This window comes from Microbacterium zouquanmingi (assembly GCF_052266675.1).
Lineage (GTDB): Bacteria > Actinomycetota > Actinomycetes > Actinomycetales > Microbacteriaceae > Microbacterium.
On record NZ_JBQPRA010000002.1, the window covers coordinates 169,984 to 278,945 of the forward strand.

General features: G+C 65.8%; 120 protein-coding genes, 6 tRNA genes and 1 pseudogene (2 of these 127 only partly in view). 78 read left to right on the forward strand and 49 right to left on the reverse strand.

Going from position 1 to position 108,962, the window contains the following annotated elements:
- Positions 1–15: the 3' end of a prolyl aminopeptidase gene (gene pip / locus ACTU6V_RS04850; RefSeq protein ID WP_443467744.1), read on the forward strand. 951 nt of this gene lie to the left of the window's left edge; the window shows 15 of its 966 coding nt (coding positions 952–966); its start codon lies off the left edge, out of view; the stop codon is at positions 13–15.
- Between the two features lie 34 nt (positions 16–49).
- Here pip and ACTU6V_RS04855 read toward each other — a convergent pair whose 3' ends face one another.
- The 3 genes from ACTU6V_RS04855 to ACTU6V_RS04865 form a co-directional block, all read right to left on the reverse strand.
- Entirely contained in the window at positions 50–1,819 is a 1,770-nt protein-coding gene (locus ACTU6V_RS04855; RefSeq protein WP_443475088.1) for an aldehyde dehydrogenase family protein, read from the reverse strand.
- A gap of 185 nt (positions 1,820–2,004) precedes the next feature.
- On the reverse strand, positions 2,005–3,396 hold the full coding sequence (locus ACTU6V_RS04860) for an MFS transporter (protein ID WP_443475089.1): 1,392 nt from the start codon (positions 3,394–3,396) through the stop codon (positions 2,005–2,007).
- 26 nt (positions 3,397–3,422) lie between these two features.
- On the reverse strand, positions 3,423–3,686 hold the full coding sequence (locus tag ACTU6V_RS04865) for a glutaredoxin family protein (protein ID WP_417509934.1): 264 nt from the start codon (positions 3,684–3,686) through the stop codon (positions 3,423–3,425).
- 110 nt (positions 3,687–3,796) lie between these two features.
- Between ACTU6V_RS04865 and ACTU6V_RS04870 the strand changes: the two genes are divergently transcribed.
- The 4 genes from ACTU6V_RS04870 to ACTU6V_RS04885 all read left to right on the forward strand — a co-directional run bounded on the left by ACTU6V_RS04870 (position 3,797) and on the right by ACTU6V_RS04885 (position 8,120).
- Positions 3,797–4,966: a glycosyltransferase gene (locus ACTU6V_RS04870; protein ID WP_443467911.1), complete on the forward strand. Its 1,170-nt coding sequence runs from the start codon at positions 3,797–3,799 to the stop codon at positions 4,964–4,966.
- 195 nt (positions 4,967–5,161) lie between these two features.
- Positions 5,162–5,428 (forward strand): hypothetical protein, encoded by a 267-nt coding sequence (locus ACTU6V_RS04875; protein WP_443467741.1) that lies wholly within the window; start codon positions 5,162–5,164, stop codon positions 5,426–5,428.
- 208 nt (positions 5,429–5,636) lie between these two features.
- Positions 5,637–6,665, forward strand: a complete 1,029-nt coding sequence (locus tag ACTU6V_RS04880) for an acyl-CoA desaturase (protein WP_443467740.1) — start codon at positions 5,637–5,639, stop codon at positions 6,663–6,665.
- 42 nt (positions 6,666–6,707) lie between these two features.
- Positions 6,708–8,120 carry an amidase gene (locus tag ACTU6V_RS04885; RefSeq protein ID WP_443475090.1) on the forward strand — a complete coding sequence of 471 codons (1,413 nt, stop codon included), beginning with the start codon at positions 6,708–6,710 and terminating at the stop codon, positions 8,118–8,120.
- On the opposite strand, the gene ACTU6V_RS04890 is transcribed toward ACTU6V_RS04885, so the two are convergent.
- The 3 genes from ACTU6V_RS04890 to ACTU6V_RS04900 are packed head-to-tail and all read right to left on the reverse strand — an operon-like array spanning position 8,110 to position 10,842.
- Positions 8,110–9,510, reverse strand: coding sequence for a threonine/serine exporter family protein (locus tag ACTU6V_RS04890; RefSeq protein ID WP_443475091.1), 1,401 nt, complete (start codon positions 9,508–9,510; stop codon positions 8,110–8,112). The genes ACTU6V_RS04885 and ACTU6V_RS04890 overlap by 11 nt on opposite strands.
- Before the next feature lie 51 nt (positions 9,511–9,561).
- Positions 9,562–9,981 (reverse strand): DUF6630 family protein, encoded by a 420-nt coding sequence (locus tag ACTU6V_RS04895; protein WP_443475092.1) that lies wholly within the window; start codon positions 9,979–9,981, stop codon positions 9,562–9,564.
- 54 nt (positions 9,982–10,035) lie between these two features.
- Positions 10,036–10,842 (reverse strand): class II glutamine amidotransferase, encoded by an 807-nt coding sequence (locus ACTU6V_RS04900; RefSeq protein ID WP_443475093.1) that lies wholly within the window; start codon positions 10,840–10,842, stop codon positions 10,036–10,038.
- Positions 10,843–10,971: 129 nt separating this feature from the next.
- Here ACTU6V_RS04900 and ACTU6V_RS04905 point away from each other — a divergent pair, with 129 nt between their 5' ends.
- Complete coding sequence (locus tag ACTU6V_RS04905) at positions 10,972–12,141, forward strand: carboxylate-amine ligase (protein WP_443475094.1); 1,170 nt, start codon at positions 10,972–10,974, stop codon at positions 12,139–12,141.
- A 474-nt stretch (positions 12,142–12,615) separates the two neighbouring features.
- Here the strand turns inward: ACTU6V_RS04905 and ACTU6V_RS04910 are convergent.
- The 3 genes from ACTU6V_RS04910 to ACTU6V_RS04920 form a co-directional block, all read right to left on the reverse strand.
- A tRNA-Phe gene (locus ACTU6V_RS04910) sits at positions 12,616–12,688 on the reverse strand.
- Between the two features lie 72 nt (positions 12,689–12,760).
- Positions 12,761–12,834: transfer RNA gene (locus ACTU6V_RS04915), tRNA-Asp, on the reverse strand.
- A 27-nt stretch (positions 12,835–12,861) separates the two neighbouring features.
- Positions 12,862–12,934, reverse strand: a tRNA-Glu gene (locus ACTU6V_RS04920).
- Positions 12,935–13,117: 183 nt separating this feature from the next.
- Here ACTU6V_RS04920 and ACTU6V_RS04925 point away from each other — a divergent pair.
- Positions 13,118–14,539 (forward strand): M23 family metallopeptidase, encoded by a 1,422-nt coding sequence (locus tag ACTU6V_RS04925; protein ID WP_443475095.1) that lies wholly within the window; start codon positions 13,118–13,120, stop codon positions 14,537–14,539.
- Positions 14,540–14,610: 71 nt separating this feature from the next.
- On the opposite strand, the gene ACTU6V_RS04930 is transcribed toward ACTU6V_RS04925, so the two are convergent.
- Both ACTU6V_RS04930 and ACTU6V_RS04935 read right to left on the reverse strand, forming a co-directional pair.
- Positions 14,611–15,099, reverse strand: coding sequence for an inorganic diphosphatase (locus ACTU6V_RS04930; RefSeq protein ID WP_417509954.1), 489 nt, complete (start codon positions 15,097–15,099; stop codon positions 14,611–14,613).
- Between the two features lie 43 nt (positions 15,100–15,142).
- Complete coding sequence (locus tag ACTU6V_RS04935) at positions 15,143–15,775, reverse strand: TMEM175 family protein (RefSeq protein WP_443467733.1); 633 nt, start codon at positions 15,773–15,775, stop codon at positions 15,143–15,145.
- A 64-nt stretch (positions 15,776–15,839) separates the two neighbouring features.
- On the opposite strand from ACTU6V_RS04935, the gene tilS reads away from it, so the two are divergent.
- A complete protein-coding gene (gene tilS, locus ACTU6V_RS04940) occupies positions 15,840–16,829 on the forward strand; it encodes a tRNA lysidine(34) synthetase TilS (RefSeq protein WP_443467732.1) in 990 nt (329 codons plus the stop codon).
- Between the two features lie 25 nt (positions 16,830–16,854).
- Here tilS and ACTU6V_RS04945 read toward each other — a convergent pair whose 3' ends face one another.
- Positions 16,855–17,382: a DUF937 domain-containing protein gene (locus ACTU6V_RS04945; protein ID WP_443475096.1), complete on the reverse strand. Its 528-nt coding sequence runs from the start codon at positions 17,380–17,382 to the stop codon at positions 16,855–16,857.
- A gap of 85 nt (positions 17,383–17,467) precedes the next feature.
- On the opposite strand from ACTU6V_RS04945, the gene hpt reads away from it, so the two are divergent.
- From hpt to ACTU6V_RS04995, 10 genes are all read left to right on the forward strand, one after another.
- Positions 17,468–18,019 (forward strand): hypoxanthine phosphoribosyltransferase, encoded by a 552-nt coding sequence (gene hpt, locus ACTU6V_RS04950; RefSeq protein WP_443467730.1) that lies wholly within the window; start codon positions 17,468–17,470, stop codon positions 18,017–18,019.
- A gap of 66 nt (positions 18,020–18,085) precedes the next feature.
- Positions 18,086–20,101, forward strand: a complete 2,016-nt coding sequence (gene ftsH, locus ACTU6V_RS04955; RefSeq protein WP_443467729.1) for an ATP-dependent zinc metalloprotease FtsH — start codon at positions 18,086–18,088, stop codon at positions 20,099–20,101.
- Positions 20,102–20,103: 2 nt separating this feature from the next.
- Entirely contained in the window at positions 20,104–20,715 is a 612-nt protein-coding gene (gene folE, locus ACTU6V_RS04960) for a GTP cyclohydrolase I (protein WP_443467728.1), read from the forward strand.
- The gene (gene folP, locus ACTU6V_RS04965) at positions 20,712–21,515 is read left to right on the forward strand and encodes a dihydropteroate synthase (RefSeq protein WP_443475097.1); all 804 of its coding nucleotides are present in this window, start codon (positions 20,712–20,714) and stop codon (positions 21,513–21,515) included. The genes folE and folP overlap by 4 nt, the downstream gene beginning before the upstream one ends.
- A gap of 2 nt (positions 21,516–21,517) precedes the next feature.
- Positions 21,518–21,895, forward strand: a complete 378-nt coding sequence (gene folB, locus ACTU6V_RS04970) for a dihydroneopterin aldolase (protein ID WP_443475098.1) — start codon at positions 21,518–21,520, stop codon at positions 21,893–21,895.
- On the forward strand, positions 21,895–22,416 hold the full coding sequence (gene folK / locus ACTU6V_RS04975) for a 2-amino-4-hydroxy-6-hydroxymethyldihydropteridine diphosphokinase (RefSeq protein ID WP_443475099.1): 522 nt from the start codon (positions 21,895–21,897) through the stop codon (positions 22,414–22,416). The genes folB and folK overlap by 1 nt, the downstream gene beginning before the upstream one ends.
- Positions 22,413–22,889: a DUF3180 family protein gene (locus ACTU6V_RS04980; protein ID WP_443467724.1), complete on the forward strand. Its 477-nt coding sequence runs from the start codon at positions 22,413–22,415 to the stop codon at positions 22,887–22,889. The genes folK and ACTU6V_RS04980 overlap by 4 nt, the downstream gene beginning before the upstream one ends.
- On the forward strand, positions 22,846–23,436 hold the full coding sequence (locus tag ACTU6V_RS04985; RefSeq protein WP_443467723.1) for a PH domain-containing protein: 591 nt from the start codon (positions 22,846–22,848) through the stop codon (positions 23,434–23,436). The genes ACTU6V_RS04980 and ACTU6V_RS04985 overlap by 44 nt, the downstream gene beginning before the upstream one ends.
- Entirely contained in the window at positions 23,433–25,142 is a 1,710-nt protein-coding gene (locus ACTU6V_RS04990; RefSeq protein WP_443475100.1) for a PH domain-containing protein, read from the forward strand. Before ACTU6V_RS04985 ends, ACTU6V_RS04990 begins: the two co-directional genes overlap by 4 nt.
- Positions 25,132–25,809 carry a DUF2520 domain-containing protein gene (locus ACTU6V_RS04995; protein WP_443467721.1) on the forward strand — a complete coding sequence of 226 codons (678 nt, stop codon included), beginning with the start codon at positions 25,132–25,134 and terminating at the stop codon, positions 25,807–25,809. The genes ACTU6V_RS04990 and ACTU6V_RS04995 overlap by 11 nt, the downstream gene beginning before the upstream one ends.
- A gap of 25 nt (positions 25,810–25,834) precedes the next feature.
- Here ACTU6V_RS04995 and ACTU6V_RS05000 read toward each other — a convergent pair whose 3' ends face one another.
- Entirely contained in the window at positions 25,835–27,637 is a 1,803-nt protein-coding gene (locus ACTU6V_RS05000) for a DUF2207 domain-containing protein (RefSeq protein WP_443475101.1), read from the reverse strand.
- A 60-nt stretch (positions 27,638–27,697) separates the two neighbouring features.
- Between ACTU6V_RS05000 and lysS the strand changes: the two genes are divergently transcribed.
- On the forward strand, positions 27,698–29,230 hold the full coding sequence (gene lysS, locus ACTU6V_RS05005; RefSeq protein ID WP_443467719.1) for a lysine--tRNA ligase: 1,533 nt from the start codon (positions 27,698–27,700) through the stop codon (positions 29,228–29,230).
- A gap of 3 nt (positions 29,231–29,233) precedes the next feature.
- On the opposite strand, the gene ACTU6V_RS05010 is transcribed toward lysS, so the two are convergent.
- Positions 29,234–30,340 (reverse strand): DUF4192 family protein, encoded by a 1,107-nt coding sequence (locus tag ACTU6V_RS05010; RefSeq protein ID WP_443475102.1) that lies wholly within the window; start codon positions 30,338–30,340, stop codon positions 29,234–29,236.
- Positions 30,341–30,457: 117 nt separating this feature from the next.
- Here ACTU6V_RS05010 and ACTU6V_RS05015 point away from each other — a divergent pair, with 117 nt between their 5' ends.
- From ACTU6V_RS05015 to ACTU6V_RS05025, 3 genes are all read left to right on the forward strand, one after another.
- The gene (locus tag ACTU6V_RS05015) at positions 30,458–30,631 is read left to right on the forward strand and encodes a hypothetical protein (RefSeq protein ID WP_443467717.1); all 174 of its coding nucleotides are present in this window, start codon (positions 30,458–30,460) and stop codon (positions 30,629–30,631) included.
- Positions 30,632–30,708: 77 nt separating this feature from the next.
- The gene (cls, locus tag ACTU6V_RS05020) at positions 30,709–32,181 is read left to right on the forward strand and encodes a cardiolipin synthase (RefSeq protein ID WP_443475103.1); all 1,473 of its coding nucleotides are present in this window, start codon (positions 30,709–30,711) and stop codon (positions 32,179–32,181) included.
- 34 nt (positions 32,182–32,215) lie between these two features.
- A complete protein-coding gene (locus tag ACTU6V_RS05025; RefSeq protein WP_443475104.1) occupies positions 32,216–32,956 on the forward strand; it encodes a hypothetical protein in 741 nt (246 codons plus the stop codon).
- Positions 32,957–32,962: 6 nt separating this feature from the next.
- Here ACTU6V_RS05025 and ACTU6V_RS05030 read toward each other — a convergent pair whose 3' ends face one another.
- Positions 32,963–33,961 (reverse strand): diacylglycerol/lipid kinase family protein, encoded by a 999-nt coding sequence (locus ACTU6V_RS05030; RefSeq protein WP_443467714.1) that lies wholly within the window; start codon positions 33,959–33,961, stop codon positions 32,963–32,965.
- A gap of 36 nt (positions 33,962–33,997) precedes the next feature.
- Between ACTU6V_RS05030 and serS the strand changes: the two genes are divergently transcribed.
- From serS to ACTU6V_RS05050, 4 genes are all read left to right on the forward strand, one after another.
- Positions 33,998–35,305, forward strand: coding sequence for a serine--tRNA ligase (gene serS, locus ACTU6V_RS05035; protein WP_443467713.1), 1,308 nt, complete (start codon positions 33,998–34,000; stop codon positions 35,303–35,305).
- Complete coding sequence (locus tag ACTU6V_RS05040) at positions 35,302–36,132, forward strand: HAD family hydrolase (RefSeq protein WP_443467712.1); 831 nt, start codon at positions 35,302–35,304, stop codon at positions 36,130–36,132. Before serS ends, ACTU6V_RS05040 begins: the two co-directional genes overlap by 4 nt.
- Positions 36,133–36,176: 44 nt before the next feature.
- Positions 36,177–36,261: transfer RNA gene (locus ACTU6V_RS05045), tRNA-Ser, on the forward strand.
- 38 nt (positions 36,262–36,299) lie between these two features.
- Positions 36,300–37,541, forward strand: a complete 1,242-nt coding sequence (locus ACTU6V_RS05050; protein WP_443467711.1) for an LCP family protein — start codon at positions 36,300–36,302, stop codon at positions 37,539–37,541.
- A 150-nt stretch (positions 37,542–37,691) separates the two neighbouring features.
- Here ACTU6V_RS05050 and ACTU6V_RS05055 read toward each other — a convergent pair whose 3' ends face one another.
- The 3 genes from ACTU6V_RS05055 to rhaI form a co-directional block, all read right to left on the reverse strand.
- Positions 37,692–39,098 (reverse strand): rhamnulokinase, encoded by a 1,407-nt coding sequence (locus ACTU6V_RS05055; RefSeq protein WP_443475329.1) that lies wholly within the window; start codon positions 39,096–39,098, stop codon positions 37,692–37,694.
- Between the two features lie 91 nt (positions 39,099–39,189).
- On the reverse strand, positions 39,190–41,244 hold the full coding sequence (locus tag ACTU6V_RS05060) for a bifunctional aldolase/short-chain dehydrogenase (RefSeq protein WP_443467710.1): 2,055 nt from the start codon (positions 41,242–41,244) through the stop codon (positions 39,190–39,192).
- A gap of 38 nt (positions 41,245–41,282) precedes the next feature.
- Positions 41,283–42,446 (reverse strand): L-rhamnose isomerase, encoded by a 1,164-nt coding sequence (gene rhaI / locus ACTU6V_RS05065; RefSeq protein WP_443475105.1) that lies wholly within the window; start codon positions 42,444–42,446, stop codon positions 41,283–41,285.
- 132 nt (positions 42,447–42,578) lie between these two features.
- On the opposite strand from rhaI, the gene ACTU6V_RS05070 reads away from it, so the two are divergent.
- Positions 42,579–43,580, forward strand: a complete 1,002-nt coding sequence (locus ACTU6V_RS05070) for a LacI family DNA-binding transcriptional regulator (RefSeq protein ID WP_443475106.1) — start codon at positions 42,579–42,581, stop codon at positions 43,578–43,580.
- Positions 43,581–43,588: 8 nt separating this feature from the next.
- On the opposite strand, the gene ACTU6V_RS05075 is transcribed toward ACTU6V_RS05070, so the two are convergent.
- The gene (locus tag ACTU6V_RS05075; RefSeq protein WP_443475107.1) at positions 43,589–43,930 is read right to left on the reverse strand and encodes an L-rhamnose mutarotase; all 342 of its coding nucleotides are present in this window, start codon (positions 43,928–43,930) and stop codon (positions 43,589–43,591) included.
- Between the two features lie 158 nt (positions 43,931–44,088).
- Between ACTU6V_RS05075 and ACTU6V_RS05080 the strand changes: the two genes are divergently transcribed.
- The 4 genes from ACTU6V_RS05080 (at position 44,089) to rhaS (ending at position 48,780) form a co-directional block, all read left to right on the forward strand.
- Entirely contained in the window at positions 44,089–45,603 is a 1,515-nt protein-coding gene (locus ACTU6V_RS05080; protein ID WP_443475108.1) for a sugar ABC transporter ATP-binding protein, read from the forward strand.
- Positions 45,604–45,707: 104 nt separating this feature from the next.
- A complete protein-coding gene (locus ACTU6V_RS05085; protein WP_443475330.1) occupies positions 45,708–46,631 on the forward strand; it encodes an ABC transporter permease in 924 nt (307 codons plus the stop codon).
- Positions 46,628–47,674 (forward strand): ABC transporter permease, encoded by a 1,047-nt coding sequence (locus ACTU6V_RS05090; protein WP_443475109.1) that lies wholly within the window; start codon positions 46,628–46,630, stop codon positions 47,672–47,674. Before ACTU6V_RS05085 ends, ACTU6V_RS05090 begins: the two co-directional genes overlap by 4 nt.
- 62 nt (positions 47,675–47,736) lie before the next feature.
- Complete coding sequence (gene rhaS / locus ACTU6V_RS05095) at positions 47,737–48,780, forward strand: rhamnose ABC transporter substrate-binding protein (protein ID WP_443475110.1); 1,044 nt, start codon at positions 47,737–47,739, stop codon at positions 48,778–48,780.
- Between the two features lie 77 nt (positions 48,781–48,857).
- On the opposite strand, the gene ACTU6V_RS05100 is transcribed toward rhaS, so the two are convergent.
- The 7 genes from ACTU6V_RS05100 to ACTU6V_RS05130 all read right to left on the reverse strand — a co-directional run bounded on the left by ACTU6V_RS05100 (position 48,858) and on the right by ACTU6V_RS05130 (position 54,739).
- Positions 48,858–49,580: a creatininase family protein gene (locus ACTU6V_RS05100; protein ID WP_443475111.1), complete on the reverse strand. Its 723-nt coding sequence runs from the start codon at positions 49,578–49,580 to the stop codon at positions 48,858–48,860.
- Complete coding sequence (locus ACTU6V_RS05105) at positions 49,577–50,557, reverse strand: aldo/keto reductase (RefSeq protein WP_443475112.1); 981 nt, start codon at positions 50,555–50,557, stop codon at positions 49,577–49,579. The genes ACTU6V_RS05100 and ACTU6V_RS05105 overlap by 4 nt, the downstream gene beginning before the upstream one ends.
- A 188-nt stretch (positions 50,558–50,745) precedes the next feature.
- On the reverse strand, positions 50,746–50,943 hold the full coding sequence (locus tag ACTU6V_RS05110; RefSeq protein ID WP_443475113.1) for a hypothetical protein: 198 nt from the start codon (positions 50,941–50,943) through the stop codon (positions 50,746–50,748).
- A 261-nt stretch (positions 50,944–51,204) separates the two neighbouring features.
- Positions 51,205–52,062 carry a helix-turn-helix transcriptional regulator gene (locus ACTU6V_RS05115; RefSeq protein WP_443475114.1) on the reverse strand — a complete coding sequence of 286 codons (858 nt, stop codon included), beginning with the start codon at positions 52,060–52,062 and terminating at the stop codon, positions 51,205–51,207.
- A gap of 66 nt (positions 52,063–52,128) precedes the next feature.
- Positions 52,129–53,358: a cytochrome P450 gene (locus ACTU6V_RS05120; RefSeq protein WP_443475115.1), complete on the reverse strand. Its 1,230-nt coding sequence runs from the start codon at positions 53,356–53,358 to the stop codon at positions 52,129–52,131.
- A 14-nt stretch (positions 53,359–53,372) separates the two neighbouring features.
- A complete protein-coding gene (locus ACTU6V_RS05125; RefSeq protein WP_443475116.1) occupies positions 53,373–54,548 on the reverse strand; it encodes an NAD(P)/FAD-dependent oxidoreductase in 1,176 nt (391 codons plus the stop codon).
- Positions 54,545–54,739, reverse strand: coding sequence for a ferredoxin (locus ACTU6V_RS05130; RefSeq protein ID WP_443475117.1), 195 nt, complete (start codon positions 54,737–54,739; stop codon positions 54,545–54,547). The genes ACTU6V_RS05125 and ACTU6V_RS05130 overlap by 4 nt, the downstream gene beginning before the upstream one ends.
- 244 nt (positions 54,740–54,983) lie before the next feature.
- Here ACTU6V_RS05130 and ACTU6V_RS05135 point away from each other — a divergent pair.
- A tRNA-Ser gene (locus ACTU6V_RS05135) sits at positions 54,984–55,075 on the forward strand.
- Positions 55,076–55,251: 176 nt separating this feature from the next.
- On the opposite strand, the gene ACTU6V_RS05140 is transcribed toward ACTU6V_RS05135, so the two are convergent.
- Entirely contained in the window at positions 55,252–55,716 is a 465-nt protein-coding gene (locus ACTU6V_RS05140; protein ID WP_443475118.1) for an integrase core domain-containing protein, read from the reverse strand.
- A gap of 168 nt (positions 55,717–55,884) precedes the next feature.
- Here ACTU6V_RS05140 and ACTU6V_RS05145 point away from each other — a divergent pair, with 168 nt between their 5' ends.
- Positions 55,885–56,871 (forward strand): aldo/keto reductase, encoded by a 987-nt coding sequence (locus ACTU6V_RS05145; protein WP_443475119.1) that lies wholly within the window; start codon positions 55,885–55,887, stop codon positions 56,869–56,871.
- A gap of 51 nt (positions 56,872–56,922) precedes the next feature.
- Here ACTU6V_RS05145 and ACTU6V_RS05150 read toward each other — a convergent pair whose 3' ends face one another.
- Complete coding sequence (locus ACTU6V_RS05150) at positions 56,923–57,549, reverse strand: TetR/AcrR family transcriptional regulator (RefSeq protein WP_443467606.1); 627 nt, start codon at positions 57,547–57,549, stop codon at positions 56,923–56,925.
- Positions 57,550–57,632: 83 nt separating this feature from the next.
- Between ACTU6V_RS05150 and ACTU6V_RS05155 the strand changes: the two genes are divergently transcribed.
- The 3 genes from ACTU6V_RS05155 to ACTU6V_RS05165 are packed head-to-tail and all read left to right on the forward strand — an operon-like array spanning position 57,633 to position 63,669.
- Complete coding sequence (locus ACTU6V_RS05155) at positions 57,633–60,053, forward strand: glycoside hydrolase family 3 C-terminal domain-containing protein (RefSeq protein WP_443475120.1); 2,421 nt, start codon at positions 57,633–57,635, stop codon at positions 60,051–60,053.
- A 37-nt stretch (positions 60,054–60,090) separates the two neighbouring features.
- Positions 60,091–62,835, forward strand: coding sequence for a glycoside hydrolase family 3 protein (locus tag ACTU6V_RS05160; protein ID WP_443475121.1), 2,745 nt, complete (start codon positions 60,091–60,093; stop codon positions 62,833–62,835).
- A 30-nt stretch (positions 62,836–62,865) separates the two neighbouring features.
- Positions 62,866–63,669, forward strand: a complete 804-nt coding sequence (locus tag ACTU6V_RS05165; protein WP_443467603.1) for a phosphatase PAP2 family protein — start codon at positions 62,866–62,868, stop codon at positions 63,667–63,669.
- Here ACTU6V_RS05165 and ACTU6V_RS05170 read toward each other — a convergent pair.
- Both ACTU6V_RS05170 and ACTU6V_RS05175 read right to left on the reverse strand, forming a co-directional pair.
- Positions 63,641–64,636: a pirin family protein gene (locus ACTU6V_RS05170; protein ID WP_443475122.1), complete on the reverse strand. Its 996-nt coding sequence runs from the start codon at positions 64,634–64,636 to the stop codon at positions 63,641–63,643. The genes ACTU6V_RS05165 and ACTU6V_RS05170 overlap by 29 nt on opposite strands.
- A 147-nt stretch (positions 64,637–64,783) precedes the next feature.
- On the reverse strand, positions 64,784–65,950 hold the full coding sequence (locus ACTU6V_RS05175; protein ID WP_443475123.1) for a PIG-L deacetylase family protein: 1,167 nt from the start codon (positions 65,948–65,950) through the stop codon (positions 64,784–64,786).
- A gap of 66 nt (positions 65,951–66,016) precedes the next feature.
- On the opposite strand from ACTU6V_RS05175, the gene ACTU6V_RS05180 reads away from it, so the two are divergent.
- Positions 66,017–67,624: a sodium-dependent transporter gene (locus tag ACTU6V_RS05180; protein ID WP_443467600.1), complete on the forward strand. Its 1,608-nt coding sequence runs from the start codon at positions 66,017–66,019 to the stop codon at positions 67,622–67,624.
- Positions 67,621–67,755, forward strand: coding sequence for a methionine/alanine import family NSS transporter small subunit (locus ACTU6V_RS05185; protein ID WP_443467599.1), 135 nt, complete (start codon positions 67,621–67,623; stop codon positions 67,753–67,755). The genes ACTU6V_RS05180 and ACTU6V_RS05185 overlap by 4 nt, the downstream gene beginning before the upstream one ends.
- Position 67,756: 1 nt before the next feature.
- Here ACTU6V_RS05185 and ACTU6V_RS05190 read toward each other — a convergent pair.
- Positions 67,757–67,966, reverse strand: a pseudogene (locus ACTU6V_RS05190) (glutathione-dependent formaldehyde dehydrogenase); the annotation flags it as partial.
- 173 nt (positions 67,967–68,139) lie between these two features.
- Between ACTU6V_RS05190 and ACTU6V_RS05195 the strand changes: the two are divergent.
- From ACTU6V_RS05195 to ACTU6V_RS05220, 6 genes are all read left to right on the forward strand, one after another.
- Positions 68,140–68,445: a DUF2188 domain-containing protein gene (locus tag ACTU6V_RS05195; protein WP_443467598.1), complete on the forward strand. Its 306-nt coding sequence runs from the start codon at positions 68,140–68,142 to the stop codon at positions 68,443–68,445.
- A gap of 2 nt (positions 68,446–68,447) precedes the next feature.
- Positions 68,448–69,251: an SDR family oxidoreductase gene (locus ACTU6V_RS05200; protein WP_443475124.1), complete on the forward strand. Its 804-nt coding sequence runs from the start codon at positions 68,448–68,450 to the stop codon at positions 69,249–69,251.
- Entirely contained in the window at positions 69,232–70,299 is a 1,068-nt protein-coding gene (locus ACTU6V_RS05205; protein ID WP_443475125.1) for an FUSC family protein, read from the forward strand. Before ACTU6V_RS05200 ends, ACTU6V_RS05205 begins: the two co-directional genes overlap by 20 nt.
- 30 nt (positions 70,300–70,329) lie before the next feature.
- A complete protein-coding gene (locus ACTU6V_RS05210) occupies positions 70,330–70,641 on the forward strand; it encodes a DUF7882 family protein (protein ID WP_443467595.1) in 312 nt (103 codons plus the stop codon).
- A 90-nt stretch (positions 70,642–70,731) separates the two neighbouring features.
- Positions 70,732–71,718: a YihY/virulence factor BrkB family protein gene (locus ACTU6V_RS05215; RefSeq protein ID WP_443467594.1), complete on the forward strand. Its 987-nt coding sequence runs from the start codon at positions 70,732–70,734 to the stop codon at positions 71,716–71,718.
- Between the two features lie 58 nt (positions 71,719–71,776).
- Positions 71,777–73,102: an APC family permease gene (locus ACTU6V_RS05220; RefSeq protein ID WP_443467593.1), complete on the forward strand. Its 1,326-nt coding sequence runs from the start codon at positions 71,777–71,779 to the stop codon at positions 73,100–73,102.
- 52 nt (positions 73,103–73,154) lie between these two features.
- Here ACTU6V_RS05220 and ACTU6V_RS05225 read toward each other — a convergent pair whose 3' ends face one another.
- The 6 genes from ACTU6V_RS05225 to ACTU6V_RS05250 form a co-directional block, all read right to left on the reverse strand.
- The gene (locus ACTU6V_RS05225; protein ID WP_443467592.1) at positions 73,155–74,147 is read right to left on the reverse strand and encodes a cation diffusion facilitator family transporter; all 993 of its coding nucleotides are present in this window, start codon (positions 74,145–74,147) and stop codon (positions 73,155–73,157) included.
- Complete coding sequence (locus ACTU6V_RS05230) at positions 74,144–74,614, reverse strand: type 2 periplasmic-binding domain-containing protein (protein ID WP_443467591.1); 471 nt, start codon at positions 74,612–74,614, stop codon at positions 74,144–74,146. Before ACTU6V_RS05230 ends, ACTU6V_RS05225 begins: the two co-directional genes overlap by 4 nt.
- A gap of 2 nt (positions 74,615–74,616) precedes the next feature.
- The gene (locus ACTU6V_RS05235; RefSeq protein ID WP_443467590.1) at positions 74,617–74,955 is read right to left on the reverse strand and encodes a CinA family protein; all 339 of its coding nucleotides are present in this window, start codon (positions 74,953–74,955) and stop codon (positions 74,617–74,619) included.
- Between the two features lie 8 nt (positions 74,956–74,963).
- Positions 74,964–75,377, reverse strand: a complete 414-nt coding sequence (locus ACTU6V_RS05240; RefSeq protein ID WP_443467589.1) for a CBS domain-containing protein — start codon at positions 75,375–75,377, stop codon at positions 74,964–74,966.
- A 38-nt stretch (positions 75,378–75,415) separates the two neighbouring features.
- On the reverse strand, positions 75,416–75,913 hold the full coding sequence (locus ACTU6V_RS05245; protein WP_443467588.1) for a hypothetical protein: 498 nt from the start codon (positions 75,911–75,913) through the stop codon (positions 75,416–75,418).
- A gap of 89 nt (positions 75,914–76,002) precedes the next feature.
- Positions 76,003–76,323: a DUF7882 family protein gene (locus ACTU6V_RS05250; RefSeq protein WP_443467587.1), complete on the reverse strand. Its 321-nt coding sequence runs from the start codon at positions 76,321–76,323 to the stop codon at positions 76,003–76,005.
- Between the two features lie 83 nt (positions 76,324–76,406).
- Here ACTU6V_RS05250 and ACTU6V_RS05255 point away from each other — a divergent pair, with 83 nt between their 5' ends.
- The 4 genes from ACTU6V_RS05255 to ACTU6V_RS05270 all read left to right on the forward strand — a co-directional run bounded on the left by ACTU6V_RS05255 (position 76,407) and on the right by ACTU6V_RS05270 (position 78,410).
- Positions 76,407–76,754 (forward strand): DUF7882 family protein, encoded by a 348-nt coding sequence (locus ACTU6V_RS05255; RefSeq protein ID WP_443467586.1) that lies wholly within the window; start codon positions 76,407–76,409, stop codon positions 76,752–76,754.
- A 109-nt stretch (positions 76,755–76,863) separates the two neighbouring features.
- Positions 76,864–77,742, forward strand: a complete 879-nt coding sequence (locus ACTU6V_RS05260; RefSeq protein WP_443467585.1) for an SDR family oxidoreductase — start codon at positions 76,864–76,866, stop codon at positions 77,740–77,742.
- Positions 77,739–78,047, forward strand: coding sequence for a hypothetical protein (locus ACTU6V_RS05265; RefSeq protein ID WP_443467584.1), 309 nt, complete (start codon positions 77,739–77,741; stop codon positions 78,045–78,047). The genes ACTU6V_RS05260 and ACTU6V_RS05265 overlap by 4 nt, the downstream gene beginning before the upstream one ends.
- Positions 78,048–78,071: 24 nt before the next feature.
- A complete protein-coding gene (locus ACTU6V_RS05270) occupies positions 78,072–78,410 on the forward strand; it encodes a DUF6804 family protein (RefSeq protein WP_443467583.1) in 339 nt (112 codons plus the stop codon).
- Between the two features lie 26 nt (positions 78,411–78,436).
- Here ACTU6V_RS05270 and ACTU6V_RS05275 read toward each other — a convergent pair whose 3' ends face one another.
- From ACTU6V_RS05275 to ACTU6V_RS05290, 4 genes are read right to left on the reverse strand one after another with little or no spacing between them, the layout of a single operon-like run.
- Complete coding sequence (locus tag ACTU6V_RS05275; protein ID WP_443475126.1) at positions 78,437–79,093, reverse strand: response regulator transcription factor; 657 nt, start codon at positions 79,091–79,093, stop codon at positions 78,437–78,439.
- Positions 79,086–80,363, reverse strand: coding sequence for a sensor histidine kinase (locus ACTU6V_RS05280; RefSeq protein WP_443475127.1), 1,278 nt, complete (start codon positions 80,361–80,363; stop codon positions 79,086–79,088). The genes ACTU6V_RS05275 and ACTU6V_RS05280 overlap by 8 nt, the downstream gene beginning before the upstream one ends.
- Before the next feature lie 10 nt (positions 80,364–80,373).
- Complete coding sequence (locus ACTU6V_RS05285) at positions 80,374–81,189, reverse strand: ABC transporter permease (protein ID WP_443467580.1); 816 nt, start codon at positions 81,187–81,189, stop codon at positions 80,374–80,376.
- Positions 81,186–82,112, reverse strand: a complete 927-nt coding sequence (locus ACTU6V_RS05290; protein ID WP_443475128.1) for an ABC transporter ATP-binding protein — start codon at positions 82,110–82,112, stop codon at positions 81,186–81,188. The genes ACTU6V_RS05285 and ACTU6V_RS05290 overlap by 4 nt, the downstream gene beginning before the upstream one ends.
- 452 nt (positions 82,113–82,564) lie before the next feature.
- Here ACTU6V_RS05290 and ACTU6V_RS05295 point away from each other — a divergent pair, with 452 nt between their 5' ends.
- The 6 genes from ACTU6V_RS05295 (at position 82,565) to ACTU6V_RS05320 (ending at position 87,055) form a co-directional block, all read left to right on the forward strand.
- Positions 82,565–83,320: an endonuclease domain-containing protein gene (locus ACTU6V_RS05295; protein ID WP_443475129.1), complete on the forward strand. Its 756-nt coding sequence runs from the start codon at positions 82,565–82,567 to the stop codon at positions 83,318–83,320.
- Between the two features lie 106 nt (positions 83,321–83,426).
- On the forward strand, positions 83,427–83,609 hold the full coding sequence (locus ACTU6V_RS05300; RefSeq protein WP_443467577.1) for a hypothetical protein: 183 nt from the start codon (positions 83,427–83,429) through the stop codon (positions 83,607–83,609).
- 47 nt (positions 83,610–83,656) lie between these two features.
- Positions 83,657–84,958: a cysteine desulfurase gene (locus tag ACTU6V_RS05305; RefSeq protein ID WP_443467576.1), complete on the forward strand. Its 1,302-nt coding sequence runs from the start codon at positions 83,657–83,659 to the stop codon at positions 84,956–84,958.
- Complete coding sequence (gene sufU / locus ACTU6V_RS05310; RefSeq protein ID WP_443467575.1) at positions 84,955–85,398, forward strand: Fe-S cluster assembly sulfur transfer protein SufU; 444 nt, start codon at positions 84,955–84,957, stop codon at positions 85,396–85,398. Before ACTU6V_RS05305 ends, sufU begins: the two co-directional genes overlap by 4 nt.
- 35 nt (positions 85,399–85,433) lie before the next feature.
- Positions 85,434–86,075 (forward strand): NADPH-dependent F420 reductase, encoded by a 642-nt coding sequence (locus ACTU6V_RS05315; protein WP_443475130.1) that lies wholly within the window; start codon positions 85,434–85,436, stop codon positions 86,073–86,075.
- Positions 86,076–86,185: 110 nt separating this feature from the next.
- Entirely contained in the window at positions 86,186–87,055 is an 870-nt protein-coding gene (locus ACTU6V_RS05320) for a sulfurtransferase (protein ID WP_443467573.1), read from the forward strand.
- 10 nt (positions 87,056–87,065) lie between these two features.
- Here the strand turns inward: ACTU6V_RS05320 and ACTU6V_RS05325 are convergent, their stop codons facing one another.
- Positions 87,066–87,902 carry an SDR family NAD(P)-dependent oxidoreductase gene (locus ACTU6V_RS05325; RefSeq protein ID WP_443467572.1) on the reverse strand — a complete coding sequence of 279 codons (837 nt, stop codon included), beginning with the start codon at positions 87,900–87,902 and terminating at the stop codon, positions 87,066–87,068.
- 123 nt (positions 87,903–88,025) lie between these two features.
- Here ACTU6V_RS05325 and ACTU6V_RS05330 point away from each other — a divergent pair, with 123 nt between their 5' ends.
- Positions 88,026–88,586 (forward strand): asparagine synthase, encoded by a 561-nt coding sequence (locus ACTU6V_RS05330; protein ID WP_443467571.1) that lies wholly within the window; start codon positions 88,026–88,028, stop codon positions 88,584–88,586.
- A gap of 74 nt (positions 88,587–88,660) precedes the next feature.
- Positions 88,661–88,733: transfer RNA gene (locus tag ACTU6V_RS05335), tRNA-Arg, on the forward strand.
- Here ACTU6V_RS05335 and ACTU6V_RS05340 read toward each other — a convergent pair.
- Positions 88,699–89,031, reverse strand: a complete 333-nt coding sequence (locus ACTU6V_RS05340; protein ID WP_443475131.1) for a helix-turn-helix transcriptional regulator — start codon at positions 89,029–89,031, stop codon at positions 88,699–88,701. The genes ACTU6V_RS05335 and ACTU6V_RS05340 overlap by 35 nt on opposite strands.
- A gap of 614 nt (positions 89,032–89,645) precedes the next feature.
- Between ACTU6V_RS05340 and ACTU6V_RS05345 the strand changes: the two genes are divergently transcribed.
- The 20 genes from ACTU6V_RS05345 to ACTU6V_RS05440 all read left to right on the forward strand — a co-directional run bounded on the left by ACTU6V_RS05345 (position 89,646) and on the right by ACTU6V_RS05440 (position 103,177).
- Entirely contained in the window at positions 89,646–89,909 is a 264-nt protein-coding gene (locus ACTU6V_RS05345; protein WP_443475132.1) for a hypothetical protein, read from the forward strand.
- Complete coding sequence (locus ACTU6V_RS05350; protein WP_443475133.1) at positions 89,906–90,172, forward strand: hypothetical protein; 267 nt, start codon at positions 89,906–89,908, stop codon at positions 90,170–90,172. Before ACTU6V_RS05345 ends, ACTU6V_RS05350 begins: the two co-directional genes overlap by 4 nt.
- A complete protein-coding gene (locus tag ACTU6V_RS05355) occupies positions 90,169–90,492 on the forward strand; it encodes an HNH endonuclease family protein (RefSeq protein WP_443475134.1) in 324 nt (107 codons plus the stop codon). The genes ACTU6V_RS05350 and ACTU6V_RS05355 overlap by 4 nt, the downstream gene beginning before the upstream one ends.
- A gap of 63 nt (positions 90,493–90,555) precedes the next feature.
- Positions 90,556–92,154 (forward strand): hypothetical protein, encoded by a 1,599-nt coding sequence (locus ACTU6V_RS05360; RefSeq protein ID WP_443475135.1) that lies wholly within the window; start codon positions 90,556–90,558, stop codon positions 92,152–92,154.
- A 10-nt stretch (positions 92,155–92,164) separates the two neighbouring features.
- Entirely contained in the window at positions 92,165–92,377 is a 213-nt protein-coding gene (locus ACTU6V_RS05365) for a hypothetical protein (protein WP_443475136.1), read from the forward strand.
- Positions 92,378–92,396: 19 nt separating this feature from the next.
- On the forward strand, positions 92,397–93,452 hold the full coding sequence (locus ACTU6V_RS05370; protein ID WP_443475137.1) for a hypothetical protein: 1,056 nt from the start codon (positions 92,397–92,399) through the stop codon (positions 93,450–93,452).
- 1 nt (position 93,453) lies between these two features.
- Positions 93,454–95,148 carry a hypothetical protein gene (locus ACTU6V_RS05375; RefSeq protein WP_443475138.1) on the forward strand — a complete coding sequence of 565 codons (1,695 nt, stop codon included), beginning with the start codon at positions 93,454–93,456 and terminating at the stop codon, positions 95,146–95,148.
- A 20-nt stretch (positions 95,149–95,168) separates the two neighbouring features.
- Positions 95,169–95,543, forward strand: a complete 375-nt coding sequence (locus ACTU6V_RS05380) for a hypothetical protein (RefSeq protein WP_443475139.1) — start codon at positions 95,169–95,171, stop codon at positions 95,541–95,543.
- On the forward strand, positions 95,533–95,922 hold the full coding sequence (locus ACTU6V_RS05385) for a hypothetical protein (protein WP_443475140.1): 390 nt from the start codon (positions 95,533–95,535) through the stop codon (positions 95,920–95,922). Before ACTU6V_RS05380 ends, ACTU6V_RS05385 begins: the two co-directional genes overlap by 11 nt.
- Positions 95,923–95,925: 3 nt before the next feature.
- A complete protein-coding gene (locus tag ACTU6V_RS05390; RefSeq protein WP_443475141.1) occupies positions 95,926–96,336 on the forward strand; it encodes a hypothetical protein in 411 nt (136 codons plus the stop codon).
- Between the two features lie 6 nt (positions 96,337–96,342).
- Complete coding sequence (locus ACTU6V_RS05395) at positions 96,343–96,837, forward strand: hypothetical protein (RefSeq protein ID WP_443475142.1); 495 nt, start codon at positions 96,343–96,345, stop codon at positions 96,835–96,837.
- Positions 96,837–98,066 carry a hypothetical protein gene (locus tag ACTU6V_RS05400; RefSeq protein WP_443475143.1) on the forward strand — a complete coding sequence of 410 codons (1,230 nt, stop codon included), beginning with the start codon at positions 96,837–96,839 and terminating at the stop codon, positions 98,064–98,066. The genes ACTU6V_RS05395 and ACTU6V_RS05400 overlap by 1 nt, the downstream gene beginning before the upstream one ends.
- Positions 98,066–98,422 (forward strand): hypothetical protein, encoded by a 357-nt coding sequence (locus tag ACTU6V_RS05405; protein WP_443475144.1) that lies wholly within the window; start codon positions 98,066–98,068, stop codon positions 98,420–98,422. Before ACTU6V_RS05400 ends, ACTU6V_RS05405 begins: the two co-directional genes overlap by 1 nt.
- On the forward strand, positions 98,419–100,131 hold the full coding sequence (locus tag ACTU6V_RS05410) for a hypothetical protein (RefSeq protein WP_443475145.1): 1,713 nt from the start codon (positions 98,419–98,421) through the stop codon (positions 100,129–100,131). Before ACTU6V_RS05405 ends, ACTU6V_RS05410 begins: the two co-directional genes overlap by 4 nt.
- Positions 100,131–100,868: a hypothetical protein gene (locus ACTU6V_RS05415; RefSeq protein ID WP_443475146.1), complete on the forward strand. Its 738-nt coding sequence runs from the start codon at positions 100,131–100,133 to the stop codon at positions 100,866–100,868. The genes ACTU6V_RS05410 and ACTU6V_RS05415 overlap by 1 nt, the downstream gene beginning before the upstream one ends.
- On the forward strand, positions 100,865–101,596 hold the full coding sequence (locus ACTU6V_RS05420) for a M23 family metallopeptidase (protein ID WP_443475147.1): 732 nt from the start codon (positions 100,865–100,867) through the stop codon (positions 101,594–101,596). Before ACTU6V_RS05415 ends, ACTU6V_RS05420 begins: the two co-directional genes overlap by 4 nt.
- Positions 101,593–101,823 (forward strand): hypothetical protein, encoded by a 231-nt coding sequence (locus ACTU6V_RS05425; protein WP_443475148.1) that lies wholly within the window; start codon positions 101,593–101,595, stop codon positions 101,821–101,823. Before ACTU6V_RS05420 ends, ACTU6V_RS05425 begins: the two co-directional genes overlap by 4 nt.
- Before the next feature lie 12 nt (positions 101,824–101,835).
- Entirely contained in the window at positions 101,836–102,069 is a 234-nt protein-coding gene (locus ACTU6V_RS05430) for a hypothetical protein (RefSeq protein WP_443475149.1), read from the forward strand.
- A 2-nt stretch (positions 102,070–102,071) separates the two neighbouring features.
- Entirely contained in the window at positions 102,072–102,992 is a 921-nt protein-coding gene (locus ACTU6V_RS05435) for a hypothetical protein (protein WP_443475150.1), read from the forward strand.
- Positions 102,993–103,000: 8 nt separating this feature from the next.
- On the forward strand, positions 103,001–103,177 hold the full coding sequence (locus ACTU6V_RS05440; protein ID WP_443475151.1) for a hypothetical protein: 177 nt from the start codon (positions 103,001–103,003) through the stop codon (positions 103,175–103,177).
- Positions 103,178–103,196: 19 nt separating this feature from the next.
- On the opposite strand, the gene ACTU6V_RS05445 is transcribed toward ACTU6V_RS05440, so the two are convergent.
- The 5 genes from ACTU6V_RS05445 to ACTU6V_RS05465 form a co-directional block, all read right to left on the reverse strand.
- On the reverse strand, positions 103,197–103,382 hold the full coding sequence (locus ACTU6V_RS05445) for a hypothetical protein (RefSeq protein ID WP_443475152.1): 186 nt from the start codon (positions 103,380–103,382) through the stop codon (positions 103,197–103,199).
- Positions 103,366–104,199 (reverse strand): tyrosine-type recombinase/integrase, encoded by an 834-nt coding sequence (locus ACTU6V_RS05450; RefSeq protein WP_443475153.1) that lies wholly within the window; start codon positions 104,197–104,199, stop codon positions 103,366–103,368. The genes ACTU6V_RS05445 and ACTU6V_RS05450 overlap by 17 nt, the downstream gene beginning before the upstream one ends.
- 297 nt (positions 104,200–104,496) lie before the next feature.
- The gene (locus ACTU6V_RS05455; RefSeq protein WP_443475154.1) at positions 104,497–104,835 is read right to left on the reverse strand and encodes a hypothetical protein; all 339 of its coding nucleotides are present in this window, start codon (positions 104,833–104,835) and stop codon (positions 104,497–104,499) included.
- A 397-nt stretch (positions 104,836–105,232) separates the two neighbouring features.
- The gene (locus tag ACTU6V_RS05460) at positions 105,233–105,382 is read right to left on the reverse strand and encodes a hypothetical protein (RefSeq protein ID WP_443475155.1); all 150 of its coding nucleotides are present in this window, start codon (positions 105,380–105,382) and stop codon (positions 105,233–105,235) included.
- Entirely contained in the window at positions 105,379–105,522 is a 144-nt protein-coding gene (locus tag ACTU6V_RS05465) for a hypothetical protein (protein ID WP_443475156.1), read from the reverse strand. The genes ACTU6V_RS05460 and ACTU6V_RS05465 overlap by 4 nt, the downstream gene beginning before the upstream one ends.
- Positions 105,523–105,684: 162 nt before the next feature.
- On the opposite strand from ACTU6V_RS05465, the gene ACTU6V_RS05470 reads away from it, so the two are divergent.
- Both ACTU6V_RS05470 and ACTU6V_RS05475 read left to right on the forward strand, forming a co-directional pair.
- Entirely contained in the window at positions 105,685–105,969 is a 285-nt protein-coding gene (locus ACTU6V_RS05470) for a hypothetical protein (RefSeq protein WP_443467570.1), read from the forward strand.
- A gap of 39 nt (positions 105,970–106,008) precedes the next feature.
- Entirely contained in the window at positions 106,009–107,508 is a 1,500-nt protein-coding gene (locus ACTU6V_RS05475; protein ID WP_443467569.1) for an L-serine ammonia-lyase, iron-sulfur-dependent, subunit alpha, read from the forward strand.
- A 4-nt stretch (positions 107,509–107,512) separates the two neighbouring features.
- Here ACTU6V_RS05475 and hrpB read toward each other — a convergent pair whose 3' ends face one another.
- Positions 107,513–108,962: the 3' portion of an ATP-dependent helicase HrpB gene (gene hrpB, locus ACTU6V_RS05480; RefSeq protein ID WP_443475157.1), read on the reverse strand. 1,112 nt of this gene lie beyond the right edge of the window; 1,450 of the gene's 2,562 nt are visible here — the last part of the coding sequence; the start codon falls outside the window, past its right edge; it ends in the stop codon at positions 107,513–107,515.

A 108,962-nucleotide genomic window follows, 5' to 3' on the forward strand; every position in this document is an offset into this window, starting at 1 on the left:
TTCTCCGACGACTGATCCCCACACCCACTCCAGACAGCGCTGCTCCAGCTCAGGCGCGCAGCGCCTGCAGCAGCGTCTTCGCGAGTCCGAGGACGCCACCGTTCGCGCGGAAGCGCGTGAGCCCTTCGCTCACCACAGCGCCGGTGCGTGCGGTGACGAACCACGGCGGCTTCGGCAAGATCGTGAAACGGCCCCCGCCGTTCGCGACCGGAAGCGACCGGGGGAACGGGCGGAACGGACCACGAAGCACCGAGCGCTCGACCCGGTCGAGCAGCAGCGCGTTGTGGACGACGCCGAGGCCGCTGCCGACGTCCTGCAGCGTGTTCCCCGGGAATGCGCCCCAGGTGAGCGTCGGGGTGATGAAGCCGAAAGCCGTCCAGGCGTTGATGGCGATCGAGCCGTAACGGAGCTCGGTGATGGACCGCTCGAACCCGGTGCCGAGTGAGCGCTGCGTCGCCGGATCTATCAGCAGGTTCGCACCGAGAGTTCCCTGCAGCTTGTCATTGGCGTGCGCGACCGCGGCATCCAAAAACTCCTGTCCCTGACCCGGCAGCGAGACGACTCCGAGCACTGGCGCGAAGTACTCGGTGTTCTCGAGTGCTGTGGCATCGTCATCTGCGCCGATTTCCACGAGGAGTCGGTCGCCGAGCACGAGGGCATCCGGATAGTCATCGTTCGCCTGCTGCATCCGGCTCGTCGAACCCGGATACCAGATCGGGCGCTCTGGAGCCTTGGCGTACGCGCGGCGCAGCGCGGCGCGGAACGCATCCGCCTGTGCCCAATCGGAGGACATGATCACGATCTGCCCCGCGATGCAGTTGTGTCCGCAGTTCTGCAGACGCATCGTCGCGATGTGCTCGGCATGGAAGCGCAGGTCAGCTTGGGTCCATTCGCCCGGCACGACGATGATCGGTGAGACGCCGCCGAGCTCAGCGGTGATCGGCTTCTTCAGAAGCGGACGGTCCTCGCGCCGCCGGCGTGCGGTCGCTGCCGCATCTCGTGGGCCCCAGGTGATCGCGTCGAACGTCGCCGCGGACCCCGTGATGTGCACGTGACCCAGCCGCTTATGCCCGGTGAGGTACGCGCCGACGTCGCCGCCGCCGCGGACGATTCGCAGGAACCCTGGCTCGATCAGCGCCGCGAAGGCATGCTCGAACACCGGCACGAGTGCGTCTTGAGTGGGGTTGACCTTGAGCAGTGCCGTGCGGTTGTGGGCGAGGAGCTCGTAGAGAACATCCAGCACGGGGATCGAGGTGACGTTGCCGGCTCCGAGCACGAGACCCGCACCCCCGGATTCCTGCGGGCTGCGCTGGGCGAGACCGGCAGCAGCGCGCGCTGTGCGAGGAGTCGTGCCCGGCTCGAGCCAGACCTCGCCGGTGAAGCCGGAGAGCAGAATCTTGTCGAGCCCGGTGAGTGGGAAGGCATGCACCCGCGCCCGCCCGCCGGGGGCGCGATCGATGCGGATGCCTTCGAGCGGGTTGCGTCCATCCGCTAACCGCGAGAGCGTCTCGGCGTACGCATCGAGCGCACCGAGCACACTGTAGGGGCCGGAGAGCCATTCTTCACCGCGCAGCGGGTGGCTGCCGCTGAGTCCCTTGGAAGCGGCCGCCGTGTGCGCCCACTCTTCCGCGGATGCCGCGACTGCGGTGCGCACGGCTCGAAGCAGTGTCGCACGCTGGCCGACACTCAGCGCTGACCACGTGCGGGCCCCTGCCTCGAGGTCGTCGATCGCGGCATCCAATCGTGCGCGTTCGTCCTCGTCGATCCCACGAGTGGCGGGAACGGACGTGACATCGGTCGAAGTGGTTGCTGACGACATCGGCATCTCCTTCGTGCATGAAGCACAATTTCGGGTGTATCCAGCTTATGCGGGCACGTGCTCTCGGTCACCAGCCATTGGCGCTGGGTTGCCCTGCGTCGTGCTGTCGTTCGCTGCTTCGCGCTGTCTATCGCTGTTCGCGCGGTGGAAACTTCGGCCACGTGGACAGGGAACAGCCGCGCGAGTCAGGGAAGAGCCGCGTGAGGCGCCTCGATGTCGCTCCGACGCAGGCGGTAGCGCGAGAGCGGAATGAGGCTGAGCGCCATGAGCGCGGCGGGCAGGATGCTGAAGCTGACCACGATGCCCATCACCGCGGCATCCGGTTGCGTGGTCTGGGCCCCGGCGACGCTCGAGATGTAGCCGGTTGCAGCCAGCATGAGCGAGACAGCCGTCGCGCCGAGCGCGAAGCCGATGGTCTCGCCAGCGGTCCAGATTCCGGTGAAGGTTCCCGCCTGCCCCGGACCGCTCGTGCGCTCATCGTGCGAGATGACGTCGGGGAGCATCGCCATCGGCAGCGACTGGAGTCCCGCGTACGCAACGCCCGCCACAGCGACCGAGGCGTAGAGCCAGGCGCCAGGAGTCCAGATGGCGATGACGATGGACAAGGAGGCGAGCAGGAACAGGATGCTGGCGGCGAAGAACGCCCGTTCCTTGCCGATGCGGTTCGCCACCGCGGTCCATCCCGGGGTCGCGATCAGTGCTGGCCCCACGAGGGCGATGAACAGGATCTCGACCGCCGCCTCATCACCGAGCACCCATCGGGCGACATACTGCGCTCCGGCGAGCATCGTGCCGGTCGCGAGGGCCTGCAGCAGGAAGGTGCTGAGGAGCGCACGGAAAGGGATGCTGCGCCGCAGCGCGCGGAAACCGGAGAGGTACTCCTCCCGGAGGTTCACACGCGCGGGCGCGGGTGCGGATGCTGGTGAGACTGCGGCGGCATCCCGTGCGGCGCGGGTCGCGATGAGCATCCCGATGCCGAGAACGACACCGGCGACGATGCCCATCAGCAGGTACCCGGTCACAGGGTCGCCGGTGGCGCGACGGAGCATCGGCCCGCCCGCGCCGAACAGCAGAATCGCTGCGGTGAGGACGACCACGCGCCAGCCCAGCAGGCGCGTGCGCTCGTCGTAGGACTTCGTGAGCTCGGCAGGGAGGGCGACATACGGCACCTGGAACAGGCTGAACGCCGTCGCCGTGCCCAGGAACGCGAGCAGCACGCAGGCCGCGCTCGCCGCAGGCCCCCACGATGGCGGCACCGCGAACGTCAGTGCGAAGAACATCGGCAGCATCAGCGCGCCGGTCAGCATGAACCCGCGGCGTGAACCGGTGCGGGCCAGCTGACGGTCCGATGCCGCACCGATGAGCGGATCGATGATGACGTCCCAGATCTTCGCCGCAGTGACGATGAGGCCGGCGGCGAGGGCTGCGACACCGAGGTTGTCGGTGAGGAAGTAGGTCAGGACGAGCCCTGGCAGGGTCGCGTAGCCGCCTGTGCCGAGCGATCCGATCGCGTACGTGACGATCGTGCGTGCGGGCAGGCGAGAGGGTGCTCGTTCGGGTCGAGCCTCGTTGCTCATCGCGCCAGTGTATCGGCGCGAGCGCGTCAGATCAGCGAGAGCTCGCGGAGCTTGGCTGCGACGTCGTCGTTGGACGGCTCGACGTGGTGCGAAGCATCCGGGTACACGACGACGGGGATGTTCATGCGTCCGGAGATGTCCTTGGCGACGTCTGCTGCGGCAGGGTCCGCCTCGAGGTCGATGTAGGTGTACTCGACACCGAGCTCGTCGAGTTGCTTCTTGGTGCGACGGCAGTCGCCGCACCACTCGGCGCCGAACATGGTGATGGTGTCTGGGCTGATCGAAGTCATATCTCCAGGATATTCGTCCACACCTGAACGAGCCCCGTTCCTGCGCGCAGCGCGCGCGTGGGACGATGGATGCCGTCATATCAGCGAGCACGAAGGGGCAAGGCGTGGACATCGACATCACCGTCATCGTCCCCACGTTCAACGAACGCGACAACGTCGCCGAGCTCGTCGAGCGGACTACGGCTGCGCTGGCCGGTCGCAATGGCGAGATTCTCTTCGTTGACGACAGCACGGACGACACTGCGTCAGAGATCGAACGGGTCGCACATGATGCGTCGATTCCGGTGCGCGTCATCCACCGGGCGGCGAACACGGGTGGCCTCGGTGGTGCGGTCGTCGTCGGTCTTCGCGAAGCATCCGGTGACATCTGCATCGTGATGGACGGCGATCTGCAGCATCCGCCCGAGCTCATCTCGACACTGCTCGCCCGGTTCGAGAAGGGCGACGCGGACGTCGTCGCGGCATCGCGGTACGTCGGCGGCGGCGACTCGGCGGGCCTCGGCACCGCGCTGCGACTCGGCGTCTCTCGGGCCTCGACGTGGCTCACCAAGGCGATGTTCCCACGGCGGCTGGCGGACAGCACAGACCCGATGACGGGCTTCTTCCTCGTCGACCGGACTCGGATCGATCTGCAGGTTCTGCGCCCGCATGGATTCAAGATCCTGCTGGAGATCCTCGCCCGCAGCGATGTGCGCGTTGCTGAGGTGCCGATGGAGTTCTCCGCGCGGCACAGCGGCACCTCGAAGGCATCCTTTCGCCAGGGCGCGACGTTCATCGCCCATCTGACCAGGCTGCGCTTCGGCAAGATGTCGCTGTTCGCGCTCATTGGAGCAATCGGCGCGGTCGCGAACCTCGGCATCATGTGGCTGCTGACAACCGCCGGCATGCCCTATGTATGGGCGGCGATCATCGGCGCAGAGGTCACGATCGTCGGCAACTTCCTGCTGCAGGAGCGGTTCGTCTTCGGCGACATGCGGCGGGATGCTCGCGGCGTCTGGGCGCGGTTCGGAGCATCCTTCACGTTCAACAACATCGAGGCGGCGCTGCGCATCCCGATCATGGTGCTCATGGTCGAGACCTGGCACATCTCGAGTGTGCTCGCGACCGCCATCTCGCTCGTTGCGGCGTTCTTCGCGCGTTTCCTGTTCCACGCGCTGTTCGTCTACGCGCCGCGTCGCGAGCGCGCGCGGGGGGCGGATGCCGCGGTGAAGACCGATACGGCCGCCACGCGGATCATGTCGGCGATCGACGCCGAGGCGATGCGGCCAGGCGAATTGTGACGTTATCCGGGCTTCCCAGGTCGTGATCGGTTAGACTGGTTCTGCAACACCGAGTTTTCGCCGCAATTCGGCGCTCGTGCTGCCACTGATCAGGGCCGTAAAGGACCGCTCGCACCGACGCGCGCGGCATCCGCTCTCGATCACAATAATTTCGGGTGCGCCTGCGCGCGCCTGTCCACAGCAATGAGTATCACCATGAGTAACACCACCACCCATCCGCCCGAACCCCTGTTCTGGAAGCAGGCCGACGAGGACGTGTACGTCGCAACGCGCGACGGCGAATTCGCCGGCTTCGTCGAGAACGACGGCTCCGCGCACGTCGTGCACGACAGCCGGGGCGCCGACCTCGGATCCTTCGAGACGCTCGAAGACGCACGGCGCGCGCTTGAGGGCGCTGCCAAGCTTCGCGGGCGTTCGGTCCGGCAGACTCTGCGGCGCCATCTGAGCAAGGCGCGCTCCTGAGAGTCGGCCAGGAGGATCCAACGTATGCGCAGTGACGTATACGGGCAGGGTTAGCCTGGCACCAGCGATCGGCAACTGCCCTTGGCTTTCACAGCTCAAGGGCTCCGATCGGCAGGAGAAGATCATTTCCACTTCCACCGTCACCGAATCGACCAGCACTCTCGGACGGGTACGCCAGACGTACTCCGGGAACGCGGACTTCCCTCCAATGGCCAAGGCGTACCGGAGCGTCTCAGAGGTAGTGAAGGAGATGGGTCTTCTGCAGAGGACTCCGCGTTTCTACAGTTTCGTCGCCGCGGGCATCGCGCTCGCACTCGGTGGCGCGGTCACCGGATTCATTCTGCTCGGAGACAGCTGGTTCCAGCTCCTCATCGCCGCGGCCCTCGGCATCATCTTCACGCAGATCGGGTTCCTCGGCCATGAGGCCGCGCACCGTCAGATCCTGTCTTCGGGACCGGCGAACTTTCGGCTTGCCCGGATCCTGATCGGCTCCATCGGAATGAGCTATTCCTGGTGGGACAACAAGCACACCAAGCATCACGGGAACCCGAACCAGGTCGGCAAAGACCCGGACATCGCGGTCGATACCATCTCATTCGTTGAAGAGGACGCCGCGAAGTCGCGCGGCCTCATCCGTCTGATCACCCGCAAGCAGGGGTGGCTGTTCTTCCCACTGCTCACGCTGCTAGGGCTGAACCTTCACCTCCAGGGACTCAAGTACCTCGTCACGAAGAAGGGCGTCAAGGGTCGCTGGCTCGAGCTGGCACTCATCGTGGGGCGTCTTGCGCTCGTGCTGGTGCCGGTCTTCCTGCTGCTGCCGTTGGGCATGGCGTTTGCGTTCGCCGGTGTGCAGTTCGCGGTCTTCGGCGTGTACATGGGCATCGCGTTCGCTCCGAACCACAAGGGCATGCCGATCATCGAGCCGGGTGCTCGTCTGGACTTCTTCACCAAGCAGGTCCGCACGTCGCGCAACGTCTCTGGCGGCTGGTGGGTCACGTGGCTGCTGGGCGGGCTCAACTACCAGGTCGAGCACCACCTGTTTCCCAGCATGTCGCGTCTGCACCTGGCCAAGGCCCGTGGCATCGTGCGCGACTACTGCAAATCGAACGACGTGCCGTACACCGAGACGACTCTGATCCGCTCGTACGTGATCGTCGTGCAGTACCTGAACCGCGTGGGCCTCGCAGCGAGTGACCCGTTCGACTGCCCGGCAGTGACGCAGTTCCAGCGGGCGTAGTCCGTGCCGCTGGAGTCATGCAGTGGGCCATAGGCTCGAAGCATGGCCGAGCTGCACGAACTGACCGCGATCGAGCAGCTGGCGGCGCTCCGCACTCGAGAGATCAGCCCGTTCGAGCTGACCCAGCACTATCTCGATCGCATCGCACGGTTCGATGACGGACTCGGCGCCTTTGTCGAGGTGACAGCGCATGCCGCACTCGAGCGCGCCGCCGCGCTCGGCGACACAGAACCGACAGGAGCCCTGTGGGGCTTGCCGTTCGGCGACAAGGACCTTGTTCCGCGCGCCGGTGTTCCGACGCGATTCGGCTCGCGCCTGCATCGTGACTACATTCCGGATGCCACAGGAGATCAGGCCGCGGTGCTCGACGAGGCCGGCGGCATCAGCCTCGGCAAGACCAATACGCCGGAGTTCGGGCTCACCGGTTATACCGAGACGCAGATCGCCCCGCCTGCGCGTGACCCGTGGAATTCCGCCAACGGTGCAGGAGGCTCGAGCGGAGGCGCGGCGACCGCAGTCGCTGCGGGCCTGCTCCCGCTGGCTCCCGCATCCGACGGCGGAGGGTCGATCCGCATTCCTGCGGCGACCGTCGGCGTGGTCGGCATCAAGCCATCGCGCGGACGAGTGCCGTTCGCATCCGGCCTGGACAGCCCCGGGGGCCTGCCGGTCGCCGGACCCATCGCCGGCACCGTTGCCGATGCCGCGCTGCTGCTCGATGTGCAGGTCGCCGGCCGTCCCCACCCGTATGCGACGGCCGCGCCCGGTTCTGGCTCTTTCCTCGCCGCGGCCAGAGCGCTCGGAGTATCTGCTCGCGTCGGCGTGACGACCGTCTCGCCGTGGGATGACGCTGATGACATTCGGCTCGACCCTGATGCGGCGCGTGCGGTGACGCTCGCCGCCGCCCTGCTCTCGGATGCGGGCGGCAACGTCGACGCGTTCGATTGGCGCCCGCACGGGTACGCCGAGATGTTCACGACGATCTGGCGCACGAGCGCCGCGCGCATGACGCTCTCGGATGCTGAGCTCGAACTCGTCGAGCCGATCACCGCCTGGCTGGTGCGCGAGGGGCGCAAGCTCACCGGCGCGCAGGTGCTGGAAGCGCTCGCTGCGGCGACGGTCTTCGAGCGCCAGACGATCACGGCTTTCGCGCCCTTCGATGCGGTGCTCACCCCCGCGCTCGCGCTGCCGCCGCAGCCGGTCGGGTGGTTCGACGCATCCGATGCCGCGCACAATTTCTCACAGCAGGTGCGCTACGCGCCGTACTCGAGCTTCGTCAATGTGGCAGGGCTCCCGGCGATCGTCGTGCCCGTGACGCGTGATGCCTCGGGGCACCCGGTGAGTGTGCAGTTGATCGGACGCCCCGGCGGCGAGGCCGCGATCATCGCACTGGCCGCGACGTTGGAGCGTCGCGTGGGCGTGCTACCGCACCCGCCGGTAAGGGAGCTCAGCGCCTGAGGCGAGCGCGCGACTTCGAGACACTGGCGAGCGTGGCTCGCAGCGGCGTTCCGAGATACAGGCCGAGGGATGCGCCGGCGGCGAGTCCGATTCCGATCGATGCGGCGAGCACGAGGGGGCCGACGCCATCCAGCATCCCTTCGGCGGTTCCATCGGAGTCGACGAGCCCGAGAAGGCCTCGGAAGACGGCGGTTCCGGGGACGAGCGGCACGATCGCCGCTGTCGTCACGGCGACCGATGGCACGTGCACTCCGCGGGCGGTGAGGATGCCGATGAAGCTGGCCAGCAGCGCGCCGATGGCGCTCGCGCCGGCAGGCTGCACGCCGAGGGAGAGGGTGGCGCTGTAGCCGAGGATCGCGATGGTGCTGAGGAAGGCGCTGACGAGGATGATGCGCAGCCCCGCGCCATTGAACAGCGCGACCGCGACCGCGATGATGACCGCGCCGCCGATCTGCGCGACCAACGACCCGAAGGGGATCGCATCGGTCGGCAGCGGGATGCTGACGCCGAAGAATCGGGCCCCCTCGAGGCCGATCAGGATGCCGAGAACCACCCCGAGGGTCTGCATCGTCAGATCCAGGATCCGCCCGCCCGCCGTGAGGGCGAATCCGTCGATCGCGTCCTGTGCGGCGCCGACGACGGTGAGTCCGGAGAGCATGAGCACGATTCCCGAGGCGACGATGATCGATGGCTGCACATCGACGAAGGGGGCGACCTCGGCATGGCCCAGAGCCGCGACCACGGCCGTGACTGCGGTGATGACGAATCCGCCGGCGATCTGGCTGAAGAACAGCGGAACCTGGAGGCGGGCCAGACCCGCTTGAGTGAATGCTGCGGCGAGGGCGGCGAGGAAGCTCAGCCCGATGATGATCGGAGAGGCGCCGTAGAGGATCGCGACGCCGACGGCGAGCAGGGCGCGGGCGAAGAGGACGACGATGGGGCGGTAGAGGAAGGGCGTCCGACGGATGATGCGGAACGCGAGGCGCGCCTCATCGAGGTCCATCCCGTCAGTGATGTCGACGAGGAGCGCCTGCAGGCGCTGGAGCTTCGCATGGTCGGGGGAGGCGGCGCGTACGACCCGGATCAGCGTCGTCGGCCAGTCGTCCTCGCCGCGGTGGTATGAGACGCTGACCGCGCTGAATGTGACATCGACGTGCACCCCGGTGAGTCCGTAGACGCGGGCGACGCGGATGATCGCGAATGTCACGTCGTGCGCCGATGCCCCGACCGCGAACATCGATTCGCCGATCCGCATCGCGAGATCGAGGATCTTCACGACGATGGTGTCGGTCAAGACCGCATACGCTTCGGTCAGAGCGACCTTGTCGGGGTCGGTGCGGATGACTCGGCCCACCGAGTTCAGGATGCGGAAGCGTCGTTCAGTGGCCATGTGTCCATTGTCTCGAGTCGCGGCGGGCAGGAGGAGATCCGGTCGCGGACGTCAGCCGTACAATTTCTCGATCAGCGCGTTGATCTCATCGAGATCTGCGGTCGGTACGGCGACGAGGGGATGGGCGTCTTCGTCATCGGGGTCTGCGAGGTAGAGGAGAGTGAGCCCATGCGCGGCGAGAAGCTCGTTCGCGCTCGTGATCGCACGGTCGAGCTCGTTGATGTCGCCCACCTCGTCAAGCTCGATGCCGGTGCGGATGATGCGGGGGAGAGCGGGCAGCGCATCAGCGAGTTCGGCGCCGGTGTCGCTCTTGTCGAGATACGCGAGTGCGCCTGAATCGTCGAGGCCCTCGATCAGAGCATCCCAGGGGGATTCGCCCGCTTCGACGGAATCGAGAGTGGCAGGAGTGAGTTCAGGGTCGTCGTCGAGCAGCCTGCAGAGACGAGTCCAGTCGTCGAACGTGTTGGTCATGGTCGCTAGGGGATCACATGTGGAGGGCGCGCACAAGCCGCGGGGTCTCGCGCGCTATGCGAGAGGGACCGGATGCAGTCGCGTCACGTCGCGTGTCGCAAGATCGATGACGACGGCGGCGTCTTCGGGAACGCGGGTCCATCCTTCCGCGTCGACGCCGCTGGAGATGACATGCACGGCCTCGTCGGTGATGCGGTAGTCCATGGCGTAATACTCGGTTGCGTGGCTGGCCGGCATCGCCTCCACCGATTCGAAGAGCTCGCGCAGGGCTTCGACGGGCGAATCCACTCGACTGTTGATGTGGATGGCGAAGAGCTTCGCCGGGGTCAGAAGAAGAGCATTGAGGCTCGAGTTCGGAAACTCCCGTACGAGAATCTCGAGCGCACGAGTGACGCCTGCCACCTCGTCTCCGTCGGCCTCCCCGATGCACTGCATGATCAGGCGGAAGTAGCGCTCGCTGTCCGTATCGCCGAGGAGCTTCGTTCGGGAGTCGGCGCTGAGCTGTGCTTCGAGGTGGTCGATCGGTGCGATATGACCGTTGTGCGCGAAGGCGTATCCGTCATCGGTGAAGGGATGGGTGTTCGCAGGCGACACGGGAAGACCGCCGGTCGCCCAGCGCAGGTGCACGAGTCCGCAGCATCCGAGGGCCTGATTCGCGAGCGCGTCGTACTGGGGATCGATCGACGCGTTACGCACCGACGAGATCGCTTCCGTCTCGTCGCCGAGCGAGCGGTGCCATGCCATTCCCCAGCCGTCGCTGTGTACTTCGGTGAGTGCCGTGAAGGTATCGAAGTCGTCGCGTCCGAGAACGTCGACGACGGGGGTCGGTCGGTCAGTGACGTAGCCAAGCAAGCGGCACACAGTGGGTTCTCCCTTCCGGTCATGGTCGAGCCTTCTCCTTTCTGCGCGTGCTGGCAACCTCCTTATGCTGTCGTGCGTCCTGCGCGCAATCCCCTTCTGCACCTCGTGGTCGGCTGGCACACTGAGGCCATGCGTACCGTCGGTGTGGAAGAAGAACTGTTGCTCGTCGATGCCGCAAGCGGACGGCCGCGGTCCGTCGCCGCGCGCACCCTGCGGTACGCGGCTGAGGCCGCGAAGCCTGCTGAGGATGCCAGAGCTGCGGATGCCGCGTCCATTGAGGCATCCGGCGAATTCACCCCCGATGAGGTGCCGGGAGGGTCGATCGAGCACGAACTCCAGCAGCAGCAGATCGAGACCGACACGGTTCCGCACACGGATATGGCCGCCCTCGGTGCTGGTGTGCGCGCATGGCGCGACCAGGCGATCACCGCGGCGCGACGTGCGGGGGCGCGGGTGATCGCGTCTGGGACTTCGCCGCTGCCGGTCGGAGCGGCGATCGTCGGCAAGCCGCGATACCTGCAGATGGTCGAGCACTTCGGGCTGACGACGACCGAGCAGCTCACCGGAGCGTGCCACGTGCACGTGTCTGTGGAATCCGACGATGAGGGCGTCGGTGTACTCGATCGCATTCGAGGTTGGCTACCAGCGCTGTTGGCGTTGAGTGCGAACTCCCCGTTCTGGCAGGGCGAAGACACGAAGTACGCGAGTTTTCGCTCGCAGGCGATCATGCGCTGGCCCACGGCTGGGCCCACCGAGCGGTTCGACACGGCCGAAAATTACCACTCGCTCGTCTCGGCGATGATCGCTTCCGGGGCGATCTTCGACAAAGGAATGATCTACTTCGACGCACGCCTGTCACACCACTACCCGACTGTGGAGATCCGTGTCGCCGACGTCTGCGCGGACGCCGCCGACACCGTGCTGATTGCCGCGCTGTGCCGTGGCCTCGTGGACACCGCCGCCGCTGAATGGCGGGCGGGGGAGGAGCCCCTGCCCCTTTCGGTCGCCATGCTTCGGGTGATGAGCTGGCAGGCAGGAAGATTCGGTATCGAGGGTGATCTGATCGACCCGCGAACGCTCGCGGCGCGTCCGGTGCGTGAGATCGTCGCCGACCTCGTCGACCACGTCCGACCAGCCCTACGCGAGAACGGCGACGAAGAACTCGTCGAACAGCAGATCACGCAGATCTTCGAGCGCGGGAACGGCGCCCTGCGCCAGCGGGCTGTCCTCGAGAAGACCGGGCAGCTCAGCGACGTCGTCGCAGACCTCGCCACGGCCACCGCCGGGCTCGAGGGGTGAGCTACTCCGCGTCCTCCGTGCTCGGTCGCGCCACCGCATCAGCAATGCGTGCCCAGATTCGCTATCCCAGTTCTCGGTCGCATGGATCGAGAGCTGCCCACGAAACGTGACGAGGGTCGGTGACGAAAGGGGGCACACGAGCTTTCGCCGCAGCCGGGGCATCAACGATCGGCGAGCTCGGGCCGGAGAATCTTCGCACTGCAACGAATCCACAGACGACCCTCACCGAGGTCATTGATGCTGCCTGACCCGCTCCAGAGGATCCCCGCCGTCGAGCTGTATCCGTACGCGAGGTATGCCCAAACACTGCGAGTGCGAGACGTGCTGAGCGATGGAGTGTGAGTCGAGCGAAGGTTTGTTGAAGGCGTCAGGACTCCCTCGCTCAATGACCGGCGAGCGTGCCAGGGAGAAATCTCAACCTGACCGGGACTTAACTGAAAAGTCCCCCACGAGTAGAAGCCTCGTGAGGGACAGTGGCTCCGACGGGCGTCGATCCCGTGACCTCACGATTTTCAGTCGTGCGCTCTACCAACTGAGCTACAGAGCCATGCGGCACATCATAAATCTGCCGCATCCTAGACGAAAGGCCCTTTTCGAAAAAAGGGCCCGTCGCTTAGAGCGACCCTGACGGGACTTGAACCCGCGACCTCCGCCGTGACAGGGCGGCACGCTAACCAACTGCGCTACAGGGCCATACTTTTTAAATTGTATCGGATGGAGTGACCCCAACGGGATTCGAACCCGTGCTACCGCCGTGAAAGGGCGGCGTCCTAGGCCGCTAAACGATGGGGCCGAAAGTCTGTCCCGGGGGACTTCCTTGCCGACGCTCAAGCATAAAGGATGTTTCGCCGAAAACGCCAATCGAGGGCGAGTCTGCGGAACGCCCGGGCGTTTCTACGCGACGATGGAGCGTTCGCAACGTCTCTGGATACAAGAAATCACCTGTTGCGGATGTGAAAGATGTTGTTACTGTTGCATGAGTGATTCCTGTGAAAGGGGCCGTGTGAACGTCGAGCAGTCCGCAATGGATGCTGCGCTAGAGGCCGGCGACTCGTGCAACTGCGCGCCCAGTGCTGAAGAACGCAAGGCGTTCTGGCAGAAGGGATCGCTGACCCGCCGCAATGCGCTGGGTCTTGGAGCTCTCAGCGTCGCAACCCTCAGCGCATTCGGGATCGGTGCCGGCGTCAACGCCGCCCACGCTGCCTCCTACCCGAGCTGGGATGATGTCCAGCGGGCGAAGAACAATGAAGCCGCGAAGGCTTCGGAAGTCTCACGCATCGAGGGACTGATCCAGTCGCTCACCCAGCGCGTCGCCGAGACCAAGGCCGCGGCGGAAGCAGCCGGCAACGAGTTCTACGAAGCACAGCAGGCGTACTTCGCCGCGATCGCCGAAGCGGAATCGCTTCAGGCTCAGGCCGATGAACAGTCGACGATCGCAGTCGAATCTGCTCGCAAGGCCGGCCAGGTAGCAGCCCAGCTCTATCGCAACGGTGGCGATGACACCGCACTTGAGCTCTTCTTCGCCGGTTCCGCAGCCAGCGCCGACGACCTTCTATCGCGCCTGGGCACGATGGACAAGATGCTGGGCTTCAACCAGTCCGTCTACGACAAGGCCGTGGCAGCCCGAAACTCCGCACAGGCGCTGAGCGATCAGGCTGTCGTCGCCCGCACTGAGCGCGACCGCCTGCAGAAGATCGCCGAAGAGAAGATGATCGCCGCGCAGAACGCTGCCACGGCAGCCGAGGCGGCTCTCGCCGAGCAGACCGAGTACCTCGGGACGCTCGAAGCTCAGCTCGCAGCCCTCAAGGACGACACGGCAAAGACCGTCGCTGACTACCAAGAAGGCGTTCGCGTTCGCGAGGCCGAGCGCAAGGCGGCTGAAGAAGCCGAGCGCAAGCGCCGCGAGGAAGAAGCCGCCAAGAACAACCAAGGCGGCGGCGGTGGCGGCGGCGGGGGCGGTGGCGGAGGCGGCGGAAACGTCGGCTCCGGTGGCTGGGCCCGCCCGCATGGCGGATGGCGCAGCTCAGGGTACGGACCGCGCATGGTGCAGTGCGGCACAGGCTACTGCTCGAGCGGCTACCACTATGGCGTCGACCTCGCCAACGGCTGCGGCGCCCCCATCTACGCCGCGAACTCCGGCACCGTCGACTACGCCGGTTGGAATGGCGGCTACGGCAACTACGTCCGCATCCAGCACGGCGACGGTGTGGGCACAGGCTACGCTCACATCAACTCATTCGCCGTCCGCAGCGGACAGTGGGTCAACTCCGGACAGGTCATCGCGTACGCCGGCAACACCGGCAACTCCTTCGGATGCCACCTGCACTTCGAGGTGTACATCTGGGGCGGATACACGAACCCCATCAACTTCATGGCGGCACGCGGGGTCTCGGTCTGAGCCCGCAGCACCTATGAAGAAGCCCTCGGCCGCATCTGCGCTGCCGAGGGCTTCTTCGTGGAATTCTGAGGTCAGTGCGTCTCGCCCGCGCGAACGATGGCCTCATCGAGGATGCGCTGTGCTTCGGCGGCGTTGCCCCACTCATCGACCTTGACCCACTTGTTGGGCTCGAGGTCCTTGTAGTGTTCGAAGAAGTGCGCGATCTCCTTCTTCGTGTACTCAGCGATGTCGTCGATGTCCTGGATGTGCGCCCAGCGCGGATCCTTGGCGAGCACAGCGACGAGCTTGTCGTCGCCGCCGGCTTCGTCGCTCATCTTGAGCACGGCGACCGGACGCACCTCGACGACGACGCCGGGGAAGATGGCGTGATCGAGCAGCACCAGCACATCAAGCGGGTCGCCGTCTTCGCCGAGAGTGTTGTCGAAGTATCCGTAGTCGGCGGGGTAACCGAAGGTCGTGTAGAGCACGCGGTCGAGGTGGACTCGTCCGGTCTCGTGGTCGACTTCGTACTTCACGCGGCTGCCGCGCGGGATCTCGATGACGGCGTCGTGTGCGCCCATGCGTGTGCTCCTCAGGAAAAACGGGTGGATGCCGCGGACTAGCCTACCCGCGCGTTCGGAAGAGCTTGTTCAGCGCTCTTGCGAGAGTGCCGGTGAGCGCCAGGAGGAAGAGGGCGAAGTACCCGACCGACCCGAACGCGATGACGATGATCAGCGCGATGCCGAACAGGATCGCCGAGGCGATGTCCGCCACCGCCCCCAGGCGTATCCGCTGCGGGTCAGCCCGCGTGTACGTCGGATGCCGCAGAAGGTAGATGCGCCCCGCGAAGGTGGTGAACTGCGTGAGGATCAGCGTGCCGATGTACAGCACAGCCTGCAGCGGATCCGAGTCCATCTGGCCGATCATCGCGGTCGGCACCGGCAGCCAGACGATGGTCGCCATCCAGGCCACGTTGATCCACAGCAGCGGACGGGTGATCACCTCGACATCGTTGTACTGGCGGTGATGCCCGATCCAGGAGTTCGCGATGAGCACGAAACTGAGCACGAAGCTCGTCAGCTGACCGCTGTGCTCGTTCAGGAAATCGGCGGTGCTGAGCTTGTCGGAGGCTGCCTCTGAGACGGACTCCATCAGCGGCAGGATCAGCAGCGTCATCGCGATTGCGACCACTGCGTCGACGAACGCCTTGAATCGCTCTGTGGAGAACGACTGCGTCATCTGCTCGTGCTCTGTCACTCGCCCAGAATATGACCGGGATGCTTCCCGCGATAGATGCGCGTCGGTGTCGTACCGTGGAGGGATGCCTTCGCTCCCGCCTGCTGTCGCCGAGATCCGCCTTGCCGTGCGCGTCGCGCTCGCCGATCTGCCCGACGGTGCGACGGTGATCGTCGCGCTGTCCGGGGGCGCAGATTCGCTCGCGCTCGCCGCGGCGACCGTTTTCGAAGCTCGCTCTCGCGGGATGCGCGTGCTCAGCGCCACGATCGATCACGACCTGCAGGAGGGCTCAGACGAGGTCGCGGCCTCGGCCGCGGTGCAGGCTGAGAGCCTCGGCATCCGCTCTCTTGTTGCGAGAGTCGACGTCTCGTTCACTGAGGGCGGACTCGAGGCCGCTGCGCGCGACGCGCGCTACGCGGTGCTGCGCGGCATTGCCGCGAGCGAACGAGCGGATGCTGTCCTGCTCGGACACACTCTCGATGACCAGGCCGAGACCGTCCTCCTCGGGCTTGCCCGCGGAGCCGGAGCGACCAGCCTGCAGGGCATGGCACCGCGCCGCGAGGACGAGGACGGCACCGTCTGGCTGCGCCCAATGTTGGGGGTGCGCCGCGCGACGACAGAGGCGTTCTGCGCAGCATCCGATCTGGACCCGTGGCACGATCCGCACAACCGCGAGCACCGTTTCGCGCGGGTCAGGGTGCGCGAGAACGTGCTGCCGGTGCTTGAATCAGAGCTCGGGCCTGGGATCGCTGAAGCGCTCGCTCGCACTGCCGAACAGCTCCGGGAGGATGCCGAGGCGTTCGACGAGATGATCCACGAGACTATCGAGGACATCGTCGAGCACGCCGAAGCCGGCATCTCGGTCAGCGTCGCGGCACTCGCGGCGAATCCCGCAGCCCTGCGCAACCGCATCATCCGGCTTGTCGCGCACAGCGAGTTCGGTGCGAGCCTGTCGCGCACGCAGACGCTTGAGGTCGCGCGCCTCATCACCGACTGGTCGGGTCAGGGGCCGATTGATCTTCCGGGGTGCGCCGCCTACCGGGAGGGCGCGCGGATCTTCTTCCGCGCACGGTAGAGGCGAAGCCTCGGCCGCGTCGCGGCTACTTCTTGCCGCCGAAGAGGCCGCCGAGCAGGTCGCCGATTCCGCCGCCACCCGAAGACGAGCCGCCGCCGAGCAGGCCGCCGATGATGTCGCCGAGCCCGCCACCGGATTCACCGGACGCGGCACCCGAGTCAGACTTGCCCTTGGTCGCGTTGGCGATGAGGCCCATGACGATGGGTGCGAGGATCGGCAGAAGCTTGCCGAAGTCGATGCCAGGCGTCTTCTCAGAGGCGTTCAGCTTCGCGGCAACCTCGCCGGCGTCGCTTCCGAGCACGTGCTGCACGATCTTGCCGCCGTCGGCCTGATCGATGTCGTCGACCTTGCTCACGCCGGGCTTTCCCTCGTGGCGCTTGAGAGCATTCTGAATTGCGGCCCCGCCCTCAGCGGTCTGAGCGTTCTTCGCGAGGCCGCTCAGCAGCACGGCACCGCCCTGTTCAACGGCCTTCGATGCCTCGGCAGGTGAGACCCCGAGTTTCGCGGCGATGTCTTCGATCGGAACCTGCTTGAGAATGTCGTCAAGAGCCATGGGAGATCCTTCCGTCTGGGGCATCCGCCCGCTCAGTCCCCACAGTATTACCGAACCCACAGCATCCGTCACCTAAAATCAATTCATGCGCGCGGCTGAGATTCAAGATGACCTTGCAGAGATCCTCGTTACCGAGGAGCAGATTCTGGCGAAGCTTCAAGAGCTCGCCGACCGAGTCGCGAAGGACTACGAGGGCAAGGATCTCCTCCTCGTCGGCGTGCTCAAGGGTGCTGTCATGGTGATGGCGGACTTCGCCCGCGCACTGCCCTTCCACGCGCCGATGGACTGGATGGCTGTCTCGAGCTACGGCTCCAGCACGAAGTCCAGCGGTGTCGTCCAGATCCGCAAGGACCTCGACACCGACCTGCACGGCAAGCACGTGCTCATCGTCGAAGACATCATCGACTCGGGCCTGACCCTCAGCTGGCTGCTCGAGAACTTCGAGTCCCGCGGCCCCGAGTCGATCGAGGTCCTGGCGCTGCTGCGCAAGCCAGAAGCTGCGAAGGTCGAGATCGACTGCAAGTACGTCGGCTTCGACATCCCGGTCGAGTTCGTCGTCGGCTACGGCCTCGACTACGACGAGCGCTACCGCAACCTGCGCGATGTCGCGGTGCTTGCGCCGCATGTGTACTCCTGACCCCCCGCTACGCCAGGGGCGAATCACAGCGAGGCCCAAGGACACGCGCGATACGCTGAACGGACCATGGACGTGAAGAAGATCACCCGAAACCCGCTGCTGTATGTAGTGCTGATCGGTGTCCTGCTGTTCGGCGGATTCTTGCTGATCTCGAATCTCGGCGCCCCGAAGCAGATCACCACGCAGCAGGGACTCGACCTGCTCGCGGGCGAGACAGTCACCGAGGTGACGACCACCGACGGTGATCAGCGCGTCGACATGACCCTGTCGAAGGCCTTCGAAGACTCGAAGGAAGTCCAGTTCTACTACGTAGAGGCGCGCGCCGACGAGGTCGTCACGGCGATCAGCTCCGCTGATCCGAAGGACGGCTTCAACGACGTCGTCCCGCGGGCCACCTGGTTCGACGGCATCCTCTCGCTTCTTCTTCCGCTCGTACTGCTGGGTCTGCTGTTCTGGTGGCTGCTCTCCTCCATGCAGGGTGGCGGCGGCAAGGTCATGCAGTTCGGCAAGTCCAAGGCGAAGCTCGTCAGCAAGGAGACCCCGACGGTCACCTTCGCCGACGTCGCCGGTGCCGATGAGGCCATCGAAGAGCTCGAAGAGATCAAGGAGTTCCTCCAGGATCCTGCGAAGTTCCAGGCGGTCGGCGCCCGCATCCCGAAGGGCGTGCTGCTGTACGGCCCTCCCGGAACAGGTAAGACCCTCCTCGCCCGCGCTGTCGCCGGCGAAGCGGGGGCTCCGTTCTACTCGATCTCCGGTTCAGACTTCGTCGAGATGTTCGTCGGCGTCGGAGCATCCCGCGTTCGCGACCTGTTCACCCAGGCCAAAGAAAACGCGCCAGCGATCATCTTCATCGATGAGATCGACGCCGTCGGTCGCCACCGCGGCGCCGGCATGGGCGGCGGTAACGATGAGCGCGAGCAGACGCTGAACCAGATGCTCGTCGAGATGGATGGCTTCGACCCGAACGCGAATGTCATCGTGATCGCGGCGACCAACCGTCCCGACATCCTCGACCCCGCGCTGCTCCGTCCTGGCCGCTTCGATCGTCAGATCGGTGTGGATGCTCCAGGGCTCAAGGGCCGCCTGCACATCCTGCAGGTGCATGCCAAGGGCAAGCCGCTCGCGAAGAGCGTCGACCTCGAGGTCGTCGCGCGCAAGACTCCCGGCTTCACCGGTGCAGACCTGGCCAACGTCCTCAACGAGGCAGCGCTCCTCACCGCGCGCTCCAACGCGCAGCTCGTCGACAACCGCGCGCTCGATGAGGCCATCGATCGTGTGATCGCTGGGCCCCAGCGACGCACGCGCGTCATGAAGGACCGCGAGAAGCTCATCACCGCGTATCACGAGGGCGGTCACGCACTCGCCGCTGCAGCGATGAACTACACCGACCCGGTGACCAAGATCACGATCCTGCCTCGAGGCAAGGCCCTCGGCTACACGATGGTGATGCCGCTGGATGACAAGTACTCGGTCACCCGCAACGAACTGCAGGATCAGCTCACCTACGCGATGGGTGGACGCGTCGCAGAAGAGCTCATCTTCCACGACCCGACCACCGGCGCATCGAACGACATCGAGAAGGCGACGAGCATCGCCCGCAAGATGGTCATCGAGTACGGAATGACGACCAAGCTCGGACCGGTCAAGCTCGGCTCTGAGGGCGGAGAGCCCTTCGCCGGTCGCGACATGGGCCGCGGAAGAGAGTACTCCGAGTCGGTCGCCGAGCGCGTCGATACCGAGGTGCGCGCACTCATCGAGCAGGCGCACGACGAGGCGTACCAGGTGATCAGCGACAACCGCGACATCCTCGACCGTCTCGCGCTCGCGCTGCTCGAGGAGGAGACCCTCGACCACAACGAGATCGCCGAGATCTTCTCCGACGTGCGCAAGCTTCCCGAGCGTCCGCTGTGGCTCTCGAGCAGCGAGCGCCCGGTGTCGGACCGACCGCCGATCGAGATGCCGAAGCGCGTCATCCCTGCGGATGCCGCGGCCTCTGTCGATGCGTCAGCGGATGCTGCGGCATCCCGTGGCGCAACCGGCGGCGCCCCGGCATCGGGGCAGGCGCGCCCGGCGACGGCCTGATCATGGCCGTCGACCGGGAAAGGGTCGAACGGCTGACCCGCGAGCTGCTCGAGGCGATCGGTGAGGACCCGGATCGACCGGGACTGAAGCAGACCCCGAGCCGAATGGCAGATCTGTACTCCGAGTTCTTCGCCGGAGTCGGCCACGACGCGGCAGAACCCCTTTCTCGCACGATCAGCGTCTCGCGCGGCCCCGCCCCCGAGACGCTGGCGTCGGGGGCCGTGCTGCTGCGTGACATCCGCTTCCGCTCGGTCTGTGAGCATCACCTGCTGCCGTTCGCCGGTCACGCGCACATCGCATACCTGCCCGGCGAGCAGGTGGTCGGTCTCGGTGCGCTCGTGAAGGTCGTCGAGGTCCTCTCCGCTCGTCCGCAGGTGCAGGAGCGCCTCGGCGAGCAGATCGCCGACACGATCGACGAGCACCTCGACACCCGTGGTGTCCTCGTCGTTCTGGATGCGGTGCACGGCTGCGTGACGATGCGCGGAGGACGTCAGACGGATGCCTCGACGCTCACGATCGCGGCACGCGGCGAGTACCGCGAACCGGTGGCGCGTGCGGAGCTGATCGCGTTGATCGGCGGGACCCTTCGACTGGCTCAGGGGCCGAATCAATGACCGGGATCTGGGGAATCGTCAACGTCACCACTGACTCGTTCAGCGATGGCGGACGCTACATCGATCGCGATCACGCGATCGCGCACGGCCTGATGCTGCACGCTGCCGGGGCAACCGTGCTCGACATCGGCGGTGAGTCCACTCGACCCGGTTCCGAGCGCGTGGACCCTGCCATCGAGCTGCAGCGGGTCCTCCCGGTGATCGAGGCTCTCGCGGAGCGCGGGGTCGCGGTGAGTGTCGACACGCTCAACGCATCGACCGCGGCTGCTGCGGTGCGTGCGGGCGCGCGCATCGTCAATGACGTATCCGGCGGACTCGCCGACCCGGACATGCGCGCGGCGGTCGCCGAGTCCGGCGCCGACTTCGCGATCGGGCACTGGCGCGGACCGTCCTCTGACATGTACGCCCGCGCCGAGTACCGACGCGCCTCGCGTGAGGTGGCCGCAGAGCTGCGCGAACGCATCGGGGAAGCAGCCCAGGCCGGCATCGCTCCGGCGCGCATCCTCGTCGATCCAGGAATCGGCTTCGCCAAGACCGGTGACCAGAACTGGGATGTGCTGCGCGGACTGGCCGATGTCACGGCCCTCGGCTACCGCGTGCTCATCGGCACGTCGCGCAAGCGTTTCCTGAGCGCCCAGCTGGCCACGGTCGGGGACGTCGAGGTGTCGGAGGATCGTCTCGATCTCGCAACCGCGGTCACCAGCGCTCTCGCTGTTCGCCACGACGTCTGGGCAGTCCGTGTGCACGACGTCGGCGCGACGCGCGACGCGATCGCGATCGCGCGGGCATGGGAAGGATGAGCATGTCGACCACGGATGAGATCCGCCTCACCGGCCTGACGGTGTTCGGTCGGCACGGCGTCTTCGAGCACGAACGCGAAGACGGGCAGGACTTCACGATCGACCTGCGTCTTCTGGTCGATCTGTCGGATGCCGCGGCATCCGATGACGTGACCGACACCGTGCACTACGGGGAGCTGGCAGAGAAAGTGGCCGCGGTCGTCGCCGGCGATCCGGTGAACCTCATCGAGAAGCTCGCGCAGCGCATCGCGGATGCCGCCCTCGATGACGATCGGGTGCACGAGGTCGAGGTCACGGTCCACAAGCCCCATGCACCGATCCCGCTGACCTTCGCGGATGTCTCGGTCACCATCCGCCGCACCCGGACGGCGGCCCGCTGATGGTCCGGATGCCTCCGATCCCGACGCTCGATCCTCGCCCTGGCCGCGACGCTGTTCGCGCGGTCGTCGCCTTCGGCGCCAATCTCGGAGATCGTGCCGAGACGATCCGTCAAGCGGCCGAGCGCATCGCGCGGCTGCCGCTCGTTGAAGATCTGCGGCTGTCCGAGCTTCACGAGAGCGTTGCCGTCCGCCTCGACGGGCCGGACCCCGACGCCCCGGCGTATGTGAACGCCGTTGCTGTGCTGACGACGCGGCTCGCGCCTCAGGTGCTGCTGGGTCTCCTGCACGCGATCGAAGACGAGCACGGCAGAGTGCGCACGGAGCGCTGGGGTGACCGCACTCTCGACCTGGATCTGATCGTCTACGGCGATACGGTCTCCGACGATCCGCACGCACTGCTGCCGCATCCCCGGGCAGCCGAGCGGATGTTCGTTCTCGAGCCGTGGCTGAGTCTCGATCCGGATGCTGCGATTCCGGGCGCAGGCCGGGTCGCCGACCTCGTCGAGGCGCTGCGAAGATGAAGCGCACCTCTCCGCTCGTCCTGATCCTGCTCGCCATTGTGGGTGGAGGCATCGGCTATCTCGTTGATCATCTGCTCACGATCGGCGGCCGGGCGACCTTCTCGCCGTCGCCTCTTCTGCCCGTGCTGCTTCTGCTGCTCGCCGCGGCAGTGCTCGCGCTCGCCTGGCCGGTGCGGCGCAGCGTGCGCGGGCGCGTACGCATCGATCCCTTCCGCGCGATGCGAGCAGCGACACTGGCGCGCGCATCCAGCCTGCTCGGTGCGATCGTCACCGGTTTCGGAGCAGGGCTGTCGGTGTTCCTCCTGTCGCGCCCCGTGGGTCCCCAGGTAGGGTCGATTGTGGCCATGACGGTGCTGGTCGCGAGTTCGCTTGTTCTCGTAGTCGCGGCTCTCGTCGCCGAACAGTTCTGCACTCTTCCAAAGGATCCTGATGACCGACAGCCAGATGACCCCGCCGGAGCCGCAGGGGACTGAGCTTCCACGCCCCGCCGACTCGGTGCTGGATCAAGGCTCCTACGACCAGCTTCGGCAGCCCCGTGGAGCGGGCCGTCTCGAACTCGATGGCCGGTGGCATCAGATCTCTCCGCGCTATGTCGCATCGCAGTTCGTGCAGAATGGCATCCTTCTCGTTCTCCTGATCGCCGTCGTGCTGGTGGTCGCACTCGTGCTGCACCAGAAGTGGGTGTGGATTCCTGGCGGTATCGTCGCAGTCCTGATCGTGGGGACTCTCGTGATCCTGCCGCGGCAGGCGAAGGCGATCGGCTACATGCTGCGTGAGGACGACATCGTCTTCCGCCGCGGCATTCTGTGGCAGCGCATCATCGCGGTCCCCTACGGACGCATGCAGCTCGTCGACATCACCCACGGGCCGCTCGATCGTGCCTTCGGCGTCTCTCAACTGAAGATGGTCACGGCAGCCACTGCCACCGGCGTGCAGATCCCCGGTCTCACGCAATCCGCGGCCGAGTCGCTCCGCGACACGCTCATCGACGTCGCCGAGACCCGCCGGACCGGCCTGTGAGCACCCCGGAACAGCACGACCCGAACCTCCGACCGGCGACTTCGGTCGCGGAGACCAGCGAACTCGCCGACGGCGAATGGCACCGGCTGCACCCGCTGACACCGCTGTTTAAGGGCGGCCTGGTGCTCATCATCGTCGCGGGCATCGTTCTGAACAACTTCCGCGAGCGGATTATCTTCTGGCTGGTCAGCCTCTTCGCGCCGGAAGAAGCGCACATCGAAGACTTCGGGGGCGGCGACCCCGTCGACTGGGTACTGGAGAACAACCTCATCCTGATCGCGATGCTCATCGTGCTCGGGGTGCTGGTGATCCTCATCGTGGGGTTCTGGCTGGTGTGGCGGTTCCAGCAGTTCCGCATCTCTGACGAGTACGTCGAAGTGCGCAAGGGCATCATCTTCCGCTCTCAGCGCCGCGCACCGCTCGACCGTGTGCAGGGCGTCAACCTGACCAGGCCCTTCCCCGCCCGTCTGATCGGGATGGCCAAGCTCGAGGTCGTCGGCGCAGGAACCGATGCCAACGTGCCGCTGGAGTACCTCTCGACCCCGAAGGCTGAGACCGTGCGCACGGACATCCTCCGCCTGGCATCCGGCGCTCGTGCCGCGCGTGAAATCCGGCAGAGCGGTCGCGCGGACCAGAGCGGCCATCACGAGAGCGGTGCTCCGCAGACCATGCGCTCGCAACTCGTCGGGTCGGTGAACGACGGCGTCAGCGGCATCATCGGTGGGGTGGACCTCGACGACGTCGAGCCCGAGAGCGTCGTGAAGATCCCGACCGGCAGGCTCGTCGGATCTCAACTGCTCTCCGGTGTGCTGTGGTTCGGATTCTTCTTAATCCTCTTCGCGATCGTGCTGGCCTTCACAGTTCCGGCGATCCTCGCCGATGTATCGGGGCCGGAGGCCACTTTCGCGATTCTCGGAGTGACGCTCGGTGTCGGTATTCCGCTGGTGATCGCCACCGTCGCGATCACCTGGGCGCAGATCTCGAAGTCGCTGCGCTACTCGATCGCGTCGACCGCCGACGGCATCCGGATCACTTACGGACTGTTCACGACGATCACCGAGACGATCCCCCCGGGGCGGATCTTCGCGGCCGAGGTCACGCAGTCGCTGCTGTGGCGCCCGTTCGGATGGTGGACGATCAAGATCAACCGGATGAGCGGCAAGAGCCTCTCCGCGCAGCAGTCCAGCACCGCGCAGCAGTTCAACATCGTGCTGCCGGTCGGCGTCGCAGCCGACGTGCGGCGGGTGCTCGAGCTCATCGTGCCAGATCTTCCGGCAGATGACCTGCCGCTGGTGTGGGAGCACGGAATCCAGGGACCGCAGCAGGACGCAGACCCGTACCGGGTGATGGCCCGTCGCGCATGGTGGCGACGTCCCTTCTCGTGGAAGCGGCACGGCTTCGCCGTCACTGACTTCGCGCTGCTGCTGCGCCGAGGGGTGTTCTGGCGGAAGCTTGCGATCTTCCCGCTCGTGCGGCTGCAGGGCATCTCTGCGGAGCAGGGACCGATCGATCGGGCGCAGCGCGTCGGAGCCCTCAAGGCGCACAGCGTCACCGGTCCCGTGCTCGGAGACGTCGTCGGCATCGAGAGCGCGCACGTGAACGAGTCGCTCGATGGCATCGCGCATCGTGCCGCGTCTGCCGTGCAGCGCGATCACGGTCACCGGTGGGCGGAAGGCGCACCTCCCGAGGCGCCGCATGAATCGTGATGGCCGGCTCGGGGTCGGCATCATCGGCGCAGGCCGAGTCGGCCCCGTGATCGGTGCGGCTCTCGGCGGCGCAGGTCACGCGGTGGTCGGAATCACGAGCGGCTCCGACGACGATCGGGTCGCCGGTGTTCTCCCCGATGTGCCGGTGCTCGATGCCGAAGAGGTGCTCCGGCGCAGCGAGCTGGTGATTCTGGCGGTTCCCCACGACGAGTTGCCTGGCCTCGTGCGGGGCCTCGCCGAAGTCGGCGCCTGGCAGCCGGGACAGATCGTGCTGCACACCGATCCCGCCTATGGCATCAGCGTGCTCGAGCCCGCTCAGCGATCGGGCGCCATCCCGCTCGCCGTGCATCCTGCCATTTCGTTCACCGGCACCTCGATCGACCTGCGCCAGCTGCAGGCGAGCTTTGCCGCGGTCACCGCTCCCGGCCCGGTGCTGCCGATCGCTCAGGCGCTCGCCGTCGAGCTCGGTTGCGAACCGGTCGTCATCAGTGAAGACGACCGGGCAGCCTACGCGGAGGCGATCGCCACGGCATCCGAATTCTCACGCGCGATCATCGGCCAGTCGACCTCGCTGCTGCGCGGCATCGGCATCGAGAACCCGGGCGGCTACCTGTCGGCACTCGTGCAGTCGACGGTTGAGACGGCTCTGCGCGAAGCATCCGACTGAGCGCGTTCGGCGACAGGGAGGGGGCTCAGCGCCCGCCGGAGAATCCTCCACCGCCTCCTCCGCCGGAAAATCCTCCGCCGGAGGAACCGCCGAAGCCTGACGAACTGGCGGTCGAGGGGGCCGAATAGGCCGACGAGGAGTGCACGGACGACGAGAACGCTCCCAGTGCGTACCACTGGAAGCCCACGTTCGAACTGTCCATCCAGGTGGCCTGCTGATTCGCCTGGCGGTAGCTGTGTTCGAGCACCTCGCCCCACTCGCGCTCCTGCCCGAACACGATCGCGTAGGGGAGCAGCTTCTCGTAGACGTGGATGACGTCGACGCTGCCGTCGCTTCGGCGATCGGCGCCGCTGTAGGACTGCAGCATCCGCAGACGATCCTCTTCGGCGACGCGGATGAACTCGCGCACACCGTCGAGATACTCCAGCTGCAGTGCGCCCTCTTTCGTCAGCACGGTGTGCGTGCGGAAGGCCGAAACGGTCGTGATCACGAGGAGTATTCCGCTGGCGAGCGTTACGAAGAAGACCGGCCCGGCGGACTCGCGACCGGTGAACATGCTCCACAGCAGCAGCACGGCAAGGGCTGCGAACACCGCGATCGCGATGATCTGGATGACCCGTGCCACGGTGCTCGAGGCTTTCGTCGTGAGTCCGCGCTCTGCGGCGGCCGCAGGGCCGCTCGCGATCATGCTCTGCATGCGCGCGGCGAATGGCTCATCGTTCTTGGGCAGCTCGAGCACTGTGCCGCTCGGGGCCGAGCCGAAGAGCAGCTGCAGCGCGTTTGCGTCGAGGGGGTCGGGGGTCGGGGCATCAACGCGACGCAGCCGGGGCTGCTTGTCGGCGCTCCCGTCTGGGAGTTCTTCGATCCGCAGCGATCCGCGCACCGCGAGGTGGATGATCTCGGCGGAGACAGGGTTCCTCGCATCGGGGTGGATCGCGCCTGCGAGCAGCGGCGGCATGTCATCGGGTACGTCGTACTGCGCGATCACGATGCCGGTGGCACGCCGACGTCGGCGGATCATGTTCTTCGTCGCGAGCCATCCGCCGAGGGAGAGCAGGAGGACTCCGCCGCCCAAGGGGTACGGGGCGATGTCGGTAGCGGCGTTGGGAAGGCGTGCGGGCGGCTGTGTGATGGTGCCGGCTTCCAGGGCGATCGCCACGCTGATCCCTGAAGCCGCTCGAAGATCGTGCCGTTCGACGGTGAAGGTGCCGTCTCCGTCGTCCTGCAGTTCGCACGTCGTGTGGGAGCCGAAGCCGCCCTCATAACAGGCCGTGTCGCCGGTGAGGTGAGACGTCAGCTCGTCATCGAAGATGATCTCGGCGTGGAAGACATCGACGTCTTGCGTGCTGTCGAGGGGCAGCAGGTCCCAGTAGAACTCATCGACCTTCGTCTCTGTCGCGTCGAGGATGATGTCACGCATCTCGTACTCGATCACGTAGGTGTTCGCGCCGTGCACGAACTCATCGCCTCCGGTGAGGACGTAAAGGATGCCGTCGTCCTCTTCGGTCTCGTACTCGATGTCGTTGCCGCTCTCATCGCGAACGGCGAGGATCGTCGGCTCGGTGCTGGCACCTCGGTAGGACAGTGGATAGCCCACGACGATCCCGCGGCTCTGGTCGAACTCGGGGAACTCGGCAACACGCGTCTCCTGGACGCGCAGGGTTGCACGTCCGTCGTCGTCGATTCCGACTTCGAAGGTCGCGTCCCACGAGGAGAAGTTGAAATCGTCCACGTCGGTGGGCTGCGAGGCTGCGGACGCCGCGGCGGTGGGCCCCGCGAGCAGGACTCCTGCAGCGATGAGCGCGAGTGCAAGTGACCGGAGGTGCATGCTCCGAGGTTAGCCGCAAGCAGGCCCGGTAAACTCGAAGTTGACTTGCAAGGAGCCCTGATGACTGACGCGTCCACCGCGCCCGCTGACAACACCCCGGACAACGCCGAAGGCGATGACGTTCATGAGCAGAAGGCTGTTCGTCTTGCCAAGCGCGAGCGCCTGATCGCGCAGCGATCGGATGCCGCCGGCGGAGCCTTTCCGGTCGGAGTTCCGGTCACGCACTCGATCCCCGCGCTGCGCGCGGAGTACGCCGAGCTCGAAGCAGGTGAAGAGACCGGAGCGATGGTCGGCATCGCCGGCCGCGTCGTCTTCAGCCGCAACACCGGCAAGCTGTGCTTCGCATCGCTGCAGGCCGGCGATGGTTCTCGCATCCAGGCGATGATCTCTCTCGCCGAGGTGGGCGAGGAGTCGCTCGCCCGGTGGAAGGAATACGTCGACCTCGGCGACCACGTGTTCGTGCACGGACAGGTGATCTCCAGCCGCCGGGGTGAGCTGTCGATCATGGCCGATGACTGGACGATCGCATCCAAGGCGATCCTGCCGCTGCCGAACGCGTACGGCGATCTGAGTGAGGAGAGCCGGGTCCGCAGCCGCTACCTCGACTTGATCGTCCGCGAACAGGCTCGTACGACGGTGCGCGCACGTGCAGCCGTCAATGCCAGCCTTCGTGCGACCTTCACTTCGCACGAGTACCTCGAGGTCGAGACTCCGATGCTGCAGGTGCAGCACGGCGGAGCATCCGCTCGTCCGTTCATCACGCACTCGAACGCCTTCGACACCGAGCTCTACCTGCGTATCGCACCTGAGCTCTATCTGAAGCGCGCCGTCGTCGGTGGTATCGAGCGCGTGTTCGAGATCAACCGCAACTTCCGCAATGAGGGCGCCGACTCCACTCACAGCCCCGAATTCGCGATGCTCGAGGCCTACCAGGCCTACGGCGACTACAACCAGATGGCAGAGCTCACTCAGGAGCTCGTGCAGCAGGCTGCGATCGCTGTCAGCGGCTCCACGACAGTCACCTGGGCCGATGGCACCGAGTACGATCTGGGCGGCGAGTGGGATCGCGTCTCGATGTACGACTCGCTCTCTGCGGCGGTCGGGCGCGAGTTCACGATCGATGACTCGGTGGCAGAGCTCACCGCATTCGCCGAGAAGAATGGCGTCGACGTACCCCCGCATGCAACGCACGGAAAGCTGATCGAAGAACTCTGGGAGCACTTCGTCAAGGTCGATCTGACCCGCCCCACGTTCGTCATGGACTTCCCGGTCGACACATCGCCGCTCGTGCGCGAACACCGCTCCCGCGCTGGCGTCGTCGAGAAGTGGGACTTGTACATTCGCGGGTTCGAGCTGGCGACAGGGTATTCCGAGCTCGTCGACCCCGTCATCCAGCGCGAGCGCTTCGTCGAGCAGGCGAAGCTCGCAGCCCGCGGCGATGTCGAGGCGATGCGCGTCGACGAAGAGTTCCTGCGTGCGCTCGAGCACGGCATGCCGCCGACAGGCGGCATGGGGATGGGCATCGACCGTCTGATCATGGCGATCACGGGTCTCGGCATTCGCGAGACGATTCTCTTCCCCCTCGTCAAGTAGCACTCAGCCCCGGCGGAACGTCCACTCGGGGAGGACCGCTGCGCTGATGAGCGTGCTGAGCAGCTGCGCCAAGGAGTACTCCGGGTCGATCTCGGACGCGGCCTCGAGGTAGTGCGCAGCGTGCGTCGAGCGTCCGAGCGCCCACGACAGCCACGCTGCCACCGTCAACGGGGCGGCCCGGTAAGCGCGCGGGGCGCGTGCGGCCACATTGCGCGCGAGGGTCAGCGCTAGCCGGAGACGGTCGGCATCGGGTGCATCGCCCTGCCCGATGAAGATCTGACCCAGTTCGGGGGGAACCGCCGTGCCGTGGTGCGTGAAGGCGAGCTGCGCGTCGAGGATCCCGACGCCGGTGGGCAGATCCGTTGCCCACTGCACCAGGGCGGCATCGCGGAAGGTCGGTCGGTTCATGCACCACAGCAGTGCTGCCGACGCGAACGGCGGCAGGTTCTCCGGCCGCTCGAGCACCGTCTCGAAGAACAGCGGCAGATCATCGAGCAGGAGCGAAGCGTTGATCGCCTGCGGATTCTCACGCGCGCTTCGCGGGGCGCGTTCGTGGTCGAGGACCTCCGTGAGGTCGTGCAGAGCCCGGCCCACCCTTTCTTTCTCAGCGAGGTCGACCTGGGGCAGCTCCGCACCGTCGGCCTGGTCGCCGGAGACGTCTGCGATGCCGGGCACTGGCGGCGCGCCGGGGATGTCGTCGAGGGAGCCCAGGGCCGGCTCGTCATCCAGGTAGCTCGACCATCCGGATGCCATGACGCAGAGCGCAGCGACGATGCGGAGCCCCGAGTCCATCGCGACAGCGAGCAGATCCTCGACGACGACGGTGTGGGGGAGCACCATTCCGTCTCTCGTGTACTGCGGTGGCTCGTCGGTGTAGATCACGACAGCAACGGCATCTGTCTTGCTCACTTGTGAGACCAGCCCGACTGCGGCGTCGACGAACTCCTCGACCTCGACGGCGTCTCGTGGGAGGTCGATCCGCATCGCTCCGCGCGCGCGGGAGCTCGCGAACGGCACGAGCATGATGCTCTGCCGCGGTGTGAAGCCGGCAAGAGCCGGGACGAGGCCGAGGAACTCGGCGGAATCTGCTGCTTTAAGGACTGTGGTCATGCAGAGAGTGTGCTCGAAGGGGCGCCCGCACAACGATGATCCACAGCCGCGACTGGTACTTGGTGATTGTGCAGAAGGAGTGGGCTTCGCTCAGCGTCGACCGCGTACGATAGAGGCATGGACACTTTCTGGGCGGCAGCGGCATGGTCGATTCTGCCGACCCTGGGAGTCGGCGTCGTCTTTTTCTTCGTGCTGCGGGGGATCCTCCGATTCGACCGCACCGAACGCAAAGTGCACTCGCAGATCGAGGCAGAAGAGCGCGCGGCGCGCGGCCTGCCGCCGCGCAGCTGATTGCAACGTCCCCGGCACGCAGTACGCTGATGGGGTGCGTCTGATCCGGCGCCCGTTGACGTTGGCCAGGGGTGCGCATGAATCTGAATCTGAACCCGATTCAGTGGCCGTGGTGGGTTCTCGCGTTCGCCGTGGTGGTTGACATCTCGGTCCGCGTCACAGCGATCATCGTGATCCCGCGCAACCGGCGTCCCACGTCGGCGATGGCCTGGCTGCTCGCCGTCTTCTTCATCCCGTACCTGGGTGTGCTGCTGTTTCTGGTCATCGGCAACCCGCGCCTGCCTCGTGCGCGCCGTCGCAAGCAGGATCAGATCAACGAGTACATCGCCGAGACCAGCGACCATCTGCGCTTCGGCACCCTGCGACCCCACGCGCCCGACTGGCTGCGGTCCGTCGTCTCGATGAACGAGCGTCTGGGCGCGCTGCCGATCTCGGGCGATAACGGTGCGCACCTGATCAGCGACTACCAGGAGTCGCTCGACGCCATGGCAGAGGCGATCCGCGGCGCCAAGCAGTACGTGCACGTGGAGTTCTACATTCTGCAGTCCGATGCGTCGACCGATAATTTCTTCCGTGCGATGGAAGAAGTGGCAGCGCGCGGCATCCCGGTGCGGGTGCTTCTCGATCACTGGGCCAACCGGTGGAAGCCCAACTATCGCAAGACCATCAAGCGGCTGGATGCGATGGGGGCGAATTGGCATCTGCTGCTGCCGATGCAGCCGCTCAAGGGACGCATGCAGCGCCCTGATCTGCGCAATCACCGCAAACTCCTCGTCGTCGATGGCACCGTCGGGTACCTCGGTTCGCAGAACGTCACCGATTCGTCCTACAACCTGCCGAAGAACATCAAACGCGGCCTGCACTGGGTCGATCTGATGGTCCGCGTCGACGGCCCGATCGTGCTGAGCCTGAACGCGATGTTCCTCTCTGATTGGTACAGCGAGACCGACGAGATCCTCAGCGAGATCGACATCACTCATCCCGCATCGGGCTCGGGAGATCTGGACTGCCAGATCGTGCCGTCCGGTCCCGGATTCGAAGTCGAGAACAACCTGCGTCTGTTCCTCGCGCTGCTGTACGGCGCGCAGAAGAAGATCATGATCGTCAGTCCGTACTTCGTGCCGGACGAGGCGATGCTGCTCGCGGTGAGCGCAGCATGCGACCGCGGCGTGCAGGTCGAGCTCTTCGTCTCCGAAGAGGGGGATCAGGCGGTCGTCTACCACGCCCAGCGCAGCTACTACGAGGCGCTGCTGCGGGCCGGTGTGCGCATCTGGATGTATCGCAAGCCCTACATTCTGCACACCAAGAGCCTCACCATCGATGACGAGATCGCGGTGATCGGGTCAAGCAACATGGACATGCGCTCTTTCGGTCTCAACCTCGAGGTATCGATGCTCGTACGCGGTGCGGAGTTCGTCGACGAGCTGCGCGCGGTCGAAGACCAGTACCGTGCGCTGAGTCGCGAGCTCACTCTTGAGGAGTGGCTGAAGCAGCCGCTGCGCTCCACAGTGCTCGACAACCTCGCACGGTTGACCTCGGCGCTTCAGTAGCGCTCTGTCAGGACTTGCACGCTAATCTGAAGCCATGATCACGCCATCGCGTCTGGTTCTGTCAGTTTCCGCTGCGCTCGCCGCGGCACTGCTCCTGGTCGGTTGCACCGGATCGGCTGGCGAGCAGCCGCCGACGAGCAGCGCGGCGCCAGACGATTCGAGCAGCACGGACGAACTCGGCGACGACTTCGAAGCGGCCTGGCTCGACAACGGCCGGATGTTCTCTCTCGTGACGTGGGGTTCTTCGTCCTGCGTTCCGATCGTCGATGAGATCTCCGCCGAGGGGCAGAAGGTCGCGGTCTCGCTCGTCGATGCGCCGAACGCCGACGGCAGCGAGAAGGTGTGCACGGCAGATTTCGCCCCGCGCGCGAGCATCGGCGGACTCCCCGAAGGCGTCGATCCGACGAAGGATGTCGAGTTCGTCGTGACACTCGGTGACATCACCGAAGACGTCGACCTCGACGGGAACGCGGCGCTCACCGGAACCGGCGGCGAGGCCACCGACTACGAGCCCAGTGCCGGATGGTTCGACGACGAGGGCATCGTGCTGCTCACGTGGGGCTCGTCGACGTGCCCGCCGATCGTAGAGAACGTCGAAGTGCAGGGTGCTGGCGCCACCGTCACCTTCAAGACCGAAGACGGCATGTGCACGATGGATATGGCACCGCGGGCAACTCTGCTGGGAATGAGCGACGACGTCGACGACGACGAGGACTTCACGCTCACGCTCGTCGGAGGCAACCTCGACGGAACCGTGCACGTTCTGCGCGGCTGAGTCCGCTCAGAGCTGGTCGACGCGATGCCCCTCGGGCAGTGCGAGCAGCAGTGCGCCAGGCGCCACACGGCAACGGATGCGAACGGCCAGACCGAACTCATCGCCGTCGAGCTCGATGGCGGTCGGGGCGATCGGAGCGACCTCAGCGGTCTGCCCGTGCAGATACCGCACGGAGGCGCTTCTTCCTCGGCGCTGCAGCACAAGACGACCGGCGCGGAATCGGCGCAGCACGGAGTTGTCCCACCAGATCTTGCGCCAGACCCCCAGCCAGCCGAACGGGCCTGCGGGCTGGATGACAGCGATGTCCATTGCTCCGTCGGTGATGGATGCGGAGGGGATCAGCGCGATGCCGGCAGGCAGCGTGCCGCAGTTGGCGAACAGCACGCTGTGCACCTTGGTCGAGTGCAGCCGTGACTCGTCGACCTGGTAGACGACGCGGAACGGCTTCGCATTCGGCAGCGACCGTGCGGCTCCGTCGACGTAGGCGACCCAACCGACGGACTTCTTGAGGTCGGGTCGGGTGTTCGCGATCATCGCGGCATCCAGGCCCATGCCGGCGAGCACGACGAACGCGTGCTCGTCGCTTTCGCCGTTCTCTCGCGTGAGTACTGCCCATCCGATATCGATCGGATGCCGGAAATCGCCGAGCGCGGCACGGATCATCCGGTGGGGGTCGAGCAAGGGGAGTCCGAGGTTGCGCGCGAGAAGGTTGCCGGTGCCGCTGGGCACGATGGCCAGGGGCACGTCGGTGCCGGCCATGGCCTCGGCGACTGCGCGCACAGTGCCGTCGCCGCCGGCGACGAGCACGACATCGACACCGGCGGCGAGTGCCTCGCGGGCCGCCTGCTGCCCGGCATCCTCGATCGTCGTCGGGTAGAACGAGGGGGCTTCCCAGCCGGCCTCGCTCGAGAGATCGTGCAGCGCACTGCGTAAGCGCTTCTCGTCGACCTTGATGGGGTTGTAGACGAGGGCAGCATGGCGGGGAAGTGCCGTGCTCTTCGTCATGGGGTTCACTCTACGGCCACGGCCTAGACTTGGAGGATGATCGACCTCGCCCTTCTTCGCGACCAGCCCGAGATCGTCCGCCGCTCACAGATTGCGCGCGGCCACGACTCCTCCACTGTCGATGCGGCGATCGAGGCCGACCGATCGCGCCGCGCGGCGCTGACCGCCTTCGAAGACCTCCGCGCCGAGCAGAACGCCTTCGGCAAGCAGGTCGCGAAGGCACCCAAGGAAGAGAAGCAGGCGCTCGTCGCGCAGGTCAAAGAGCTTGCCGAGCGCGTCAAGCGCGCGCAGCAGGTGGCGAATGAAGCGGGGGATGCCGCGGCATCCGCTCTCGCCCTCATCGAGAACATCGTGATCGACGGCGTTCCCGCCGGTGGTGAGGCCAACTTCATCGAGCTGCGCCGCGTCGGAGAGACGCCGGCATTCGGGTTCGAGCCGCGCGATCACCTCGAGATCGGCGAGATGCTCGACGCGATCGACATGGAGCGCGGCGCGAAGGTGTCTGGCGCACGCTTCTACTTCCTCAAGGGAATCGGCGCGCGACTCGAGATCGCGCTGATGAACCTCGCGCTCGACAAGGCGCTCCAGAACGGTTTCACCCCGATGATCGTGCCGACGCTCGTGCGCCCGGAGATCATGCAGGGCACGGGCTTCCTCGGCGAGCACGCCGATGAGGTCTACCACCTCGACAAGGACGACGACCTGTATCTCGTCGGCACGAGCGAGGTGGCGCTCGCCGGCTACCACAAGGACGAGATCGTCGATCTGACAGACGGCGCACTCCGTTACGCCGGATGGTCCACGTGCTATCGCCGCGAGGCGGGGTCGTACGGCAAGGACACCCGCGGAATCATCCGCGTGCACCAGTTCAACAAGCTCGAGATGTTCGTCTACACGACCCCGGAAGACGCCGAGACGGAGCACCTGCGCCTGGTCGCGTTGCAGGAGGAGATGCTCACCGCCCTCGGCCTGTCGTACCGTGTGATCGATGTGGCTGCCGGAGACCTGGGATCCAGCGCTGCGCGCAAGTACGACATCGAGGCGTGGGTGCCGACGCAGGGCGCGTTCCGCGAGCTCACGTCTACCTCGAACTGCACGACGTTCCAGGCGCGTCGCCTCGATGTGCGGCACCGACCCGCGGCTGAGGAGGGCCAGGCCTCGAAGACGCAGCACGTCGCAACGCTGAACGGAACCCTCGCGACCACGCGATGGATCGTCGCGCTGCTCGAGACGCACCAGCAGGAGGACGGATCTGTCCTCGTTCCCGAGGTGCTGCGGCCCTACCTCGGTGGGCTGGAAGTTCTGGAGCCGGTCGGCGCCTCGAAGACGAAGGATTCCCAGTGATCTCGCCCTGGCTCGTCGGGCTCGACGTCGACGGCACGATCATCCTGCAGGACGAGACCATGAGCCCCGGCGTGCCCGAGGCCATCGCCCGTGTCCGCGATGCCGGGCACGTCGTGACGATCGCGACCGGTCGCAGCTGGCCGGCCACCGAGCGCTGGGTCGACGAGCTCGAGATCACTGCCGACTACGTGGTGTGCTCGAACGGTGCGGTCACGATGCGTCGCGTTGACGGCGGGTGGGAGCGCTGGAGCGTCGAGACGTTCGATCCGAGCGAGGTTCTCGCGCTGCTCACCGAGCGGCTGCCTGAAGCGCACTACATGGTCGAGTTGGGTGACGGCTTGCGGCTGTTCACCGGTGAAGTCGGGGACTGGACGCTCGAGGGCGGACGTCAGGTCGACCTCGCAGAGCTCGGCGCGCTGCCCGTCTCGCGTGTGGTCGTTGTGTCGCCAGGGCACGATGAAGAGGATTTCCACCGCCTCGTTGCAGAGACTGGACTCAACGAGGTCTCGTATGCGATCGGCTGGACGGCCTGGCTCGACATCGCACCGCAAGGTGTCGACAAGGGGAGCGCCCTGGCGAAGGTCCATTCCGAACTGGGCATAGACGGCGGGCGAGTCATGGTCGTCGGCGACGGACGCAACGACATCGGCATGTTCGAGTGGGCGCGTGAACTCGGTGGACGAGCGGTAGCCATGGGGCAGGCGCCCGATGAGGTGAAGGATGCCGCGGGCTCTGTCACCGCTGACGTCGAAGAGGGCGGGCTGGCCGACGCGCTCGACGCGCTTCTCGCGCATCCAGGGGTCGCCCAGGTCAAGGCAGCAGAATGAAACCAGCTAGACTCGACGACTGATCACCGGATTCTTCCGGCGATGGAGGGCTGTCCGAGCGGCCGATGGAGCTGGTCTTGAAAACCAGTGGGCAGAAATGTCTCGTGGGTTCGAATCCCACGCCCTCCGCAGAAGCGCTGAAGGGCTCCGCAGATGAAAGGCACTGAGTGAGCGCGAAGATTCGCCGTCGTAAGACCGTGGCCCGCCACGGCCAGTTGCGCACCCCGGGCCCGATCGGCCAGTTCTTCAAGATTCTCGGCATCGCACTCGCTGTCGTTCTCGTGAGCGGTGTCAGCGTCGGCGCCTTCGTCGTCAGTGATCTGTATGGCACGGCCACCGCGGATGCGGTCGAGCTCGAGGGGCAGAAGCCGATCCCGCCGGACATCAGCGAGTTCAAGGGCGGGTTCGATCTGCTGCTGGTCGGCACCGACACCTGCGAGGACGCGTACGCGCAGTACTTCGGCGACCGTTGCGACGGGCCAGATGCTGAGGGCAACCTCAACGACGTGAACATCCTGGTCCACGTCTCAGAAGAGCCGCGTCGCATCACTGCGGTGAGCTTCCCCCGTGACCTCATGCTCCCCATTCCGGAGTGCACGCGCGAAGACGGCAGCACGACTTCGGGGATGCGCAAACAGCCGCTCAACAGCGCCTACATGGACGCTGGGCTTAATTGTGTGGTCCAGACCGTGAGCCAGCTCACCGGGCAGGACATCGAGTTCGCGGCAGCGGTCACGTTCGGCGGCGTGATCGAGATCACCAATGCCATCGGCGGCGTCGATGTGTGTCTGGCGACCCCGATCAAGGATAAGCACACCGGCCTTGACCTGGCGGCTGGTACGCATACCGTGGCAGGAATTGAAGCGCTGCAGTTCCTGCGCACCCGTCACGGCGTCGGCGACGGCAGCGACCTCGGCCGCATCGGCAACCAGCAGCAGTACATGTCGAGCCTTGCTCGCAAGCTCATCAGCGGCGAAGTGCTCGGCAACGTGCCGACGATGCTCAGACTCGCGAACACCGCGCTGAGCAACCTCGAGGCCAGCACGTCGCTGACGAACCCCATGACGATCGTGCAGGTCGCACTCGCGGTCAAGGATGTGCCGTTCGAGGACATCGTCTTCCTGCAGTACCCGACGTACACCGACTCGGACGATCCCAACAAGGTCGTGCCGAACACTCAGGCCGCGCAGGCGATGTGGGACGCGATCAACGCCAACCAGCAGCTGCAGGTGACGCACCAGAACACCGACAACGACGGCGTCGTGGTTCAGGAGCCGGTGCCTCCGGCACCTGACCAGTCGGCGACCGAGGCTCCCGCGACGCCTCCGGAGAACGTGGTGGCGCTTCCCGACACCATCAAGGGCAACTCGGCTGCACAGCAGACGTGCTCGAACGGCAACGTTCGGTAGGGTCGCGCCTGGTCGCGCTGTCGTTTCCTGGTTCGCGCTGCTTATCCGTGGTTCGCGCGGCTAGTTCCTGTTCACGCGGCTGAAACTTCTGCAGCGCGAACGGCTTAGAGCCGCGCGAAGTGCTGGGCACCGAGCACGATGCGCCGGCGGTCAGCGCGGTGCGTAGCGGATCGGCGCGTGCGTGCGGGCTACGAGCGCCCGCAGCTCCTCGAGCGTCGCGGGGGCGGCGCCCAATGCTCGGGCTTGCACCAGCACATTGCCGAGCGCCGTCGCTTCGACGGGCCCCGCGAGCACGGGAAGACCCGAGCGGTCGGCCGTCGCTTGGCAGAGAAGTCGGTTGAGTGACCCGCCGCCGACCAGATGGATGCTGTCGATTTCGCGCCCGGAAAGGTCAGCAGCGGTCTGCACGGCGGTTGTGAAGGCTGCGGCGATCGATTCGACGATCGTCCGCGTGAAGGCGGCGCGACTGTCGGGAACGGGCGAACTGTTCGCGCGCAGCACCGCCGCGATACGGGTCGACATATCGCCCGGAGCGCTCAACGACACATCATTCGCGTCGAACAATGCGATGTCGCCGGTTACGGCGGACGCGGCATCCAGGAGCCCCGGGAGGTCGATCGTTGCGCCGTCATCTTCTTCCCAGGCTCGGATCGTTTCGCTGAGCAGCCAGAGGCCTGTGACGTTGTGGAGGAAGCGGTAGCGTCCGTCGACCCCGAGCTCGTGGGTGAAGTTCGCACCACGCGCGGCATCCGTCAGCACGGGCTCGGTGAGCTCGACGCCGACAAGACCCCAGGTGCCGCAGGAGATGTACGCCGCATTCGGGGAGGAGAGCGGCACGGCGACGACGGCGGATGCCGTGTCATGCGAGCCGACCGCGATCACCGGGAGGTCCTTCCCGATCTGCGCCGCGAGTTCGGGGCGCAGCATCCCGATCACTGATCCGGGGTCGACCAGGGCGGGGAGCGCCGCGGTCCGGATGCTGAGGCGATCGGCCAGTTCCGCATCCCACTCACCGGAGCGCACTCCCAGGAGACCGGTCGTCGACGCGTTCGTGCGCTCGGCGACACTGGCGCCCGTCAGAAGGTACGCGATCAGATCGGGAATGAGCAGGGCGGTATCGGCATCCGCAAGCAGCTCGTCGACGCGGTACTGGTACAGCGTGTTGAACGGCAGGAACTGCAGTCCGTTGCGGGCGTACATCTCCGCGAATGGAACGACTTCGTGCACCTCGGCAACGCCCCGCTCGGTGCGAGCGTCACGGTAGTGGAACGGCTCGGCGAGCAGTTCTCCGTCCCGCAGTAGGCCGTAGTCGACAGCCCAGGAATCGATGCCGATACTCTCGATCGCGGGTTCACGCCGAACCGCCTCCGCCAGGCCGTCCACGATGTGGTCGTAGAGCGCGTCGAAGTCCCAGTGCAGGCCGTCTTCGCGCTCGACAGGTCTGTTCGGGAATCGCGAGACGAGTTCGAGCTCCAGGGAGTCGACGCCGATGCGCCCGATCACGACGCGCCCGCTGGTCGCCCCGAGATCGACGGCCGCGACCGCGCGCACGCCCATCACCAACCCTCCCTCATCGAGACCGCAAAACCACGCCGAAACAGCCGCGATAAGGTGCAGTCTCGGCGTGGTTTTGCAGGTTCGCGAGGAGTCATCGCAGGAACGCGGCCGCGACGCCGGAGTCGACGGGAATGTGCAGGCCCGTCGTGCGGCTGAGCTCCGGGCCGGTCAGGACGTACACGGCGTCCGCAACGTTCTCGGGCACGACTTCGCGCTTGAGGATCGTACGGTTCGCGTAGAACTGTCCGAGATCCTTCTCCTCCACACCATAGGTCGCGGCGCGGTTCGCGCCCCAGCCGGAAGCGAAGATGCCCGAGCCGCGCACGACGCCGTCGGGATTGATGCCGTTGACGCGGATGCCGTGCTCCCCGAGTTCCACGGCCAGCAGCCGCACCTGGTGCGCCTGATCGGCCTTGGTCGCCGAGTAGGCGATGTTGTTCGGGCCTGCGAAGACGGAGTTCTTCGACGAGATGTAGATGATGTCACCGCCGAGCTTCTGATCGATGAGCACGCGGGCCGCAGCCTGCGACACGAGGAACGAACCCTTTGCCATGACGTCGTGCTGCAGATCCCAGTCCTTCTCTGTGGTCTCCAGTAGCGGCTTCGAAAGGGAGAGCCCCGCGTTGTTGACGACGAGGTCGACACCGCCGAAGGCCAGGACGGCGTCGTTCAGCGCAGCCTGCACGGCGTCAGCATCCGCGACGTTGGCGGCGACGCCGATCGCGACATCCGTGTTCCCGAGTTCGGCGGCGGCAGCCTGCGCCTTCTCGAGATCGAGGTCGGCGATGACGACGCAGGCGCCTTCGGCGGCGAGACGGGTGGCGATGGCCTTGCCGATTCCGGATGCTGCGCCGGTGACGAACGCGATGCGACCCTGGTGCGACTTCGGCTTCGGCATCCGCTGCAGCTTCGCCTCCTCCAGTGCCCAGTACTCGATGTTGAACTTCTCGGCATCCGAGATGGGGGAGTACGTCGACAGTGCCTCGGCGCCGCGCATCACGTTGATCGCGTTGACGTAGAACTCGCCGGCCACGCGGGCGGTCTGCTTATTGGCACCGTACGAGAACATACCGACGCCCGGGATCAGCACGATGAGCGGGTCGGCGCCGCGGATGGCCGGACTGGCCGCGGCCCCCGCTGAGGCTGTCGACGCGTGCGCGTCGTAGTATGCCTGGTAGTCGGCGCGGTACTCGGTGTGCAGTTCGTGCAGGCGCGCGATCTGCTCGTCGACGGACGCCGTGGTCGGCAGGTCGAGGATGAGCGGCTTGACCTTGGTGCGCAGGAAGTGGTCGGGGCAGCTGGTGCCGAGGGCGGCGAGGGCGGGCGCGTTCTCGGATGCCAGGAAGTCGAGCACGACGTCGGAGTCGGTGAAGTGGCCGACCATCGGCTTGTCCGTCGACGCGAGGCCGCGGACCGTGCCTGCGAGAGCGGCCGCGCGCTCGCGACGCTCGGCCTCTGGCAGCGCCTCGAACCCGGCACGTACGCCGCCGAACGGTTCAGCCTTGCCGTTCGCCTCGATGTAGGCGGCTGCGGTGTCGATGATCCACAGCGAATTCGCCTCGGACTCCTCCGAGGTGTCGCCCCAGGCAGTGATGCCGTGCCCGCCGAGGATGCAGCCGATCGCGGCAGGGTTCTGCTTCTTGATCTCGGCGATGTCGAGCCCGAGTTGGAAACCCGGGCGGCGCCACGGCACCCACACGACCTTCTCGCCGAAGATCTTCGTGGTCAGCGCCTCGCCGTCGGCGGCCGTCGCGATCGCGATGCCCGAGTCGGGATGCAGGTGGTCGACGTGGGCGGCATCCACCAGGCCGTGCATGGCCGTGTCAATCGAAGGCGCGGCGCCGCCCTTGCCATGCAAGCAGTAGTCCAACGCGGCAACCATCTCGTCTTCACGGTCGATGCCCGGGTAGACATCGACGAGAGCGCGGAAGCGGTCGAGGCGGAGCACGGCCAGGCCCTGCTCCTTCAAGGTGCCGAGGTCTCCGCCGGAGCCCTTGACCCACAGCAGCTCCACCGGCTGGCCGGTGACGGGGTCGGTCGCGGTGCCCTTGGCCGAGGTGTTACCACCGGCGTAGTTCGTGTTCTTCGGATCCGCGCCGAGGCGGTTCGACCGGGCGATGAGCGCGGCTGCGGTGGGGTTCGTCATGCTGTGTCCTTAGGTGGGGAGTCTCGAGGCGGACGCGCTTACGCGCCCCAGCCGGCCTGCGTGCCGCCGACGCGGTCCGCCGCGATCTTCTGCTGGTAGCCGGATGCCGCGTACGCTGCCATCGGGTCGCCGGCGAGGCCGCGCGACTCGCGCCATTCGGCGAGAGCGGGACGGACGTCGGTGTAGAAGGCGTCCATGAAGACGGCATTCGCCGCGAGAACGTCGCCCGACTTCTGGGCCGCGGTCAGAGCATCCCGATCGATGAGCAGCGCGCGAGCTGTCATCTCCTGGACGTTCAGCACCGAGCGGATCTGACCGGGGATCTTGTCCTCGACGTTGTGGCACTGATCGAGCATGAACGCCACATCGGGGTTGTTCAGGCCTCCGCCGCGGATGACCTCGAAGAGGATGCGGAACAGCTGGAACGGGTCTGCCGCGCCCACGATGAGGTCGTCGTCGGCGTAGAAGCGCGAGTTGAAGTCGAACGAGCCGAGCTTTCCGAGCCGGAGCAGCTGCATGACGATGAACTCGATGTTCGTGCCTGGAGCGTGGTGGCCGGTGTCCAGGCACACCATCGCCTTGTCCCCGAGCGAGGACACCTGCGCGTAGGAGGTGCCCCAGTCCGGAACGTCGGTGTGGTAGAAAGCGGGCTCGAAGAACTTGTACTCCAGCACCAAGCGCTGGTCGTCGCCGAGCCGCGCATAGATCTTCTGAAGCGACTCCTGCAGACGGTCCTGCCGGCCGCGGAGGTCGGCCTGGCCGGGGTAGTTCGAGCCCTCGGCGAGCCAGATCTTGAGGTCACGACTGCCGGTGGCATCCATGACGTCGATGCATGCGAGGTGGTGGTCGATCGCCTTGTTGCGAACCGCGGCATCCTCGTGGGTGAGAGCGCCGAACTTGTACTCGTCGTCCTGGAAGGTGTTGGAGTTGACCGTGCCGAGCGAGACGCCGAGGTCTTCCGCGTGCGTGCGCAGGTCACCGAAGTCGCACATGTCCCATGGGATGTGCAGCGCGACGACCGGAGCGAGCGCGGTGTACTTGTGCACCTGCGCGGCATCCGCGATCTTCTCGAACGGGTCGCGGGGTGTGCCGGGCGTGCCGAATACCTTGAAGCGGGTGCCGGAGTTGCCGAAGGCCCACGAGGGGAGCTCGATCGACTGTTTCTCGAGTTCGGCGAGAATGTCTGCGTTGAGGATGCTCATGATGCGTGCTCTCTGACTACGGATGAATCGTTTCAAGCAGGGTACGGCACGAGTCGTCACGTGTCAAAGAACTAGCCGTCGGTGGGTCGCAGGTGGGTAGTGTTGTGGGCCGAGAGGATCGAGGATCTGCAAATGGGCGTGAGTGTGCGAGACGTGGCGCAGCAGGCGGGCGTGTCTGTGGGCACCGTCTCGAACGTGCTCAATCATCCTGAACGAGTGACTCCGCAGACCGTCGAACGCGTGCAGCAGGTGATCGCCGAACTGGGGTTCGTGCGCAACGACGCCGCGCGCCAGCTGCGCGCGGGTCGCAGCCGTTCCATCGGACTCGTCGTGCTCGACATCGGCAACCCGTTCTTCGCCGACGTCGCCCGCGGAGCCGAAGATCGCGCTGCGAAGGCCGGGATGACGGTGCTCGTCGGCAACAGCGACGAGTCGCCCGATCGTGAGCGCCTGCACCTCGACTTGTTTCGTGAGCAGCGGGTGAATGGCGTGCTGGTCACTCCCACGACCGACAACCTGTCGCTGCTGCACGGTCTGCGCGACAGCGGCGTTCCGGTGATCCTCGTCGACCGACAGATCGACGAGGGCGGATTCACCTCGGTGGCGATGGATGACATCGAGGGCGGACGGATGGCGGCGGCGCACCTGCTGGAGATCGGCCGGCGCAAGCTCGCCTTCGTGGGTGGTCCTCGCTCGATCGGCCAGGTGGCTGATCGTCTGCAGGGTGCTCGCGCGGCCGTGGATGCTGTTCCCGGCGCCACGCTCGAGGTCATCGAGCGCCCCGCTCTCGCGGTGCTGCATGGTCGTACGGCGGGGGAGTCGCTGCTCGCTCGCGCGGCGGCGGATCGGCCGGATGCCGTCTTCGCGGCCAACGACCTGCTCGCTGTCGGACTGCTGCAGTCGTTCGCGCTGATGGCCGAGGTGCGGGTGCCAGACGACATCGCCCTCATCGGCTACGACGACATCGACTTCGCCACGGCGACGGTGGTGCCGCTCAGCTCGGTGCGTCAGCCCGCACGGCTGATCGGCGAGACCGCAGTCGAGCTGCTGCTCGGCGAGAACTCGGGTCAGCCGCGCGGACGCGCGGTCAGGTTTCAGCCGGAACTCGTGGTGCGGCAGTCCACGATCGGCTGATCAGGGTTTCAGGCGTCAACGGCGGCGAGCTGGTCACCGAGGTTGAAGACCTCGGGGATGAGGGTCGCGACCTGATCGACGCGGCCCTCCACGCCCACGAAGAACGGCGCCATCGAGGCTTCCCACTTCGCGGCGACCTCGGAGGCTGCGAGGTGCGCCCGAGAGGCTTCCTCGTCGTCGGTCTCGTAGTAGCCGAAGAGGTTTCCGCCGGCGCCGAGGAAGATCGAGTAGTTGCGGCGGCCGGAGGCCGCGATCTCGGCGAGCATCTCGGGCCAGACCGGGCTGTGTCGGGCGATGTACTCGTCGATCATCTCGGGGTGGACGGTGATCTGGAAGGCGATACGGGTCATGATGCTCCTGATTTGCGGGATTTTCGGGATCGATCTCGCGGTGTGTCCAATCTGTGATTTGACCGACCGTCGATGCGATGCCTACAGTATCCATGAACGAAAATGAATCGATTCATTTACCCGCCAGAATCTTTCATACCCTCAACGAGGAGGTGCCCATGCAGACCGAAGACGCAGCAGTGGTCCTTGAACTGTCCAAGGTCGTCAAGTCGTTCGGCGCCGTCATAGCGCTCCGATCCGGGAGCCTGAGCCTGCGTGCTGGATCCATCCATGCACTGATCGGTGAGAACGGCGCAGGCAAGTCGACGCTCGTCAAGATCGTCGCAGGCCTTTACCGCCGCGACGCCGGAGACTTCCGACTCGACGGCGAAGAGGTCGACTTCACCTCTACCGCCCAGTCGAAGGCCGCGGGCATCGCGGTCATCTACCAAGAGCCGACTCTGTTCCCCGATCTGTCGGTGACAGAGAACATCTTCATGGGGCGCCAGATCGTCGGCCGCTTCGGCCGGATCGACCGCAAGGCGATGCGCCACGAGGTCGAGCGCCTGTTCACCCGCCTCGGTGTCTCGATCGATCCAGACCGACCCGCAGAAGGACTGTCGATCGCCGACCAGCAGGTCATCGAGATCGCCAAGGCCGTGTCTCTCGATGCCAAGGTCCTGATTATGGACGAGCCCACCGCCGCGCTTTCGGGCGTGGAGGTCGAGCGGCTCTTCACCATCGCGCGGAGCCTGCGCGATGAGGGCCGCGGACTCATCTTCATCTCGCACCGCTTCGACGAGGTGTTCGCGCTGTGCGACACCGTCACGGTCATGCGCGACGGTTCGTACATCTCGACGGTACCGATCGTCGAGACCAACCCGGCTGACCTCGTGCGCCAGATGGTCGGCCGCGATGTCACCGAGCTCTTCCCCAAGCAGGAAGCCGTCATCGGCGAGCCGATCCTCGAGGTCAAGGACCTCACCTCTCCCGGCATTTTCCACGACATCAGCTTCGTCGTGCGCTCGGGTGAGATCGTGGGGCTCGCAGGCCTCGTGGGCGCTGGCCGCAGCGAGGTGGCCCGCGCCATCTTCGGCGTGGACGACTACCGCGAAGGCGCCGTGACGATGAAGGACCAGAGCGTTCAGCGCGGTCGCCCGACCGCCGCGATGCGTGCGGGTCTCGCGCTCGTCCCCGAGGATCGCCGCAAGCAGGGCCTCGTCATCGAATCCGGCGTCGGCCGCAACATCACCATGGCGATCCAAGACAAGCTTTTACAGCTCGGCCTGATTACCACGGGCCGCGAGAATGCGGCAGCGCGCGTGTGGGCGAGCCGCCTCGAGGTCAAGGCGCACTCGCTCGACACCGTCGCGTCGACCCTCTCCGGCGGAAATCAGCAGAAGGTCGTGCTGGCCAAGTGGCTGGCGACAAACCCCGACGTCCTCATCATCGACGAGCCCACTCGCGGAATCGATATCGGCACCAAGTCAGAGGTGCACCGTCTGCTGTCGGAACTCGCGGGGGAAGGCATGGGCATCCTCATGATCTCCTCCGAGCTTCCCGAGGTCCTCGGCATGGCAGATCGAGTTCTCGTCATGCGCGAGGGGCGCATCACGGCTGAGCTCGACCGCGCAGACGCCACCAGCGAGAACGTCATGTTCGCCGCCACGCACGCATCGGAGCAGCACTCGTGAGTTTCACCTCCACCACGAAGATCCCCGTGTCGGGGATCACGAAGAAGATCGGCGTGTTCAGCAAGGCGCGTGAGGTTGGCATCCTTCTGGTGCTCGCGCTCGTCATGATCGCCACCATCACGACGAACCCGTCGTTCCTGTTCAGCTCCGACGGCTGGCGCGACCTGCTGCTGACGCCGTCGATCCTGGCGCTGGTAGCCGTCGGACAGGCGATCGTTCTCGTCACGCGCAACGTCGACCTGTCGGTCGGCTCGGTCATGGGCCTTTCCGCCTACCTCACCGGCCGACTGTTCATCGACCTCCCGATGCTGCCGATCCCCGTGGTCGTGCTTCTCGCCGTGCTGTTCGGAAGCTTGCTCGGCCTCGTCAACGGCGCGCTCGTGGCCTACGCCAAGGTACCCGCCATGGTGATCACGCTCGGCACGCTGTACGCCTACCGCGGCATCAATGTGATGTGGGCAGGCAGCACCCGGGTGAACGCCTCCGATATGCCCAAGGATTTCCTGGCCATCGGCACGGGGCAGCTCGCCGGCATCCCGATCCTCGCGATCGTCGCGATCATCGTGCTGGCGATCGCCGCCTGGTACATGCGCAACACCCGCGGCGGACGCGAGTACTACGCGATCGGATCGGACCCCGCAGCCGCAGAGCTCTACGGACTCAAGGTCACCCGCCGCGTCATCTCCGCCTTCGTGCTCTCGGGTGCGCTGGCAGGTCTCGCCGGCGTCTTCTACGCATCGCGCTACGGCTCGGTCAGCTCGCAGGCCGGGGCCGGCTGGGAGCTGGATGCTGTCGGTGCGGCCGTCATCGGCGGAGTCGCGATCACGGGAGGCGTAGGCACAGTTTGGGGTGCCGCCATTGGCGCGATGCTGCTGATGACCATCAACCGCGCCCTGCCCATCCTCGGAATTCCCGACTTCTGGCAGCGGGCCGTCGTCGGCGTGCTCATCATCGGTGCCATCGTGCTCGACCGCTGGCTCGCGGTCAGACAGAAGCAGCGACTCATCGAATCGAGGGACGAGTCATGACGACCGCCACGACCACCAGCACGAATCGCGTCGCCCGCGACTTCGAGAAGCCGCTCTGGCGCCGCCTCCTGCTGACACGCGAGACCGCGATCGTCGGGCTACTGATCGTCGTCGTCGCCTTCTCGATGATCACGGTGCGCGGCTTCGCGCAGCCGATCACGCTCAACTACCTGCTGCTCGACATCGCACCGATTCTGCTGATCGCTCTGCCGATGGCGCTGATCATGATCACCGGCGAGATCGACCTGTCGGTCGGAAGCATGGTGGGTCTTGCCAGCGTCGTCACCGGCGGTGCGGTGCACATCGGTCTGCCCTTCGAGGTCGCCGCCCTCCTCGCGCTCACGGTCGGCATCGTCGGCGGAGCTTTCAACGGCTTCCTCGTCACTGTCGTGGGGCTCCCGTCGCTGGCCGTCACGATCGGCACCCTGGCGCTCTTTCGCGGCCTCGCGGTCGGGATCCTCGGCACGACCGCTGTGACCGACTTCCCCGAGGCATGGACGGCACTCGCCAAAGCGAAGGTCGCCGGAACCACGATCCCGTACATCATGGTGCCGTTCCTGATCCTGCTCGTGATCTTCGTGGTCGTGCTGCACTTCACTCCGTTCGGTCGCGGCATCTTCGCGATCGGCCTGTCGAAGGATGCCGCACGGTTCTCGGGAGTGAACGTCGAGCGCACCAAGTTCACCCTGTTCGTGCTCGCCGGCGTCATCTCGGCCTTCGCCGGCATCTACTACACGCTCCGCTTCGGCAGCGCGCGCGGTGACAATGCCACCGGGCTTGAACTGCAGGTGATCGCGGCCGTCGTGCTCGGCGGCGTCTCGGTCTTCGGCGGTCGAGGTCAGATCTACGGCGTCGTCGCCGCTGTGCTTCTGATCGGTGTGCTTTCCAGCTCGCTGCGCCTTGCCAACATCACGTCCGACGTGATCATGGTGATCACCGGCGTGCTCCTCATCCTGTCCGTCGTCGGTGCGAGCGCACTGAACTCGCTTCAGTCTCGACGGCGACGAACCGGACCACCACTCGTCGCAGCATCCACAGCGTAGTAACAAGGCTGCGTCATCGGCCCGCGGCATCCGTCGTGGTCGATCGTATGAAAGGAAAAACAATGAAGTTTGCACGCAAGCGTGTTGGAGCATTCGCCGCTGTCGCGGTTGCCGCAGCACTGGTCATGACCGGCTGCGCCGACACCGGCGCGTCCGGTGGTGGCGCAGCACCTGAAGAGGGTGGCGGAGACGCGAACCTCGCGATCACGTTCCTGCCCAAGAGTATCGGAAACCCCTACTTCGACACGTCGAGCAAGGGTGGACAGGCAGCAGTCGCCGAGATCGGCGGAACCTTCGCCGAGGTCGGCCCCGCAGAGTCTGGCCCCGAGGCTCAGGTGAGCTACATCAACACCGCGACGCAGCAGGGCGTCGGCGCACTGGTCGTCTCGGCCAATGACCCGAAGGCCATCTGCGACGCGCTCGATGAGGCACGCGCGGCCGGCGTCAAGGTCGTTACCTTCGACTCCGACACCAACCCCGAGTGTCGCGACCTGTTCGTCAACCAGGCGACCGCCGACGGCATCGCGAAGGTGCAGGTCGACCTGATCGCCGAGCAGATCGGTGGAGCCGGCGAGATTGCGATCGTGTCCTCCACGGCCAACGCGACCAACCAGAACGTCTGGATCGAGAAGATGGAGGCGCTGCTCGCCTCTGACCACCCCGACATCAAGATCGTCGAGATCGTCTACGGTGACGACGACGAGCAGATCTCGTTCGACAAGACCGCAGCCGTGCTGCAGTCGCACCCGAACCTGAAGGGCATCATCTCGCCGACCACCATCGGCATCTCGGCTGCTGCTCGCTACCTGTCTACCTCGGACTACAAGGGCAAGGTCGCGCTGACCGGTCTCGGCACGCCGAACCAGATGCGCGAGTACATCGCTGACGGCACCGTCACCGCCTTCGCGCTGTGGAACCCGGAAGACCTCGGCTACCTCTCGGCCTTCGCTGCTGATGCTCTGATCCAGGGTGACATCACGGGCGCTGAGGGCGACACGTTCGAGGCCGGCAATCTCGGCAAGTTCACGGTCGGCGCTGACGCCACGGTGCTGCTGGGTGCCCCCTACGTCTTCGACAAGGAGAACATCGGAGACTTCGACTTCTGAGTCGACGCCTCAGGTAACTGAGAAGCGCCCGATCGGTGAAACCGACCGGGCGCTTCTTCTTTGTACTGCGCGGAGGTTCAGGCCGTTTCCGCCAGGCCAGCGATCCAGCTGACGTAGTGCGCCATCAGCCCCGCCGCGCTGTCGACATCGAGCCTGCGCGGGTCGGCGCCGAAGACGCCGTGCAGCGGGTGCTCGGCGCTGTGACGCTGCTGGCCGTAGGGGTCCTCGTCCGCGGGCGCGGGGAAGGACGCGGCATCCGGAAGCAGCCCGACGTTGACCAGCGTGGGGTCGATCGCGTGAAGCATGAGCGACTCGAATCGCCCTGCGTGGTCAGGGGCCACTGGTAGCTCGGGAGCCTGCGCCAGCGTGCGCGCGATGGCGACCATCGACGAGCCGGTCGCGTTCCAGCGGTCGGCGACAGACATGACCAGGTCGCGTTGCTCGTCGGCGAAGTGACCACTCAGGATGACCGCGCGGCGCACGCCCATCTCGTCGAGCCGCGAGAGTGTCTCGGCGAGCAGCGTCGCGATGCTCTCGGGGGAGGAGCTCATGATCGTCCACGGGTAGCGCATGTGCTCTCCGCCGACAGCCTGATAGTACGCAGGCAGCACGACGCCGCCGTGCTGCTCGGCGGCTCCGAGGCAGATGCCGTAGGCGGTGAGCGCGTCGAGTCCGATGGGCAGGTGCGGACCATGGAACTCCAGCGAACCGAGCGGCAGATAGGCGACGGATACCGCCGCGAGGCGCTCCTCGATCTGTTCGGGGCTCAGACGTTCGATAGCTGCGGGTGACGTGCTCATACGTAGAAGTTCCTCTCCCATTCGAAGCTGGCGAGACGCTCGCGCAGTCCGTCAACGAGGCCCTCTCCGTCTGCGAACGCCAGGTTGCTCGCGATGCGCTTCTGCGAGGTCATGCCCACGATCGTGGTCGACACCTCTGGGCGGTCGAGCACGAAGCGCACAGCCGCCTCGGCGAGCGAGTCGTAGTGCGGGGAGGTCACGGCCTTGATCGCCTCGATACGCGCGAGGGTCTCGGCGAAGCGCTCGTCGCGGAACATGCCCTTCAGCACGGAGTCATCCGCCCACTCGTCGTAAGACGAGGCGGTCCAAGTGCCGCTGAGCGAACCGGAGTCCAGTGCGACGCGCGCGATGATCGCGGTGCCGGTGGATGCTGCGGCCGCGAAGAGCGCCTGCTCCGGCTTCTGCTCGAAGATGTTGTAGATGACCTGGATCGAGTCGATCAGACCCGATTCGGCGATCGCAACGCCCTCGTCTGCGCGGTAGTCGCGCAGCGAGACGCCGATCCTGTCGATCTTGCCCTCGGCCTTCAGATCGCGCAGCACCTCGAGCCATGTCTGATCGTGCATGCCTCCCGGCATCCAGCAGTGCAGCTGCAGCAGATCCAGTCGTTCCACGCCCAGCCGGCGCAGCGACTGGTCGACCTGGGTGCGGATGTAGTCGGTCGGATAGCCTGCGGCGATGTCGGGGTCGTTCACTGAGGGGTGGGGCCACTTGACGGGCTGAACCTTCGTTGCGACATAGATGCGCTCGCCAGACCACTCGCGAAGTGAGCGGCCGACGACCTCTTCGCTGTGCCCGGAGCCGTACATCTCCGCCGTGTCGACGAAGTTGATGCCCTGCTCGTAGGCGTCGATCAGAGTGCGAACAGACGCGTCGTCATCGACCGGTCCCCACTGTCCACCCAGCTGCCATGCGCCGAAGGAGACTTCGCTGATATTCCAACCGGTGCGCCCGAACGGGCGACGGTGTGCGGCCATGTGTGGCTCCTCACATCTGAGCGCAGAGTCTGCGCGATCCTATCTGTCGAATCTACGGATCTGAGCGGGAGAAAGAAGGATGCGTGAACGCCGAAACATGGACTGGACGAGCGGAGAGTTGTGTTCGTCTTCCGGCCAGCGGATGCCGGGCGGGCCGCTGGGCAAGGCCGGCCCCTCGCGGAAGCCGTCTAGAGCAGGCCGAGGCGGGTGAGGAGGGTATCAGCCGTGCTCGACAGGCCGGAGGCCTGCCACGCAATGATGACGACGGCGATGAGTCCGAACCATGCGGTGTCGCGGAGCGGGCTGCGTCGGACGATGCGCTGGACGACGAGTCCCACGGCGGTGCCGATCGTGATCGTTGCACCGGCGACCTGCGCGAAGGCCATGCGCACATACGCGTCGGCGTCGGGCGTTGCTTGGCTGTTGAAGGTGACAGCGAGCGCGAGGGGACGACCAGGACGCCCAGCGCCAGGATGATGCCGGAGGAGAAGCCACGCAGACGCGTGCCGGGTGCGGGACGAGTCGTCACCTGGGGCATGCCCCCGATCTTAGGGGCTCAGGCGATCGCGGCGGCAGGCCGGAGCCTTGCGCTCCCACCCCGATCGTAGAGCGGTCGCCAGCGAGACGAAACCCGGCGGCATCCGCACTCAGGGCCGCAGCGTCGCGCGGGCGAACTGACTGGGCGCGACGCCGTAGGCGCGGCGGAAGGCGCGTGAGAAGTAGAGGGGATCCTGATAGCCGACGAGATGCGCGACCTCGCCGACGCGGAGGCCTGTACTGCGCAGCAGGCTCGCCGCTTCGCGCAGGCGCACGTGACGGATCCACGCCTGCATGGATTCACCGAGGTGGCGGGTGAACAGGCGCTGAGCGGTGGTCTCACTGCAGCGGGCGGCATCAGCCACCTGTGCGACCGTGAGCCGCTCGGCGATGTGATGACGCACGTACGTCATCATCAGTTCGAGTGAGCCCGGCAGCGTCGCCTGCTGCGCGTGGGTGTCGGCCCACGCGGAATTCTCCATGAGGATGAGCCGCCCGAGGTAACGGAAGTAGGTCTCATCGAACCCGCCCTCGCTGAGCTTCTCGATCGCCATCGTGCCGAACTCGGTGATACGCCGGGCCGAACTGTTCTGCATCGACGTCACCCCCGGCCGAAACGCCGCTGGATTGCCGCTGCGTGCCGGGTCTTCGAGCAGCGGGTCGCCCGGCAGATGCGCGACGCGCGGGATCACCGGGGTCGTTCTGGCGTGGCGGGGAACGACGTGGATCGTTCCGATGTGGAACGGACCGCGCCGATTCGCCCGGTACTCGACGTGGTGGTGCCACGGCATGCGCAACACGTGCTGAGCGTCGACCGTGAACTGTTGGCCGCCTACGCGGATCTCGCCCCCGCCACTGACGATCCACACGAACGATGTGCTCATCACGTGCGGGTTGACGATGCGCTCGCCCGATGAGAACCGGTACCAGTTCGCGCTCACCAGCACGGCGTTATCGTCGTCGGTCATCAGCACTCCGCCTGTCGTGGTGTTCAACGGCAATGCTAGTTCGACGGGGGCGAGCACCGTGCGTTCTCAGTCCTCCCCGAGTCGCACGAGAACGTGGCCGGCCTCGTAGACGGCGACGGGGTGCGCGAACGGCTGAGGCGTGAGCTGCTCTGCATCGACGAGTGCGAGATTCGGGAACGAGGCCAGGAGATCCGTGAGCGCCTCACGGATCTCGACGCGTGCGACCTGCTGTCCGATGCATCCGTGGATGCCGTGACCGAAGCCGAGGTGACCGAAGGCGTCACGCTCCACGTCGAATTCCTCGGGCTGCTCCCAGTGCTCGGGGTCGCGGTTCGCGGCCACCGGCGAGACCGACACGGACGTGCCTGCAGGGATCGTGGTGCCGTCGATCTCGACGTCTTCGAGTGCGGTGCGCGCGAAGAGGGTGACGAACATCGCGCCGACGCGCATGAACTCCTCGACCGCGGGGCGGATCTTCTCGGCGTCCGCCCGTAGGGTCCCCAGCTGCTCGGGGTTGGTGAGCAGGGCGACGGATGCTGTGGCGATGAGGTACGCCACGGAGTCGCGCCCGGCGCCCATCAGCAGACGCAGCAGGCCCTCGACCTCGATGCGGTCCAGGTCGGGGTTGTTCAGGAGGTCGGTGATGACGTCTTCGCCCGGATTGTTCTTGCGCTCTTCGAGCAGTGCCCGAATGAAGTCGTACTTCTGCTGTGCCGTCGACTCCTCCACGAACAGCGCCACGAAGGTCTCGTAGTGGTGCTCGGGGATGCCGATGACGTGGCAGTGCGTGCGTGCGGAGATTGGCTGGGCGTAGTCGCGCCACACGTCGATGTCGCGGTCGAGTGTGCGCAGGCGCTCGATCTCGCGGGCGATCATCGCCTGGATCCACGGTTCGCGTGAGCGTGCCTGACGCACAGAGAAGCGGGCGGTGACGGCGCGGCGCAGCTTCGAGTGCACCTCGCCGTCGAGGTTCAGAAGGTTCAGAGCGTCAGAGCGCTGGCCCGCCTCGTCGAGATCTCCGGCGGCCTCGAGTGGCACCGCGGCGCTGTCGCCGGAACCAGCGCCATCGGGGCCGACGGGCATGCGGCCGGGGCGCATGCTGAAGCGCGGGTCCTCGAGCACGCTGCGCACCGCGTCATAGCGGGTGGCGACGAGCCCCTCGTGCCCGTCCTGGAAGTCGAGGGGCACGAACGCGGCCTCGTCGCGCCACGCGGCGAGAGTGGGCGAAGGGGTGAGCGGGGTGCCGTCGCCGGGAAGCGAGCGGGCAACGAACGGGCATTGAGTGGCGGTCGTCATCGATCCATCTCTTTTCAGTGGTGAGGGGCGAGGTCGGGGGTGGGTAGTACGACAGAGGCGCGGGCGGTGCGGAACTCCCGCGGGGAGGCGTTCCAGCCGATCGCGCCGCGCACCTGGTCAGCGCCGTCGCGGCTCAGCAGCACGATGCCGCGAGCATCGGACGCGGCTGGTGCCGTGACGAGCGGGTGCTGCGGGCTGAACCAGCCGTAGGCGTTGATGCGGGTGCCGTGGATCTCCGACCAGAACAGGGGCACAGGCGACGGGCTCGTGGTGCCGTGCACGAGTCGGGTCGCGACGCTGATCGCCTGCTCGATCGCGTAGCTCTGGTGCTCGGCGCGCTGGTGCTGCCCGGTCGAGGGGTCCTGCCATGCGGCGACGTCGCCGATGGCCGAGATGCCGTGAGCTGCGACGCCGTCGATATCGCAGGCGACGCCTTGGGCGATATCGAGACCGGATGACGCGAGCCACTGGGTGCGGGGAATGCCGCCGATCATGGTGACGACCAGGTCGAACATGCGGGTCTCGCCGGTGTCGAAGGCGATCTCGGTCTCGTCACCGTCCGTGGTCGAGCTGATGACGTAGGCGTTGAGCATGAGTTCGACGCCGTTGTCGCGGTGGAGTTCGGCCAAGCGGTCGCTGAGCAGGGTGCCGACGCTGCCGAAGCTGAGGGCGCCGGACCGGCCGACGAGCAGCACCTCGGCGCCCTGCTTACGGGCGGCGCTGGCGATCTCAGAACCGAGGATCCCCGAGCCGATGACCGCGACGCGCGCCGAGCACGTGGCGGCGTCGCGAAGGCGCACCGCATCATCGAGAGTGCGCAGAGTCTGCGCGTCGGGCACCAGCGGGTGGCTGCGTGGGGCGGTGCCGGTGGCGATGATCAGCTCATCGAACGCAAGTGGGCCCTGCGTCGTCTGGACGATGCGGGCATCGATGTCGAGGGCTGTCGCCTCGCATCCGGTGCGCAGGTCGATATCGAGCGAGGCGAGCTCTTCCACCGTGCGGATCATCGCCTGGTCGGGCTCCCACGCGCCGTTGAGGATCTGCTTCGACAGCGGCGGGCGGTTGTACGGGGAGTGCGGCTCGTCGCCGACGAGCACGATCTCACCAGTGAAGCCCTCCTGGCGCAACGTCTCGGCTGCGGTCAGCCCGGCGATCGAGGCGCCGACGATGACGACGCGCGAAGCGGTCACTGCTCAGTGAGGGTGATGGCGCGTGCGGGGCACAGGCGAACGGCACGCTTCGCGGCATCGAGATCTGCACCCTGAGGATCGCTCTCGAGGAGGATCACTATGCCGTCGTCGTCCTGGTCGAACACGTCGGGTGCGACGAGAGCGCACTGTCCTGCACCAACGCAGGCGTCTGCCTGAACCGCAATGCTCATCGTTACTCCTTGAAGCTCATGTCACCCGTACCTTGTGCTGCTGGGTGCAATACGGTCAATTCAAACCGCTAAAGGCATGAAATTCCATGTTCAACGCACCCAGAACATGGACTAGACAGCCATCGATGTGTTCTGCCGTACGGGCTCACACGCTTCATGGAGGCCGTCGGATGCTGTGCGGTTCGTGACGACCGCTGAGACCGGTTATGATGGTATGACGCGTCCGCGCTTCGGCCGGATGCCTGGAGACGTCGCATAGTCAGGCCTAGTGCACCACCCTGCTAAGGTGGAGTCCTCTTACGGGGACCAGGGGTTCGAATCCCCTCGTCTCCGCCACGAAACCCCTGGTAAACAGGGGTTTTTGTTTTGTCTCCATTCGCATGCCAGAGCGTGCGTGGAGTGTGTGGAGAGTACTGAGTGCGAACCACGTGAATAGTCGGTTCGCGTACAACTTGCGAGTTGCGTGTGACCACCGGAAAATACCTCGTAGTACGGGGTGAATCGCCCCAGGTTTAGTGGAGGGCGAGTTCTCCCAGCGCCGGCTGGCTCTGGGAGTTCATCTCACGGTAGTACTCGTTCTCCTTCTCAACGGGCGTGAGGTATCCGACCGATGAGTGCAGCCGGTTCTCGTTGAACCAGTGCACCCAGGAGAGCGTGGCGAGTTCGAGTTCGAGGTCGCAGGCGCTGCGGAATGGGCCGTCGATCTTCACGCACTCGGTCTTGTAGAGGCCGACGACGCTCTCTGCGAGAGCATTGTCGTAACTGTCACCGACGGTCCCGATCGATGCGATCGCGCCGGCTTCCGCGAGCCGCTCGGTGTAGCGCAGAGCCGTGTATTGCGTCCCCGCATCGGAATGTTGAATGACTCCCGTGACGTCCTCGCCAGCCCGGTCCCGAACCCACAGCGACATCTCGAGCGCGTCCAGCGGCAGATCGGTGGCATAGGTCTCATCCTCTCGGGAATTCAGACCCTCCACGAGACCCGGGGCGATTCACCTGCTGATCGCATCCGCAGTCAGAGACGCAGACTGCGTTCGCTATGACGCGTACCGCGTCCTTTGATGAAGACTGCTCATCGGCGGATATCAGTACCGCGATCGAGCAGCCGGGCCGGCCTCACCCCGGTTCACCGTAGACTCGGCGCCATGCAACATCGCTCCCTGGGTCGCACTGGCCGCGACGTCTCCACCATCGGTCTCGGAACCTGGCAGCTCGGTGCTGATTGGGGTGAAGTGAGCGAAGCCGACGCCCGCGCAGTGCTCGATGCGAGTGCGGAAGCCGGAGTCACCTTCTTCGACACGGCCGACGTCTACGGTGACGGACGCAGCGAATCGATCATCGGACAGTGGCGACGCGATAACCCGGATGTCGAGTTGACCGTCGCCACCAAGATGGGGCGCCGCGAGGAGCAGATCCCGGCCAACTATGTGTACGAGAAGTTCCGTGGGTGGACCGATCGCAGTCGCCGCAACCTTGGCATCGACACGCTCGACCTCGTGCAGCTGCACTGCCCGCCGACCGCGGTGTACGCGGACGATGCTGTGTTCGACGCACTCGATCGCCTCGTCGAGGAGGGCGCCATCGCGAACTACGGCGTGAGCGTCGAGACGACTGCCGAAGCGCTCGCCGCGATCGCACGTCCCCGCGTCGCGACGGTGCAGATCATCCTCAATGCGTTCCGGTTGAAGCCGCTCGACGAGGTCCTTCCGGCAGCGCGCGAAGCCGGCGTCGGCATCATCACGCGAGTGCCGCTCGCGAGCGGACTTCTCTCTGGCCGCTACTCCCGCGACACGGTCTTCGCCGCGAACGATCACCGCACCTTCAACAGGCAGGGTGAGGCATTCGACCAGGGCGAGACCTTCTCCGGCGTCGACTACGACGAGGGCGTGGAAGCGGCGCACGAGTTCTCCACACTCGCCCGAGACGTCGGGCTCGAGCCGGCCACGGCCGCCCTCGCGTGGGTCGCGCAGCTCCCAGGCGTCTCGTCTGTGATTCCCGGTGCCCGCAGTGTCGCGCAGGCTCGATCGAACGCGGCGGCGGGCTCGGCACCGGACCTGGGCGAAGCCTTCACCGCGTCTGTGTGGGAGCTCTACGACCGCCGCTTCCGCGCCGCCGTCCACCCGCGCTGGTGACGGGGCAACCCCGTGAGTGCTGTCAGAGGGCCGCGATGATCGCGGCCCGGTTTAGCCGGTTGCGGTCGTCAGCCCGAATGCGTCACGCAGGCTCCGGTTGACGAGAGCCGGGACGTCCAGTTCGCCTGGGTGCAGCGCGTCATACAGTTGCAGACCGTCCCAGGTGGCGATGACGAGTGCCGCGCGCTCTTCGGCACGCAGACCGTCGTCGGGGAGTCCGAGCCGAGACCGCTGGCGTCGGATCATCAGGGTCAACACCGTGCGGATCCGATTGTGGCGGCGCTGCAGCGCGGCACGCGCCGGATGCCCTGGAGCTCCGGCTTCTGCGGTCAGGATCGAGAGCAGCTGCGTCAGGCCGGGCGTCGCCTGGTTGCTGGCCGCAGTCTGCGTGAACGCGTCGACAAGTGCATCCGCGGTGAGCTTGCGCGGCACAGCAGCGCGCAGCTGCTGTTGATCGTGCAATTCGATCACGGCGAGCAGTAGTGCCGTCTTGTTGCCGAAGTGGTGCAGCAGCGTTGAATGATCGACACCGGCCTCGCGGGCGATGCTGCGCAACGACGTTCCGTAGAAGCCGCGCTCGGCGAACGCGGTGGTGGCGCTCGCCACGATGGTCTTCTTCGTCGCACGGCCTGTCGCATAGCCGGCGGGAGAGGGCTCTGGATCCTCGAGGTCGGGCACGTCGTCCATAGTATTCGACGGCCAGGCGGAGCCTGTCGAACAAGTTCCACCAGGTGGTGGAACTTCGAGTAGACTCTCGTATCGTGTCCACACCTGACAGCATCCGAGGGCTACGCTCAGCGATGACGCTCGCCGAGAAGGCATCGCTGATGTCTGGCGCGAACTTCTGGAACACCAAGCCAGTTCCTCGCCTCGGCATCCCGTCGATCATGCTGACCGACGGCCCTCACGGACTGCGCAAGCAGGGCGGCGCTGCCGACCACCTGGGTCTCAACGACAGCCTTCCCGCGACCTGCTTCCCCCCGGCGGTCGCGCTGGCGACCAGTTGGGATGCATCGCTGCTCGCTCGTGTCGGTGCGGCGCTCGGCTCCGAGGCCGCGGCAGAGCGCGTGAGCGTTCTGCTCGGCCCGGGGCTGAACATCAAGCGCAATCCGCTGGCTGGTCGCAATTTCGAGTACTTCTCCGAGGATCCGCTGGTCGCAGGCAGGTTGGCTGCGGCACTCATCCGCGGCATCCAGTCGCGCGGCGTTGCGGCGAGTGCCAAGCACTTCGCGGTCAACAGTCAGGAGACGCATCGCATGAGCATCGACGAGATCGTCGATGAGCGGGCGCTGCACGAGATATACCTCGAAGGCTTCCGGATCGCTGTCGCCGAGGGCGACCCCTGGACGGTGATGAGCTCGTACAACCGGGTCAACGGCACCTACGCGAACGAGAATGTCAGCCTACTGCGCGATGTACTGCGCACGTCCTGGGGTTTCGACGGTCTTGTCGTGACGGACTGGGGCGGCAACAACGACCGGGTGGCGGGGCTGGTCGCCGGCAACGCGCTCGAGATGCCCTCGACCGACGGCGTGACCGACCGGGTGATCATCGCCGCTGTCGAGTCCGGAACCATCGATGAGAGCGTGCTCGATGACCGCGTCGAGGAGATGCTCCGACTGATCGAGCGCACCGCGCCCTCACCGGATGCGCCGGCAGCGGACTTGGACGCCCACCACGATCTCGCCGTCGAAGCAGCCGAGAACTCGCTCGTCCTGTTGCGCAACGAGAACGGCATCCTCCCGCTCGCGCCCGAGAGCGGGCGGATCGCGGTCATCGGCGACTTCGCCGCAGTGCCGCGGTATCAAGGATCCGGCAGTTCGCTCGTGAACCCGACGCGCGCCGAGACCGCACTCGACGCGCTGCGCGCGAGCGCTCTCGACGTCATCGGCTATGAACCCGGCTTCGCCCGACGAGACCGGCCTTCCGCGCGACGTCTTCGTCGGGCACTGCGGCTGGCTGCGCGTGCGGACCGAGTGCTGCTCTTTCTGGGACTGGATGAATCGGCCGAGGCCGAGGCCGTGGATCGCACCCACATGCGTCTCGCCGCGAATCAGCTGCAGCTGACGAGAGAGCTCATCGCGCTGAATGTACCCATCGTGGTGGTCCTTGCCGGCGGTGCTCCTGTCGAACTGCCGTTCGCGGACGAGGTCGACGCGATCCTGAACAGCTCTCTCGCCGGGCAAGGGGGCGGGCGTGCAGTGGTGCGCGTGCTCACCGGGCAGGTGAATCCCAGCGGCAAGCTCGCCGAGTCGTACCCGCTGCGGTACGCGGACGTTCCGTCTTCGGCAACGTTCGGGCGCACCGAAGCGACGAGTGAGCATCGCGAGAGCATCTACGTGGGCTATCGATACTTCGACAAGGCCGGGGTGTCCGTACGGTACCCATTCGGCCACGGGCTCAGCTACACGACGTTCGCCTATTCCGATCTCATCGTCGGCCCTGCAGCGGCCGACATCACCGTCACCAACACCGGAGAGGTGGCCGGTTCCGAGGTCGTGCAGCTGTACATCGAGGCCCCGGATGCTGCCGATGAGCGGTTCCGAGCGATACGCGAACTGCGCGGCTTCGCGAAGGTGGCGCTGCAGCCTGGAGAGATCAAGACGGTGCACATCGAGTATGCCGATCACGCGTTCGACATCTACGACCCCGTATCAGGCGCATGGCGCACAATCGGGGGCGAGTACACCGTGCTCGCGGCGGCATCGTCGAGGGACATCCGGTTGCGCGCATCGATCAGGGTGGAAGGCCAGGGTGATCTCGACCTCGCATCCGGACTCGAGCATTACCGCAGCGGTCACGTGGATCGGGTGACGGATGACGAGTTCCAGACCCTGCTGGGGCGTGAACTGCCACCGGCGACGTGGCAGTCGAACCGTCCGCTGACGCGCGACGACATCGTCGCGCAGACGAAGGGGCGCGGCGGGTTCGCGAGCGTCCTTTACAGCGTGATCGACCGCAGCAGCGATGTGCTGATGCTGCTGGGGAGGCCGCATGCCGCCAATAACACGCGGTTCGCTCTGGATCTGCCGTTTCGTTCCATAGCGCGGATGTCGGGCGGCGCAGTGAACGACGCGATGCTCGACGCATTGCTGGTGATGGTGAACGGACGATTCTGGCGCGGGGCGCGTCAGCTCTTCGCGGCGTGGCGAGCGCACCGGCGTGCGCGCCTGAGCGAATAGCAGCAGGACTTGCAGAGATTGTTGAAAGGGAAGCAACGTGGCAACTCGGAAAGAGATCAAGCAGGACGCGCTCGCGCGCGTGGCGGTCGAGCGGACCGAGCGGCGCGCCCGCCGCGCTGAGCTGGGAGCAATGTCTCCCGCCGACCGGAAGGCGGCGAAGGCGGCAGATCGTGCGGAAGCACGCGCGGCGAAGACGCAGGCGAAGATCGATCGCAAGGCGCACCGCGACGGGATGACGCGCGCCGAGCGACGGGAGGACAGACGTCGCGAGCGCGTCTACCGAAAGGTCGCGCACCGCCCACGACGCATCGTCGGGTGGAGCATCTTCGCTGTCGTCATCGTGGTGATCGGCGTGCTTGTGGCCCCGGTCATCAACGACGTCCAGCGGCTGACCTCGCTGCAGATCGACTCGTCCACACCGGAAGGGGTCGAGTCGCGCGAGTACGGCACCGAACTGGCGGGGCGCATCTCGGATGAAGGCATCGTGCTGCTCGAGAACGAGGGCGCACTGCCGCTCACCGATGCGAAGCTCAACGTGTTCAGTTTCGCATCCTTCAACCTGCGTTACGGCGGAGGCGGTTCCGGTGGCGCCGACCAGTCATCGGCCGTCACCCTCTACGACGCGCTCGAAGGGCAGGGGATCGAGTACAACTCCGAACTGTATGCCGCGATGGAAGATGCCGGCGCTGAGACCGAACAGGGCTCGCAGGGCTTCATCGAGCAGATGGTCGGTCTGTTCACCGGCAGCGGCAAGAAGACGGAGCCAGACCCCGATTACCTCACCGAGCCGGTGCTGGCCCAGGCGAAGGAATTCTCCGACACCGCGCTCGTCGTGATCGGGAACGATGGGGTCGAGGGGGCGGACTTCGCAGCCGATGAGCTGCGCGTGTCGGGTGGTCAAGAGGCACTGCTCGATGTCGTGACCGAGAGTTTCGACGACGTCATCGTCGTGATCAACTCCGGCAACCAGATGGAGCTCGGCTTCCTCGAGGAGTACCCGCAGATCACCGCGGCACTGTGGATCGGCACCCCCGGCCCGCAGGGCGCCGTGTCTCTCGCGATGGTCCTCGCGGGTGACGTGAATCCGTCTGGACATCTCACCGATACCTACGCCTATGACGTCGATAGTGCACCGGCGTCAGAGAACTTCGGCAACTTCCAATACGAGAACGCGTCCCGTGGACTGTACGAGTACGAGGAGGGCATCTACATCGGGTACCGCTACTACGAGACGCGGTACCAGGACGATGAGGCCGGATATCAGGCCGCCGTGCAGTATCCCTTCGGCTATGGACTCAGCTACACCGACTTCACTTGGCAGACCGCGGCGCCGGTCGTTGACGATGGCACGATCAGCGTCGATGTGACCGTGACGAACACCGGTGAGGTGGCGGGCAAAGACGTCGTCCAGGTCTACTACTCCGCCCCGTACACGCCAGGAGGCGTTGAGAAGTCCTCGATCGAGCTTGCGGGCTTCGCCAAGACGTCGATGCTCGAACCGGGTGCCTCGGAGGATGTGACGGTCACCTTCGCCGTGCGGGACATGGCTTCGTGGGATGCTGCGGACCGGGAGGCCTATGTCCTGGAGGCAGGCACCTACGAGATCACGGTGGGCACCGACGTGCACACTCCCGTGGGCACGTTCCCGATCGAGATCGCCGACACGGTGGTGTACGACACGGATGCTGCCACGGGAGCCGCTCTCGAGAATCGCTTCGAGTACGCCGACGGTGACCTGACCTACCTGTCGCGCAACGACTGGGAGGGCACGTATCCGGACGCCTCCGATGTCGAGACCACGGCATCCGACGAGCTGCTCGCATTCATGAACCCGACTTTCGAGGCGACCTCGGGCGAGGAGCCGACCTACGGCGCCGACAACGGACTGCAACTAGAAGACCTCGCAGGTCTCGACTACGACGATCCGACGTGGGAGTCGTTCCTCGACCAGTTCACCCGCGACGAGCTCACCGCGGTGTTCTCCAAGGGCGCGTACAAGACCGAGCCGGTCGAGCGCCTCGGGGTGCCGTCCGCGATCCTGCTGGACGGCCCTGCCGGCCTGAATTCGCTGTTCAGCTCATTGACCGCGGCGTCCTTCCCGACGGAGGTGGTCATCGCCTCGACGTGGAACGAGCAGCTGGCGCGCGAGATGGGTGAAGCGGTCGGTGCCGAAGCCAATGCCTACGGGGTACAGGGGTGGTACGCCCCGGGCATGAACCTGCACCGCACGCCATTCGGCGGTCGCAACTTCGAGTACTTCTCCGAGGACCCGCTGGTGTCCGGCAAGATGAGCGCGGCGATGGTCGCAGGTGCGCAGAGCAAGGACGTTCTCACGTTCATGAAGCACTTCGCGCTGAATGAGCAGGAGACCAACGCCCGCACCGGTGTGAACATCTTCGCTGACGAGCAGGCGATGCGCGAGCTCTACTTGCGACCGTTCGAGATCACCGTCAAGGAGGCAGATGCCTGGGGCGCGATGAGCTCATTCATCAACATCGGTGGACGATGGGCGGGTGGCAGCGAGCCGCTTCTGCAGGACGTCCTGCGCGGCGAATGGGGTTTTGATGGTGTCGTGTCATCGGACGCTGTGCTCGGCGGGTTCATGGACCCCGCGCTCGGCGTCCGGTACGGCAACGACCTGATGCTGGCGATGCTCGGCAACTCGACGGCAACGCAGGTGAACGCGGCCTACGACGATGACCCCGTCGGCGTCGGCAATGGGCTGCGCGACCGTGTGCATGCCGTGATGTTCGCACTGCTGCGAACCGATCTGTTCAACTGACGCGGCGTCGCGTCTGAAAAGGAGAATCCCATGGTCGACAATGTTGTCCCATCCATCGCCGAAACACAGCCGAAGGCGGCGCATGGACTTGTGGAGAAACGCCCGATCGCACTGCTGTGGTGGGCGGTCGGGCTGACTGCGGTGTTCATCGCGATGGGTATCATCGTGGCGCAAGACCCGCAGAATCCGCTCATGCAGCCCATCGATGACGCATGGCGGGCGGCGGTCGGAGTGTCGCCTGATGCGGCGATCTACCAGCAGCCGCTGGCGATGTTCTTCCAGTTGCTCGGCGAGGCCCCCGGCGCTGTGGCGATGGGGATTCTCCTGCCGCTCGGCCTCGTGATCTTTGGGCGCTGGCGGTCCGCGCTGTTCGTATTCGTCGCATGCCTCATGGGAATGGGCGTGTACTCGCAGGTGACGAAGAATCTCGTCAACCGACCGCGCCCCGCTGCCGACGAGGCAGCCGGACTGTTCGGGCCGCTGTTCGCCGTCGACCACGGTTCGTTCCCCTCCGGTCATGCGACCGCCGCCGGGGTGCTCGTCATCATCGTGTTGGCGCTGATCCCGCCGCGTCTTCGTCGCGTGCGCATCGGCTGGATCGTCATCAGTGCGTTGGTCATGATCGGCATGGCCTGGCAGCGCACACTAATCAACGCGCATTGGCTCTCTGACGCGGTCACCGGACTCCTCGCCGGTTCTGCTGCGGCACTCCTTGTGTGGTGGCTGTTCTGGCCATGGCTGCAGCGCGACTACGGCCGTGCGACGTGGCTGCGCCGCCCTCGAACGGCCGCGAGCATAGCTCCGACTACTCCCGCGGCTTCAGCCGCACCGTAGGCAGCGCGGGCGCGGGCAGCGGATCGCGCTGACCGGTGGGGAACTCTCCGAACAGCCTCGGTTTTCCGGCATCCATCGGATCCTCTGGTTCGAACCCCAGCTCGGACTGGTACCGGCGCCGGAACTCCACGATCTCCTCGTGCGAGCGTCCGATGAAGTTCCACCACATCACGATGCGCTCGCCGAGGGGCACACCGCCCAGAAGAATCACGCGCGCGCCTTCGGGGCCGGCGGTGAGCTGGAGCGTATCCGATCCGGTCGGCACGTAGGCGAGCGCGCGATGCACGAGCACCGTTCCGTTCACCGACACTGCACCTGACTCGGCCAATACGCCGTGTTCGAAATCCGTGCGCACGGTGAGAGCGACCTCCGTGCCAGGGGTGAGCACGAGCTCCGCGCCGAGAAGATCGGGCGTCCGCGTATCGACGGGAGCCGCGGCCCCCAGCAGCTCGCCGATGAAGACGCGCGCCGAGAGACCCGCTCGCGTGACGGCATCCGGTACGTAGTGGATGAACTCGTTGTCGCCGAACCTCGTCGATTCCGGCATCGCGTACCAGAGCTGCACGCCGCGGAGCGCGCGCGTCTCCGGCGTGCTGATCTCCGAGTGCGTGATCCCGCGCCCCGAGATCATCAGATTCAGCTCGCCGGGGCGCACTTCGGCGGCGTTGCCGCCGGAATCGAGATGGTCGATGCTTCCGGTGAACAGCCACGAGACCGTCGCCAGTCCAGTATGCGGATGCCGCGGTACCTCCATCCCGCCCGTGTCCGCGACATCGTCCGGACCGTAATGATCGAGGAAGCACCACGCACCGACGAACGAGCGCCCCTTCGACGGAAGCGTCCGGTACACGGTCATCGCCCGCGGCCCACCGAGCGGCACTTCGCGCGGCCCGAGGACCTCCACACCGACGCACGGTTCGCCGGAGGCGAGGATCTCCTCTTCGGGCTTCTTCTCGAGATTCGTCATCCGTACGCTCCGTTCTCGGCGTCAAGCCGACGGTGACACTCCCTAGTATCGCCGCGCGGGATGGATTTCGCCGCTCCTGCGCGCCGCTCAGACGCGAGAAGCATCCCGCGCGGCTGAATAGACGGGCGGCGGGACCGGGAAGCGCGGCTACGGGCGCACGAGCTCCGCGTGCGGGATCGTGTACTGGCGCAACAGCCACGCCCCGAAGAGCCTCACATTGGCGCAGGTGTCAGCCGTTGAGCAGCGGATCACCGGGTCATGTATCGCATAGGCGGCGAATGCGTCGAGCTTGCGCTGCAGGACATCACCGTCGAGGTTCTGGGGCCGGTCCGCGCTGGGGTAGCCCTGTGCGTAGATCACCCTCGCGGGGTCGATCTGTCCGGAATCCGCTGTTCCCATGACGATATCCCCGGTGACCTGATGATCGGGGTGGTCGCCGCTCGTGCCCTCGGCGCTGCCGGGCAGATGCGCCATCACCGTCACCGGCTGGTACGCGTTGTACAGCTCCACGACGGTGGAACTGATGCCGTCGATCGACACCGGGGTGCCGGCGTCGATCATGTGCAGTTCGCTGAGAGTGCCTGCGAGTAGCTTCGGCAGGCTCTCCCATCCGGTGGCTTCAAAGCCGCTGGCACCAAGACCACCGTCGGGGAGCCTGAGGAAGAACAGGGTGACGCGGGGATCGCCGATCGGACGGCTCATCGCCAGTGTGAGTCCGTTGACGAGCGTGACCGTGCGCTCCTCCCACTCCAGCGGTGCCCCGAGCAGAACGTCGTAGGAATCGCGGAGTCCGTCTTCGCGTCCGTACGCGTAATCCAGACCCTTGCCGGCATCCGACCCCGTCAGATACAGGTTGCGCACGCACTGACCAGCGTCGAGCGCCTGCGGAATCGTCGGGCTGCCGAAGATCAGGTCATCGTCGTAGTGCGCCCAGACGGTGAACAGCGTCCCCGCAGGGCACGGCGCATCGATGTACTGCATCGGCGACACGAAAGCGGGCGCGCCCTCACCGACAGCCACCACCGCTGCGATGTCACCGCACTGCAGGGTAGTCGCGAAGAACTCGACGGCATCCGCCTGCGGCTGCACGAGTGCGCGAAGGGTGTCTTCGGTGATCGCATCCGGACACTGCACGGTGGTGATCTGCGCCACCTGCTCGTCACTCAGATCATTGGGAGGGGGCGGCGGGGTGAGGACCGCGGTCGAGATCACTCTGCCGCCGGTGGCATCTGCTTCCGACGCAGAACTGCAGCCGCTCAAGGCGAGTGCGCCGAGCAGCGCAACTGCGCTCAATACCGCTGCGTATCGACGCATCTGGCCGTCCCTCGGATTAAAAGCCCAGTATATTGCGCACTTCGTGCTTCGCGGTAAGGTCGGCGCATGACATCCGCTCGACCACAGACCGCGAAGCGCGAAGCCTTCGGCTCGCGCAATGTCTTCATCCTCTCAGCGATCGGCTCAGCCGTCGGCCTGGGAAACATCTGGCGTTTCCCGTACGTCGCCTACGAGGGCGGCGGTGGAGCGTTCCTCATCCCCTATCTGTGCGCGCTGCTGACCGCCGGCATCCCGCTGCTGTTCTTCGACTACGCGATCGGCCACCGCTTCCGCGGCTCCGCGCCCCTCGCTTTCCGTCGCCTCCACCGCGCCGCCGAACCCCTCGGCTGGTGGCAGGTGCTCATCTGCGTCGTGATCTCGGTCTACTACGCCGTGATCATCGCCTGGGCGGCGATGTACACGTGGTTCTCGGTCCAGCTTTCTTGGGGCGAGGGCAACGAGAACGACTTCTTCTTCGGCGAGTTCCTGAACATGGGCGACGTCTCCACCGGCATCTCGATGGAGTTCGTTCCGCAGGTCGGCATTCCGCTGCTGATCGTATGGTTGGTCACCATCGTGATCATGGGTCTCGGCGTCAAGCGCGGCATCGGTGCCGCCAACACCGTGCTCCTGCCACTGCTGACGGTCATGTTCATCGTGCTCGTGGTCCAGGCGCTGTTCCTCCCCGGAGCGATGGACGGCCTGAACGCCTTCTTCACCCCGAACTGGGAAGCACTCGGTGACCCGGCAGTGTGGGCGAGCGCATACGGACACATCTTCTTCTCGCTGTCGGTGGCGTTCGGCATCATGGTCACCTACTCGTCCTACCTGAAGCGCAAGACCGACCTCACCGGCTCCGGCCTCGTCGTCGGCTTTGCGAACTCGGGCTTCGAGATCCTCGCCGGCATCGGCGTGTTCGCCGCCCTCGGGTTCATGGCCCAGGCGCAGTCGGCCGAGGTGTCCGATGTCGCGTCCGCTGGCATCGGCCTCGCCTTCGTCGCGTTCCCGACGATCGTCTCGCAGGCGGCCGGCGGACCCATCATCGGCGTGCTGTTCTTCGGTGCATTGACGTTCGCCGGGCTTACTTCGATGATCTCCATCCTCGAGGTCATCGTCGCGGCCATCCAGGACAAGCTCGGCTGGGGTCGCGTGCGCGCCACACTCACGGTGACGATTCCGCTCGCGGTGATCTCGATGGCGTTCTTCTCTACAACGACGGCGCTCGCCGTTCTCGACACGACGGATGCCTTCGTCAACGCCTTCGGCATCATGGCAGTAGCCCTCGTCGCGGTCATCGTCGTGGCATGGGTGCTCCACAAGCTGCCGGTTCTGCAGGAGCACCTCAACCGCCGCTCCAGCTTCCGTGTCGGGCTGATCTGGAAGCTGCTCGTGGGACTGCTCGCACCCATCGTGCTCGGCTACCTGTTCATCAGTGAGCTGATCGCGAAGAGCCAGGACCCGTACGGAGGCTATCCGGAGTGGTTCCTGGGGATCTTCGGCTGGGGCATGGTCATCGCCCTCGTGGTCCTCGCCGTGCTGCTCTCGCTCATCCCTTGGAGCGGACGCTCGCATGCCAAGGACGATGCGGAGTACGACGAGTTCCTCGTCGAGGAGAGCTACGAACCGGATGCTGAGACCGGAACGATCCGGACGACGAAGGGAACGGGCGCATGACAACCGCGGCCATCATCTTCATGATCATCGCGATGGTCACTGTGTGGGGCGGGCTCGTCGCCGCGATCGTGAATCTCGTGCTGCATCCGGAAGAATCCGGGACGGAGCCGGCACCGCCGATCGAACTGTGACTCAGGGATTCAGCACGACCTTGATGCAGCCGTCCTCCTTGCGCTGGAACGTCGCGTAGAGCTCCGGTGTGTCCGCGAGCGGTGCATGATGTGTCGCGAGGTCGAGCACGCCGAGCGGATCGGCCGGATCCTCCACCAGCGGCAGGATCTCGTCCACCCAGCGCTTGACGTTGCACTGGCCCATCCGCAGGGTCAGCTGCTTGTCGAAGATAATTCGTACAGTGACATTCGCAGAGCGAGGTGTCGTCGCCAACAGGGTTGACAAGAGCGAAAGCCACCGAAGCAGACATCGTCGCGGTGTCAAGGCCCTCGCCGGGGCAACTTGCCCTTCGTAGCGTGGGAACTCGAGATCGAGCATCATGTCGAAGCCGGGAGGTAGGGGACTTGTCGCATCTGGATGTTGTCACCAGGGATAAGCAGGGTCAGTGGGTCAATGAGGTGGAGGGAGCGAATGAGCTCTCTCTCAGTTTCAGCAGTCGAGAGGAAGCCGTCGAGGCTGGTCGGGACTTCGCTTTGCGCAATGGATCAAGTCACACGATCGAGGATGCGGTTCCGAGCGGAGGCATCACCGACGGAGGCGCCCCTGAGGACGACGTCGCCGTGGTCGGCGAGCGTCTGCCGAGATCAGATGGGCTCCCCGAGACCACCGACGAAAACGGGATGCCGCTCGACAACCCGTCTGGTGGGTGACGATGAACCCTGATCGAGAAGTGCGCCGGGCGATCGTCACCGGCTCGGACTCGGGTATCGGCCGCGCGGCCGCGGTCGCGCTCGCAGCCGCAGGCCTGGATGTCGGCGTCACCTGGCACACCGACCGGGACGGGGCGGAGAAGACCGCCGAAGAGGTGCGCAGCCACGGCGCCAGGGCGGTCGTCGCGCAACTCGATGTGACCGACATGCCGGCCTGTGGCGACGTCATCGACGGCATGATCGATGAGCTCGGCGGCATCGACGTCTTCGTGAACAATTCGGGTATCGGCACGCAGACGCCATTCCTGGAGATGACACTCGAAGAGTGGAACCACGTCTTCGACACCGACCTGACCGGAGCCTTCGTCTGCCTGCAGCGCGCCGCACGCGCCATGGTCGCCGCCGGACGCGGTGGACGTCTGATAGCGGTGACGAGTGTGCACGCGCATCAGCCCATGGTGCGCTTCAGCGCGTACGATGCCGCGAAGCACGGTCTCAGCGGACTCATGAAGAACCTGGCGCTGGAGCTCGGTCAATACGGGATCAGCGCCGTCAGTGTGGCGCCGGGAGATATCTCGATAGCGAAGGCCGGCGGCGTCGACATCGACCCGAAGACGGTGGACCGGCCGGGCATCCCTCTGGGGCGTCCGGGAGATGCCCGCGAGGTCGGAGCGCTCATCGCTTTTCTCGCCTCGCCGGAGGCCGCCTATATCTCGGGCACCTCACTCGTGATCGACGGCGGCATGCTCCAGATGGGACCACAGGCCGGTGCGGCCATCACAGGGCATGAGTGGCGAACGGTTTGAGTCGCTGAAGGCGGCGTTAGGGCCTGCGCGCCTGCTGCTCGCGGCGAAAGCGGCGCTCGCTGTCGGCATCGCGTGGGCCGTCGCGCTGCACATGCCCGGCGTGACGGATGAATATCCGTACTACGCACCGCTCGGCGCGTTGCTGAGCATGTATCCGACTCTGATGGAGTCAATGAAGTCGGGTCTGCAGACGCTGTTGGGTCTGGTGACGGGCATCGCACTCGCGCTCATCGTGGTCGTGACCGTCGGGCCGAACTGGTGGACCATTCCCCTCGTCGCAGGCTTCGGAGTGCTGCTGTCAGGGACCGGGTGGTTCGGAGCGGGGCGTGAGTACGTCCCGATCGCGGCACTGTTCGTGCTGGTCATCGGCGGCCAGAACTCAGATGACTACTCGCTGGGGTACGTCAGCCAGATGGCGGTCGGGGTTGTGGTCGGGCTTGCCGTGAACCTGCTCATTGCCCCCGGCACTCTCACCGCGGTAGCTTCAGCCAGGATCAGCGGCTTTCGCGAACAGCTCGCCGCGCACCTGCACGAGATCGGCGAAGCGGTGTCCGATTCGTGGCCACCGGAACGCGACGGGTGGGTCCGGGATGCTGCGGCGCTGGCAGATACGTCACGCCAGGTACGGCAGGCGCTCGACGAGGCCGACACCAGCCGCAAGGGCAATCCGAGGGCGATGCGGGGTCGGCATGACACGTCCGAAGCGCACGCTCGGCTGGAGGCCCTCGAGCTGATCGCCGTGCGTATCCGTGACATCTCCGAGGTGCTCGCCGATGCCATCTGGGATCGGCCGGGCGGGCTGGGCCTCAACCCGACGCTCGCGGAACCGTTGAGTGCGGCATGCCTGCGCGTCGCCGACTGCATCGCACTCGACGAGGACGACAGCACGGCCGCGCACGAGGCGCGCGAAAGCGCAGCACGAGCGGTTCGAGTGCTCCTCGAGTCCGTGAATCAGGCTGCTGTCGACTCGCACCAGGCGATGGGGCCGGGGGTGCTCATGTGCATGCACCTGCGGCGGATTCTCCTTCTGCTGAAAGCACGGGAGTAAATGGTGATTGCCATGCGCTACGGTCAGCGTATGGGTTCGATTCAGTACGGTGGGTCTGAAGACCCGATTCACATCGACGATCGCGCGTTGGCGCACCTCAAGGTCGTCATCGCCACGAAGCTGCGACGCCAGGAATCGTTCACTCTGTCGTGGAAGCATGCAGACGGCGATCCGGTCGGTCGCTCGACGATCTGGGTGCATCCGTCCATTCCGCTGCGCTTCGTCTTCGATGAGCCGGATGCTGCGCCGCTCAACGCTCGCTGGGTCGAAGAGCTGATGCACTCGGCGAACTCGACAGGCGGCATCTTGCTTGTCGACGAGGTGCTCGAAACGCAGAGCTGAGGCGACACGCAGAACTGAGAGCCGGAGGCCTGGGGGCGAGGCCGTGTCAAGGGGCATGGCATCGCGCCGGGGAGCGACGAGTGTGGGTCTATGACCCGGCCATGGACTTTTGCGATCAGACGGATCTTTCGAGCGTTTGCTGCGGACGGGTGCGCAGACATCGGCGCGAGCCTCGCGTTCTACGCGATCCTCGCCCTGCTACCTGCGTCGATGGTCGGATTCTCCATCCTCAGCGTGCTCGGACGGGATGAGGAGACCGCGCAGATCTCTCTCGACATCGTGCGCGCCGTCGCACCCGAGGAAGCGGCCGACGGGGTGGCGGACTTCTTGAAAGAGCTCGCCGACCTACGGATGTCTGGCCTTCTGCTGGCGAGCGGGGTGCTGCTGTCGATCTGGGCGGTGGCGCGCTACGTCGGGGTCTTCGCGCGCGGAATGAACCGGATACATCGCGTGGAGGAGGGACGTCGCATCTGGGCGCTCAAGCTCAGCCAGCTGGCTATCGCCGTGGTCATCATCGTCTGTGCCGTGATCGCCGCGTTGTTCCTCGCCGGCTCGGACCCTGTTGCGCAGGCGGTGGGCGAGGTTTTCGGTCTCGGCGACGTCGTGCTCTTCGTCTGGCGCATCGTGCGGTGGCCGCTGCTCGTGCTCCTCGTCGTGTTCGTCGTGGCGCTGCTGTATTACTTCGCACCGAACATTCGACCGTCGCGATTTCGCTGGATGAGCCTCGGGGCCGCCGTCGCCATCCTCGTACTGGCGATCGCCTCCATCGCGTTCGGCTTCTACATCGTCAACCTCTCGGGCTATGACCGGGTCTACGGGCCGCTGGCGGGGGTCATCATCTTCGCGCTGTGGATGTGGATCGCGAACATGTCCCTTCTTGTCGGGGTCGAGTTTGACCGGGAGCTGGAGCGCGTCCGCGAGCTCCGCGACGGAGTGCCTGCCGAGAGGCAGGTGCAGCTGCCGTTGCGCGACGCGACCCGGATCGCGAAGACCGTCCGCAAAGACAGCGCCGACGTGGCCGAGGCTCACCGTATCCGTCGCGAGGCGCAGGCCGAGTCAGACGACGCGCACACATGAACAGGCTCCCACTGTCAAGGGTCGTGAGCGTTGCTCGCGCGATCTCTAGGTTGGAGCAATGACGAAAGAGACAGAAGCGCCCTCGCGGCTGCGTCGTGCCATCACAGGCCCGATGCTCTTCGCGTTCATCCTCGGCGATGTCCTCGGCGCCGGGATCTACGCACTGATGGGCGTCCTCTCTGAGGAAGTCGGCGGGATGCTGTGGGCTCCGTTGTTGCTCGCCCTTCTGCTCGCGCTGCTCACGGCGGGATCGTACGCGGAGCTCGTCACGAAGTACCCGCGAGCCGGCGGTGCCGCCGTCTTCGCGGAGCGCGCTTTCCGCAGCCCGATCGTGTCGTTCCTGATCGGCTTCAGCATGCTCGCCGCGGGAGTGGTGAGCGCTGCGGGCCTCGCGATCGCGTTCGCAGGGGATTATCTGCAGACGTTCCTTCCCGTGCCGCCGATCCCGGCCGCGATGGTCTTCCTCGTCATCGTCGCCGCGCTCAACGCCCGCGGCATCCGCGAATCCATGGGAGCGAACCTGGTGATGACGGCGATCGAGCTGAGCGGACTCGTGATCGTCATCGCCGTCGTCGGCTTCTTCTTCGCAGGTGGCGGAGGTGACGCATCACGATTGCTGGAAGCACCGGAAGGCACCACGGTGGGGATGGCGGTGCTGGGAGGCGCGATCATCGCCTACTACTCGTTCGTGGGCTTCGAGACCTCCGCGAACGTGATCGAAGAGGTCAAGGAGCCATCGAAGACATATCCCAGAGCGCTGTTCGGCGCTCTTGCGACAGCGGGCGTCGTGTACGTGCTGGTCGGACTCGCCAGCGCGGTTGCCCTGCCCGCTGAGGAGCTCCAGGAATCCAGCGGACCGCTTCTCGCCGTCGTCGAGGCGACCGGCATCGGCGTGCCGTCGTGGCTGTTCAGCCTGATCGCGCTGATCGCGGTCGCCAACGGCGCGCTTCTCACGATGATCATGGCGAGCCGGCTCGCCTACGGGATGGCCGAACAGGGCCTCCTGCCGAGCGGACTCGCGCGTGTGCTGCCGCGCCGCAAGACACCATGGGTGGCGATCATCGCGACGACGCTCGTGGCCATGCTGCTGACGCTCATCGGTGATCTTGCGACGTTGGCCGAGACCGTCGTTCTCCTACTGCTGTTCGTCTTCCTCAGCGCCAACGTCTCGGTGCTCGTACTTCGACGTGACCGCGTCGAACATGATCATTTCCGGGTCTGGACTTTCGTCCCTGTGCTCGGCATCGCGTCCTGCATCCTGCTGCTGACTCAGCAGCGGGGGCTCGTATGGCTCTTCGGGGGCGTGCTCATCGTCGTCGGGCTCGGCCTTTATGCGCTCGCACAGTGGTTGCGCCGACGAGAGAGCACGTCGCCTGGTCGGTGATGCGAGACCGCGGAGCCGGAAGAAGAGTGATGACAGTACTGGCGCGGCAGACCTAGCCGGCGTTCTCGTAGTTCAGCCCGCTGTCGGCTTCATCAGGCAGGCGGGTACAGGGAATCACCACGACATCCTGCACCTTCCAGTCCATCGCCGAGATGGACTCGGAGAGCGCGTCGATCTGAGCGACCGCCACCCGCGTCTTTCGAGGGAGGATGAACGCCTCGACGTGGAACACCTGGCCCTGATCGCGCATGCGTACCGCCGCATCCTTGATCCACAGCTGTGCGCGAAGATGCTCGACGATCTCACGCGCGAGTGGATGCGGATGCCTGTCATCGTAGGTGCGCGCACGATGGTCCATGAGATCGACGACAGCGCCCTTGGTGTTGCGAAAACCGTCCCAGATGATGCTCAGTGAGATGAAGAGCGCGGCGGCACCGTCGAGCCACCACGCGCCGATTCCGACGCCGAGAACACCGACGATCGAGGCGGCATTGGTCTGCCAGTCCGCTTTGGCCATGTCGGCATCGGCGTAGAGGATCTTGTTGTGCAGCAGTGGTGCGAGCTTCGACTTCGCACGGCCGTACACGAATGGTCCGATCACGATGATCGTCATGACGCCGACCATCAGCCAGCCGAGCCAGATCGTGTGTCCGAAGAGGTTGACCGTCCCGATCGTCGGATGCTCCGCTGCGGCAAGTCCCGAGATCGCTTCGTAGGCGAGGTTCAGACCGACGGCGAGAAGGGCGACACCGGCGACGAGGTGACCGACGCCCATTGCCCGATGCATCCCGTAGGGATGGTCCACGGTCGGTCCACGTCGGACGAAGATCAGCGCGATGAGAAACGAGATCTGCGGAATGAGGGAGAGCATGTCCTCGATCCACGCTGTTCGCATCGCCTGAGAGTTTCCGACGACGAACGCGACCAGGATGATCGTGCAGATGGTGTAGCCGATCGTGGCGTATTCCCACCGCACGGCCTTCTTCAGCGCGCGCTGCTGCTCAGGTGGAAGATCCGTGCGTCCGAACTGGTGATGCGTGCTCATCGGCCGACCTCCGCATCGAGGAACTCTTCCAAGCTGGACAAGAAGGCGTTCTCGCCGAGCGGGACGAACATCACAGTGGAACGACCTCCCGAGCCCTCGATGCCGGTGTACCCGCGCGTGACACCTACTCGATTGACCCACGGCGTCTGGTCGGTGAATCCGCCGACCACGAGGTCCAGGTCTCCTTCCTCCGCCTTCACCACGAGCTCTTCCTCGCTGCCAATGGTCCATCGCACGTCGGCATCCAGGGAGGCGGCGAACTCGTCGATGAGATCGACGAGTGGGCCGGTCGGTGCCGCTGTGGAGACATCCACCAGTCCCTCGTCCGGAGCAACTCCGACGCGGAGCTCACCGCCGGAGACTGTCTGCAGCGTGCCGTCGGGATCTGTCGGCACAGTGATGCCGCATCCTGTGAGAGCTGCGGTCATCGCCAATGCCAGCAGAATTCCGTGCAGTCGACTGCGCATTTTCACTCCGAGTGTTCAGGCCGGCGGAACTCTTCGGTGCGCGCACGCACCAGGCGACAGGCCGCGGCGATTGTGGCCGTCAGCACGGTGTCGGGATCACCCTCGAGCTGGAGGCGAAGGTGTCCGACGCCGTCGCCTGTCGCCCAGCCCAGATACACCGTTCCCGGCTCGTGCCCTCCTTCGGGGTCGGGCCCGCCGACACCGGTCGTGACGACGCAGACGTCGGCATCGAAAAGGGCGAGGCCGCCGGCTGTGAGCGACTCGACCACAGCGATGCGCAGACCGTGAACGCGTGCCAGTTCGCTGATCCGATTGACGTCGGCAGACGGAGGCGTGCTCATCCCGTCTCCTACCGAGAGATGCTCTCGACGGTGACGCCGGTTGTCTCGGGGGCCAGGGAACGCGCGACATCGGCCTGGCTGATGATTCCCACGAGCAGGTGATCATCCATCACCGGCAACCGGCGGATCTGATGCTCCTGCATCTTCTGCAGTGCGACCTGGATGTCATCCGACGCCTCGACGGTCACCGGTCGCCCCTGAGCGAGCGCTCGCGCCGGCGTGCTCTCGGTATCGAGGCCCTCGGCGACCGCACCGACGACGATGTCGCGGTCGGTGAGCATGCCCTTCAGCTTCCGGTCTTCGCCGCAGATCGGCAATGCCCCGACATCCAGTTCGGACATGACGGCTGCCGCGATACTGAGCGAGTCGTTCTCTCCGATGCACCGTGGTGCGGAAGTCATGATGTCCCTCGCGAGCGTCATTCTCCTTCTCCTTCTCCGTCGACGTGCATAGCGGTGACTCAGCCGTCCTTGACTTCGAGGTTGGAAGCCGGCTCCTCATCGACGCGATCGGTGTAGTCCGGTCGCGCCGGCTGCGGCGGCTGGTCGTCCAGTTCGCCGCCCTCTCGCCCGCCGTATGGGCGGCCATGATCGGCGAACTCATCCCGGCTGAAGACGAGGGTCCACGGGCCCGCGGTGAAGCGCGCTCCCGTGCGCAGAATCTCTGAACGGTCACCGCCGTCTGCCTCGGCAGCGAGCGGACTCGCGTTCATCTCGCCCTCGCCATGCAGAGTGAGCACGTACTCATCTCGATCGTCGTGAGCAATCGTCGCGTGGACGGGGTCGGTGTCGGTGAGCTGGAGCTCGTTCCCGTCCGCCGAGCCGATGCGCACCGCGTCGATCGTGATGTGGTGCACGAACCGGTCGTCCTCACGCGAGACGAGCAACCTCGGATCGCCCGCTCCCCACTCGGCATGGGTTGTCGTCGGTTTGTACCCGGGGGCAGTCTGGTCGGTCATTGTCCGGTCCCTTCCTTCTCTCACTGGGTGGCAACGTTAGGCCGACCGGAGGGCGGAGGAGAGGGGCTTGACCTCGAGACGGTGCGCGGCTAGCTGTAGCTCCCCGAGGGCCGCACATCCTCGGGGATCAGGGTGATGCCCCCGCTCGTATTGGCGGAGTTGGCCATCGCAGTGATCCACTCCGCACTCAGCGCAGGCGGTTCAGGGGTATCGAATACGAAGCGCAGCGGGATCGACGGATGCAGCCAGACAGTCGACCGGCCAGGCTTCTCTCCCTCGGGGTGCCTCCACGAGAGGGTGAAGCTCTCGTTGCGGCGCAGCTTGGTCGCGATGACGACTTTGAGGTGTGCGAGGGCGCGGTCTTCGACCGAGATCGGATCTGAGCCGCCACCATAGAAGATCGTTCCCATGGCATTACGCTAGCCACGGGGAAGCGGGCGCGAAAGTACTTCACGCTTCGATCCCGAAGCGACGTCATGAAAGTAAGGCAACTATGGGCAAGTTCATCTACGAGGGTGGTGTCAAGGTAGAAATCGAAGATCGCGCGCTGACTCATCTGCAGCTCGTGATCAGCGCAAAGCTGCGGCGGGGTGAACCGTTCGCTTTCAGTTGGCGCGAGGACGCCAGCGTGGGCGGTGGTCGCACCACGGTGTGGGTGCATCCCGGCAGTTCGATCGTGTACAAGTACTACGGTGGGCGTCAGCCATCAGTGAACCGTGCATGGGTCGACGCCCTCGCATACACCGCGAACTCCCCATCCGGCCTCTACCTCGTTCCTGAGCCGGCAGACAACGGTGAAGCCGGCACCGCAGAGATGTCGACGGTGCCACCCGTCAGCTGACCTGTCGAACGTGTGCTCATTCGCACCGGTCGATCATCGTGTCAACCCCCTGGTCGGGGAGGCTGGATAGAAGGAGAGTGTGACTACACCCATTGCGAGGAGGTCACACATGAACGCGGAAGATCCCCGCCATGCGCATTCAGATGCGGGATTCCCCGCGCAGACGCAGAACCAGCCCGGTCTGACGGATCAGATGCGCCCCGAGCCCGACCACGGCGAGACGAGCTACGTCGGTCATGGTCGTCTCGAAGGCCGTAAGGCGCTCATTACCGGTGGTGATTCCGGCATTGGGCGGGCAGTGTCGGTCGCGTTCGCCCGCGAGGGGGCGGACGTGTCCATCGTTCACATGCCCGAAGAGCAGGCGGATGCTGACGCCACCCTCGACCTCGTGAGAGAGGCAGGACGCACCGGGCTCAGCCTCGCGGGCGATCTGCGTAACGAGGACTTCGCCACTGAAGTCGTGCGCAAAACGCGGGAGGGACTCGGCGGGCTGGACGTCCTCGTTCTCAACGCCGGCTATCAGCACGACATCGACGGTTTCGCGAATCTGCGCACCGACGAGATGCGCCGCGTCTTCCAGACCAACCTCGAAGGTCTGCTCTTCTCCGCTCGGGCCGCGTTCGAAGGGCTGGAAGCCGGAGCGAGCATCATCGTCACGGCATCCATCCAGTCGTTCAACCCGTCTTCGGGACTCATCGACTACGCAATGACCAAGGCGGCTCAGGTGGCATTCGTGCGAGCGCTCGCCGAAGAGGCGGGCCCACGCGGCATCCGTGTCAACGCGGTGGCACCCGGCCCGATCTGGACGCCGCTGATTCCCGGCACGGGATGGGATGAAGAGAAGATCCGCACCTTCGGCAGTGACACACCTCTCGGGCGCGCGGGACAGCCTGCCGAGCTCGCCGGCGCTTACGTGTACCTCGCGTCCGCGGAGTCGTCGTACACGTCCGGTGCGATCCTTCCCGTCACCGGGGGAAAGCCATTATGACCATGACAGCCCCAGAGCCCCCGCGACCGGCGTCCGTCTGGGAAGTGATCCCGCTCACCCACAACTCGTGGCGGATCTGCGATGCTGCGCTTACTGAAGCAGATGCGTCCCGCCTGGTCGCCTATATCGACCGCAACGAGAGCGGGCACTTCGACGTACTCTGGTTGCGCAGTCCGTGCCCCACGCGTTCCCGCTACCGCAGCATCGACGAGATGCTCGACGAACTTGATGCCGCGCAGGTAGCCGACATGCCTTCGCGTTCCACCCGCCCGACGCACATCCCGCACTTCCCGCCCACGCACTGAACGCGAATGCGCGAAGATGGAGCTATGGCTTCTCCTTCCCCACAGCTGCAGCGCAATGCTCTGGTCCCCGGCATCCTCGCGGCGATCGCGCTGATCATCTCTCCGCTGCCGCTGTTCGCAGAGGGGCTGGGGAGGACCATCGTCCTCTTCGTCGTCACGATCCTCGCGCTGATCGTCGCGTGGTTCGCGCTGCAGGCAGCGCAATGGTGGTGGACGATCGCGCTCGTCGTCATCGCGGTGGTCTGGAACCCGGTCTTTCCGCTCACACTCGACCCGTGGATCTGGGTGACCGGCAGCATTGTGGGTGCGCTGGTGTTCGTGACTGCAGGTGCGGTGGTCAAGAACGAGCGCACGACTCCCTGAGCGCGACTTCGACCAGACGATGCCGCTCAGCCGGCGAGGCCGAGGCGGTGGGCGAGGATCACTGCCTGGATGCGGTCGCGCACTTCGAGCTTCATCAGCACCCGCCCGACGTGCGTCTTCACGGTTGATTCGCTCAGGAACAGCTTCTGCGCGATCTCGGCGTTCGTCAGGCCCTCGCCGATCGCGATGAACACGTCCCGCTCGCGCTCGGTCAGTGACCCGGTGGGATCATCCACGGCGGGCGCTGTGCGCAGCTGCGGGCTGAGGTGCTCGAGGAATCGCCGCGTCACCCGGGGCGAGAGCACGGCGTCGCCGCGGTGCACAGCGCGCACGGCCGAGATCAGCTCGTTCCGTTGCGCATCTTTCAGGAGGAACCCGCCCGCACCGGCGGCGATCGCGCCGAATGCGTATTCGTCGAGATCGAAGGTGGTGAGGACGAGCACGCGGCTCTCCGGGAGCTCTTTCGCGATGGTCTGTGTTGCGGTGATGCCGTCGGTTCCCGGCATCCGCACGTCCATCAGCACCACGTCGGGGCGCAGCGTGCGAGCGGCCGCGATAGCGGCATCCCCGTCGGCGGCCTCGCCGACGACGTCGATATCGGACTCGGCCTCGAGGACGAGTCGGAAGCCGACCCTGATCAGCTCCTGATCGTCGACGAGCAGCACGCGGATGCTGTCACTCATGGTGTTCCTCGGTCTCTGATGCGTCTGCGTGCAGTTCGGCGTGCAGGAGCCAGCGGTTCTCGCTCACCGGCGCGGAGGTCAGCGTGCCGCCGACATGGGCGGCGCGTTCCTGAAGACCGCGGATGCCGAATCCGGACGTGCCGGCGGTGCCGGAGACCCCGTCGTTCTCGATGTCGATCGTGACGAGCTCTGGTTCGTACGCGATGCGCACCGAGATGGTGCGGGCGCCGCGCGCGTGTCTCATCGCGTTCGTCATGCCTTCCTGCACGATGCGTCCGATCGCGAACTCGACGGCAGGCGAGGCCGCAGGTGATCCCGCGCCCGCCCCCTTCACCGTCAGCGTCGCCGGATACCCTGCGCGCTGCGCGGCCGCGACCGTGTCCTGCGGGCTCACGGGAGCGGAGGGAGCGAGCGGAGCATCCGCATCTCCATCGCGCAGCACCCCGAGCATGGCGCGCATCTCGGTCAGCGCGCCGCGCGCGGTCGCAGCAGCGGCCGCCGATGCATCCCGTGCGCGCTCGTGGTCGTCCGTGGCGGCGGCGCCTTCGGACAGGGCGACGACCACAGTGAGCGAATGCGAGACGATGTCGTGCATCTCGCGGGCGATGCGCGCCCGCTCTGTCGCGGCGGCGATCCGGCCCTGCTGATCGCGCTCGATGAGCAACTGACGGGAGCGGGCGATGATCGCTTCGACGTAGCGCTTTCGGCCGCCGATGTTGACGCCGATGAGGGTTCCGATCAGAGCCATGGTGAGCTCGCCCGCCACACCGTTCAGAGTGCTCTGAAGGGTCAGTACCCCGGTCAGCCACATCACCAGCGCGATCAGCGCATAGCCGCCCATCCCGTATGCCAGGCCGGTCCAGGCGGCGCGCGTCGAGCGGTAGACGGCGAGCGAGTAGCTCGCGACGAGCAGTAGGACACCGCCAGCGGGCGACAATGAGAAAAGGTACGCGATCGATACTGCGTACGCTGCGATGAAGACGATCACCGGCCAGCGTCGTCGACGAAGCATGAGGCCGCAGGCGATCAGGATCATGGCGCCGATGATGATTGGCACGGGCACGGGTGGAACCGGTTCGTCCATGTGGTCCGACGCCGAGTAGAAGCCGATGAAAGTGAGCGGACCGGTGTTCATCAAGAAGCAGATCAGTGCGATCAGAACGTCGGCGAGCAGCGGATGCCGCGCCCAGAACCTGCGGATCACCCCGGGGGTGCGCGGCAGCCGCAGCTCCGTGTCCATGAGGACAGAGGAGCTGCGGCCGGTGTTCACGTGGTCGACTCTACGCGTCACGTGTGCGCAGAATCGCCCAGGCACCGAGCATGCCTGCGGCAACCCATGCCGCGAGGGTCGTGTAAGCCTCGGCGACCGGCAGGCCCCAGTCGTCCTGCGGGAGGATCGCACTCTGCGCAGCCGACATCGGCAGGTGGTTCACGACGGTTGCGATCCATTCCCATCCAGGGCCAGCACCTGCGAACAGGCCCGCGATCAGCGGCAGCACGAACAGCAGACCGACGGTCGCGGCGATCGCCCCCGCACCGGAGCGCAGGAGGAAGCCGAAGGCGAGACCGATCACCGCGAACACGGCCATCGAGATCGACGCGGCCAGGATCGGCAGGGTCGACTTCGAGGCATCGTCCCATGCGAACGAGATGTCGCCGTCCGCGAAGAACGGGGTGACGGCGAGAGCTGCGGTGCAGAAGATGATCAGCGATGAGACGAAGAGCACGATCGCGATGACGACAGCCTTCGCCGCCAGCACCGCACCGCGGACGGGCTGCGCGGTGAAGGTCGACCGGATCATTCCCGTGGAGTACTCACCGGTGACCGAGATCACGCCGAGGATTCCCGCGAGCAGCATCGTGAACTGCATCGGCGAGACCACGGCCTGGATCGGCTCGAAGCCCACGACGTCTTTGAGCGATGCTGCCGCGATCAGGGCGATTCCGATCGTGAGCGCAGCGGAGATGCCGATCGCCCACCAGGTCGAGCGGAGGGTTGAGAGCTTGATCCACTCGCTGCGCAGCAGGCGCGGGAAGGTCAATCGAGAAGGCGATGCGACGTGGGTGGCTCGCCGCGGGGCGGTCGTGGTGGTCATGAGATCTCCTCGGGGTTCTCGACGGAGCTGCGGTACTCGACGGACTCGCCGGTCAGGGCGAGATAGGCGTCTTCGAGCGAGCCGGTTGTAGGGGTGAGTTCGTGCAGCGCAATGCGCTCGGCCGCGGCGACATCACCGATGCGGAATGCCGGGATGCCATTGACCTCGAGTGTCTCGGGCCCTGTGGTCACGATCTCCACTTCGGGTCCTTCCAGTGCGGAGGCGAGCTCAGTGGAGCGTGGTGTGCGCACGAGCACGGAGTTCGTCGTCCATGAGCGCACGAGCTCAGGGAGCGGAGCATCCGCCAGCACCCGACCGCGCCCCATGACGATCACGTGATCGGCGGTCTGCGCCATCTCGCTCATGAGATGGCTGGAGAGCAGCACCGTGCGGCCCTCGGATGCTGCGTGGCGCACGAACTGGCGCACCCAGCGCACACCCTCGGGGTCGAGTCCGTTGACCGGCTCATCGAGGATGAGCGTGTGCGGGTCGCCCAGGAGCGCCGACGCGATGCCGAGGCGCTGCCCCATGCCGAGCGAGAACTTGCCAGCACGCTTGCGGGCAACAGGACCGATGCCGGCGAGGTCGATGACCTCATCGACGCGGGAGGCGGGGATGCCGTGCGTCGCTGCCATCGCGCGCAGATGGTTGCGGGCAGTGCGGCCGGTGTGCACGGCCTTCGCGTCGAGGAGCACGCCCACTTCGCTCAGTGGGGCGCGCAGTTTGCGGTACTCCTGGCCGTTGACCGTGGTGCGCCCGGACGTTGGACGGTCAAGGCCCACGATCATGCGCATTGTGGTCGATTTTCCGGCGCCGTTCGGGCCGAGGAAGCCCGTGACCGTGCCAGGGCGGATCGTGAACGACACATCTTGGACGGCGGTCTTGTCTCCGAACCTCTTCGTGAGGCCTTCTGCAGTGATCATGCTTTGACGCTACGGATGGCGGGCATGGTCCCGCGTCCTCCTGCGGTACCGACCTGGTGGCACTGCGGAATGACCCCGCGTCGCACCGCCGCGCCGCCGCGGCGAGAGATACCTTTTGCCGGTTGTCCGGCCTCAGAACCGACACGAAGTATCCCGCATGCGTCAGAGGGGCGGGGGACACGTACTGCACAGCGAGCGGATGCCGCGGGTTGTCCACATTCGTGCGGATGGGAGTCTGCGATGCTTCACGGACCGCTCAAGCTGTGTGCATGCGCATCCGGAAGAAGCTCCCCTCGCGGCTGGGCGACCACTTCAGCATCCGCTCTGCGAATTCTGCCGGTGTTGGGCGGTCGCGTCGGGATGCCGACGACCTGCACCGTCCGTTCCACGGCACACGTTCGAAAAGCGCGCCCGAGACGTTTCGTCAAACGGTTGACTGCTATCGGCCGCGCATGCGGCCCGCCGATGACTTCGCCGGACGCACCGCCGCAAGACTGTGGGGTCTTCCCCTCCCGTGGTTCTGGATGCCGGACGAGCCTCTCGACGTGGCTGTGCCCCTGCACGTGAACCCGCCGAGGATCGCGGGGGCCAGGGGGCGACGTCTTGCCGACCGCAAGGTGAACAGGTGGCGGATATCGGGTGTGCCGGTCGTCGATGCCGTGAGCGCACTCTTTACCTGCGCGCCGGGACTCACCGTCAACGAGGCAGTCACGATCATCGATGCCCTCATCACCGACGCCGACGGCTACCCGGGTCTGGGGCCGGGGAGACCTCTCGCGACGATCGATGAGATCGAGGAGCGTTTGTCGGTCTGGGGCAGGTTCCCGGGGTGCGGGACGGTGCGCGGGGCGCTATCGCTCGCGCGTCCGAAGGTCGAGTCGCCGAAGGAGACCGAGACGCGCCTGCTGATCACGGATGCGGGATTCGGGGAACCAGTCGTCCAGCACAAAGTGTGTGACGGCGGACGCTTTATCGCTCGCGTCGATCTCGCGTACCCCAAGCTCAAGATCGCTATCGAGTACGAAGGCGACGGTCATCGTCGCGACCCGAAACAGTGGCGCACCGACATCCGACGCCAGCGAGATCTGGAGGACCATGGCTGGATTGTGATCCGCTTGACGCAGGAAGACCTCGCCAACGGCGGCGCAGCCCTATTCTCGCGCCTGCGACGTGCGATCGCGAGCGCGACGGCTTCAGATGCGAGATGAGTTTCGTCGATTCTGAGCCCGCGTGGCGAACAAAAATGATCAGCGTTCGCCCGGCCGAAGCGGTCGCCTGATGGCGTTCGGCCGGGTTGGGGCGTACGGTGCGGATATGGATGAGCATCGACACGACCCTGCTGACGAAAGCCGCCCCGAAGAGAGCGCCGCAGATGTCGCACGCACCGACGACGCACCTCTCGGCGGTGACAAGACGACTGAGGAGCAGTTGCATGCTGACAACGAGGTCGAAGAGGACGCGCTGAAGGCGCTGAACCCGGACGATTCACCCGCCTGAGTCCCGCCCGTCGCCCTGCCCCTCGGCGCAGGTGAGAAGCTTGAACAATGACTTCGTCTCTGCCCGTGACCGATGCACTGACGGATGCTGAGATTCGCGGCATCCGCGCGGACTTCCCGATCCTGCAGACCGAGGTGAACGGGCATCCGCTGGTCTATCTCGACTCCGGTGCCACAGCCCAGCGACCGCTCGCGGTGCTGGACGCAGAGCGCGAGTTCCTCACGACGCTGAACTCCGCTGTGCACCGGGGCGCGCACACTCTCGCCGCGGAGGCGACCGAGGTGTTCGAAGACGCTCGCAGCACGCTCGCCCGCTTCGTCGGAGCCGATGACGACGAGGTCGTCTGGACGTCGAACGCGACCGAGGCGATCAACCTCGTCGCGTACGCGTTCTCCAATGCGTCGGCTGGGCGCGGGGGAGCGGTGGCTGAACGATTCCGCCTCGGCGAGGGCGACGAGATCGTGACGACCGAGATGGAGCACCACGCCAACCTCATCCCGTGGCAAGAGCTCGCCGCGCGCACCGGGGCGACCCTGCGCGTCATCCCGCTCGACGATGACGGCGCACTCCGGCTCGACCAGACCTCGAATCTGATCACCGAGCGCACGAAGATCGTCGCGATCACTCACGTGTCCAATGTGCTCGGGGTCATCAACCCGGTTGAACAGGTGATCGCCCGAGCGCACGAGGTCGGCGCGCTGGTGCTGCTCGACGTGTGCCAGTCGGCCCCGCACCTGCCGATCGACGTGAAGCAGCTCGAGGTCGATTTCGCCGTTCTCTCCGGTCACAAGATGCTCGGCCCCACCGGTATTGGCGCGCTCTACGGGCGCCGCGAGCTGCTCGAGGTAATGCCGCCGTTCCTCACCGGCGGCTCCATGATCACAACGGTCACCACCACCGCGGCCGAGTATCTGCCCCCGCCTCAGCGGTTCGAAGCGGGCACCCAGCGGGTCTCGCAGGCGGTCGCGCTCGCCGCCGCCATTCGCTATCTTGATGGCGTCGGGATGCCGCGCATCGCCGCCCATGAGGCGCAACTGGGGGCAAGGCTCGTCGATGGACTCACTGCAATCGATGGCGTCCGCGTGCTCGGAGCGGGCATCGAGCTGCCGCGAGTGGGGCTGGCGAGCTTCGACATCCCCGGCATCCATTCGCACGACGTCGGACAGTTCCTCGACGACCGGGGAATTGCCGTGCGGGTCGGGCATCACTGTGCGCAGCCGCTGCACCGCAGGCTCGGCGTGACAGCATCCACCCGCGCCAGCACGTACCTGTACTCGACCGACGACGAGATCGACGCCTTCCTCGACGGCGTCGCTGCCACCATCGACTTCTTCGGAGTGCGCTCATGACCTCCAGCGACCTGCAGAACCTCTACCAGGAGCTGATCCTCGACCATTCGCGCACCCCACACGGCTTCGGGCTGCGCGACGAGGTCAAGGCGCAATCCCACCAGTTGAACCCCACGTGCGGCGACGAGATCACCCTGCAGGTGCACCTCGCCGACGACCAGACGATCGAGGCCATCGCGTGGGAGGGGCACGGCTGCGCGATCTCTCAGGCCTCGGCATCCCTGTTCGCCGACCTCGTCGAGGGCATGACCGTTCCCGAGGCGCAGAAGAGGATCGACGTGTTCCGCGAGGCGATGCGTTCCCGCGGCAAGATCGAGCCCGATGAAGAGCTACTCGGAGACGCGGCCGTGCTCGGCAGCGTGTCCAAGTATGTGGCGCGGGTGAAGTGCGCCATGCTCGGCTGGGTCGCCGCAGAAGACGCGATGCGCAAGCTCGACTGACGGAATATCCGGGCGCAGTGCACGTTGTCCCCACCATGACAACTTTCGGAATCATCGGCGCAGGACACATCGGCAGCCAGGTCGCGCGCGCGGCTCTCGCACACGGGCACCAGGTCGTGATCTCGAACTCGCGGGGTCCAGAGACCCTGAGCGGCCTCATCGCAGAGCTCGGACCGAATGCGCGTGCGGCGACCGCCGCTGAAGCGGGCGCAGCGGGCGACGTGGTCGTGGTGACCGTGCCGTTGCACGCGCTCAACCAGGTTCCGGTCGAGCCGCTCGCCGGCAAGATCGTGCTCGACACGAACAACTACTATTTCGAGCGCGATGGACACATCTCAGCTCTCGATGAGGGCGAGACGACGACCTCGCAGATGCTGCAGAAGCACCTGCCCGCATCCAAGGTCGCCAAGGCCTTCAACCACATCACATCTGGCGACATCACCACCGATGGTCTGCCTGCGGGCACCGAGAACCGTCGCGCTCTCGCGACGGCGAGCGACTTCGATGACGCTGCGGCATTCGTCACCTCGTTCTACGACGAGATCGGATTCGACACGGTGAACATCGGTCCGCTCAGCCAGTCTTGGCGTGTGGAGCGCGACCGTCCTGCGTATGTGGTGCGTCAGAACGCCGCTGAGCTGACCGAGAACCTCGCCAAGGCGAACCGCCTGCCCTGATCTCGCGCGACCGAGGCGAGCGGGTCGCGCGTTACCTTGCATGTCGCTCCGTTAACGCGCGTGTCGTATGTGCGTGACGGGACGCCGCAACGGCCCGGATGCTGGGGTGCATGAGCCATCTGGTCAGCGCGGTGCAGCTGCAGCAGCTGCGGATCGACGCTGAACATGGCGCTGGCGCTCCGGTGCGGTTGCTGGATGTGCGCTGGCGACTCGACCGTCCGGAGGGGCGACCCGAGTACCTTCGTGCTCACCTGCCGGGTGCGGTCTATGTGGATCTCGAACACGAGCTCTCCCGCCGCGGGCAGCCACAGGACGGTCAGCATCCGCTTCCCGCGCTCGAGGACCTGCAGCACGCGGCCCGCAGTTGGGGGATCGATGACGGCGACATCGTCGTCGCGTACGACGACAACAGCAGTGTGCCGGCGGCGCGGCTGTGGTGGCTCCTCAGCGGCAACGGCGTCGATGCCAGGGTGCTCGATGGTGGCATCCGGGCGTGGGCGGCGGAAGGGCTTCCCATCGAACAGGGCGACGTGCTGCCTGCATTCGGCAGAGTAACGCTCGTCCCCGACAACCAGGCCGCGCTCACCATCGATGACGTGGAAGACTTCGCACGTCGCGGAGTGCTGCTGGACGTGCGCACGCCTGAGCAGTACAGCGGAGCACGCACGGTCGGCGCACCGGTCGGCGGGCACATTCCGGGGGCCGTGAATCTGCCTGCGCTGGCGACGCTCGACGGAGCGGGACGCTTCCGATCCCCTGTCGCGATGCAGCGCATCTTCGCCGCGGTGGGAGTGCACGCGCAGTCCGACGTCGCCGTGTACTGCGGGTCAGGAGTTGCGGCCATGCACATGGCCCTCGCCCTCGCGCATGCCGGTATCCGCGCGCGGGTGTATCCGGGTTCGTGGAGTCAGTGGTCCAACACCAGAGGACGCTCCGTCGCCGAGGGGATTCTTCCTTCGGGCAGGGTCAGCAGGATCTGAACGCGTCGCTCTAGCTGATCGGCGTGGTCGTATCCGTGGCCTGGCGGAGCGTCGCGCGCATCGTGCGCCAGTACCGCGCGGGAGCGATCCGCACGATGGCGTCGACGAGCCGTGCTTCACGGCCGACGAAGGTGCGCGAGCGGCGTCGCTCGGTAGCGCGAATGATCTGCGCCGCCGCGTCTTCGGGCTCGGTGTGGTACATCGCTGCCTGCGCGGACGCGGCTCGCGCCGCGACCGCCGGGTCGATCGAGGCGGCATAGCGACCGTGCAGAACGATACCGGTGCGGACGCCGGCCGGGTGGATGATGCCGACGCTGACGGAAGTGCCTTCCAGCTCGTGCCGGAGAGCTTCGGAGAAACCGCGCACAGCGAACTTGCTCATCGAATAGGGGATGCGCCCCGCAGGGGCAGCGATCGCGTAGAGGCTGCCGAGATGGCTGACGTGTGCGGCGGGTGCTTGCCGGAGCGCAGGCATCAGAGCCTTGGTGATCGAGACGGTTCCCCAGAGGTTCACGTCGACCAGCCAGCGCATCTCTTCCATGGTGAGCTGATCGAGAGTGCCGAGCATCGACGACCCGGCGCACGTGATCAGCGCGTTGACGCTCGGGTGGGCCGCAGTGATCTCGGCGGCCGCTGCGACGACAGCGTCATCATCGCGGAGATCCACGACGTGCGTGCTGATCGTGCCGGCAAGCTCATCCGTGAGGGAGCTCAGCGCTTCGGCGTTGCGATCGATCAGGGCGAGATGCGCACCCTGAGCGGCGAGCTGGCGGGCAATTGATGCGCCCATGCCGCTGGCGGCACCGGTGATCACGGTGGTGTGGCCGGCAAGGGTGAGCCGTCGCATCCATCCTCCTTGCGGCGTTCGTGCAGCACTGCACGTATCAGACAGGCCGGGATACCTGTCGGACTCTATTGTGACCGACAATGGTGTCGTTGGGGAACGATACGATCTGGGAAGGAGGTTCTGGTGGGACGAACTGCGGATGCCATCGCTGAAGGTGTCGCGATCGCCACTGCTGCCGCGCGCCTGGCAGTGAAGAACCAGATCCTCGTCGGTACGATCGCCAAGGGCGGGGTCTTCGACGCGGCGAAGTATCGTGATGTGGCCCGTGAGGCACTGCTCGCGATGTCCGCAGAATCCGAGCAGGCCGCAGAGAACGTCATCCGCCTGCGCAAGCGTGCGCGGGGCCGTCACTCCGATCCCGCCGGTACCCACGATTACCGTGATCGAGACGTACGGAACCTGCGTCGTCGTGCCAAGCAGTCCGCCGGTGTCGCCGAGCGACTGAAGGCCATGGCAGATGATCCCGCGCAATTGGAGCCCCTGGTGGAGGATGCCCGTGCCGCTGCATGGGGAGACGTGCGAGGAAACCTCGATCGACGCCTCGTCGTCGAAGGCATGCGTCCGGACCAGGACCCCGATTACGCCACGATGCGAGAGGCCAGGATGCAGGCTCTTCGCCTGGTCGATCTGCAGGCGCTTTCGTCGCAGCAGCGGGCGAAGCGCAAGCGCGAAACGGCCTCCTGACGCTCGTTTCGCGTTCCGGTCCTTCGTCATGTATTCTTGCTGAGGCCCGTTTGAACGAAGCAGGCCGAGAGAATGCGCCACTAGCTCAATGGATAGAGCATCTGACTACGGATCAGAAGGTTAGGGGTTCGAGTCCCTTGTGGCGCACACTGTGTTGAGACAGTACAGAAACGGCTCCCGCTTCGGCGGGGGCCGTTTCTGCGTTAACGCCCTCTGCGAACCATTCGATGCGCTGACCTGTAACACGCGCAATAGCAAACAGCTTCGAGGCTGACGGCTCCGTCTCGCCCTTCTCCCAAAGACCGACAGCAGAGCGCGAGACGCCCACCTTCTGACCGAGGTCATCCTGCTTCATATCGGCGGCGATGCGCGCGATCTTGATCTTCCGTCCAAGGCGCAGCAGGACTAGCGCGTTTGCCTGCTTCGAGTCGTCAATGAGTGTCATGCGACGATTCTAGCTCGTCTCTTGCGAGAAAACACGACACGCCGCAATCAATACCAATGCCGCGTGTCTTGCGCTCAGTGCCGTATCGTCTCGTGTCATGCGAGAAAACACGACATTAAGTAAGGCTCGACCACCACCATCGCCCCAGTGAGGGGCGACACCAACTAATACGAACCCACGGCGGGCGCAGCCGAGACACGCGGAGGGCAACCGCGCACCACAATGCCATCCCGATTCGAAGCGGGGCGATGGTCACAGGGCAGGTCCGGGCATCGCACCTCGCCCCTCGACTAATCCCGCTTCGGAGGACACCCCGACGGCTGGCCTCTCTCCATGTGAGAGGCGCTATGTGCATGGCTCCGATTCCCATCGGTGTACGGCAGATAGCTCCCGCATTTCAACACCTCACGGTGCTGAGCGGGGGCTTTTACCGACCCCTCAAACCCTCGATCCCGGCAGGAGAAAGACATGGAACACCGCTACCTCGACTCCGGCTGGTGCACCTGTGGACACCACCGCGACGACGGACGAAACGAACGCGACCGAATCACCCAACCCACAGTTGCCGAGATACGCGCGATCCTCACCGCCTACGAACCGAAAGACCTCACGACATGCTGACCCAAGCCCAGACCACCAAGCCAGCGACCGACGCACTCACCGACCTCGTCCTCACCGCCCGCATCCGACGCAACGCAGCGATCAACCAGGGGCACGCCAAGCGAGCCCAGGAATTCGACAACGTCGCCCAAACCCTCGACCGCGTCCGAACCCGCCTCGTGCAAGACGGACCCGAATACCTCGACGCGGCCTGGGCATTCATCGACGGCGGCCGAAAGATCATCGCGAAGCTCACACCGAACCAGGTGCACTCATGATCGACAACATCGAGCCCAGCACATTCCTCATCGCCATGATCACCATCTTCGTCGTGCTGCTCGTCGTCGCCACGCTCGACCAGATGCGACTCGACCGGAACCGCCGAGCCCTCGACACCGCAGACCAGCGACTCATGCCCCTCATCTACAAGGGCGCGTGCGCACACACCTGGCACGAGCACCGCGACATCCACGTCTGCACCAGACCATACGAACACGAGGGACCGCACTTCGACAGCGAGCACGAAGCACTACTCCGATGACTGCCAAGCACCGCGACCCCGAGTACTACCGCAGCGCCAAGATCATCCGGCAGCAGGTAGCAGCTCAACGACGAGCAGGAGAAGACGTCATCTGTCGTCGGTGCTTCCAGATCATCGACATCGAACAACGCTTCGACGTCGGACACATCGACCCTGACGGCGGGCCATCGCTATCCAACCTCCGGCCTGAACATCGACGGTGCAACAGATCGGCCGGCGGTAAGTACGGCGCAGCACGTCGAGCAGCACGCCGGGGCGGGCGCAGGCCCGAGCCCGCCCGCCTCGGCGGCATCATCTCATCCGGCTCGCTCAACTGGTAAACACCTGATCAGGACGGCTTTCTTTTGACCATCACAGCTACCCCCGCCTCTGGCTCTACAGGCGTGTTTTTCCCCGACATCGAGGATCACTGGCTCATGGACGAGTCGGCGTGGCTCGCGCAGCGCGCGCTCGCGCTCACACCTGACGGCGTCACCGAGCTCGTCACCACGGCCCGCGATCGTCGCGAGTTCCTGACCGGGATGCGGATCATGGGCCAGGACATCGGGCGAGACGGCGCCGCACAAGACCCGCTCCCGCAACAGCTGCTCGTCGTCGACATGCTCGCCGCCGGCCACACGATCAACGGGATCATGATGCCGCGCCGGTCGACGAAGACGACGACCATCCTCGCAATCATCCTCGGACGGTGCGCGTGCCGACCCCGCCGAAACTCTGCATTCACGCTCGCGACGACAGGCCTCAAAGCACGCGAGAAGTTCGGACACGAGGTGCTCGACGTGATCGAGGCGAGCTACCCCGACCCGAAGAACCGGCCGGTCAAGGTAGTCCGACAAGCTGGCTCCGAAGCGCTCCGCTTCCCGAACCGCTCCGTGTTCGCCGTGCACGCACCGATCGGCGACAACTTCCGAGGGTCAGCGTATGACGAGGTCCTCATCGACGAGTCTGGCCGCGCGAAGCCCGAGATGACCGAAGACCTGCTCGCCGCGATCCCGCCGACCTTCGACACGACCGGCGGCCAGTTCATCATCACCGGAACCGCCGACGCCATCCGCACAGGGAACCTCCTGCACGAGGTGCTGTTCACCAAGGCCGAGCAGCTCGGCAGCGGCATCATCCGATACCACGCACCCGATACGACCTCAGACGAAGAGTGCGCCGACTGGGAACCCACACCTGAGCACCCCGAAGCCCGCGTGCGTGACCTCGTAGAACGGCATCACCCCGGCATAGGCAACCTCACCACCCTCGACGCCGTCCGACAGAACTACCACCTACAGCCGCGGGAGAAGTTCAAGTTCGAGTACCTCGGCATCTTCGGCGTCGAGGGCGACGCGTCGTCGCTGATCATCCAGAAGGAATGGCAGCACACCACGATCCCCGGCTCGCTCCCTGCACCGCCGCCCCACTTCACGCTCGCAATCGCAGTCCACCCGGACGGCCTCTGGTCATCCGTCGGCGTCGCCTGGCATCACACGATGGAACCTCAAGACCTCGTCGCGGTCGCGCTCGACCAGGAGACCGGCGAACGCGAGACCAAGATCGCAGTCGGACTGCTCCACCACCAGCAAGGAACCAAGGGGTTCTGGAAGACCGCCCTCAGCTTCGCCAGGAAATACAACGTGCCGATCATCTACGACACCGCGTCCCAGTCGGTCAAGCCCGAGATCGAGGAACTCGAACGCGCCTACCCCCGGCCGGCATTCACACCCGCCAAGACCCTGGACGTGCGCACCGGCACGACAAAGATGCTCACGTACCTCACGCAAGACGGGCTCGTCCACTGGCAGCAGGAACGCCTCGACAACGCCGCTCGCATCGCGGTCAAGCGTGCGATCGGCACGTACGGCGGCTTCGGTGTCGGTCGACCGAAAGACCAACCAGACGCCGACATCACACCGATCGAAGCGATCACCCTGGCGCTCCAGTTCCTTGCCGAAGCGCCCACCATCGTCAAGCCCGCCGACATCTTCGACTTCTAGGAGACCCCTCATGCTTCATCTCGACGTGTGCCGATCCAGCGTTGTCATCGTGTGCACCGACTGCGGTCACTGGCGCGGCATGGCCTTCACCAGACTCGGCGCATGGGAGCGTGCCGCCGCCCACGAGAAGCTCTGTCACCCCGGCCAGACACAGGCGCAAGACGCGCTCTCCGAAGCCCGCCGCAAGCTCCGACACGCCGTCAGTTCTTCGGCTGTGGGATAACGGGTAGAGCCTCGTGCACATGGGACTTTGGAGCTTCCTCACCGGCGGGCCGGCATACGCACCGCTACCCGTGACCCCGTTCTCGCCCCAAGACTCCTTGCAAGAGATCACCGTCGCGCAGCTCTGGCCCGAGCACGACACCACCAAGACACTCACGGACCAGACCGTCCTCCGCATCGGACCGGTCAAGCGATCCTACGAGATCGTGTGCGGTGTGCTCGCCCGGATGCCGTGGCGACAGTACGACGCCAACGGCGAGACGGCCACGCAACCTCAGTGGCTCGTCAACACCCAGACCGGCATCGCACCCCGCAACCTCCGATACGGCGTCGTCGGTGACCTGTTCCTCCACGGCTGGGCGGTCATCGGCTTCGAGCTCGGCGCAGACAGATACCCGATCGACGCCCTCCACATTCCCTTCGGCTGGTGGACGATGGAACAAGACGGACGCATCACCGTCGACAAGTCCATCGCCACCAAGTACCAGCAGCGCGTCGTCGCGATCAACCTCGGCTACGGCTCGAACGGACTGATGGTCGACGGGGTCGATGCACTCCGAGATGCACGGGCGATCGGTGCCGCGTACCGCGACCGCATCGACAACCCGATCGCACAGACCATCCTCAGCGTCTCATCCGAAGAATGGCGTGGCTGGTCGAAGGTTGAACGGGAACAGTTCCGACAGGCATGGATCAAAGGCCGCGCGTCATCCAACGGTGCCACAGCGATGAAACCCGACTTTGTCACCGTCGATATGCCCGGTGCCATCCCCAGCGATCTCTTCGAGTCTGGCCGCAACGCGAACCGCCTCGACATCGCCAACCACGCCGGCGTGCCCGCCGACCTGCTCGAAGGCTCCAAGCAGTCCGGCGGCGGAGACATCCACTACTCCACCGAGGCCGGCGGTGAGCAGCGCAACGAACTCTGGGACTTCGGACTCGCGAAGTTCGCCGACGCAATCGAGGCACGCCTCTCGCTCGACGACATCTGCCCTCCGGGACTGTCCCTCCGTCTCGACACCTCGCACTATCTGACCGCCCCGAACCCGACCACACCACTCACGAGTGAGGACTGACATGGATGCTGTAATCATCGACGCCGGAACGCTGGCGTTCAGCGAAGAGGACATGACCGCGACCGGCCTACTCGTCCCGTACGGCGTGAAATGCCGATCCAACCTCGGCGAGTTCGAGGTATCGAGCGGCGTGTTCACGTTCCCCGAGGACACCACCGGCATCGGGCTGAATGTGGAGCACAAACGCGAGGACGTCGTCGGTGCGATCACGAAGGCATGGGAGCAGCCCGAGGGCATCATGTCCACCTTCAAGTTCTCACAGACCGACGAGGGCCGCGCCGCGTTCAGCGAGGCCAAGTCTGGCAAGCGGAAGCACCTCTCAGCGGAGGTCGCGAAGGTCACCATCAGCGATGGCAAGGCGACCGGTGGTGTGCTGTTCGGCTCCGCGGTCGTTGAGCGTCCCGCGTTCGCCGGTGCCACTCTGCTCGCCGCCGAAGACACCGAGACCATCGCTGTCGATCAGAACGTCGCAGCAGAGGGTGACCCCGAGCACCTCGTGATCGCCGCCGAAGTCCTGCCCACCGATGTCACCGTGACCGCTGAGGGCGAGTCGCGCACGTATACCCCCGAAGCCGAAGCACCGGCCGAGGACAACCCCAAGGAGAACATCATGACCGCATCCGCAGTCGAAGCAGTCGCCGGGGCATCCGTCCCCGCCACGCTGCTCGCCAACGCACCCGTCACTCAGTCCGCCGAGGTCGACCTCGGTTCGGTCTTCGCGAACATGGCGCTCGTGAAGAACGGCGCACCCGAGACGCCCGACGCACTCACGCTGCTCGCCGAACTGTCTGACATCAAGGCCGAAGCGGCCGGCGGGCTCACCGTCGCGAACTCCGGTGTCATCCAGCCTGCATGGGTCGGCAAGCTCTGGCAGGGACGTCGCTACCAGCGCAAGTACCTCGACCTGCTCACACACCTCTACGGCGGCATCTCGCTCGGCGGGCGCAAGGGATTCAAGCTCGACCAGGGCACCGCGCTCGTCACCAAGTGGAGCGGCAACAAGACCGAGATCGGTTCGGGAACCGCGACCACCTCCGTCACGTCCGCAACACGCCAGGCATACGGCTACGCCGCCGACGTCGCCCGTGAGTGGTGGGACCTCGACGGCGGCGCCGACATCATCGCCGCATTCTTCGAGGGCGTCGTCGATTCGTACGCGAAGGTCACCGACCTCGACGCGCTCACCGCAGTGTTCAACGCCGCAGCCCGCACCTCTACAGCACTCGACCGCCTCGTCGCCCCCGGCACCTTCCCGAGCGTGGACGGCCACGACTACGAGTCGGCGATGGGAATGATCATCCAGGGCATCGAGGCGATCTCGGACGCCGACGACGACGCATCGTTCGCGATCGTCAACCCGGTCGCCTGGTCGCAGATCCTCTACACGCCCAAGGACCTCGTCCCCGAGTACGTGTCATTCAACGTCGGCGCGGGCACGGGCGAAGGAAGCGCAGACGGCAAGGTCAAGATTCAGAAGGCACCGGCCGCCGCGTTCGTCGGCCTCGACCCCGCGAAGCCGCAGGTCATTGTCGGCGCGAAGGCCGCTGTCGAGTTCCGTGAGCAGGGACAGACGCCGATCCAGGTCGACGCACTCGACATCGCCAAGGGCGGCGTCGACAAGGCAGTCATCGGCTACCTGGAGACGTTCGTCGTCCGCCCCGAGTCGCTCGCCCTCATCGGCACGAAGACCGCGTAAGCGGCCGGGAGCGTAGAACGATGGCTGACTGGTACACCGTCGACAACGGCGGACCTGCTGACGACCGACTGATCGCGGCCTGGAGAGACGCGCCCGTCGAGAACCAGGAAGTGTGTGGCTTCATCCTCGAAGCAGCACAAGACCAAGTCATCGCCTACGCTCCCGAACTCACCGAGACGACAACCGTCGTCGACGGCTACCTCACGAACACCGTCACGATCCCGACCCGCTACGTATACGCGCAGCTCCAGCAGGCTAAGAACCTGCTCATGGCCGGGTCAGTCGCTCGTGGCGGGGACTACGGAGACGGCGAGTTCAGCTATGAGCCGCGCCCACTCGACAAGGCGATCAAGAACCTGATCCGCCCCGTCGACGGGAAACCTCATGTCCTCTGACCGCGCCCTCCGTGCCTGGTTCTCCAGCCAGATCAAACCGCTGCTCCCCGCGGGCTGGCGTTACATCCCGAACCAAGACACCCCGGCGCAGATCACCGTCGTCACCGTCGTCTACAAGCTGCTCGAAATTGAGCCGCTCGCCGAAGCCCCCATCGGCTCGAACCGGAACACCATCGTCCTCACCGTGCTCTCACCCCACGAGGACGATGTCAAGGCCGAGGATGCCCTCGACAACGACGTCATCGACATGGTCACCGCCCTCGACGGCCACGCCAAAATCGCGTGGTCCCGGGCGCAGAAAGTCCGCGACCCGAAGACCGACCGACTCGCCTGGGACATCACCGTCTCCGTCATCACCACACGAAGCACAAGGAGTTAGATCATGGCCGACATCGCCATCGCACCATTCATCATGCGCGACTGCCTCTTCCAGGTCGCCGCCGACAACTACGAGGGCCACGTCTCACAGGTCGAGTTCGTACCGTCCCCGGTGCTCGCATCGTGGAAGGGACTCAAGGCCGGTGCCGTACATCAGTTCGCTGGTCTCGCCACATGGGTTGCCAACCTCGCTCTAGCGCAGGACTGGGAAACAGCGGACTCCCTCGCCCGATACCTTCACGAGCACGAGGGCGAAGAGGTCACTGTGACGTTCGAGCCGGTCAAGGGCGGACCCGGCGTCACCGCGACACTGATCCTCGTCCCCGGTTCCATCGGCGGACAGGTCGACAGTGTGGCCGTGTCGGCTGTGTCCTGCCCGGTCAACGGCAAGCCCGCTGTCACCGCCATCGTCTGAACGATCATGGCTCGCATCTCCCTGCTCGTCTCCCGCGACCTGGCCGTACTGGTCCAGGCCGCGAGGACGCTCCCGCGTGAGGTCGCATCGCAGATGCGCTCGCACACGCGACGCGTCGTCGAGCCCGCGTTCCAGGAAGAGATGCGCAGCCGTGCCGGCACGAGGCTGGAGACGCGGGTGCTGCTCGACACCGCCCGCGTCTCCGTGTCCGACTCAAACGTGACACTCAAGTCCGCCGGCATCGGGAAGGTGCACGGCACGCCCGCCGCGGCCTTGAAGACCGCGACAGAGTTCGGCGCGAACCCCGACCGGATGATCTCGACCCGCTCCCGTAAGGGCAAGCCCTACAAGCGACGTCTCGGCAACGCGTTCCGGTCACGCAACCCGCGCGGGTACGTGTTCTTCCCGTCCGTACAAGCCTTCATCCCCCGCGCGGGCGCACTCTGGTTCCAGACCGCCTACCGCACCGTCGCGGAGACCTTCGAGAAAGCGAGCCGATAATGGCCGGCGGATACACGGTCGGCATCGCCTCCGAAACCAAAGCATTCAAGCAGGGCATCGAGTCCGGCGTCATCGACCCGCTCGAAGACGCGCAGAAGGAACTTGTCGAGCTCGGCAAGAGCAAAGGTCCCGACCAGCTGGAACGCTCTCTGAAAGACGCCGGGAAAGCGACAGATCGACTCAAGGACGAGACGAAGGACGCGGCCCGCGCGATCGAGCAGGAGTATCGCGACAGCTACCGGAAAGCGAAGCAGTCCGCCGACGACGGCCTCGACGGGATGAAACGCCACACCGAAGAGACGACCGGCGAACTCAAGCAGAATATCGGTGAGACGTTCTCGTCATTCCGTGGCGACCTCGAAGATCTACCTCAGATCGCACAGGACGTGTTCGGAGGGCTCGCCGGATCAGTCGGCACGCTGGGCGCATCCCTCGGACTCGGCGCCGCAGCAGCTGGAGTAGGCCTGATCATTCAGGCATTCAACCAATCCGAGGAAGCAGCACAGCAAGCAGCTGAGGCATCATCCGCGTGGGCAGATAAGTTCGTCGAATCGGGACAGCGTGCAGCCACGGCATCACAGCAAGCCGCCGAAGTGATCGCGATCTCTACCGACCCCGAACGATACAAGGAAGCCTCCGAAGCCGCGAGGCTCTGGGGAGTCGAGAACGAGATCGCGATCAACGCTCTCGCCGGCAACCCCGCAGCCATGAAAGCCGTAGAAGACGCCCTCGACCGTAAGCGGGAAGCTACGGAGAAAGACACGCAAGCTGCTCAAGAAGCCGCGGAAGCAGCGGGCGGCAGCCTCGTCTCTCTCACGCATCTCGAAGTTGAACTGAACAACGCCGAAGCAGCATGGAAGAAGCACACCGATGCGATGGCCGGCGGCGTCCAGCAGGCAGACGACGCATCCGCCTCACTTCTCAATCTCATCGCACAAGAGGAAGGGCTCGCCCGCGCGGTCGACGACCTCGGCAACTCCGTCATCACGCTCCCCGATGGAACTGAAATATTCATCGACGCGAAGACCGGTCAAGCCACCCTCGACGTCACACGATTCAAAGACGACACCGACGGCGTCATCGACCACCTGAACGGTCGAGATGTCCTCCTAAAAGCCAAGGCCGACGTCTGGGCAGCGCAGAACGAGATCAACAGATTCATCTCCCAGAACGACGGTAAGAGCTTCAAGCTCCACGGTCGTGTGACTGTGGATTCGGGGTGGCAGTGATGACCACGATCACGCATTCGGCGGGAGTCATCACCCCGACGGTCGCGGACGGATACCAGGCGTCTCGTACGCCGGGGACGATCATGCATCCGATCCTCGGTCGTGAAGGCGATGATGTGACCTTCCGGCCGGCAGCGCTCCGCAAGGGCACGCTCACGCTCGTGTTTGCCGTCGAAGCGGATGCGCACGCGGCCGTGACGGTTCTCGTCACTCCGCAGGTGTTCATCCTTGACGATCCCGACGTGTCGATCAGTATGCTGTTCGTGGTCGCGGACGGTGACATCGTCGTGTCGCTGGACGATGAGACTCGCATCGTGTGGATCGTTGAGGCCCCGTTCCGTGAGGTGTCACCGTGACGGGCTCCACACACGTCTACACGGCGACCCTGGCACCGGGTACGCCACTGTCGCTCGCGGGCGGGTCCATCACGTTGGACGCGAGCCGCCGCCCTCACGTGTCCGGCTCACTCACAATCGCGCTTCCGTTGCTACCCGTGCTGGAGGCGCTCGATCCGCGCATGTCACCCGCACCGCGCATCATCGTCGAAGTGGATGCCACGTTCCCCTGGGGCGTGCAGTCGCGCACGTTTGATCTTGCGTTGCGTGACCGGACGGTGAACCTGGAAGCCGCAACGGTCACTCTTGACATCGCGTCGGATGAGGCGCTGCTCGGAGACTTCGCCCCGCTCGCCGATGACCCGGCACCGCTGGAGCATCAGGACTCGCTTCAGGGTCTCGTCGGGTACGTGCTCGGTACGGTGATCCCCGGTGCGGTGCTGGAGGCGGGGCCGGATGCCGCGGTGCCGGCGCTGGCAGATTCGGCGAACCTGATCCGCAACCCGCGCGCCGGTTTCAACACGACGGACTGGCACGCGACATGGGCGACAGGTGGGCTCACGCCACTACGGCAGGCGTCGGGCGGTCCCGCGTACGCGCCGACCTATATGGCGTACCTGTCGAACGCGGGCGTGATTACCAACGGTGCGGAAGTCTTCATCGGTGAAGATGCTGTTTCGCTAACCTCTGGAAAGAAGTACGTCCTGTCAGTCGGGCTCAACGGCTCGCCCGGTCGCGAAATGATCCTGGACGCAGTGTGCTTCGACGGAACCGGGAACATCACTGGCTTCATCCCCGCAGTGACGACGATGATGCTCGGTGGCAGTGGCGTCTGGCAGCGCGCCGTGACCGAACCTTTCGAGGCGTACTCGAACACCGCCCGCATCCGTGTCAGGGTCCGCGCCGCGCAGCTCGGCGGGTCCGAGTACATCAACGTCACCGGCTGGCGGCTCTCCGAAGCGACCGGCGACATCACTGCAGACGGCCTCTACTTCGACGGCGACACGGCCGACACGGCCAAGTACGAGTACACGTGGCAGCAGGCCGCGCACGCAACGATCTCGAACCGCAAGACGCTGATCGACGCGGCGACCCCGGATGCGCTGATCTGGGACGCCGGACAGGACGCCATGTCATTCCTGGCCCCGCTCGTGCAGGCCGCAGGACTCCGGCTCGTATGCGACGAACAGCGGGTGTGGACCCTCCGCGACGAGCACTACGACGCCGGCGGCGCGCTGGAGGTCCGCCACGCGGTCAACCTCATCGGCGGGTCTGAGAAGATCGCGCGCGGTGACGGGGACTGGTTCGACGCCGCCGCCGCCGTCTACACGTGGATGGATCGCTCTGGCACGCGCCACGAGCAGGTAGACACCTTTGCCCTGACCCCCGACTACACGCTGCTGAGACGCTTCGAATTCGCGACCCCATACCCTGGCCCCGGTTTCGCCGAGTACGCCGTGAGGCGGTCGCAGGGGCGCGGTCGTGAGGTCACTGTGAGCACCGTCTCGGATTGGGTCGCGAAGGCCGAACAAGGCTTCACCGCGATCCTCTCCGGCACGCCGACACAGACCGGGCAGACCAACGTCGTCCGCTTCGATCTCGACACCGACGAAATGACGATCACAAGCCGCACGATCGACACGCTCCCTGGCGCGTGGATTCTGCTCAGCATCGACGAGGAATGGCTCGACTCCCCGGTAGGGGCGTCCTGGATAGGAGAGGCAGTCTGATGGCTATTGGAGATGACGCACTCGCAGACGGCATGGACATCGTTCCGGGAACGGCCGACCGCCGCAACGGGTATGAGGAGATCAACAAGACCCGCGACTACATCGTGCAGCGCATCGCGTCGAAGATCGCCGCACTGTGGCCGCTCCCGATCAACAAGGGCGGCACCGGGAAGACTACCGCGGCGGACGCTCGCGTCGCGCTCGGCGTCTGGGCGAACTCCGGCGCGACCGCGCCGAACACGACACCCTCACTCGGCTGGAACGGTGCACGGCTCCAGTACGAGATCCCCGGATACGCCGGTCCCGTGAATCTCGCGAACCTCTCCGACGTCGGCAGCGGATATCTTCCTTTGGCTGGCGGCACGCTCTCCGGTCACTTGTACCTGCCCGCCGCGTCTCCCGCTGATAGCGGCTACACGGTCGCGTACATCAACAGTGACGGCCGCGTTTCCCGCGGTGCATCCTCCGAACGCTACAAGAAGTACATCTCCGAGGTTGCGCCCGAGACCCTGGGCGATGTGTGGCCCGATCTCGTGCGCTTCCAGATGCGCAGCGGCGACGGCTCGTGGAAGTACGGCTACATCGCCGAACGGCTCGACGAGTCAGACGACCTGAAACCGTTTGTCGTATATGACACCGAAGGACGACCCGACAGCATCGACTTCATCGCCCTACTCATGGTTCAGAACGCGCAGCTCAACGAGCGCGTGAAGGCACTAGAAGCGAGGGCGTCATGAGTCTGATCCTTCCCGTCGAGTCATACATCGGCATCGCATCCTGGCAGGCGCACATCGATCGTGGCGTGCCGTCCAAAGAGCCCGGGACCGACTTCTACGTACCGATCGGCACGCCGATCGTCGCCCCGGCAGACGGGTACATCTACGGCGCCGGGAACAGCATCGACCCGGACACGGGCCGATGGGTCGGCATCAACTTCGACAACGGCATGTCATTCCGCACCATGCACCACTCACAGAACCTCCTCACCTCCGGCCGCGTCGAACAAGGCCGAGTGTTCGCCCTCTCCGGTGCATCGGGGTACGGCGAGGAGGACTGGTCGTGGAACGTCGCCGAGACGGGCGGCGCGCACGTCCACGCCACTCTCTGGCCCACACACGACCACCTGTACGGGTACGGCAAGGGCGGCACCCCGTTCACGATCGATCTCATGCAGCACGCCTCACCCCGCACCATCGACCTGTTAGGAGACCTCATGTCACTCCGAATCATCGACAGCCCGTTCTATCGCGCCGCCGGCTACCGCGTCATCCACAACGGCCAAGCCGCGACATCCGTCCCCGCAGGATGGGTGCAAGACATGATCACGCGCGGTCAGATCCCATACGCCGCGTACGACGACGACAACCTTCTGACGACCGAAGTCAACCTCGTCTGGCAGCTCGGCGGACTCTCCACCAGCGACGCCGCAAACAAGACCGCCGAGATGATCAAGGCGCTCGAATGAACGCACCCGACTCGCCCGCTGTCATCACCCTGCGTGAGGTCTATGACCTCGTGCAGGAAGTGCGCAGTGAGGTCGCACTACTCAAGACCACCGAACTTACCAAAGACGTGGACGACCACGAGCAGCGCATCCGAGGACTCGAACGCTGGATCTGGCGGGCGTCGGGTATCGCGGCCGCTCTCGGCGCGCTCGGCGGCACCGCCGTCAGTCAGATCATCCAACGATAGAAAGGGCACACCATGACCACTCCACGCACCCGCGCCGAAGCGCGCGCGACCGAGACTCCCAACCGGTGGGTCCCGTCCCCGGCCGTCCGCGCATGGCTGTACGGCATCATCGCCGCCGCAGTCCCGCTGCTCGTGCTGCTCGGGGTCTTCACCGTCGATGTCGGTGGTCATGTGCTGAACATCGCCGCCGCGCTGCTCGCGATCGGTGGGCTGTCGCTCGCCGCTCGCAACACCCCGAAGGAGTAATCATGCCCGACCTTCCCGAGCTCGTGCCGCCGTGGTCGCGGATGCCGCTCGTGCACGACGAAACGAACCTGTTTCCCGAGCCGACGCTCGGCGCGCTGTCCGATGAGATCACGTCTCGCGTGGTCGCCTCACCTGAACTAAGCGCCACGATAGGGGCACTCGTCCAGCTCGTCGCGGATGAGGTTGTAGGCAACGCGATCACCGAAGCGGACATACCCGGCCAAGCGACGACGGCAGTCGGTAGCGCGATCACCGACGCTGACGTTCCGGCGCTCGTGGGTGCCGCCGCTGGCCCTGCCGTAGCGTCTGAGGCGAATGCGCAACTGCCCCCCTTGGTGGCGGCTGAGGTCGCGCTTCGCGTCCCGCCCGCCGTGGATGTCGCAATCGCCACGGCCAACATCCCCGGACAGGTCGCCATCGCTCTCGCCGCACAGTCCGGGAAGATCGTCCAGGGTGCCGGTTCACCGCTCGGCGTCGTCACCGCCGCACCCGGCACGCTGTACGTCGATACGGCATCCACGCTCGGGGCGTCGGTCTGGCGGAAAGCCAGCGGGACGGGTACGAGCGGATGGGTGATCCTCTACGGCGACACCGCATGGCGCGAACTCGTCCTGGGTAACGAATGGACAGGATCAGTGCGCGTCCGTCGCATCGGCTCAGCCGTCGATCTGGTGGCAACAGGCCTCGTTGCCGGAACCAGCACCCTCGTCGTGTCCGCTGGTACAGGTTTCCGCCCTCAACAGAACGTTCCCGTAATGGGCCGACCGGCGAACCTCACCCTGCCGCCCCAGTATGGTCAGGTCACTTGGCAGTCGGCCTACCTCTCCCTGCCGAGAGATGTTGCGTTCAATGCGCAGACGTTGCAGGCGTCGTACTCGACCCTTGACGCCTGGCCGACCACGCTTCCCGGAACACCCGCATAAGGAGAATCATGGACCTCACCGAACTCACAGACGAAGACCTCGACCAGCACCGCCTCGACGTGCTCAACGAACTGGAGCGGCGGGCGAACCTTGCGGCGATCCCCTCACAGGTCGCCCAGCTCGCGCAGACGTACACGGCGGCGGGCGGCAACCCTGCCGACCTCGAAGCCGCGCTCACGACCTGAACTAATCCCCACACTTAGTTCAGCGTTGTGAATCGCGCCGATGGCGTTCGAGGGCAACCTCGTAACTGCCATCGGCGCGCCAGAGCGCGTGTCGTTCGAGGGCGCTGATGATCGCGGCGCGGACCACGAAGTACAGCACGACAGCGCCGACGATGAACCCGCCGAGCAGGATGAGAAGCGACAGCATGTCAGGCGTAGCGGACATCAGATTCCTCCAGTTCCTCGACGAGGGATCGCATCCGCCGTCGGTCAAGCTCAACATAGCGCCTCGTCGTCGACGGTGAGGCGTGCCCGAGTAACTCCTGCACGAGCAGCAGGTCGGACTTGAGCGCGTAGGCGCGCGTGCCGAAACGATGACGCAGGGTGTGCATGGTCCACTGGTCCGGCAGCAGATCGCGGATGCGTTTACCGACGTACGCCGGCGATAGATGCCCCGGACCCCAATCGCCCGGGAACAGGTACCCGTCCGGCATCGACTGGATCACGCGAGCGAGCGATCCTGGGACCGGCACCACGCGCTCCTTGTCGCCCTTGCCGTGCACGACGAGAGACCATCCTACGAGATCGTCCAGCATGTCCCGTGTGTGCGCACACGCGACCTCCGAGCGCCTCAGACCCATCTCCGCAGCCATGCGCAGCATTAGCGTCTCCCGCATCGGTGCACGCAGCAGCGCTTCGCGGTAAGCAGCATCCGGCGTTGGTCGCGGGCGCGGCGGGGTGGCCTTCACCATCGGGAGGACGTCGGCGACGACGCGCTCGCACCGCTCGGTCGCGACACCCCATCGCCAGAACGCGAGGAACGTCGTCCGACGCGACCGGCGCGTCTCCTTCGCCCACTCCTGCCCTCCCGCGTACTCCAGCAGCGCGGCGCCGCTGACCTCCCACGGCGACGCGGCGCTGATCCTCCGCGCCAGATGGTACAGGTGATCACGACGCGCACGCCGTGTCGTCTCCGGTTTGCCACCGGCCTTCTGGTGAGCCAAGAAAGCATCTACTTCATCGATCCATGCCTGAGACAGCATATGAAACCCCTCCGATTAACTGACCGAAGGTCGGGCACCATCGCCCGACCTTCGCACCGACTATGGCCTGTCTAGGGCTGTCTCCGAATCTCGACGTTCACCACAGCGCACCGTCCATGCCGGCGTACTCGTATCGGGTTGCCGGGATCAGATCGCCGCCGGCGGTTTTCATCTGCGTCCTGATCAGCCGGACGCTCGCGCCACAGTTCGGGCACACGAGCCACTCGCCCAGTTGGGCATAGTGACTCGTCGGCAGATGTGCGTAGCAATAGCACTCGCACGCTACTGAGGTGCACATCACGCATCACGACTCCCAACCTCGACATCCGGACGGAACGGCACCGCGCACGTCGGCGTGTGCATCGGCACGGGTGCATCGCACGTAGGGCAGAAGTCGTCGTAACGATCGCGCTTGTAGTGCTCCCGAACCTCAGCGATCGTCCCGACGCCGAGCACCTCGGCGCGCAGCAGGTCGAGCACCTGGAGCGTCCGGACAGTGAAGCAGTCCGAGCGCACGAGGCGATCCATCGCGAGATCGACGCCTCGCAAGACGGGATCGAGGGCGATCGGGTCAGACTCGCCGGGGAATCGGAAGTCCGGGTTCATCCTGACCGCGGGGTCGTCATACTCAGGCATCGTGACTCCGAATCTCATGATCTACCGGAGTTGCGACGTGGTCGCGTATGACGCCGTACCGCTTGTGCCGCCACCGCCAGATATCGTCTAGTGGGCTCTCAAGCCGGAAGATCGGCTCTCCACACGTGCAAGTGGCGTAGATGCTCGGCAACTGCGTCTGCTCTTCCCTGCTCATGGTTGTCTCCTAATCTCGACGTTCACCACAGCGCACCGTCCATGCCGGCGTACTCGTATCGTGTTGCCGGGATCAGGTCGCCGCCGGCGGTTTTCATCTGCGTTGCGATCAGCCGCACGCTCGCTCCACAGTTCGGGCACACGAGCCACTCGCCCAGTTGGGCATAGTGACTCGTCGGCAGATGGGCGTAGCAATGGCACTCGCACGCTGCGGAGGTGCACATCACGCATCACGACTCCCAACCTCGACATTCGCCGCGTGCTTCGTGTGGGTCTTCCGCCACTCGGCGAGCATGACCTTCCCGAACTCACTCTCCGAGACGGCGATGCTCTCGCCGCAGGGGCAGTCGTGCCACTTCTTCTCGTAGGTCATGACTGACTCCCAATCTCGTGCTCGGTGGTGACGACGAGATCGATCAACTCGACCTTCGACAGTCGGGCCAACTCGCGTCGGCGGGTGAGGTCGCTCTGGCGCTGCTCATCTTCGAGCATCGCCTCCCAGGAGCCGCTCACAGGACGACCGCCTCAGTGGCCAGCAGCAGTGCTAGTTCGAGGTCGCTGTCTCCCAACCAGAAGGTTAGGGGTTCGAGTCCCTTGTGGCGCACACTGTGTTGAGACAGTAGTGAACCCCCGTCGCGAAAGCGGCGGGGGTTTTTCGTTCGATATGCTTCTCAGGTGACTGACACCGAACAACTGTCGGCCCAACGGGTCAGCCATGTGGTCGCCTTGGTGGCCGGATTAGTCGCGATACTGGCGTTCTACGTCATTCCCAGCGGTGTCGTCGGCTACCTTGTGGTGATCGCGGTGAGCGTCGTTGCCATCGTCATCGGCCATCGCTCTGTCAGCCGCCGCGGCCCCCTCCTCTGGATGGCGATCCTCGGCCTCATCCTGGCGTACCTCGGACTGGTCGTGTCCGTGGGTGTGCTCGTCGTCAGACTCATGCGGATGTTCGTCGGCTGACGTCGGCTGCCTCTCAGACGACAGCGTTAGCCTGGTGGTGTGACTGCGTACGTCTCGGCCTTCGACCTGTTCTCCATCGGGGTGGGGCCGTCGAGCTCGCACACAGTCGGTCCGATGCGGGCAGCTCTCGATTTCTCACGCCGGCTGGCCGGTGAAGCAGCACTCGAGGACATCACCCGGGTGACCTGCACGCTGTACGGATCGCTCGGCGCCACCGGCATCGGCCACGGCACGCCGGATGCTGTGGTCGCTGGCCTGCGCGGACTCGAACCCGAGTCGTGCGACCCCGCCGACGTGAGCCGTGCGTGGACGTCGTATCCCGAGGGGGAGAGCCTGCTCGTGGCTGGTGCTCATGCCGTGCCCTTCGCCAAGGGCGATATCGAGTTCGCTCCGCGCACACGGCTACCGGGGCATCCGAATGCCATGACCTTGCGCGCGCATGCGGCTGACGGCTTGTCGCTTGTCGAGCATACTTACTACTCGATCGGCGGAGGATTCATCCGCCGCGACGGCGAAGAGGCGCAGATCGCCGCCGGCGGGTTCCCGCTCAACTATCCCGACGCGGCGTCTCTGATCACGATCTGCGATGAGCGCGGCATCACGATCGCCGACGTCGCTCGGGAGAACGAGATGTCACTGCGATCGGAGGCCGAGGTCGCCGCAGGCCTCGATGCGATCTGGGACGCGATGGCCAGCTGTGTGGATGCGGGTCTGCACGCCGACGGCGTGCTCCCCGGCATCCTCAAGGTCAAGCGCCGCGCCGGCGCGCTCCGTGAGCAGCTCGACGGGATCGAAGCCCACGGGTCCGCTGCGATCCCCGGAGAGTGGCTCGGCGCGTTCGCGCTCGCGGTCAATGAGGAGAACGCGGCCGGCGGCCGGGTCGTCACGGCGCCCACCAACGGCGCGGCCGGCATCCTCCCCGCGGTCGCGATGTACTGGTGGCGGTTCCTGGCCGACTCCGGACTCGGGTCAGGAAACGCCGTCACCCCGTATGGCGAGCTCGTCGGCAGCGCCCTGCTCGGATTCTCCGGCGCTTCACGCAGGGAAGCTGACTCTTCGACAGAGATCGATTCCGTCGCCGTTGCCGAAGCGAACAGACGCCGCGGCATCCGCAGGTTCTTGCTCACCGCAACTGCACTCGGGTCGTTGTTCAAAGCGAACGCGTCGATCTCGGGTGCCGAAGGCGGATGCCAGGCGGAGGTCGGCTCGGCCTGCGCGATGGCTGCCGGCGGGCTCACCGCGGTGATGGGCGGCACGACCCGGCAGATCGAGAATGCCGCTGAGATCGCGATGGAGCACCATCTCGGCCTCACCTGCGACCCGATCGGTGGGCTCGTGCAGATTCCCTGTATCGAGCGCAATGCGATCGCGGCATCCACCGCTGTGACTGCCGCGCGTCTCGCGCTGCGCGGCGACGGCGAGCACTATGTGTCGCTGGATGCTGTCGTGGAGACGATGCGGCAGACCGGCGCAGACATGTCGACCAAGTACAAAGAGACCAGCGAGGGCGGTCTCGCGGTCAACGTCATCGAGTGCTGAGCGCCTACTCGCGCGTGGCGCGCTTAGTGGTATGCCGCGTCGGTGCCGCCTGCCACGGGTCTTCAGGCCACGGATGCTTGGGGTAGCGGCCGCGCATCTCGGCGCGCACCTGCGAGTAGGGGCCCGACCAGAACGAGGCGAGGTCATCCGTCACCGCGAGCGGGCGCCCGGCGGGGGAGAGCAGGTGGAACAGCACCGGAACGCGTCCACCGACGAGCCGCGGGGTCTCTGCCCATCCGAAGCACTCCTGCAGTTTGACGGCGACGAAGGGTCGTGCTGTCGGGTCATCCAGCGGCGGGTAGGTGATGCGGGCGCGCGATCCGCTGGGCACCTCGAGTCGCTCAGGGGCGAGAGAATCGAAGGCGGATGCTGCTGGCCAGGGCAGCAGGCGCCGCAGAGCGCTGGCGAGATCGACGCGGGCCGCAGGCTGACCGCTGGCGAGAGCATCGAGTTCTGGGCGGAGCCAGGTCTCGAGGTCATCGAGGAGTGCTGAGTCTGAGACATTCGGCCAGGGCGATCCGAGTATGCGGTGCAGCAGGGCAAGGCGGCGTCGCAACTCATCAGCGGCACCCGACCAGGCGAAGACGTCCAGGCCATGGCGTGTGAGGGCTCGGCGCACGGCGGCCCGCCCGCCCATATCGGCCTGCGCGCGCACCGGAACCGACGCCTGGACGATCGCTCCGATGCGGCGCTCGCGACGTGCGACGACGCGTCCACCGGTGAATTCTGCCTCGACACGGTCGGTGCGAAGGTGACTTGCCGCGAACTCGGCCTGCTCTTCGGAAATCGCTGCGGTGGCGCGGATGACCGCCCCGGTGCCTGCTGCCGCGCGTCCCTGCGCTCGAGTGACATCGGCGACCGCGAGCCATTTCGCGTCGGCGAGGGGGCCCGTGATCCCCGCGCGGGTTCCCGAGGCCAGCAGAAAAGTTGCTCCGCTCGCCGTGCGCTCCACTCGCCGTGCGATCCGTTCGGGAAAAGCGAGCGCGACGATCAGGCCGACGTCGTCCGTGCTTGCTCCGGTGCGGTCATCGTTCGCGAACGACGCGTTGCGCAGCAAACGCGCGACCTCCTGCGTCCAGCGGCGCGATTCCGGTGCCCTGCGTTTGCGCAGATCGACGAGAGCCGAGGCGATATCGCCACCTGTGACGCGGATGTCTCCGCCGATCAGCGCGACGACCTCGGCGGCGAATCGGGCGCCGACGAGCGGTGTGCCGTCGCGCAGTGCGCGAGCGAGCCGGGGATCGGTCGGGATGCGGGCGAGCTCTCGCCCCTCGTCGGTCGCGCGCCCTTCGTCGTCGATCGCCCCGATGCTGTACAGCACGGCGGTGGCATCGCTCAGGCTGTCGGCGGGGAGCGGATCGAGCATCCGCAGTCCTGCGCCGCCGGGCGACCCCCAGCATGCCAGCAGCAGGGCCGCATCGGTGAGATCTGCGGTCGCGATCTCGGGAGCGGGA

Excerpts from the sequence above, each read along its gene's own strand:
- ACTU6V_RS04855 (WP_443475088.1), bottom strand. The coding sequence starts at position 1,819 with ATGTCGTCAGCAACCACTTCGACCGATGTCACGTCCGTTCCCGCCACT.
- ACTU6V_RS04860 (WP_443475089.1), bottom strand. The coding sequence starts at position 3,396 with ATGAGCAACGAGGCTCGACCCGAACGAGCACCCTCTCGCCTGCCCGCA.
- ACTU6V_RS04865 (WP_417509934.1), bottom strand. The coding sequence starts at position 3,686 with ATGACTTCGATCAGCCCAGACACCATCACCATGTTCGGCGCCGAGTGG.
- ACTU6V_RS04875 (WP_443467741.1), top strand. The coding sequence starts at position 5,162 with ATGAGTAACACCACCACCCATCCGCCCGAACCCCTGTTCTGGAAGCAG.
- ACTU6V_RS04880 (WP_443467740.1), top strand. The coding sequence starts at position 5,637 with ATGGCCAAGGCGTACCGGAGCGTCTCAGAGGTAGTGAAGGAGATGGGT.
- ACTU6V_RS04885 (WP_443475090.1), top strand. The coding sequence starts at position 6,708 with ATGGCCGAGCTGCACGAACTGACCGCGATCGAGCAGCTGGCGGCGCTC.
- ACTU6V_RS04890 (WP_443475091.1), bottom strand. The coding sequence starts at position 9,510 with ATGGCCACTGAACGACGCTTCCGCATCCTGAACTCGGTGGGCCGAGTC.
- ACTU6V_RS04895 (WP_443475092.1), bottom strand. The coding sequence starts at position 9,981 with ATGACCAACACGTTCGACGACTGGACTCGTCTCTGCAGGCTGCTCGAC.
- ACTU6V_RS04905 (WP_443475094.1), top strand. The coding sequence starts at position 10,972 with ATGCGTACCGTCGGTGTGGAAGAAGAACTGTTGCTCGTCGATGCCGCA.
- ACTU6V_RS04925 (WP_443475095.1), top strand. The coding sequence starts at position 13,118 with ATGAGTGATTCCTGTGAAAGGGGCCGTGTGAACGTCGAGCAGTCCGCA.
- ACTU6V_RS04930 (WP_417509954.1), bottom strand. The coding sequence starts at position 15,099 with ATGGGCGCACACGACGCCGTCATCGAGATCCCGCGCGGCAGCCGCGTG.
- tilS (WP_443467732.1), top strand. The coding sequence starts at position 15,840 with ATGCCTTCGCTCCCGCCTGCTGTCGCCGAGATCCGCCTTGCCGTGCGC.
- ACTU6V_RS04945 (WP_443475096.1), bottom strand. The coding sequence starts at position 17,382 with ATGGCTCTTGACGACATTCTCAAGCAGGTTCCGATCGAAGACATCGCC.
- hpt (WP_443467730.1), top strand. The coding sequence starts at position 17,468 with ATGCGCGCGGCTGAGATTCAAGATGACCTTGCAGAGATCCTCGTTACC.
- ftsH (WP_443467729.1), top strand. The coding sequence starts at position 18,086 with ATGGACGTGAAGAAGATCACCCGAAACCCGCTGCTGTATGTAGTGCTG.
- folE (WP_443467728.1), top strand. The coding sequence starts at position 20,104 with ATGGCCGTCGACCGGGAAAGGGTCGAACGGCTGACCCGCGAGCTGCTC.
- folP (WP_443475097.1), top strand. The coding sequence starts at position 20,712 with ATGACCGGGATCTGGGGAATCGTCAACGTCACCACTGACTCGTTCAGC.
- folB (WP_443475098.1), top strand. The coding sequence starts at position 21,518 with ATGTCGACCACGGATGAGATCCGCCTCACCGGCCTGACGGTGTTCGGT.
- folK (WP_443475099.1), top strand. The coding sequence starts at position 21,895 with ATGGTCCGGATGCCTCCGATCCCGACGCTCGATCCTCGCCCTGGCCGC.
- ACTU6V_RS04980 (WP_443467724.1), top strand. The coding sequence starts at position 22,413 with ATGAAGCGCACCTCTCCGCTCGTCCTGATCCTGCTCGCCATTGTGGGT.
- ACTU6V_RS04985 (WP_443467723.1), top strand. The coding sequence starts at position 22,846 with ATGACCGACAGCCAGATGACCCCGCCGGAGCCGCAGGGGACTGAGCTT.
- ACTU6V_RS04995 (WP_443467721.1), top strand. The coding sequence starts at position 25,132 with ATGAATCGTGATGGCCGGCTCGGGGTCGGCATCATCGGCGCAGGCCGA.
- ACTU6V_RS05000 (WP_443475101.1), bottom strand. The coding sequence starts at position 27,637 with ATGCACCTCCGGTCACTTGCACTCGCGCTCATCGCTGCAGGAGTCCTG.
- lysS (WP_443467719.1), top strand. The coding sequence starts at position 27,698 with ATGACTGACGCGTCCACCGCGCCCGCTGACAACACCCCGGACAACGCC.
- ACTU6V_RS05010 (WP_443475102.1), bottom strand. The coding sequence starts at position 30,340 with ATGACCACAGTCCTTAAAGCAGCAGATTCCGCCGAGTTCCTCGGCCTC.
- ACTU6V_RS05015 (WP_443467717.1), top strand. The coding sequence starts at position 30,458 with ATGGACACTTTCTGGGCGGCAGCGGCATGGTCGATTCTGCCGACCCTG.
- cls (WP_443475103.1), top strand. The coding sequence starts at position 30,709 with ATGAATCTGAATCTGAACCCGATTCAGTGGCCGTGGTGGGTTCTCGCG.
- ACTU6V_RS05025 (WP_443475104.1), top strand. The coding sequence starts at position 32,216 with ATGATCACGCCATCGCGTCTGGTTCTGTCAGTTTCCGCTGCGCTCGCC.
- ACTU6V_RS05030 (WP_443467714.1), bottom strand. The coding sequence starts at position 33,961 with ATGACGAAGAGCACGGCACTTCCCCGCCATGCTGCCCTCGTCTACAAC.
- serS (WP_443467713.1), top strand. The coding sequence starts at position 33,998 with ATGATCGACCTCGCCCTTCTTCGCGACCAGCCCGAGATCGTCCGCCGC.
- ACTU6V_RS05055 (WP_443475329.1), bottom strand. The coding sequence starts at position 39,098 with ATGGGCGTGCGCGCGGTCGCGGCCGTCGATCTCGGGGCGACCAGCGGG.
- ACTU6V_RS05060 (WP_443467710.1), bottom strand. The coding sequence starts at position 41,244 with ATGACGAACCCCACCGCAGCCGCGCTCATCGCCCGGTCGAACCGCCTC.
- rhaI (WP_443475105.1), bottom strand. The coding sequence starts at position 42,446 with ATGAGCATCCTCAACGCAGACATTCTCGCCGAACTCGAGAAACAGTCG.
- ACTU6V_RS05070 (WP_443475106.1), top strand. The coding sequence starts at position 42,579 with ATGGGCGTGAGTGTGCGAGACGTGGCGCAGCAGGCGGGCGTGTCTGTG.
- ACTU6V_RS05075 (WP_443475107.1), bottom strand. The coding sequence starts at position 43,930 with ATGACCCGTATCGCCTTCCAGATCACCGTCCACCCCGAGATGATCGAC.
- ACTU6V_RS05080 (WP_443475108.1), top strand. The coding sequence starts at position 44,089 with ATGCAGACCGAAGACGCAGCAGTGGTCCTTGAACTGTCCAAGGTCGTC.
- ACTU6V_RS05085 (WP_443475330.1), top strand. The coding sequence starts at position 45,708 with ATGATCGCCACCATCACGACGAACCCGTCGTTCCTGTTCAGCTCCGAC.
- ACTU6V_RS05090 (WP_443475109.1), top strand. The coding sequence starts at position 46,628 with ATGACGACCGCCACGACCACCAGCACGAATCGCGTCGCCCGCGACTTC.
- rhaS (WP_443475110.1), top strand. The coding sequence starts at position 47,737 with ATGAAGTTTGCACGCAAGCGTGTTGGAGCATTCGCCGCTGTCGCGGTT.
- ACTU6V_RS05100 (WP_443475111.1), bottom strand. The coding sequence starts at position 49,580 with ATGAGCACGTCACCCGCAGCTATCGAACGTCTGAGCCCCGAACAGATC.
- ACTU6V_RS05105 (WP_443475112.1), bottom strand. The coding sequence starts at position 50,557 with ATGGCCGCACACCGTCGCCCGTTCGGGCGCACCGGTTGGAATATCAGC.
- ACTU6V_RS05110 (WP_443475113.1), bottom strand. The coding sequence starts at position 50,943 with ATGGCCTTCGCGCAGGTCGCCGGTGCAACGATCACGATCGGCACCGCC.
- ACTU6V_RS05115 (WP_443475114.1), bottom strand. The coding sequence starts at position 52,062 with ATGACCGACGACGATAACGCCGTGCTGGTGAGCGCGAACTGGTACCGG.
- ACTU6V_RS05120 (WP_443475115.1), bottom strand. The coding sequence starts at position 53,358 with ATGACGACCGCCACTCAATGCCCGTTCGTTGCCCGCTCGCTTCCCGGC.
- ACTU6V_RS05130 (WP_443475117.1), bottom strand. The coding sequence starts at position 54,739 with ATGAGCATTGCGGTTCAGGCAGACGCCTGCGTTGGTGCAGGACAGTGC.
- ACTU6V_RS05145 (WP_443475119.1), top strand. The coding sequence starts at position 55,885 with ATGCAACATCGCTCCCTGGGTCGCACTGGCCGCGACGTCTCCACCATC.
- ACTU6V_RS05165 (WP_443467603.1), top strand. The coding sequence starts at position 62,866 with ATGGTCGACAATGTTGTCCCATCCATCGCCGAAACACAGCCGAAGGCG.
- ACTU6V_RS05170 (WP_443475122.1), bottom strand. The coding sequence starts at position 64,636 with ATGACGAATCTCGAGAAGAAGCCCGAAGAGGAGATCCTCGCCTCCGGC.
- ACTU6V_RS05175 (WP_443475123.1), bottom strand. The coding sequence starts at position 65,950 with ATGCGTCGATACGCAGCGGTATTGAGCGCAGTTGCGCTGCTCGGCGCA.
- ACTU6V_RS05180 (WP_443467600.1), top strand. The coding sequence starts at position 66,017 with ATGACATCCGCTCGACCACAGACCGCGAAGCGCGAAGCCTTCGGCTCG.
- ACTU6V_RS05185 (WP_443467599.1), top strand. The coding sequence starts at position 67,621 with ATGACAACCGCGGCCATCATCTTCATGATCATCGCGATGGTCACTGTG.
- ACTU6V_RS05200 (WP_443475124.1), top strand. The coding sequence starts at position 68,448 with ATGAACCCTGATCGAGAAGTGCGCCGGGCGATCGTCACCGGCTCGGAC.
- ACTU6V_RS05205 (WP_443475125.1), top strand. The coding sequence starts at position 69,232 with ATGAGTGGCGAACGGTTTGAGTCGCTGAAGGCGGCGTTAGGGCCTGCG.
- ACTU6V_RS05210 (WP_443467595.1), top strand. The coding sequence starts at position 70,330 with ATGGGTTCGATTCAGTACGGTGGGTCTGAAGACCCGATTCACATCGAC.
- ACTU6V_RS05215 (WP_443467594.1), top strand. The coding sequence starts at position 70,732 with ATGACCCGGCCATGGACTTTTGCGATCAGACGGATCTTTCGAGCGTTT.
- ACTU6V_RS05220 (WP_443467593.1), top strand. The coding sequence starts at position 71,777 with ATGACGAAAGAGACAGAAGCGCCCTCGCGGCTGCGTCGTGCCATCACA.
- ACTU6V_RS05225 (WP_443467592.1), bottom strand. The coding sequence starts at position 74,147 with ATGAGCACGCATCACCAGTTCGGACGCACGGATCTTCCACCTGAGCAG.
- ACTU6V_RS05230 (WP_443467591.1), bottom strand. The coding sequence starts at position 74,614 with ATGCGCAGTCGACTGCACGGAATTCTGCTGGCATTGGCGATGACCGCA.
- ACTU6V_RS05235 (WP_443467590.1), bottom strand. The coding sequence starts at position 74,955 with ATGAGCACGCCTCCGTCTGCCGACGTCAATCGGATCAGCGAACTGGCA.
- ACTU6V_RS05240 (WP_443467589.1), bottom strand. The coding sequence starts at position 75,377 with ATGACGCTCGCGAGGGACATCATGACTTCCGCACCACGGTGCATCGGA.
- ACTU6V_RS05245 (WP_443467588.1), bottom strand. The coding sequence starts at position 75,913 with ATGACCGACCAGACTGCCCCCGGGTACAAACCGACGACAACCCATGCC.
- ACTU6V_RS05250 (WP_443467587.1), bottom strand. The coding sequence starts at position 76,323 with ATGGGAACGATCTTCTATGGTGGCGGCTCAGATCCGATCTCGGTCGAA.
- ACTU6V_RS05255 (WP_443467586.1), top strand. The coding sequence starts at position 76,407 with ATGGGCAAGTTCATCTACGAGGGTGGTGTCAAGGTAGAAATCGAAGAT.
- ACTU6V_RS05260 (WP_443467585.1), top strand. The coding sequence starts at position 76,864 with ATGAACGCGGAAGATCCCCGCCATGCGCATTCAGATGCGGGATTCCCC.
- ACTU6V_RS05265 (WP_443467584.1), top strand. The coding sequence starts at position 77,739 with ATGACCATGACAGCCCCAGAGCCCCCGCGACCGGCGTCCGTCTGGGAA.
- ACTU6V_RS05270 (WP_443467583.1), top strand. The coding sequence starts at position 78,072 with ATGGCTTCTCCTTCCCCACAGCTGCAGCGCAATGCTCTGGTCCCCGGC.
- ACTU6V_RS05275 (WP_443475126.1), bottom strand. The coding sequence starts at position 79,093 with ATGAGTGACAGCATCCGCGTGCTGCTCGTCGACGATCAGGAGCTGATC.
- ACTU6V_RS05285 (WP_443467580.1), bottom strand. The coding sequence starts at position 81,189 with ATGACCACCACGACCGCCCCGCGGCGAGCCACCCACGTCGCATCGCCT.
- ACTU6V_RS05290 (WP_443475128.1), bottom strand. The coding sequence starts at position 82,112 with ATGATCACTGCAGAAGGCCTCACGAAGAGGTTCGGAGACAAGACCGCC.
- ACTU6V_RS05295 (WP_443475129.1), top strand. The coding sequence starts at position 82,565 with ATGCGGCCCGCCGATGACTTCGCCGGACGCACCGCCGCAAGACTGTGG.
- ACTU6V_RS05300 (WP_443467577.1), top strand. The coding sequence starts at position 83,427 with ATGGATGAGCATCGACACGACCCTGCTGACGAAAGCCGCCCCGAAGAG.
- ACTU6V_RS05305 (WP_443467576.1), top strand. The coding sequence starts at position 83,657 with ATGACTTCGTCTCTGCCCGTGACCGATGCACTGACGGATGCTGAGATT.
- sufU (WP_443467575.1), top strand. The coding sequence starts at position 84,955 with ATGACCTCCAGCGACCTGCAGAACCTCTACCAGGAGCTGATCCTCGAC.
- ACTU6V_RS05315 (WP_443475130.1), top strand. The coding sequence starts at position 85,434 with ATGACAACTTTCGGAATCATCGGCGCAGGACACATCGGCAGCCAGGTC.
- ACTU6V_RS05320 (WP_443467573.1), top strand. The coding sequence starts at position 86,186 with ATGAGCCATCTGGTCAGCGCGGTGCAGCTGCAGCAGCTGCGGATCGAC.
- ACTU6V_RS05325 (WP_443467572.1), bottom strand. The coding sequence starts at position 87,902 with ATGCGACGGCTCACCCTTGCCGGCCACACCACCGTGATCACCGGTGCC.
- ACTU6V_RS05340 (WP_443475131.1), bottom strand. The coding sequence starts at position 89,031 with ATGACACTCATTGACGACTCGAAGCAGGCAAACGCGCTAGTCCTGCTG.
- ACTU6V_RS05345 (WP_443475132.1), top strand. The coding sequence starts at position 89,646 with ATGCTGACCCAAGCCCAGACCACCAAGCCAGCGACCGACGCACTCACC.
- ACTU6V_RS05350 (WP_443475133.1), top strand. The coding sequence starts at position 89,906 with ATGATCGACAACATCGAGCCCAGCACATTCCTCATCGCCATGATCACC.
- ACTU6V_RS05355 (WP_443475134.1), top strand. The coding sequence starts at position 90,169 with ATGACTGCCAAGCACCGCGACCCCGAGTACTACCGCAGCGCCAAGATC.
- ACTU6V_RS05365 (WP_443475136.1), top strand. The coding sequence starts at position 92,165 with ATGCTTCATCTCGACGTGTGCCGATCCAGCGTTGTCATCGTGTGCACC.
- ACTU6V_RS05370 (WP_443475137.1), top strand. The coding sequence starts at position 92,397 with ATGGGACTTTGGAGCTTCCTCACCGGCGGGCCGGCATACGCACCGCTA.
- ACTU6V_RS05375 (WP_443475138.1), top strand. The coding sequence starts at position 93,454 with ATGGATGCTGTAATCATCGACGCCGGAACGCTGGCGTTCAGCGAAGAG.
- ACTU6V_RS05380 (WP_443475139.1), top strand. The coding sequence starts at position 95,169 with ATGGCTGACTGGTACACCGTCGACAACGGCGGACCTGCTGACGACCGA.
- ACTU6V_RS05385 (WP_443475140.1), top strand. The coding sequence starts at position 95,533 with ATGTCCTCTGACCGCGCCCTCCGTGCCTGGTTCTCCAGCCAGATCAAA.
- ACTU6V_RS05390 (WP_443475141.1), top strand. The coding sequence starts at position 95,926 with ATGGCCGACATCGCCATCGCACCATTCATCATGCGCGACTGCCTCTTC.
- ACTU6V_RS05395 (WP_443475142.1), top strand. The coding sequence starts at position 96,343 with ATGGCTCGCATCTCCCTGCTCGTCTCCCGCGACCTGGCCGTACTGGTC.
- ACTU6V_RS05400 (WP_443475143.1), top strand. The coding sequence starts at position 96,837 with ATGGCCGGCGGATACACGGTCGGCATCGCCTCCGAAACCAAAGCATTC.
- ACTU6V_RS05405 (WP_443475144.1), top strand. The coding sequence starts at position 98,066 with ATGACCACGATCACGCATTCGGCGGGAGTCATCACCCCGACGGTCGCG.
- ACTU6V_RS05415 (WP_443475146.1), top strand. The coding sequence starts at position 100,131 with ATGGCTATTGGAGATGACGCACTCGCAGACGGCATGGACATCGTTCCG.
- ACTU6V_RS05420 (WP_443475147.1), top strand. The coding sequence starts at position 100,865 with ATGAGTCTGATCCTTCCCGTCGAGTCATACATCGGCATCGCATCCTGG.
- ACTU6V_RS05425 (WP_443475148.1), top strand. The coding sequence starts at position 101,593 with ATGAACGCACCCGACTCGCCCGCTGTCATCACCCTGCGTGAGGTCTAT.
- ACTU6V_RS05430 (WP_443475149.1), top strand. The coding sequence starts at position 101,836 with ATGACCACTCCACGCACCCGCGCCGAAGCGCGCGCGACCGAGACTCCC.
- ACTU6V_RS05435 (WP_443475150.1), top strand. The coding sequence starts at position 102,072 with ATGCCCGACCTTCCCGAGCTCGTGCCGCCGTGGTCGCGGATGCCGCTC.
- ACTU6V_RS05440 (WP_443475151.1), top strand. The coding sequence starts at position 103,001 with ATGGACCTCACCGAACTCACAGACGAAGACCTCGACCAGCACCGCCTC.
- ACTU6V_RS05445 (WP_443475152.1), bottom strand. The coding sequence starts at position 103,382 with ATGTCCGCTACGCCTGACATGCTGTCGCTTCTCATCCTGCTCGGCGGG.
- ACTU6V_RS05450 (WP_443475153.1), bottom strand. The coding sequence starts at position 104,199 with ATGCTGTCTCAGGCATGGATCGATGAAGTAGATGCTTTCTTGGCTCAC.
- ACTU6V_RS05455 (WP_443475154.1), bottom strand. The coding sequence starts at position 104,835 with ATGCCTGAGTATGACGACCCCGCGGTCAGGATGAACCCGGACTTCCGA.
- ACTU6V_RS05460 (WP_443475155.1), bottom strand. The coding sequence starts at position 105,382 with ATGACCTACGAGAAGAAGTGGCACGACTGCCCCTGCGGCGAGAGCATC.